The sequence below is a fragment of the Streptomyces sp. NPDC049813 genome (genome assembly GCF_044465085.1).
Lineage (GTDB): Bacteria > Actinomycetota > Actinomycetes > Streptomycetales > Streptomycetaceae > Streptomyces.
The window spans coordinates 56,542-167,888 of the sequence record NZ_JBITLI010000018.1 but is presented as its reverse complement, the minus strand read 5'-3'; the positions used below and the strand labels follow the sequence as shown (position 1 = coordinate 167,888).

Below are 111,347 nucleotides of genomic sequence, written 5' to 3'. Positions count from 1 at the left end.
GGCCTCGTACTGGACGTACTTGGCCTTGCGCCCGGTGCGGCGAGAGTGCGTGCCAGGCGTCGTGGGGCAGACGGGAATTGTCAGACAGGCCCTAGGGGGTCGTCACGATGGGCGGGCGCCCGGGCCGGGTCCGCGCACTCCCCGCGCGCACAGCAGAGCCCCTCCGGCGCTTGAGGAGCGGGGTCCGGGCAGAGCCCTGTGACCTCGACCTCGCGCCCCGGAGGGGCTGACAGGAAGTCGGGCGGGTGCGGAGGCCTTAGAGCGCGACTCCCAGCAGCGCGTCGACGGCCCGGGAGACGACGCCGGGGGCGCCTTCGTCACCGCCGCCGGAGGCGGCCTGCCGCTCGGCCCAGCGGTCGACGGCGGCCAGGGCCGCGGGGGCGTCCAGGTCGTCGGCGAGAGCCGCCCGGACCTCCTCGACCAGCTGCTCGGCCGGGGGGCCGTCGGGCCGCGACACCGCCGCCCGCCACCGGTCGAGACGGGCCACGGCGTCCGCGAGGACCTGGTCCGTCCACTCCCAGTCGGAGCGGTAGTGGTGCGCGAGGAGCGCGAGCCGGATCGCGGCCGGGTCGACACCATCGCGCCGCAGCTGCGAGACGAAGACCAGGTTCCCCTTGGACTTGGACATCTTCTCGCCGTCGAGCCCGACCATGCCGGCGTGCACGTACGCCTTGGCCATCGGGTACTCGCCGGTCAGCGCCTGCGCGTGCGAGGCGCCCATCTCGTGGTGCGGGAAGGCCAGGTCGGACCCGCCGCCCTGGACGTCGAAGCCCATGCCGAGGTGGTCGAGGGCGATGGCGACGCACTCGATGTGCCAGCCGGGGCGCCCCTGGCCGAGCGAGCCGCCGTCCCAGCTGGGCTCGCCGTCGCGCGCGGCCATCCACAGCATCGGGTCGAGCGGGTTCTTCTTGCCCGCGCGGTCCGGGTCGCCGCCGCGCTCGGCGGAGAGCAGCCGCATCGCCTCGGCGTCCAGGTTCGAGACGGACCCGAAGTGCGGGTCGGCCTCGACGGAGAAGTAGATGTCGCCGTCCAGCTCGTAGGCGGCGCCGGTGTCCCGCAGCCGCTCCACGAGCGGCACGATGCCGGGTATGGCCTCGACGGCGCCTATGTAGTGCTGCGGCGGCAGCATCCGCAGGGCGGTCATGTCCTCGCGGAACAGGGCGGTCTCCCGCTCGGCGAGACCGGCCCAGTCGAGGCCGTCGCGCACGGCCCGCTCCAGCAGCGGGTCGTCGACGTCCGTCACGTTCTGGACGTAGTGGACCTGCCGCTTGGTGTCGAGCCACACGCGCTGCACGAGGTCGAACGCGTTGTAGGTCGCCGCGTGACCCATATGGGTCGCGTCGTACGGCGTGATACCGCAGACGTAGATACGGGCGACGGGACCGGGGTCGAGTGTGACGAGCCCATCGGTCGCGGTGTCGTGGATCCGAAGGTCGCGGCCCTTGCCAGGAAGGGCGGGGACCTCAGAAGCGGGCCAGGCATGCATGCCTTGAGCGTAACCGGACGGTGCTTCCGCATACGAACCGGACCGGCTTCCGTGGCCGACGGGGCCCTCTTGCGCGTCCATGCCGCAGCCGCTAGTCGAGGACCGTGGCCCGGATCGCGTCCGAGAGCCCGAAGTGCCGCAGCCCGTGCTGGAGGTAGGCGCGCAGGCCGCACATGAAGTACGTCCAGCCCTGTGTCTGGCCCGCCGCGCGGGCCGCGCCCTCGGTCCCCTCGCCCATGGGCTGTTCGGTGACGGTCAGCCGCGTGGCCCCGTCCGCGTCGGCGAGCTCGATGGTGACCTGCCCGCCGGGCCAGGTCCAGGAGATCAGCCGATCCGTCTCGATCTCGCCGATCTCCACGTCGAAGGTCGCGTCCACGTGGCCGAAGCGCCAGGTCACCGTCGTGCCGGGCGTCATGCCCGCGGAGGCCTCCGCGGTGAAGAAGCTGGACAGGCCGTCGGGCGTCACGATGGTCCGGAACACCTCGGCGACAGGGCGCTCGATCCGGTCCTCCACGATCAACTTGGTCATGGCCCCGAACCTAGCGCGGGCCACTGACATCCGCCCTCGGACGTACAGGAGCACCAGGTCAGATGGGGGGCCACGGAATCGCGGGCCAGTCGCCGCCGGGCTCGCGGTGCCGGCCGGTCTTGAGCAGCTCCGCCACCCGCTCCCGGACGGCCTCCAGCTCCGCCCCGGTGATCAGCTCGCCGAGCCGCAGGGCCAGCGGTTCGCCGGCGCCGAGCCGCTCGCGCAGCCCCTCCAGGGCGCCGGTCGCCTCCTCGGTCAGCGGCTCCCCCGCCCACCCCCACAACAGGGTGCGCAGCTTGTCCTCGACGTGGAAGGTGACGCCGTGGTCGATGCCGTAGAGCCGGTTCCCGGCGTCGACGAGCAGGTGTCCGCCCTTGCGGTCACCGTTGTTGATCACGGCATCGAGCACGGCGAGGCGGCGCAGCCGGGGGTCGTCGGCGTGCACGAGCAGGGCGGTACGGCCCTCCTCGACCTCGGCGAACCCGATGGCCTTCCAGCCCTCGTCCGGCTCCTCGGCGTCGACGAGGGCGAGCAGCCGGTCGGTGCGGGCGGCCTCCGGGGACTGCGCGGACTCGTCGGGCCCCTCGATCCACAGCTGGCACATGCCCTCGCCGTACGGCCCGTCGCGCAGCACGGTCGGCGGCACGAGCCCCCAGCCGAGCGCCTCGGAGACCTCGAAGGCGGCGACCTCGCGCTGGGCGAGCGTGCCGTCGGGGAAGTCCCACAGGGGCCGCTCGCCGCGCACCGGCTTGTAGACGCAGCGCGCCTCGTGGCCCTCGTGCGTGACGGTGCACAGCAGGACGGCGTTCGACGCCTCCCGGATCTGTCCCTGTACGTGCAGTTCGCCCTGGGCGAGCAGGGCGTGGTCCCGGTCACTCACGCGTCGCGCCGGTATCCGTTCTGGCGCGGGCATACGTGTCCCTCCGGGTCGAGCGGAAGACTGCACAGCGGGCACGGCGGGCGCCCCGCGTTCACGACGTCCAGGGCCCGCTTGGCGAAGGCGCGGGCCTGGGCGCCGGTGAGCCGGACCCGGAGCATCGGCGGGCCGTTCTCCTCGTCCTGGAGAAGCCTCTCCTCCGCCTCCGCGAGGTCCTCGTCGGACTCGGCGTCCACCTCGACGAGGGCCTGCGCCTCGACGATCATGCGCTGCTCGTCGCCGTCCCAGGCCAGCGCCATGGTGCCGACGCGGAACTCCTCGTCGACGGGGGCCTCCAGCGGCGCGGTGTCGGAGGTCTCGGCGGGCACCACGGCGGGCACCGGAGCATTGCCCCCGCTGCGCCGCACGACTTCGTCGAGCAGCTCTTCCATCCGCTCGGCGAGCGCGGCCACCTGGGTCTTCTCCAGCGCCACGCTGGTGACCCGGGCTCCTGCCGAGGCCTGCAGGAAGAAGGTGCGGCGCCCGGGGAGCCCGACCGTACCGGCCACGAACCGCTCCGGGGGGTCGTAGAGGAACACCTGACGGGACACGTCCTGTCTCCATGGGATCGGGGGAACGACCGGCCGGATCCGGTCTCGCGAGAGCCGGACCCGGTCGTGCTTACGGGGGCTTCAGCCTACTGCGGCCGACGATCACGGTGCGCCCGCGCCGCCCCCGACGGGTGCGTCAGCCGCTTCGCTCTCCCCGCTCTCCTCGCGCGGCGCCAGCGAGGCGAGGTCACCGGTGTCGCCGAGGCGGACGAGAAACGGGCGCAGCCGGGTGTAACGGATCGCTGTGATGGAACAAGGCTCTACAGAGATGCGCTGAAAGAGGTCCAGATGCAGTCCGAGGGCGTCCGCCACGAGCGACTTGATGATGTCGCCGTGCGAACACATCAGGTAGACGGCGTCCGCGCCGTGCTCGCGCTCCACGCGCGCGTTCCACTCCCGCACCGCTTCGGCGGCCCGGTGCTGCATCTGCCGCATCGACTCCCCGCCGGGGAACGCGGCGGCGGTGGGGTGCTGCTGCACGACCTCCATGAGCGGCTCGCCGGCCAGCTCGGCGAGCTTGCGGCCCGACCAGTCCCCGTAGTCGCACTCGCCGATCCGCTCCTCGGTGCTCACCGGCACGTCGGGGCGGGCGGCGAGGAGCGGGGCGAGCGTCTCGTTGCAGCGCTGGAGCGGGCTGGTGACGATCTGGGCGAGGGGCAGCTCCCGCAGCCGCCCGGGCAGCGCGGCGGCCTGCGCGGCGCCGCGCTCGTCCAGGGCCACGCCGGGGGTCCACCCGGCGAGCAGGCCTTCGGTGTTGGCGGTGGAGCGTCCGTGGCGGACCAGGATCAGCGTGGGCATACGGGCCAGCCTAGGGCCTGGCGCGCGTGCGCCCGCGCCGCCCTCCGGGAAGAATGCGCCGCATGATCGTCGACTGTGCCGTCTACCGGGACGGGCGCCGGACCGAGGGTCCCGCGGACTTCTCCGAGGCTCTCGACGCGGCGCGGTCGGCGGGCGACGCGTTCGTGTGGATCGGCCTGCACGAGGCGACCGAGGACGAGTTCGATCAGGTCACGCAGGAGTTCGGGCTGCATCCGCTGGCCGTGGAGGACGCCTTGAAGGCGCACCAGCGGCCGAAGCTGGAGGTCTACGACGACTCGCTGTTCGTGGTGCTCAAGCCGGTCGTGTACGAGCCGAGAAGCGACCAGGTGTCCACGGGCGAGCTGATGCTGTTCCTGGGCGACTCGTTCGTGGTGACGGTGCGGCACGGCGAGGGCGCGCCCCTGAAGGCCGTACGGCAGCGTCTGGAGGCCGATCCGGGGGTGCTGAAGCAGGGGCCGACGGCGGTCCTGTACTCGGTCGCGGACGCCACGGTGGACCACTACCTGGAGGTCGCGAACGAGTTGCAGACCGACCTGGAGGAGCTGGAGGCGGAGGTCTTCTCGCCCGATCGCGGCGGGTCGCGGGACACCGCGTCGCGGATCTACACCTTCAAGCGGCAGGTCCTGGAGTTCCGGCGCGCCACGCTGCCGCTCGCGCTGCCGCTGGACCGGCTCTCCGGTGTCGGCCCCTGGGGCCTGGCGAAGGTCCCGTTCGTGAACGAGGCCGCGAAGCCGTTCTTCCGTGACGTGAACGACCACCTGACGCGGGTCAACGAGTCCGTCGACAGCCTGGACCGGCTGGTGTCGGACATCCTCTCCGCGCACCTGGCGCAGATGAGCGTGCGGCAGAACGACGACATGCGGAAGATCTCCGCGTGGGCCGCGATGGCGGCGGTGCCCACGATGATCGCCGGCATCTACGGCATGAACTTCGACCACATGCCCGAACTGCACTGGGTGTGGTCCTACCCCGCGGTGATCCTGCTGATGGTCGTCCTGGAGGTGGTCCTGTTCCGGCTGTTCAAGCGGCGCGGCTGGCTGTAGCGCGGATCAGGCGAACTCCGCCGCCGTGGTGGCGGGGCCGCCGAGCGCGTCGCGCCGTCCCGGCATCTCCAGCGACACCATGCGCCGCCAGCCGCCGGCCCGCTCGTACGCGTACAGCGCGTGGATGCCCGCGGCGAGCAGCGCCGACCGGGCCTTCGACCATCCCAGGATGCGGCCCATGTGGGCCATGACGGCGAGGCTGACGTCCCGGTAGACGGCGATCTCCGCGAGCGCGCACTCGCGGAGGACGCGCTGGATGGTGCGCCCGTGGCCCGCGTACGCGAAGCGGAGCAGTTCTTCGTGGCAATAGGCGAGGTGGTTGTCCTCGTCGTGGGAGATCATCTTGACGGCACGGCCGAGGTCGGGGTGGTCGGCGAAGTGCCGGCGCAGCAGCTCCATCTGCTCGGAGGCGCGCTGTTCGGTGACGCGGCTGTGCGCGAGGTAGGTGACGACGTCCCGCACGGTGAGCGGCTCGTCGCGCTGGAGCCGGGCGTGGGCGAGCCCGATGCCGTGCCGTTCGAGGAGCATCGTGTAGTCGGTCTCGGGCGGTACGGGCACCGCCTCCAGGCCGCGCTTCTTCATGAGCGCGTGGAAGATGCGGCCGTGCTTGTCCTCGTCGGCGCCGTGCCGGGCGATCTTCGGCGCGAGGGCGCGCTCGCCCTCGGGGACGAGGGCGGCGATCCGCCCGTTCTCCCAGCCGCCCTGGGCCTCGCCGCTGGCCGCGATGGAGCAGAACAGCCGGAACGAGTCGTCGTCGTCGATGATTTCCTGGAACAGGCTCTTGGCCGACAGCATCTGGGACCTCCATGCCCGCGCGCACCGCACCGGTGTTCCGCAGAAGACGAGTCAAATGCGGTGCGCGGGCCGGGGCAACAGCTGTGCCGGACGACTCGGCCGAACGGAGGAGGGCGGGTGCCGGACGAAGGCGTAACCGCGCGCGCGGTGACGCGTTGTCCCCCGTGACGGCCGTGGCGGGGAAGACCCCCGAGCCCCCACCACGGCCGCAGACCTCTCTCCGGGCCCGCGCCGGGCCCTGACTGGTCCCGCGCGCGCCGACCGCCGTTACGCCAGTCCGGCCCGCTCCAGCGCCTCGGTGCCGGCCCGCAGCGCCGCCACCCGCTCGTCGAGCGTGAACCCGGCGGGATTGATCGTCAGCGTGGTGACCCCGGCGGCGGCGTAGGCCCGCATCCGGTCGGCGATCCGGTCCACGGAGCCGAGCAGCGTCGTGGAGTCGATGAGCTGGTGCGGGACGGCCGCCGCGGCGCCCTCCTTGTCGCCGGCGAGGTATTTCTCCTGGATCTCGGCGGCCTCCTTCTCGTAACCCATGCGCCGCGCGAGCTGGTTGTAGAAGTTCTGCTTGGCGCTGCCCATGCCGCCCACGTACAGGGCGGTGTAGGGGCGGAAGAAGTCCGCGAGGGCCGCCACGTCCTTGTCGGCACCGAGCGCGAGAGGCACCGTCGGGCAGACGTCGAAGCCCTCCATCGTCTTGCCGGCCTTCTCGCGGCCCGCCCGCAGGGGCGCGATCGCGGTCTCCTCCAGGTGCTCGGCTGCCGGGAAGATCAGCAGGGCGCCGTCGGCGATCTCGCCGGTCTGCTCCAGGTTCTTCGGGCCGATCGCGGCGATGTAGAGCGGGATGTGCTCGCGCTGCGGGTGCAGGGTCAGCTTGAGGGGCTTGCCCGGGCCGTCCGGCAGCGGCAGCGTCCAGTGGGCGCCTTCGTAGGAGACCCGCTCGCGGCTCATCGCCTTGCGGACGATGTCGACGTACTCGCGCGTGCGCGCCAGCGGCTTGTCGAACTTCACGCCGTACCAGCCCTCGGAGACCTGCGGTCCGGAGACGCCGAGGCCCAGGCGGAAGCGGCCGCCCGAGAGGGAGTCGAGGGTGGAGGCCGTCATCGCCGTCATCGTGGGCTGGCGGGCCGGGATCTGGAAGATGGCCGAGCCGACGTCGATGCGCTCGGTCTGCGCGGCGACGTACGCGAGGACCGTCGCCGCGTCCGATCCGTAGGCCTCGGCGGCCCAGCAGACCGCGTAGCCGAGCCGGTCGGCCTCCTTCGCGACGGCGAGGTTGTCCGCGTCCATCCCCGCGCCCCAGTACCCGAGATTGATGCCGAGCTTCATTGACCACATCCCCTTAACGCCGTGCGGATCCGCTGGCTTACCCATCGGTAACGTCTCTTGCCGGGCACCCTAGCGCGACGGCCCGGAGCCCGGTTGTCCACAGGGGCCCCCATCGTGACCTTCGGCCAGTAATCTCAGCGCCCATGGAGCAGAGGCATCTCGGCCGCACCGGCCTGCGCGTGTCCCGGATCGGACTCGGCACCCTCACCTGGGGCCGGGACACCGACGAGCACGACGCCGCCGACCTGTTGAAGGCCTTCTGGGAAGCGGGCGGCACGCTCGTCGACACCGCCGACGTGTACGGCGACGGCGAGTCCGAGTACCTGCTCGGCCGGCTCGTCGAGGGGCTCGTGCCCCGCCGGGACCTGGTCATCTCCACGAAGGCGGGCAGCGTGCCCGACCCGGAGCGGCGCTTCGACGGCTCCCGCGGCCATCTGCTCTCCGCGCTGGACGCCTCGCTCGCCCGGCTCGGCACGGACTACGTCGACCTGTGGCAGATCCACGCCTACGACGCCGGGACGCCGCTGGACGAGACGCTCCAGGCCCTCGACATCGCGGTCAGCAGCGGGCGGGCGCGCTATGCGGGCGTCTCGAACTTCTGCGGGTGGCAGCTGGCCAAGGCGGGCACCTGGCAGCTCGCCGCGCCCGGCACGCGCACCCGGCTGGCCAGCACGCAGATGGAGTACTCGCTGCTGCAGCGCGGCGTCGAGCGCGAGGTGCTGCCCGCCGCCCTGGACCTGGGCATCGGGCTGCTGCCGTCCTCGCCGCTGGGCCGGGGCGTGCTGACGGGCAAGTACCGCACGGGCACGCCGACGGACTCGCGGGGCGGCTCCGACCACATGGCGCCGTTCGTCGCGCCCTACCTCGACGAGGCGGCCGGGCACATCGTGGACGCGGTCGCGATAGCCGCCGACGGTCTCGCGGTGACGCCGCTTCAGGTCGCGCTCGCGTGGGTGCGGGACCGGCCCGGGGTGAGCGCGCCGATCGTGGGCGCGCGCACCGCACAGCAGCTCACGGCCGCGTTGTCAGTGGAGGCCCTTAGTCTTCCTGACGAGATCTGCCAGGCGCTCGACGACGTGTCGGCGCCCGTGCACCGCTATCCCGATCAGGACTGGAGCACGTTGTGAGTACGGAGTCCGCTGCCGCGGAGAACGAGTCGGCGGCCCGCCCCGACGCCGGGCCGGACGAACCGACCGCGGGGGGCGCCCGGGGCGCCGGGGGTGCCGAGGACGCCGAGGGGGCGGCTGCGGAGGAGCCCGCGGGCGGCGAAGGGTCCGCGGGCGCCGGGGGCGCCGCGAGCACCGCCGCCGAGGAGGTCGCGGCCACCGGGGCCGCGGCGGAGGGGGACGCTGCGAGCACCGAGCAGTCCGCGGACGCCGGGGATGCTGCGAGCACCGAGCAGTCCGCGGGCGTCGGGGCCCCCGCAAGCACCGGGGATGCCGAGGTCGGTGCCGGGGACGCCGCGAGCGGTGAGGGCGCTGGGGACGCCGTGGAGTCCGGGGACGCCGCGCGTGCTGAGGACGCCGCGAGCGGTGAGGGCACAGGGGGCGCCGTGGAGTCCGGGGACGCCGCGAGCGGTGAAGGCGCTGGGGATGCCGAGGAGTCCGGGGACGCCGCGCGTGCTGAGGACGCCGCGAGCGGTGAGGGCACAGGGGGCGCCGTGGAGTCCGAGGACGCCGCGAGCGGTGAAGGCGCTGGGGATGCCGAGGAGTCCGGGGACGCCGCGCGTGCTGAGGACGCCGCGAGCGGTGAGGGCACAGGGGGCGCCGTGGAGTCCGGGGACGCCGCGAGCGGTGAAGGCGCTGGGGATGCCGAGGAGTCCGGGGACGCCGAGGAGTCCGAGGGCGCCGCGCGTGCCGGGGACGCCGAGGGTTCGGCCCAGTTGTCCGAGGCCGAGGCGGAGATCGCGGCGCAGCGTGCGTTGCAGGAGCGGATCGCGGAGCGCAAGGCCGCCAAGGGCGGTCCGGTCGACGCGGGGGCGAAGCTGAGCGGGACGGCCGCCGACCTGCTGGCCGCGGTCCGTGCCGTGGAGAGCGGGGAGAAGCCCGCCACCGCGGTCTTCGCGGAGCCGGAGCGCACCCGCCGCCGGGTCGTCGTGCCCGAGCCGCAGCGCGGGCCCGCGCCCGTCGCCCCCGCCGTGGACGCGGGGCCCGACGCCGGGACGGTGGAAGCCGTGCGGGCCGTGCTCGCCGAGGGCCGGGCCCCCGAGACGCTCGCCACGGCGGCGGCCAGAACCCTGGGCGAGGGCGCGCAGGACACCCTCCGCGCCGACCCCTGGCAGCTGCTGCGGCTGAGCGGCGTCCGGCCCGAGCAGGCCGACGGGTTCGCGCGGGCGCTGCTCGGCGCGGAGTGCGCCCCGGACGACGAGCGGCGCGGCCGGGCCGTCACGGTCTGGCTGCTCGAACAGGCCGCCGTGGCCGGGCACACCGCCCTCGACCTGCCTGTCCTCGTCGAGGCGCTCGGCAAGCAGGGGGTACCGGACCCGGACGAGGCGGTGCAGGGCGCGGTCGCGGACGGGGACGCGCTGCTCTTCCAGGACGCCCTGGACGAGGCGCCCGGGCCCGCGCCCGCCGAGGACCCGCAGGAGGACGACGCCGAGCGGCCGGTACGGGTGCTGGTCGGCCTGGAGCGGACCGCGCTCGCCGAGGAGAGCCTCGCCGACGCGGTGGCCCGGATCATCAACTCCGGCGCCAAGGAGGACGGCCCCGCCGACGACGCGTGGGAGGCCGCCGCAGGCGCCGCGCGCGGTACGACGGCCGAGCTGGTCCGCGCCGTCGCCGGGCACCGGCTCGTCCTGCACACCGGTGGCGAGGCCGCCCGCGCGGAGCCCGTCGCGGTGGCGGCGGCCGCCGCGGGTCTCGGGCTGCGGGTGTGCGTCGCCGCGCACAGTGCCGACGGGCGGCGGCGGGCCGCACACCTGCTCGGCCCGCAGGCCCCCGAGACCGCCACGGCCACCGTGGCCGGGCTGCTGGCGCAGACCGAGGGCCCGGGGCGGGACGCCGACGGCGCGATCGCCGTCGACCTCCTCGTCGTCCTGGACGCCCCCCAGCTGGACGTGGACGACGCCGCGATGCTCGTGGAGCTGCTCGCCGACGGGACGGGCCTCGTGCTCAGCGGCGACCCGGGCGTCCTGGCGTCGGCGGGCCCGGGCCGGGTCTTCGCCGACCTCGTGGCGGCGGCGGTCTGCCCGCGCGTGGCCTCCCGCACCCCGGACTCTGGGCCCATCGGCGAGCTGGTCTCGGGGATCGGCATCGGTGAGCTGAACCAGGTGGAGGCGCCGGGCAAGGAGGTCGTCATCGTGCCGGTGCGGGACGCGGCCGAGGCGATCCACCGCACCGTGCAGCTCGTCGCCGACTCGGTGCCGCGGGCGATCGGCGTCCCGGCCGAGGAGACCCAGGTGATCACGCCCGGGCACGGCGGGGCGGCCGGGACGCGGGCGCTGAACGCGGCGCTGAAGGAGCGGCTCAACCCCGGCCCGGGTCGGTTCGGCGGCTTCGACCCCGGGGACCGCGTGGTGTACGTGCCGGGGCGGGTCAGGCCCGGCCGGGTGCTGGGCGCCGACGCGCAGGGGCTGCGTCTGGAGTGCGACGGTGAGCCCGTCCTCGTACCGAAGGAGCAGGTGGAGCGGGCCGTGCGGCACGGGTGGGCGGTCACCGGCCACCAGGCCGTGGGGCTGCGCTGGCCGGCGGCCGTGGTGGTGCTGCCCGGGGACGCGACGCAGGCGCTGAGCCGCCCGTGGGTGTACACCGCGTTCGGGCGCGCGGAGCGACACCTGTCGGTCGTGCACGGGGCGGACGCGGCGCTGCCGCGGGCCGTCGCGGAGGGAGCGGCGAAGCCGCGCACCACCCGGTTGCAGCGGCTGGTCCAGGCACAGCTGCCCGGCGTCTGAGGCCGGGCAGCGGGCCGCCCCCGTCCCGGTGCTCCGGGGCGGGGGCGGGGGCGGCCCGCTGTGCGCCGCGGTCAGCGGTCGGCGTCCTCCAGGGCCTCTTCGAGCTCCAGGTCCTCGGGGTCGGCGTCGTCGTCGAGGTCGAGGTCGTCGTCGAAGACGGCGCTGACGTCGAAGCGGCAGACGACCCGCTGCGGATCGGCCTGCTCGAACGGGGCCTCCAGCCACTCCCCGGCCTCCGGGGGCTCGTCCGCCGCCAGCACCCAGAGCGTGGAGTCGCCCTCCTCCAGGCCGAACTCCTTGTGGCGGCTGGCGATCTCGTCGGGCTCGAACTCGCCGAAGAGGACGCCGAGGGCGGCGTGGACGCTGCTGCCCGCTCCGGTCGCGGAGTCGGTGTCGATGTCCGGGTCCCCCTCCAGGTCGGCCACCCGGCCGGCCTGGGCGAGGAGCCGCTGCGGCTCCACCACGGCGTAGTCGCGCCGGATCAGCACGCTCAGCGCGTTCGGCTCCTCGGGCCCGGTGTACGGCGGCAAGGTGTCCTCGCCGCCGGGGATCTCGAAGGGGGTGACCTCGTCGTGGCGGTCGTAGAGGAGCTCGTCGTACTCCTCGGCGGCCGCGGCGAGCTCGTTGAACGCTTCGTAGACGGCCGGGTCGTCCTCCCCCGACCTGCGCTCGACAGCCGCCAGGTGGCGGTCGAGCGCGGCCTTGACCGCCTCGGCGGCGGCGCGTACCTCGGCAGCGGTGGGCTGCGCAGCATCAGACATAGTGCAGACGCTATCCGTACCGGGCCTGTGCCCGCACAATAGATGCGATGCCGGAATACGAATTTGTCGACGTGTACGTACCGCGCGGGGTCTCCCGCAAGGATGCGACGCGTCTGCTGACAGAACACGCCGAGTACGGACACTGGGAGCTGGACCGACTGAGCCTGCGCCGCGACGGCAGTCGCCGCGTACGGCTGCGCCGCCGGATCATCCGCCAGCTCCGGGCCACCTGGTGACCCGGAGCTGACCGCACGGCCGACGGAGAACGGAGCGGGCCCCGCATGTGCGGGGCCCGCTCCGTTCGTCCTGCCCGTGGTCCGCGGGGGCTCAGTCCGTCACACGGAGGCCCTGGCGCGGCGGTAGAGCACCGCGCCCGCGAGCAGCGCGCCCGCGCCGACCGGAACGGCCACGCCGATCGGCAGCGAGCTGCCGGTCATCGCGAGCTGGGACTCGGCCCGGGGCTGCGCGACGCTCTCCGTCTCGGCGAGGGCCTGCGGCCTCGGCTGGTTGGGCTTCTCCGCGGCGACCTGGCCGACCGGGTGTCCGCCGCGGGTCTCGGGGGTGCCCGGCTGGTGCGGCTTCGACGGCGGCTTCTCGGGGCCGCGGGGCGGCGTGGGAGCGTGGCCTGCGGGGTTGGCGCAGTCGTTCCCCGTGGCCGGGTCGAGCAGTCCGATGACGCTGACGGAGTTGCCGCACACGTTGGCGGGGATGTCGATCGGCGCCTGCACGTGGTTGCCGGAGCCGACACCCGGGGAGTTGCTCGTGGAGCCGCCCGCGTGCGCTCCGCCCGAGCCGCCGCCCGACGGCTTGGGCCCGCCGCCCCGGCTGTCGTGGCCGCCGTGGCCGTGGTGTCCGCCGTGGCCGCCGTAGCCGCCGTGGTCGCCGTGGCCGCCCGAGGTGTTGGCGCAGTTGTTGCCCATCGCCGGGTTGAGCAGCCCGATCACGTTGACCGTGTTGCCGCACAGGTTGACCGGCACGTGCACGGGCGCCTGGACCGAGTTGCCGGACGCGACGCCCGGCGAGTTCGCGGCGCCGCCCTGCGCGCCGGAGTCGGCGTGCGCGTAACCGCCGGTGACCGCGAGCACACCGCTCGCCGCCGCCACCGTGATCAGGCCCTTGCGTGTGACCTGTCGCATAGCTTTCCCTGCCTTCTACGTTGCCCGACCACTACCGAAGGCGCGGGGACCGGTGGGGCCGCGCGCCGGATACCGAATCGGCCCCGGAGCGCATGGCACGCACTCCGGGGCCGACGGACTCAGCCCCTCATGGGGCGAGGCTCACCGACGTCAGTCGTTGACGCAGGCGTTGCCGAAGGCGGGGTTCAGCAGCCCGATCACGGAGACCGTGTTGCCGCAGACGTTCACCGGCACGTGGATGGGAACCTGGATGACGTTGCCCGACAGCACACCGGGAGAGTTCACGGCGGCACCCTGGGCACCGGCGTCGGCAGCGGCGATACCCGCGCCCGCGAGCACGAGACCACCCGTGGCAGCCGCAGCAGCGACGACCTTCTTGATCATTGTTCCTCCTTGTTGGCAGTGCAGTCCCAGCCGCGGACTGCACCCCCTGTAACGAGGAGAAAGTGATAGGGCTACGAGCCTATGGTTCCTTTCACTCGTTCCGGTCAACTCCGCACGCGCGCCCGAATGTTGCGATCATCCCCAGGTTGACGCGCGGCCGGTCAGGACGCGTCGATGAACCGGTCGAGCACCCGCACCCCGAACCGGAGTCCGTCGACCGGGACCCGCTCGTCCACGCCGTGGAACATGCCCGCGAAGTCCAGCTCCGGCGGCAGTTGCAGCGGCGCGAAGCCGAAGCCGCGGATGCCGAGGTCGTCGAAGGACTTGGCGTCGGTGCCGCCGGAGAGCATGTACGGGATGGCCTTGCCGATCGGGTCCTCGGCGACGATCGAGGCCTTCATGGCCTCGACGAGCGCGCCGTCGAAGGTGGTCTCGACGGCCTTGTCCGCGTGCACGTCCGTGCGCGTGACGTTGGGGCCGAGCAGCCGGTCGAGGTCGGCGAGGAACTCCTCCTCGTGGCCGGGCAGGAACCGTCCGTCGACGTGCGCGGTGGCCTCACCGGGGATCACGTTGACCTTGTAACCGGCGCCCAGCTGGGTGGGGTTGGCGGTGTTGCTCAGCGTGGCGCCGATGAGCTTGGCGATCCCGCCGAGCCGGGCCAGGGTCGACTCCATGTCCTCGGGGTCGAGTTCGGTGCCGAGCGCGTCGCCGAGCTCGTCGAGGAAGGCGCGGGTGGTCTTGGTGACACGGACCGGGAATTTGTGGCGGCCGAGCCGGGCGACCGCCTCGGACAGCTCGGTGATCGCGTTGTCCCGGTGGATCATGGACCCGTGCCCGGCGGTGCCGGCCACGGAGAGCTTCATCCAGTTCATGCCCTTCTCGGCGGTCTGCACGAGGTAGAGCCGGCGCTGCTCGCTCACCGTGAACGAGAAGCCGCCGACCTCGCTGATCGCCTCGGTGACCCCCTCGAACAGGTCGGGGTGGTGGTCGACCAGGTGGCGTGCCCCGTACGTGCCGCCGGCCTCCTCGTCGGCGAGGAAGGCGAGGACGATGTCGCGCGGCGGCTTGCGGCCGGTGCGCAGCCGGTCGCGGACGACCGCGAGGGTCATCGCGTCCATGTCCTTCATGTCGACCGCGCCGCGGCCCCACACGCACCCGTCGGCGACCTCGCCGGAGAAGGGGTGGTGGGTCCAGTCCGCCGCGTTGGCCGGGACGACGTCGGTGTGCCCGTGGATGAGGAGCGCGGGCCGCGACGGGTCCTCGCCCTCGATGCGGGCGACCGTGGAGGCGCGGCCGGGGTGGGACTCGAAGATCTTCGGTTCGAGGCCGACCTCGGCGAGCTTCTCCGCGACGTACTCGGCGGCCTTGCGCTCGCCCGGACCCGAGTGGTCGCCGTAGTTGCTGGTGTCGATCTGGATCAGTTCACGGCAGAGGTCGACGACCTCGTCCTGTCCGGAGACGGCCCTGCCCGTGCTCGACTCGCTCACGCTTGTTCCTCTCTCCCTGTGGATCCCCCTCATCCTCTCTCCCCCGGCCCCGGTGCCAAAGGCCGGGCCGCCCCCGTCACGTGCCGTTCACAGGCCGCTCGGGCAGGCGGGCGGGGTGATCGGAGCACTCGGATTCTTTGGTAATGTTCTCTGTGTCGCCGCGGGGAACACCCCGCACAGAGCGGCAGACACCTTGTCCGGGTGGCGGAATGGCAGACGCGCTAGCTTGAGGTGCTAGTGCCCTTTATCGGGCGTGGGGGTTCAAGTCCCCCCTCGGACACAGCGAAGGACCCCAGGTCACCCTGGGGTCCTTCTGTATGTCCGGGTCAGTGCGTACGGGACAGTGCGTGCGGGTCAGCCGGTGAAGCCGGCCGTGATCTTCGTGAACTGCCAGGTGTCCTGGTTGATGCCGGAGCAGTTCTCGGCGACGCCGCCGCCCGCGCAGGGCCGGTCGCGGTTGACGGACCAGAAGGCGAGCCGTGCGATGTGCTTGCTGTTGGCCCAGTCCTTGATCTGGGTCCAGATGGCGGGGGTGGTGGTCTCCTGCTGGTCGCTGAGGCCGTTCATCCCGGAGATGCCGAGGTGGGCGTAGGCGGTGGCGTCGTCCCAGCCGAAGACCGACTTGAGCTTGGTCTTCAGGCCTTCGGCGGCGTTCACGGTGTTGCCGTACATGTCGGCGCCGCCGCCGAAGTCGAACGGCATGATCGTGAAGACGTCGACGTTCGCGTTCAGCGCCTTGGCCTGCTCGATGAGGCGGTTGCCGTAGTACGTCGGCCCGGTGGTGGAGGTGCCGAAGGTGAGGATGGTGCGCAGGCCGGGGTTGTTCGCCTTGACGATCTTCAGGGCGTTCAGGATGCGGTCCTGCACGACGGTGTTCTCGAACTCGTCGCTGTTCTCGATGTCGACGTCGATCGCCTTGAGGCCGTAGGCGTCGATGACCTTCTGGTAGGCGCCCGCGAGGGCCTCCGGGGTCGAGCAGTTGGGGCCGAGCTTGTTGCCGCTCCAGCCGCCGATGGACGGGACGATGTCGCCGCCCGCGGACCGTACGGCGTTGATGGCGGTCTGGTCCTGGCCTCCGGTGAGCGGGCGCTGGCCGTCCCAGGCCGGGTTGCAGCCCCCGGAGGAGAGGATGAAGGCCATGGTGAACCACTTGACGCCGGTGGCGTTCATGACGGTGGTCGGGCTCGGCGGGTTGCCCCAGCCGGTGTAGAGGTAGGGCGCGGCCTGCTTGAAGCCGGTGCCGCCGGAGCCCGCGCTGGTGGTCACGGAGACGGCGTTGGAGGCGGCCGAGCTGTTGCCGGCGGCGTCGTGGGCCTTGACCGTGAAGCTGTACGCGGTGGACGGCGCGAGGCCGGAGACGGTGGCCGACGTGCCGGAGACGGTGAGCAGCTTGTTGCTGCCGCCGGAGTAGATGTCGTAGCCGGTGACGCCGGTGTTGTCGCTCGCGGCGCCCCAGGACAGGGAGACGCTGGAGGACGTCTTGCCGGTGGAGGTCAGGCCGGTCGGCGCGGTCGGGGCCTGGGTGTCGGAGCCGCCGCCGCCCGGTCCGTCGAGGCTGAGGTCGTCGGCGTAGTAGGTGCCCTGGCCGTACCAGCCCTGGGTGTAGAGCGTCGCGCTGGTCTGGGCGGCGCCGGTGGTGAACGTGACCGACAGCCGGCTGTACGCGGACGGGGACTGGGTCCAGGTGGAGGCGCCGCCGTCGACGCCGAGGTAGACGTAGTTCCCGCGGACCCAGCCGGAGAGGGTGTACGCGGTGTTCGGCTGGACGGAGACGGTCCGGCTGCACTTGGCGTTGTCGCTCGCGCTCGCCGCGCCCGCGAGGGCCTTGGCGCCGCCGTGGACGGGGGTGGAGACCACGGAGCCGAGGTTGCCGGAGCAGTTCCAGGAGCCGAGCGAGCCGGACTCGAAGCCGGGGTCGGACAGGACGTTGGCGGCCTCGGCCGTGCCGGGCAGGGCGACGGCGCCGCCGAGCGCCAGGGCCCCGGCGCCGATCAGGGCGAGGAGACGGGGGCGCAGGGTGGGGGCGGTGCGTCTGGTGCGGCGTTGCGTTCGGCGTGGGGACACACGAACTCCCTGTGTTCAAAGGGGACTTGGGGACGTGCGCGAGCCATGGCGATACTGGGCCTCATATTTGGTATGGACCAATGCTGTTGTCAAGGTGCCGGGCGCGACTGCCCCGTCCGCCCGGCAACGCCGCAGGCCCGCCGGACCGGGTGGTCCGACGGGCCTGCGGGGTGGAGCGGGTGGCGCGGGTTACTTCTTGGCGGACTCGACCGCGTGGCCGCCGAACTGGTTGCGCAGCGCGGCGATCATCTTCATCTGCGGCGAGTCGTCCTGGCGGGAGGCGAAGCGCGCGAAGAGGGAGGCGGTGATCGCGGGCAGCGGCACCGCGTGGTCGATGGCGGCCTCGACGGTCCAGCGGCCCTCGCCGGAGTCGGCCGCGAAGCCGCGCAGCTTGGCGAGGTGCTCGTCGTCGTCCAGGGCGTTGACCGCGAGGTCGAGCAGCCAGGAGCGGATGACGGTGCCTTCCTGCCAGGAGCGGAAGACCTCGCGCACGTCGGTCACCGAGTCGGCGGCCTCCAGCAGCTCCCAGCCCTCGGCGTAGGCCTGCATCATGGCGTACTCGATGCCGTTGTGGACCATCTTCGAGAAGTGGCCCGCGCCGACCTTGCCCGCGTGCACGGAGCCGAAGTCGCCCTCGGGCTTGAGCGCGTCGAAGACCGGCTGGACCTTGGCGATGTTCTCCTCGGTGCCGCCGTACATCAGCGCGTAGCCGTTCTTCAGGCCCCAGACGCCGCCGGAGACGCCGCAGTCGACGAAGCCGATGCCCTTCACGCCCAGCTCGGCGGCGTGCTTCTCGTCGTCCGTCCAGCGGGAGTTGCCGCCGTCGACGACGACGTCGCCCTCGGAGAGCAGCTCCTTCAGCTCGTCGACGGTGGACTGGGTCGCCGCGCCCGCGGGGACCATCACCCACACCACGCGCGGGCCTTCGAGCTTCTCGACGAGCTCGGCGAGGGAGGCGACGTCGGAGACCTCGGGGTTGCGGTCGTAGCCGATGACGGTGTGGCCGGCGCGGCGGATGCGCTCGCGCATGTTGCCGCCCATCTTGCCCAGACCGATCAGACCAAGCTGCATATCAGTTCACTTACCTTCGGTGGTACGGCCGCGCAGCGCGCGGTAGGTGTCGACGAGGGACTGGGTGGAGACGTCGAGGCCGGGTACGCCGGCCACGCTGCCGCCTTCGGTGAGTGCGGGTTCGACGCGCTTGGCGAGCACCTTGCCGAGCTCGACGCCCCACTGGTCGAAGGAGTCGATGTTCCAGATCGCGCCCTGGACGAAGACCTTCTGCTCGTACAGCGCGATGAGCTGGCCGAGGACCGAGGGGGTCAGCTCGGTGGCGAGGATCGTCGTCGTGGGGTGGTTGCCCTTGAAGGTCTTGTGCGCCACCAGCTCCTCGTCCACGCCCTCGGCGCGCACCTCGTCCGGCGTCTTGCCGAACGCGAGCGCCTGGCCCTGCGCGAACAGGTTGGCCATCAGCAGGTCGTGCTGGTCCGCGAGCGCACCGAGCTCCTGGACCGGGCGGGCGAAGCCGATGAGGTCCGCGGGGATCAGCTTGGTGCCCTGGTGGATGAGCTGGTAGTAGGCGTGCTGGCCGTTGGTGCCGGGGGTGCCCCAGACGACCGGGCCCGTCTGCCACTCGACCGGGCGGCCCTGGCGGTCCACGGACTTGCCGTTGGACTCCATGTCGAGCTGCTGGAGGTACGCGGTGAACTTCGAGAGGTAGTGCGAGTACGGCAGCACCGCGTGCGACTGGGCGCCGTGGAAGTTGCCGTACCAGACGCCGAGCAGGCCGAGCAGGAGCGGCGCGTTGGCCTCGGCGGGAGCCGTGCGGAAGTGCTCGTCGACGAGGTGGAAGCCGTCGAGCAGCTCACGGAAGGCGGCCGGGCCGATGGCGATCATCAGGGAGAGGCCGATGGCCGAGTCGAAGGAGTAGCGGCCACCGACCCAGTCCCAGAACTCGAACATGTTGGCCGTGTCGATGCCGAAGTCGGCGACCTTCTCGGCGTTGGTCGACAGGGCGACGAAGTGCTTGGCGACGGCCGACTCGTCACCGAGCGCCGCGAGCAGCCAGGAGCGGGCCGCCTTGGCGTTGGTGATCGTCTCGATGGTGGTGAACGTCTTCGAGGCGATGACGAAGAGCGTCTCGGCCGGGTCGAGGTCGCGGACGGCCTCGTGCAGGTCGGCGCCGTCCACGTTCGACACGAAGCGGAAGGTCAGCTCCCGCGCGGTGTAGGGGCGCAGCGCCTCGTAGGCCATCGCGGGGCCGAGGTCCGAGCCGCCGATGCCGACGTTGACGATGTTCTTGATGCGCTGGCCGGTGTGGCCGGTCCACTCGCCGGAGCGGACCTTGTCGGCGAAGCCCGCCATCTTGTCGAGCACGGCGTGCACCTGCGGCACGACATTCTCGCCGTCGACCTCGATCACCGCGTCGCGCGGGGCGCGCAGTGCCGTGTGGAGCACGGCGCGGTCCTCGGTCGTGTTGATCTTCTCGCCGCGGAACATGGCGTCCCGCAGCCCGAAGACGTCGGTGGCGGCGGCCAGCTCCTGGAGCAGGGCGAGCGTCTCGTCCGTGACCAGGTGCTTGGAGTAGTCGATGTGCAGGTCGCCGACCTGGACGGTGTACCGCTCGGCGCGGCCCGGGTCGGAGGCGAACAGCTCACGCAGGTGGGTGCCGTTGAACTTCGCGCGGTGGTCCTCCAGGGCGGTCCACTGCGGGCGGCGCGTGAGCAGGGGGGTGGTGTCAGGCATGGTCTACGGACTCCTTGGCGGCCTTCTTGGTGGACGGCGCGGCCTTCGCGGGCGCGGCCGGGGCGCCCTTGCCGTCTCCGTGCAGCGCGACGGCGTACATCTCGTCGGCGTCCAGGCGGCGCAGCTCCTCGGCGATCAGCTCGGCGGTCGAGCGGACCTTGAGGGCGAGGGTGCGCTCGGGCTGGCCCGGCAAGGTGAGCGTGGCGAGGGGGCCTTCGGGGCGGTCGATGCGGATGTCGCCGTCGGCCGTGCCGAGGCGGACCGCGGTGACGACGGGGCCGCCCGTGGTGACCCGCTCGACCGGGACGCCGAGCCGGGTGCCGAGCCAGCGGGCGAGCAGCTCGGCGCTGGGGTTGTCGGCCTCGGACTCGACGGCGGCGGAGACGATGTCGGCGCGGGCCTGGTCGAGCGCGGCGGCCAGCATGGAGCGCCACGGGGTGAGCCGGGTCCAGGCCAGGTCGGTGTCGCCGGGCGCGTAGGACGCGGCGCGCCGGTCGAGGGCGTCCAGCGGGTCCTCGTCGGCGTACAGGTCGGTGATGCGGCGGGCGGCGAGCGCGCCCAGCGGGTCCTTGGCGGGCTCGTCCGGGGCATCGACCGGCCACCACACGACGACCGGGGCGTCGGGCAGCAGCAGCGGCAGGACGACGGAGTCGGCGTGCCGGCCGACCTCGCCGTGCAGGCGCAGGATCACGGTCTCGCCGGTGCCGGCGTCGGAGCCGACGCGAACCTCCGCGTCGAGCCGGTTGCCCTGCCGGTCGCGCGGGGTGCGGGCGGTGCGCTTGATGACGACCAGGGTGCGCGAGGGGTGCTCGCGGGACGCCTCCTCGGCGGCCTTGATCGAGTCGTACGCGTTCTCCTCGTCGGTGACGATCACCATCGTGAGGACCATGCCCACGGCCGGGGTCCCGATGGCGCGACGCCCCTCGACGAGCGCCTTGTTGACCTTGCTTGCCGTGGTGTCGGTCAGGTCGATCTTCATGGCCTGCGCCAGCTCCGTCCGTCTCGTGCGAGCATCTCGTCCGCTTCCTTCGGGCCCCAGCTTCCCGAGGCGTACCGGGCGGGCTTGCCGTGGGTGTCCCAGTGCCCCTCGATGGGGTCGAGGATGCGCCAGGACTCCTCGACCTCCTCCGTGCGCGGGAAGAGGTTGGCGTCGCCCAGCAGGACGTCCAGGATCAGCCTTTCGTACGCTTCCGGGCTGGACTCCGTGAACGACTCGCCGTACGCGAAGTCCATGGACACGTCCCGGATCTCCATCGAGGTACCCGGGACCTTCGATCCGAAGCGTACGGTCATGCCCTCGTCGGGCTGGACGCGGATGACAATGGCGTTCTGGCCGAGCTCCTCCGTGGCGGTGGAGTCGAACGGGGAGTGCGGGGCGCGCTGGAAGACGACCGCGATCTCGGTGACGCGGCGGCCCAGGCGCTTGCCGGTACGCAGGTAGAAGGGGACGCCCGCCCAGCGGCGGTTGTCGACCTCCAGCTTCACGGCGGCGTAGGTGTCGGTCGTGGAGGCGGGGTCGATGCCGTCCTCCTGGAGGTAGCCCTTGACGCGCTCGCCGCCCTGCCAGCCGGCCGCGTACTGGGCGCGCACGGTGGACTCGCCCAGGTCGGCGGGGAGCCGCACGGAGCGCAGGACCTTGAGCTTCTCCGTCACGAGCGACTCGGCGTCGAAGGAGGCGGGCTCCTCCATCGCGGTGAGCGCCATCAACTGGAGCAGGTGGTTCTGGATGACGTCGCGGGCGGCGCCGATGCCGTCGTAGTAGCCGGCCCGGCCGCCGATGCCGATGTCCTCGGCCATGGTGATCTGCACGTGGTCGACGTAGGACCGGTTCCAGACGGGTTCGTACATCTGGTTGGCGAAGCGCAGCGCCAGGATGTTCTGGACCGTCTCCTTGCCGAGGTAGTGGTCGATCCGGAAGACCTGGTCCGGGGCGAACACGTCGTGCACGATCGCGTTCAGGTCCTTGGCCGACTCCGTGTCGTGGCCGAAGGGCTTCTCGATGACGGCGCGCCGCCAGGAGCCCTCGGGGGCGTCGGCGAGGCCGTGCTTCTTGAGCTGCTGGACGACCTTGGGGAAGAACTTCGGCGGCACCGACAGGTAGAAGGCGTAGTTGCCGCTGGTGCCGCGCTTCTCGTCCAGCTCGTCGACGGCGTCGCGCAGCTGCTTGAACGCGGTGTCGTCGTCGAAGTCGCCCGGGATGAAGCGCATGCCCTCGGCGAGCTGGGCCCAGACCTCCTCGCGGAAGGGGGTGCGGGCGTGCTCGCGCACGGAGTCGTGGACGACCTGCGCGAAGTCCTGGTCCTCCCACTCGCGGCGGGCGAACCCGAGGAGCGAGAAGCCGGGCGGGAGCAGGCCGCGGTTGGCCAGGTCGTAGACGGCCGGCATCAGCTTCTTGCGGGACAGGTCGCCCGTGACGCCGAAGATGACGAGCCCGGAGGGGCCCGCGATGCGCGGCAGCCGCCGGTCGCGCGGGTCCCTCAGCGGGTTCTGCCAGGCGGTGACGCTCACTTGCCGGCACCTTCCTTGCCGGCGAGGCGGTCGGCGACCGTGCCGAGCAGGTCGTTCCAGGCGATCTCGAACTTGGCGACGCCCTCGTCCTCCAGCTGCTTCACGACCTCGTCGTAGGAGATGCCGAGCCGCTCGACGGCGGCGAGCTCGGCGCGGGAGGCGTCGTAGGTGGCGGTGACCGCGTCGCCGTGGATGTCGCCGTGGTCGGCGGTGGCGTTCAGGGTGGCCTCCGGCATGGTGTTGACCGTGCCCGGGGCGACCAGCTCGTCGACGTACAGGGTGTCCTTGTAGGCCGGGTCCTTGACGCCGGTGGAGGCCCACAGGGGGCGCTGCTTGTTGGCGCCCGCGGCGGCCAGCTTGGCGGCGCGCTCACCGGCGAAGACCTGCTCGTAGGCCTCGTAGGCGAGGCGGGCGTTGGCGAGGGCGGCCTTGCCCTTGAGCGCCTCGGCCTCCTCGGTGCCGACCTTGCCGAGGCGCTTGTCGATCTCGGCGTCGACGCGCGAGACGAAGAAGGACGCGACGGAGTGGATGCCCGCCAGGTCGATGCCGCGCTCGTGCGCCTTCTCCAGGCCCGCGAGGTAGGCGTCCATGACGGCCTTGTAGCGGTCCAGGGAGAAGATCAGCGTCACGTTGACGGAGATGCCGAGGCCGATGACCTCGGTGATGGCCGGCAGGCCCGCCTCGGTCGCCGGGATCTTGATCATGACGTTCGGCCGCTCGACGAGCCAGGCCAGCTGCTTGGCCTCGGCGACGGTGGCCGCGGTGTCGTGGGCCAGGCGCGGGTCGACCTCGATGGAGACGCGGCCGTCGCGGCCCTGCGTCGCGTCGTACACGGGACGCAGGAGGTCGGCGGCGGCGCGCACGTCGGCCGTGGTCATCATGCGCACGGCCTCCTCGACGGTGACCTTGCGCACGGCGAGGTCGGCGAGCTGCTCCTCGTAGCCCTCGCCGGAGCCGATGGCGGCCTGGAAGATCGAGGGGTTCGTGGTGACGCCCACGACGTGGCTGTACTCGATGAGCTCGGCGAGGTTGCCGGACTCGATGCGCTTGCGCGACAGGTCGTCCAGCCAGATGGAGACGCCTTCGTCGGAGAGGGTCTTCAGCGCGGCAGCGGCGGTGCTCATGTTCTGCTTCATCTTCTTTCGGTACGGCGGTGGTGCGGCAGGGGTGGTCGGGGTTCAGGCGCGGGCGGCGGCGAGCGACTCGCGGGCCTTGGCGGCGACGTTCTCGGCGGTGAAGCCGAACTCGCGGAAGAGGACGTTCGCGTCCGCGGAGGCGCCGAAGTGCTCCAGGGAGACGATGCGGCCGGCGTCGCCGACGTAGCGGTACCAGGTCAGGCCGATGCCGGCCTCGACGGCGACGCGGGCCTTCACGGCGGCGGGCAGGACGCTGTCCTTGTAGGCCTGCTCCTGCTCCTCGAACCACTCGACGGACGGCATCGACACGACGCGGGTCGCGACGCCCTCGGCCTCCAGCGTCTCGCGCGCCTCGACGGCGAGCTGCACCTCGGAACCGGTGGCGATCAGGATCAGGTCGGGGGTCTGCTTCGACGCCTCGACGAGCACGTACCCGCCCTTGGCGGCGTCCTCGTTCGCCTCGTACGTCGGCACGCCCTGGCGGGTCAGCGCGAGGCCGTGCGGGGCGGGCTTGACGGAGCCGCGGCGCAGGATCTCGCGCCAGGCGGTCGCGGTCTCGTTGGCGTCGGCCGGGCGGACCACGTTCAGGCCGGGGATGGCGCGCAGCGACGCGAGGTGCTCGACCGGCTGGTGCGTCGGGCCGTCCTCGCCGAGACCGACGGAGTCGTGGGTCCAGATGTAGGTGACGGGCAGCTGCATGAGGGCCGACATGCGCACGGCGTTGCGCATGTAGTCGGAGAACACGAGGAACGTGCCGCCGTAGACGCGGGTGTTGCCGTGCAGCGCGATGCCGTTCATCTCGGCGGCCATCGAGAACTCGCGGATGCCGAAGTGGACGGTGCGGCCGTAGGGGTCGGCCTCGGGCAGCGGGTTGCCCGCGGGCAGGAAGGACGAGGTCTTGTCGATCGTCGTGTTGTTCGAGCCGGCGAGGTCGGCGGAGCCGCCCCACAGCTCGGGCAGGACCGGGCCGAGCGCCTGGAGGACCTTGCCGGAGGCGGCGCGGGTGGCGACCTTGGTGCCGGTCTCGAAGGTGGGCAGCGCCTGCTGCCAGCCCTCGGGGAGGCGGCCCGCGACGACCCGGTCCAGGAGCTTCGCGCGCTCGGGGTTGCCGGCGCGCCACTCGGCGAGCTGCTTGTCCCAGGCGGCGTGCGCCTCGGCCCCGCGGTCGAGGGCGGCGCGGGTGTGCGCGGCGACCTCGTCCTCGACGACGAACGACTGCTCGGGGTCGAAGCCGAGGGCGCGCTTGGTGGCGGCGATCTCGTCGGCGCCGAGCGCGGAGCCGTGGGAGGCCTCGGTGTTCCGCGCGTTCGGGGCGGGCCAGGCGATGATCGTGCGCATCGCGATGATCGAGGGGCGGGAGGTCTCGGCCTTTGCGGCGGCGAGCGCCTCGTACAGGGCCTCGACGTCGACGTCGCCGTCCTCGCGCGGCGTGATGCGCTGCACGTGCCACCCGTACGCCTCGTAGCGGCCGAGGACGTCCTCGGAGAAGGCGGTCGCGGTGTCGCCCTCGATGGAGATGTGGTTGTCGTCGTAGAGGAAGACGAGGTTGCCGAGCTTCTGGTGCCCGGCGAGGGAGGAGGCCTCGGCGGAGACGCCCTCCTCCAGGTCGCCGTCGGAGACGATCGCCCAGATGGTGTGGTCGAAGGGGCTGGTGCCCTCGGGGGCCTCGGGGTCGAACAGACCGCGCTCGTAGCGGGCGGCCATCGCCATGCCGACCGCGTTGGCGAGGCCCTGGCCGAGGGGGCCCGTGGTGGTCTCGACGCCGGCGGTGTGGCCGTACTCGGGGTGGCCGGGCGTCTTGGAGCCCTGGGTGCGGAACGCCTTCAGGTCGTCGAGCCCCAGCTCGTAGCCGGAGAGGAAGAGCTGGGTGTAGAGGGTGAGGCTGGTGTGGCCGGGCGACAGGACGAAGCGGTCGCGGCCGGTCCACTCCGGGTCGGCCGGGTCGTGCCGCAGGGCCTTCTGGAAGATCGTGTACGCGGCCGGGGCCAGGCTCATCGCCGTGCCGGGGTGGCCGTTGCCGACCTTCTGCACGGCGTCGGCGGCCAGCAGCCGGGCGGTGTCGACGGCACGCTGGTCGAGTTCGGTCCACTCGAAGGGCCGCTCGAAGGGGTCGAGGCCGTTCGGTGTCTGCGTGCTCATCTGTATGACTTCCTTCGCATCCGTGGTGCTCTTGCTGTGCCCTGAGGCGGTCGTCCCGTCGAGCCAAAGGCCCAGGTGGAACCAGGTACGACGGTAAAGGTCATACTTTTGGCTCGGTAGGTGCCCCCGTGCCAGCGTTCGGTGAAAATGGGACACGCAGACCGGTCGAAACCAAGGAACGTGCATGACGGAGCAGGGCACCGCGCAGACGAGCGCACATCTGGGAGCGGCGGAGCACATCCGCACGTATCCGTTCGATCCGAGCGCGAGCGTCTCCGGGGTCGGGATCCAGGTCGGGCCGATGGGCACGGACGGCCCGTGGGCGGGTGGGGTCGGTCTGGCGCGGCGCGTACACCGGATCGACTTCCATGTGCTGCTCTTCTTCCGCGAGGGCCCGGTCCGCCACATGATCGACTTCACCGAGCACGAGGTAGGAGCCGGGGAGATCCTCTGGATCCGGCCGGGCCAGGTGCACGGCTTCTCGGCCGCGGACGCGTACGTCGGCACGGCCCTGACCATGCAACCGGGATTCCTGCCGCGCGCGATCGTCGAGGCCACCGGCATGTACCGCTACGACCGGCCGCCGCTGCTCCGCCCCGACCGGGCCCAACTGGAGGCGATCGAGGCCTCGTTGGCGCAGTTGCAGCGCGAGTACCTGGACACCACGACCCTGCCGCTGAGTCTGCACACCTCGGTCCTGCGCCATACGCTCACCGCCTTCATGCTGCGCGTGGCCCATGTGTCGGCGCAGGCGGCGGCGGACGCGTGCGAGCCGCAGCCGGACACCACGTTCACCCGGTTCCGCACCGCCGTCGAGCAGGGCTTCACGACGAACCACAGCGTCAGCGCGTACGCCGACGAGCTCGGCTACTCGCGCCGCACGCTGGTCCGCGCCGTGCGGGCCGCGACCGGACAGACCCCGAAGGCGTTCATCGACCGGCGGGTGATCCTGGAGGCGAAGCGGCTGCTGGCCCATACGGAGCTGCCCGTGGGGCGGATCGGGGTGGCCGTCGGCTTCGGGGACTCGGCCAATTTCTCCAAGTTCTTCCAGCAGCACACGGGGGTCACGCCTGCGGCGTTCCGGGCCGACCAGGTCTGAGCGCCCGTATGTGCGGCTCCACCCGGCGCCGGTTTCAGCCCACGGGGCTCCGCCCCGGACCCCGCTCCTCAATCGCCGGAGGGGCTTGATGTACCCCCGTTTCACCCTGCGCAACGGGGGGTTGACCGTTTCCCGAGGGGCTCGTACGGTGCTCGCACCCCCGCAGGTATATCGATTAACCAAGCTGGTTGGAGACGTACCGCTGTGCCCTTGACGATGAGTCGGCGCGCTTTCCTGGCCACCACCGCCGCCGCCCTGCCCGCCCTGTCCGGCTGCTCCTCGCTCGCCGCGGCCGACGACGATCCCGACACGCTCGTCGTCCACAGCCAGCTCGGCACCACCGCGCCCGGCTCCCCCACCTACCTGGCGGCCCTGGACCGGTTCCGCAAGGAGAACCCGGGGCTCAAGGTCAGGAACCTCGTCAACGGCGACGACCTCGCGCAGGTCTACGAGACCTCGCGGCTGGCCCGCAAGGAGCCGGACGTCGTCATGGTCAACCTGTACGACAAGACGCTGGCCTGGACCGACGTCGGCGCCACCGTCGACGTCAAGGGCTACCTGGACGACTGGGGGCTGCGCGAGCGGGTGCTGCCCGTCGCGCTCGACGCCTGGACCGACGGCAAGGGCCGCCTGCGGGCCTTCCCCTACTTCGCGACGAACTGGCCGGTCGCCTTCAACCGGGCGCTGCTGGGCCGCGCCGGCGTCGACGAGATCCCCCGCACCGGTGACGAACTGATCGCCGCCGCGGGCAAGTTGCGCCGCAAGCACCTCGCGCCCGTCACCACCGGCGGCAACGACTGGACCGGGCAGAAGCTGCTCGCGCAGATCATCCAGACGTTCCTGACCGAGGACGAGGCCCGGCACGTCTACACGACCGGTGACTTCAGCGGCAGCCGCGGGGCGCGCCGGGGCATCGACTACTTCGTCGAACTGCGGGACGCCGGGGTCTTCGCCGACAAGGCGCAGGGGCTGACGTCGGACACGATGACGACGCAGTTCAACACCCAGGCCGCGGCGGTGCAGTCGGCGATGTCGTCGGCGCTCGCCAAGGTGCCGGAGAACGTGGCGCGCCACACGGACGTGGGCGGCTGGCCGCTGGCGCCGGGCGCCGCGCACGACAAGCCGACGATCCTGCGCACGTACACCCTGATCGGCTTCTGGATCAGCCCGAACGGCACGAAGAAGATCGACGCGGTCGAGAGGTTCCTGAAGTTCTTCTACCGCGCGGACACCGTCGCCCGGTTCATCACGGAGTCCGGCCGCGACATGGCGCTGCGCTCGTCCGCGGTGAGCACGGACTTCCCGCTGGTGGCGGCGGCGCAGCGGCTCGGCTCCGACGTGGGCCAGGTGCTGCTGCCCGACCTGTTCGTGCCGCCGGCCGCGACGCAGCCGCTGATCACCGCCACCAGTACGTCCTTCACGCGCGGCACGAGCGCCGCCCAGGTCCGCAAGGTCCTGGAAGCCGCCTACCGCGGCGTCTGACCGTCCGCCCCATCTCTGCTCGCACGTAAGGGAGTTGCTTCATGACGACGATGACGTCGACAGCGGGCGAGGCAGCGGTCAGCCGCCCCACCCCACCTTCCGCACCGGGTTCCGGCGGCCGGCCGCGGCGCCAGGGCGGCACGGTCCTCGCGCTGCCCGCGCTCGTCTGGTACCTGGTCTTCATGGTCGGCCCGCTGGTCGCCATCTTCGTGGTGGCGGCGCTGCACTGGCCGGGCATGCTCCAGCCGGTGTCGTTCGCCGGCCTCGACAACGCGCGGGTGGTCCTCGACGACCCGGTGTTCTGGGACGCGGTGAGCAACACCGCGATCCAGCTGGTCGTCGCGGTCCCGGTGATGGTGGCGTGCGCGTTCATGCTGGGCTACTACGTGGCGCAGAAGCCGCCGGGGCACCGCGTCGTGCGGTACCTGCTGTTCATCCCCGGGCTGATCTCGACGCCCGCGAAGGCGATGGTCTTCTACGCGGCCCTCTCCCCCGACGGGCTGCTCAACGGCGGTCTGGAGGCGGTCGGCCTCGGCTCGCTCGCCGACGCGTGGCTGGCCTCCCCCTCGACGGCGCTGGCCTGCCTGATCGCGCTCGACATCTGGGCCGGGATCGGTTTCACCGCCGTGCTGTTCGCGGCGCGGCTCGGCAGTGTGCCGGAGGAGCTGGGCGAGGCGGCGCAGCTGGACGGGGCCGGGCACTGGCGGACCATGTGGCGCGTCCACTTCCCGGTGATCAAGGACTACGTGGGCGTCGTGACGATGCTCCAGTTCCTGTGGACGCTGTTCGGCTCGGCGCAGCACGTGCTGCTGCTGACCCAGGGCGGGCCCGGCAGTTCGTCGACGACGCTGTCGTTCCTCGTCTACCAGAAGGCGTTCGTCGCGGCGGACCTCGGCTACAGCCAGACCGTCGGGGTCCTCCTCTTCCTCGCCGGGCTCGTCGGGCTGCTCGCCATCCGGCGGGTCTTCCGCCAGAGCTACTGACCGCCCGCCCCTGATCGGAGTACGCCTTGAAGTCCTCGGCACGTTCCCGCTTCGGCCGGTCCTGGCTGCCCGCGCACATCCTGGTCTGGCTGTACGCGGTGCTCCTGGTCGTCCCGCTGTACTACTTCCTCGCCTCGGCGTTCAAGACGAACGACGGGATCTTCGCGCACCCCTTCGCGCTGCCGTCCTCGTTCGGGTTCGGGAACTTCTCGACCGCCTTCGACAGTGCCGACCTGGGGCTCGCGGTCGTCAACTCGGCGCTGGTGACGGTCTTCTCGCTGGTCCTGACGCTGGCGCTGGCGATCCCCGCGGCGTTCGCGCTGGCCCGCTCCACGGGGCGGCTCGCCTCGGCGGTGGAGAAGGTGTTCTCGCTCGGCTTCCTGATCCCCACGTTCGCCGCGCTCTTCCCGACCTTCCTCCTCGCGGCGGCGACCGGGCTGTTCCACACGCGCACGTTCATGGTGCTGTTCCTGCCCGCGACGGCGATGCCGCTGTCGGTGGTGATCCTGGTGCAGTTCATGCGGACGGTCCCCAAGGAGATGGAGGAGGCGGCCCGGCTCGACGGCGCGTCCACCTTCGCGGTGCTGCGGCACGTCTACACGCCGATGTGCCTGCCCGGCATCGCGACGGTGCTGCTCCTGAACTTCCTGACGTTCTGGAACGAGTACCTGTACTCCCTGGTCATCATCGGGCCCGATCCGGCGCAGCGCACCGTCCAGGTTGCGCTGCCCACCCTGAAGGCGATCACCGGCACGGACTACGGCGTGCTGACCGCGGGCACCGTCCTGACGCTCGTCCCGGTCTGGGTGGTCTATACGGTGCTCCAGAAGCGGATGCAGCAGGCACTGGTCAGTGGGGCGGTGAAGATGTGAGCGGCGGTCCCGGCGGCGGGCGGACCGGGGTCCGGCCCACCATCAAGGCGGTGGCGGCGGCCGCGGGCGTGTCGACGGCCGCGGTGTCGCAGGCCTTCAACGACAAGGGGCGGCTCGCCGAGGCGACCCGGCAGCGGATCCTGGCGGCCGCCCTCGACCTCGGCTGGTCGCCGAGCGCGTCGGCGACGGCGCTGCGCAGCGCGCGGACCCGCACGCTCGCGCTGGTGGTGCGCAGGCCCACCGACGTGCTGGGCGCGGACCCGCACTTCAGCGAGCTGATCACCGGCATCGAGGGCGAGCTGGCGCCGCGCGGCTACGGCCTGCTGCTCCACCTGGTCGCCGACGTCGCGGAGGAGAGCGCCCTGTACGAGCGGCTGGCGGCGGAGAAGCGGGTGGACGGGGCGGTGCTGACGGACGCCCGCGCCGACGATCCGCGTCCGGCGCTGCTGACCCGGCTCGGGCTGCCCGCGGTCCTGCTGGGCGCACCGGACCCGGAGGCGGGTGTGCCGGTGGTCGGGCTCGGCAACCAGGGCGCCGGGGTGCGGGAAGTGGTGGCCCATCTGAGGGAGTTGGGGCACACCCGGATCGCTTACGTGGCCGGTCCCGCGGAGCTCCAGCACACCCGGATGCGCCTCGCCGTCTTCGAGGAGAGTCTCGCCGCGGCCGGGCTCGCGCCCGCCGCCGTGCGCCACACCGACTTCTCGGAGGCCGCGGCCGTCGCCGCGACCCGTGAGCTGCTCGCCACCGCCGGGCGGCCGACCGCCCTCGTCTACGCCAACGACTCGATGGCGGTGTGCGGCATCGGCACCGCCCAGCGGGCCGGTCTGCGCGTGCCCGAGGACGTGTCGGTCGTCGGCTACGACAATCTGCCGCTCGGCCGCTGGCTGCACCCGCGCCTGACCACCGTCGACCAGCAGGTGCAGCGGGTCGGCGCGGCCGCCGCCCGGGCCCTGCTCGCCCGGTGCGGCGAGGAGCTGCCGGCGGTGCGCCTGGACGAGCGGCCCCGCCTCGTCGTCCGCGAGTCGACCGGACCCGCGCCCCGCAACTGAGTCACGACCGCACGCACTTCTGCAACGGAGACCCGTACCACCATGCGACGCCACAGCGCCCACCTCACCCACGACGCCGCCGTCCTGCCCTGGCTCGGCGCCAACTTCTGGTCCCGCACGGGCGGCCCCCTGATGTGGCGCGACTACGACCCGGAGGTGGTGCGCGCGGAGCTGGACGTGCTCCGCGCGCACGGGCTGAACATGACCCGCTCGTTCTTCTACTGGCCGGACTTCCACCCCGAGCCGCACCGGATCGACGAGGAGCTGTGCGAGCGGTTCCGCGACTTCCTGGACGCGCACCGGGAGCGGGGCATGGGGACGGTGCCGACGTTCATCGTGGGGCACATGTCCGGCGAGAACTGGGATCCGGCGTGGCGGGGCGGCCGCGATCTGTACGAGGACGTGTGGATGGTGGGCCGCCAGGCCTGGTTCGCCTCGCAGATGACGCGCCGCTTCAAGGACCATCCGGCGGTCACCGGCTGGCTCATCACCAACGAGATGCCGGGCTACGGCCGGATCTACCAGGTCGATCCGCCCGCCGGCGACGTCGTGACGGCGTGGGCGCAGGCGATGTGCAACGCGGTGCGGGCGGCGGGCGGGACGCAGCCGGTCTCGCTCGGCGACGGCGCCTGGGGCATCGAGGTGACGGGCCGCGACAACGGCTTCTCGCTGCGCGACACCGCCGAGTACGTGGACTTCGTGGGCCCGCACGTCTACCGCTCGGACACGGACAGGGCGCGCCAGCACCACCGTGCCGCGTTCGAGTGCGAGCTGGCCGGGGTGACCGGGCAGCCGGTGGTCCTGGAGGAGTTCGGCCTGTCGACGGACACGGTGTCGGCGGCGAACGCGGGCGTGTACTACCGCCAGACGCTGCACAATTCGCTGCTCGGCGGCGCGACGGGCTGGATGGCCTGGAACAACACGGACTACGACGACCTGTGGGAGCAGTCCCCTTACGACCACCACCCCTTCGAGATGCACTTCGGCATCACCGACGCCGCGGGCGCGCCCAAGGAGCCGCTGCACGAACTCGCCGCCTTCGCGCGAGTGTTGAAGGACGTCGACTTCGCGCGGTGCCGGCGCGCGGACGCGGGCGCCGCGCTGGTCGTGCCCGCGTTCCTGGAGCGCGGCTACCCCTACAGCCGCCCGGCCGACCGCCCGCTGATCTTCACGTCGCTGCACCAGGCGTACGTGGCCGCGCGCACCGCCGATCTGCCGGTGGGCCTGACCCGGGAGGCGGACGGCATCGCCGAGGACGTGGACCTGTACCTGCTGCCCGCGACCCGGCAGCTGACGACGCGGACGCGGCGGGCGCTCCAGCGCCGGGCGGAGGCGGGCGCCACCGTCTACCTGTCGTTCTGCTCGGGCGAGCACCCGGGCACCCGCGGCCCCTGGTTCGACGACCTGGACGGCCTGTTCGGCGTCGAGCAACAGCTGTCGTACGGGGTGGCGGAGCCCATCGAGGACGACGTGCTGGAGATGACGTTCCGGGAGGACTTCGGCGGCATCCAAGCGGGCGAGGTGCTGCGCTTCCCGGTGGCGGGCAACGAGGACAGCCGCGCCTACCTGCCCGTCGTCCCGCGCGACGCCCGGGTCGTGGCGGTGGACGGGCACGGCCGCCCGGCGCTGCTGTGCCGCGAGACCGGCCGCGGGCGCACCGTGCTCGCCACGTATCCGCTGGAGCACATGGCCGCCCGGACGGCCCGGGTCAATCCGGAGCGGACGCACCGGCTGTACGCGGCGCTGGCCGAGGTCGCCGGGGTGGCGCGGCCGGTGACCGTGGACGAGCCGCACGTCGGCGCGGACACGCTGGTGCACGAGGACGGGCGGCGGTTCGTCTGGCTGGTCAGCCAGGCCGACGGCGAGCTGACCGTGCGCCCGGTGGCGGACGGGACGCTGCACGCCCTCGGCACCGGTGAGCCGGTCGCCGCCGTCACCCTGCCCGCGTTCGGGGTCCGCGTCCTGGAGCTGCGGTGAGCGAGCCGCTGTACCGCGACCCGGCCGCGCCCGTCCCGGACCGGGTGGCCGACCTCCTGGGCCGCATGACGCCGGCGGAGAAGGTCGGCCAGGTCAACCAGCGGCTGTACGGCTGGCACGCCTACGAGCGCGGCGCCGACGGCGGGCACCGGCTCACCGACGCCTTCCGCGCGGAGGTCGCGGCGTACGACGGGATGGGCGCCCTGTACGGATTGCAGCGCGCCGACCCCTGGTCGGGCGTGACCTTCGCGGACGGCATCGGGGCGGCGGACGCGGCCCGCGTCGCCGACGCGGTGCAGCGGTACGTGGTGGAGGGCACGCGTCTTGGCATCCCGGTGCTGATGGTCGAGGAGGTGCCGCACGGGCACCAGGCCCTGGACGGCACGGTGCTCCCCGCGAACCTCGCGGCCGGCGCGAGCTGGGACCCGGACCTGTATGAGGCGGCGGCCGCCGCTGCCGCCGCCGAACTGCGGGCGCGCGGCGGCCACCTGGCGCTCGTCTCCGCGCTGGACCTGGTGCGCGATCCGCGCTGGGGCCGGGCCGAGGAGTGCTTCGGGGAGGATCCGTACCTGGCGGCCCGGTTCACCGGGGCGCTGGTGCGCGGGATGCGGTCGCGGGGCGTCGGGGTGGTCCTGAAGCACTTCGCCGGGCAGGGCGCGACGGTCGGCGGGCGCAACAGCGCGGCGACCGAACTCGGCGCCCGCGAGCTGCACGAGGTCCACCTCGAGGCGGCCCGCGCCGGAGTGCGGGCCGGGGCCGCCGGAGTGATGGCGGCGTACAACGAGTTCGACGGGCTGCCGTGCGCCGCGAACCCGTACCTGCTCACCGAGGTCCTGCGCCGCCGCTGGGGGTTCGAGGGGATCGTGATGGCCGACGGGTGCGCGCTGGACCGGCTGGTCCGCCTTGCGGGCGACCCGGTGGCGGCGGGCGCGACGGCGCTCGCGGCGGGCACGGACCTCGGCCTGTGGGACGGCGCCTTCCCGCGGCTCGGCGAGGCCGTCACGCGGGGCCTGGTGGCCGAGGAGACCCTGGACCGGGCGGTCGGGCGGGTCCTCGCGCTGAAGTTCCGGCTCGGACTGTTCGAGGAGCCGTATGCCGGGCAGCGGGAAATGCCGGTCGGGGCGGCGGAGTTGAGCGAGCGCCTGGCGCGCGCGTCCGTCACGCTGGTGGAGCACGACGGGACGACCCTGCCCCTGTCGCCCGCCGTGCGCCGCATCGCCGTGCTCGGCCCGAACGCCGACTCGGTGCCGCAGCAGATCGGCGACTACACGGCGCCCCAGCGGCCCGGCACCGGCGTCACCGTGCTCGACGGCGTCCGGGCCGCGGCCGGTCCCGGCCGCGAGGTGACGTACGCGCGCGGCTGCGAGCTGGTCGGCGACGACCGGTCCGGGCTCGCGGAGGCGGTGGCCCTGGCCGCGCGGGCGCAGGTGGCGGTGGTCGTGCTCGGCGGGTCGAGCGCCCGCGGGGCCGGCACCCGGTTCGCGGCCAACGGCGCGGCGGTCGTCGCGGCCGGCTCGCCGCCCGGCATGACCTGCGGCGAGGGCGTCGACCTGGCCGACCTCGCGCTGCCGCCCGGCCAGCGGGCGCTGCTCGACGCGGTCGCGGCGACCGGGACGCCGGTCGTGACGGTTTTGGTGCAGGGCAGGCCGCACGCGCTGCCGGAGTCGGCCGGGCGGGCAGGAGCGCTGCTGGTGGCGTGGTACCCGGGGCCGTGGGGCGGCCGGGCCGTCGCGGACGTGCTCTTCGGCGCGGCGGGGCCCGCGGGGCGCCTGCCGGTGTCGGTGCCGCGCTCGGCGGCCCAGCTCCCGGTCTTCTACAACGGCAAGGACCACGGCTACCGGGGGTACGTCGACCAGCCGGCGACGGCCCGGTACGCCTTCGGGCACGGGCTCTCCTACGGCAGCGTGCGCTACGGGCGGCCGGCCCTCAGCCGCGCCGCCGTACCCGCCGGTGACCCGCGTCTGACCTGCACGGTCACCGTCGAGAACACCGGCGGGACGGCCGTCAGGGAGACCGTGCAGCTGTATGTGCGGCGGGTCTCGGGCGGTTCGTCGTGGCCGCGGGTGCGGGAGCTGCGCGGCTTCACCGGGGTGGACCTCGCGCCGGGCGAGCAGCGCGCGGTGGACTTCGAGGTGACCGCGCGGACCCTGGCCTCGGTCGGCCGTGACCTCGAACTCGTCGTGGAGGCGGGCGCGTTCGTGGTGGAGACGGGACCGGCGTCCGACCGGACCCAGGGCGCCCCGCTCACCGTCACACCGGGCTGAGCGTGCCGTGGGGGACAATGCCCCCATGGCACGCCCCACCCTCCCCACCTGCCCCTGCGGTCTCCCCGAGCCGTACGAGAACTGCTGCGGCCGCTACCACCGCGGTGCCGCGGCGCCCACGCCCGAGGCGCTCATGCGCTCCCGGTACACGGCGTTCACCCGCAAGGACGCCGGGTACCTGCTGCGGACCTGGCACCCGGACACCCGGCCGCCCGCGGTCGACTTCGACCCGGCCCTCAGCTGGACCGGTCTGGAGATCCTGGGGAGCACCGACGGCTCCGCGTTCCACCAGAGCGGCACCGTCACCTTCCGGGCCCGCTACAAGGACGGCGGCCGCGCGGGCGCGCTGCACGAGCGCAGCCAGTTCCTGCGGGTGGCGGGCGCGTGGGTGTACGTCGACGGGGACTTCATCGAGTGAACTCCCCCGCGCCCGGCGGGGCCGGTCAGGGCGCCAGGATGTCCAGCTCGTGCAGGGCGCCGACCGCGATCTCGCGGGTGAGCGCCTCGGCCCGCCCGGCGTCGCCCTCGCGCACCGCGTCGGCGACCCGCACGTGCAGGGTGACCGCCGCCGGGTCCGGGTCCTCGAACATGACCTGGTGGTGGGTGCGGCCCGCGAGGACCTCCGCGACCAGGTCGCCGAGGTGGGCGAACATCTCGTTGCCCGACGCGTTCAGCACGACCCGGTGGAACTCGACGTCGTGCACGAGGTACGCCTCCAGCTGCTGGCCGCGGGAGGTGGCGACCATGCCGAGCGCGCACTCGGTGAGCGCCGCGCACTGCTCCGCCGACGCGTAGCGGGCGGCGAGTCCCGCGGCGACCGGTTCGACGGCCGAGCGCAGCATGGTGAGCGAGCGCAGCTGGCGCGGCCGGTCGGCCCCGGCGAGGCGCCAGCGGATGACTTGCGGGTCGTAGACGTTCCACTCGTGCGCGGGCCGGACGGTGACGCCGACCCGGCGCCGGGACGCCACCAGGTGCATGGACTCCAGGACCCGCACCGCCTCGCGCATCACCGAGCGCGACACCTCGTAGCGCTGCGCCAGCTCGTCCGTGCGCAACACGCTGCCCGCCGGGTACTCCCCCGCGGTGATCGCAGGACCGAGGCTGTCCAGTACGCGGGCGTGCAGCCCCCGGTCCTTCGTGGTCATGGAGCCAGCGTACGGTTCCGCCAGAGCCAACAAAAAGTCTGACTTATAAATCACAGACTCTTGAATTTGTCAGACCTATTGGGTTTCAGTGACGTGACACAGCGATGTCGATGAAGACAGCGAGGCAGCGATGAGTACCCCCCATGTCGTCGTGGTCATGGGCGTGGCAGGCACCGGCAAGACGACGATCGGTCCCCTGCTCGCCGAACGGCTCGGCGTTCCCTACGCCGAGGGCGACGACTTCCACCCGCCGGCCAACATCGCCAAGATGACGGCCGGCACGCCCCTCACGGACGAGGACCGCTGGCCGTGGCTGGACGCCATCGGCGCGTGGGCCCACGGCCGCGCCGGGCTCGGCGGGGTGGTCAGCAGCTCCGCGCTGAAGCGCAGCTACCGCGACCGGCTCCGGGCCGAGGCGCCCGGTGTCGTCTTCGTCCACCTGACCGGCAGCCGCGCCCTCATCGAGGACCGGATGTCCCACCGGCAGGGCCACTTCATGCCGACCGCGCTCCTCGACTCGCAGTTCGCCACGCTCCAGCCGCTCGCGGCGGACGAGGCGGGCGTCGGCGTCGATGTGTCGGGCACCCCGGACGAGATCGCCGACCGGGCCGTACGGGCCCTGGCCGCGCGCGACTCCGCCTAGCCCGTCCGCCCGTACACCCGGGCACCCCCTCAACCCCCTCCCACGTACGCAAGGGATAGACCGTGACCAGTCTCAGCGTCGAGATGCTGGCAGCGGACGCCGTCGAGCCGATCACCTCCGCGGGCCACGCCCAGCTCGGGATCGCCGTCCTCGCGGGCATCGCCGTCATCGTCCTGCTCATCACGAAGTTCAAGCTCCACGCCTTTCTGGCCCTGACCATCGGCTCGCTCGCGCTCGGCGCGTTCGCCGGGGCGCCGCTGGACAAGGCGATCACCAGCTTCAGCGCGGGCCTCGGCTCGACGGTGGCCGGTGTGGGCGTGCTGATCGCGCTCGGCGCGATCCTCGGCAAGCTGCTCGCCGACTCCGGCGGCGCGGACCAGATCGTCGACACGATCCTCGCCAAGGCGGGGAAGTCCGGCGGGAAGGCGATGCCCTGGGCGATGGTGCTGATCGCCGCCGTGATCGGGCTGCCGCTCTTCTTCGAGGTCGGCATCGTGCTGCTGATCCCGGTCGTCCTGATGGTCGCCAAGCGCGGCAACTACTCGCTGATGCGGATCGGCATCCCCGCCCTCGCGGGCCTGTCGGTCATGCACGGCCTGATCCCGCCGCACCCCGGCCCGCTGGTCGCGATCGACGCGGTCAAGGCCAACCTCGGCATCACGCTGGCCCTCGGCATCGTCGTCGCCATCCCGACGGTGATCATCGCCGGTCCGGTCTTCTCCAAGTACGCCGCCCGCTGGGTGGACGTCCCCGTGCCCGACAAGATGGTCCCCGGGCGGGCCTCGGACGACCTGGAGAAGCGGCCCGGCTTCGCCGCCGCCGTCGTCACCATCCTGCTGCCGGTCGTCATGATGCTGGCCAAGGCGCTCGTCGACATCATCGTGGACGACCCCGAGCACACCGTGCAGCGCACCTTCGACGTCATCGGCAACCCGCTGACCGCGCTCCTCGTGGCCGTGATCGTCGCGATGTTCACGCTCGGCCGCCCGGCCGGTTTCACCAAGGGCAAGCTGCAGGCCACCACCGAGAAGTCGCTCGCCCCGATCGCGGGCGTACTGCTCATCGTCGGCGCGGGCGGCGGCTTCAAGCAGACGCTCATCGACTCCGGCGTCGGCCAGATGGTCCTGGACATCTCCAAGGACTGGAACATCTCCGCGCTGCTGCTCGCCTGGCTGATCGCCGTGGTGATCCGCCTCGCCACCGGTTCGGCGACCGTCGCGACCGTCTCGGCCGCCGGCCTCGTCGCGCCCCTCGCGGCGAACATGTCGGAGACCCACACGGCGCTGCTCGTCCTCGCCATCGGTGCGGGCTCGCTGTTCTTCAGCCATGTCAATGACGCCGGGTTCTGGCTGGTCAAGGAGTACTTCGGGCTCAGCGTCGGGCAGACGATCAAGACCTGGTCGGTCATGGAGACGATCATCTCCGTGGTCGCGGGCGCCCTGGTCCTGCTGCTCTCGCTGATCCTCTAGACGCGCCGGGAGAGGTACGCCGATGAGTCACCCCCTGTTCGACATCAGCGGCCGCACCGCCCTGGTCACCGGGTCCAGCCGCGGGATCGGGTCCGCCCTGGCCCGCGGCCTCCTGGAGGCCGGCTGCACGGTCGTGCTCAACGGCCGCGACCCGAACCGGCTGGCGGAAGCCGCCGCCGCGCTCGGCGGCGACGTCCACACGGCGGCGTTCGACGTCACCGACGGGCCCGCCGTCGCCGCCGGGATCGCCGACGTCGAACAGCGGGTCGGCCCGCTCGACATCCTCGTCAACAACGCGGGCATGCAGCTGCGCGCCCCGCTCCTGGAGTTCGCCGACGCCGACTGGCACCGGATCCTGGACACCAATCTGACGAGCGCGTTCCTGGTGGCGCGGGAAGCGGCGCGCGGCATGGTCGGGCGCGGCCACGGCAAGATCATCAACATCTGTTCGCTGCAGAGCGAGGTGGTCCGGCCGGGCATCGCCCCGTACGCGGCCACGAAGGGCGCACTGAAGATGCTCACCAAGGGCATGTGCGCCGACTGGGGCCCCTCGGGCGTCCAGGTCAACGGGCTCGGCCCCGGGTACATCGAGACCGAGCTGACCGCGCCCCTCGTGCGGGACGAGGAGTTCAGCGCCTGGGTGCGCCGCAGGACCCCGGCCGGGCGCTGGGGCACCACCGAGGACCTCGTGGGCGGTCTGCTCTTCCTCGCCTCGCCCGCGGCGGACTTCGTCGGCGGCCAGATCCTGTACGTCGACGGCGGTATGACCAGCGTTCTCTGATACGGGAGTTGCCATGTTGGGCTGCGTGATCCACGGCGCCGGTGACCTGCGCGTCGACGAACTTCCCGCCCCCGCGCCCGGCCCGGGTCAGGCCCTGGTCGCAGTCGGGTACGGCGGGGTGTGCGGCTCCGATCTGCACTACTGGCGCCATGGCGGCGTCGGCGACTTCCGGCTGACGGAGCCGATGGTGCTCGGGCACGAGGTCGTCGGCACCGTCCTCGGGTACGGGCCGGGCGCCTCGGGCCCGGAGCCCGGGACCCCGGTGGCCGTGCACCCGGCGACGCCGTGCGGGGCCTGCCCCGAGTGCCGGGACGGGCGGCGCCACGTCTGCCGGGACACCCGCTACCTGGGCAGCGCGGCCCGCACCCCGCACGTCCAGGGCGGTTTCGCCGCCGAACTCGCCGTTCCGGCCGGTCAGTTGCGGGCGCTGCCCGAAGGGCTGCCACTGGCGCGGGCCGCTCTCGCGGAACCTCTCTCGGTGGCGCTGCACGCGGTGCGCCGGGCCGGGGACATCGCCGGGCGGCACATCCTGGTGACCGGCGCGGGTCCGATCGGCTGCCTGGTCGTCGCGGCGGCGAAGGCGGCGGGCGCGGCCCGCGTGACGGTGACGGACCTACTGCCGACGGCGCTTGCGTACGCCTCTGTCGCGGGCGCCGACGTCCTCGTCCAGGCCGGTGATCCCGGCGATCCCGGGTGGCCGGACGAGGTCGACGCGGCGGTCGAGGCGTCCGGGGCCGCGGCCGGGCTCGACACCTGCCTGCGCCGGGTGCGGCGGGGCGGCGTGGTGGTCCAGCTGGGGATGCTGCCGCCCGGGCCGAGCCCGTTCGCCGGGAACCTCGTGGTGAGCCGGGAGGTCGAGCTGCGCGGCGCGTTCCGCTTCGACACCGAGTTCGACGACGCGCTCGCCCTGCTGGCGCGGGAGCCCGCGCTCGCCGGGCTGATCAGCGCCGTGGTCCCGGTGGCCGAGGCCGCCAGGGCGTTCCCCCTGGCGGCGGACCGGTCCGCTTCCTGCAAGGTGCTGCTGGACTTCGCGGGCTGACCGGCCCCGGCCCGGGAGCGCTCAGCTCGCCTTCTTCTCCAGCTGGAACGCCTCGTTGCCCAGGCCGATGCGGGCGTGGGCCGCGGGGTTGCGGGAGCGCAGGACCAGGCTGTGGACGACGCCGACGAGCGCGGCCAGAGCGATGACGCCGGGCAGCAGCCAGTTCAGCGCCGAGCCGGGGCCCGAGCCGACCAGCACGTCGAAGTCCTTGACCGTGTAGCCGGCGATCACCAGCAGCGCGAGGCCCGCGATGCCGGAGGCGACGAGCCGCCAGGCCTGCGGGCCCGCCGCGCCGCGCTTGACGAAGAAGACGATGACCGCGAGCGACGCCGTGGCCATCAGCAGGATGACGCCGAGCGCGCCCACGTTCCCGCCCCACGTGAACAGGTGGAGGACCGGGGCCGTCGGGTCACCGGCCGGGCCGTCGTCGGCGACCGCGAAGCAGACGACGACGATCAGCGAGATCACCGACTGCAGGACCGAGCCGGTGCCGGGCGCGCCGCTGCCGCTGTTGGTGCGGCCGAACCGCGCCGGCAGCAGGCCCTCGCGGCCCATCGCGAAGGCGTACCGCGCCACCACGTTGTGGAAGCTGAGCAGCGCCGCGAACATGCCGGTGACGAACAGGACGTGGACGACGTCGGTGAAGGTGCCGCCGAGCCGGCTCTCGGTCAGGCCGAACAGCAGGCCCGCGGACTGCTTCTGGGCCTCGCCGACGATGCTCGCCGGGCCGGTGGCCACGGTCAGCGCCCATGAACTGAGCGCGAAGAAGACGGCGACACCGCCGACGGCCAGGAACATGACGCGGGGCACGAGGATGTGCGGGCGGCTCGTCTCCTCCGCGTACACGGGCGCCTGCTCGAAGCCGGTGAACGCGGCGATGCAGAAGCACAGGGCGGTGCCGAGGCCGACACCGGAGAGCGTGGACGGGTCGAAGGCGTGCAGGGACAGGCCTTCCTTGCCCGGGTCGCCGATCGCGGCGATGTCGAAGACGACCACGACGGCTACTTCGAGCAGGAGCAGGACGCCGAGCACCTTCGCGTTCACGTCGATCTTCAGCAGGGCGAGGACGCCGACGGCGACGACGGCGGCCAGCGCCGGTATCCACCAGGCGAGTTCGGTGTCGAGGTACTGCTGGAAGAGGCCCGCGACCTCGAAGCCGAAGATGCCGAAGATGCCGACCTGGAGCACGCTGTAGGCGACGAGCGCGACCAGCGCGGCGGCGGCGCCGGTGGTCGGGCCGAGGCCGCGGGAGATGTACGCGTAGAAGGCGCCCGCGTTGTGCACGTGCCGGCTCATCTCCGCGTAGCCGACGCTGAAGAGGGTCAGGACGACACCGAGGATGAGGAAGAGCAGCGGCATGCCGACGACACCCATGACGGCGAACGTGGTGGGCATGACGCCGGCCACCACCATCACCGGACCGGTCGCGGCGAGCACGGAGAGCAGCAGCCCGGCCGTGCCGAGGCGGCCGGCGCGCAGCGCGCTCTCCTCGCCCCGATAGGTGCTGATGCCCGGCTCGGCCACCACTGCTCTGTCGCTCGTACTCGAACTGCCCGTCGTCATCGCGGGATCGTCCCTTCCGATGGGTGCTGTCTGGCTGCTGGCTGGATCCGCTACGCCGAACCGAGCGCGGCACTGCGCGCGGCACGGAACGCTTCGTGCGGGTCCCGGTCCGGATAGGACCACGGGACCGGTGTGAGGTGCGGGCCGATGCGGTGGAACAGGACGGCCGCCTCGGCCGGGCGGCCCTCGCAGTACTTGGCGTGGGCCAGGAAGTTGAGGTCGATGCGGCCGCGCGGGTGGGCGAGACCGGCCCGGTCCTGCGGGTCGCCCCACTCCAGCCACCAGTCGAAGGCGGCCTTCATCACCAGGCGGGCCCGCCGGCCGCCCCAGTGCCCGGAGGCCTTCGGGTCGGGGGGCTCGACGCCCGCCCGGGCGAGGACGCGGTAGCGCTCGGCGTGCGCGACGACCGGCAGCACCGCCAGCGGCGAGGCGGGCGGCGCCTGTTCGGCGGCCCAGGCCGCGAAGTCGTAGACCTCGTGCAGCGGGTCCTGGCCCGCGTCGGCGCGCCGCTCGGCGAGCCGGGCCACCATCAGGTGGTGCGCGTGGTGGTGGGCCGGGTGGCGCAGGCGGACCTCGTCGAAGAGGCGCACGACGTCCTCCTCGCGGCCCAACTCGCGCTCCAGGAGCAGCAGTCCGAGCCAGGGGGTCGGGTCCGCGGGCACCAGGGCGGCCGCCTCGGTGCAGGCGGCGCGGGCCTTGTCGGGGCGGGTCCGGCCGGCCACGGCGCGGTGCACGGCGGCGCAGGCGAGCAGGACGGCGGCGTCCGTGGACTCCGGCTCCGCCAGGCGCCAGTCACCGACCCAGGCGGTCGCGGTGGGTTCCTGCGCGAGTCCCATCACGCGGTGGCCCCGGCGGTCCCAGTCCTGCCCGGTCGCGGCGAGCAGGGTCCGGGCCTCGGTCCACCGGCCCTGGGCGAGGGCGGCACGGGCGGCGACGAGCGCGGTGTCGTCGAGAGCGGGGTCGAAGGAGTGCGCGGCCTTCTTGCGGGGGCGCCCGAGCGGAGGCGGGGGTGGGGACACCGCGGCGGTTCCTCTACGACTTTTTTCAGCTACGAAGCGACGAACGTCGGAACCCGGGCGCTGGTGCGCGGCCCGGGCGGATGATCACGCACAGCAAACCGGTACCGGGCCCTCCACGTCAAGGGTGATCGGGTGACGGATTTCACCAACTCGACGCTGTTCATGTCGAGTTCGGCGTTCCGATTCCATGAGCGCGTCCGTGAGCTGGGACGTTGCGCATGTGACACGTGTACGTGGTGGGCCGGGGCCCGCGGGGCGCCGCCGGGCGGCTCGTCGAGCGGCCGGCGCCGGGGAGCGCTATCGTCGGCAGATACCCGCCCCTGCCCGTCCAGCGGCTCTCCGAGGTGCGCAGCGTGTCGGTCCTGGTCCTCGTCCTCTCCGTGAGCGCGGCCTGCTGCCTGGGCATCGGTTTCGTCCTCCAGCAGAACGCGGCCCAGCACGCGCCGCTCGGCGACTTCCTCTCCCCGCGGCTGCTGCTCGACCTGATCCGGGTGCCGCGCTGGCTCGCCGGGATAGGGCTGATGATCTGCGGCATGGGGCTCGGGGCCGTCGCCCTCGGCCGGGGCGAGGTCTCCCTGGTCGAGCCGCTGCTCGCGACGAACCTCCTCTTCGCCCTGCTCCTGTCGCGCCACCAGACCAGGGCGCCGCTGGGCCGGCAGGGCTGGGCCGGGCTGCTGCTCCTCGCGGGCGGGGTGACGGCGTTCATCGTGGCCGGGCAGCCGCGCGGCGGCACCGCGGTCACCGACCCGCTGCGGCACTGGCTGATCATCGGCGTGATGGTCGGCGGCGCGCTGGCGCTCGCGGCCCTCGCCAAGCGGTCCCGGCTGAGCGCGGCGCCCGCGCTGCTCGCGGTGGCGGCGGGAATGCTGTACGGGGTGCAGGACGCGCTGACCCGGGTCAGCGGGCAGCGGTTCGGTGCCGGGGGCTGGTCGGAGCTGCTCACGTCCTGGCAGCCGTACGCCGTGTTCGCTCTCGGGGTGACGGGGCTGGTGCTGGTGCAGAGCGCCTTCGAGACGGCGCCGCTGCGGATGTCGTTGCCGGCGCTCACCGCTGCGCAGCCCTTGGCGGGGATCGTGTGCGGGGTGGGGTTTCTCGGGGACCGGCTGCGGACGGACGCGGGGGCGCTGGCCTGGCAGGCGGTGGGGTTGGCCGGGGTCGTGGTGGGGGTGGTGCTGCTCGGGCTGCATCCGGCCATGCCCGGGGCCGCGGAGCGGGAGCGGGGTGAGATGCGGAGCGTCACGTAGGCCTTGCCTGCCGGCGGTGCGTGGTCGGGCGCGGGTCCGTCGTGGCTGGTCGCGCAGTTCCCCGCGCCCCTGAGCGGCGTCCACGCACGCCCCGTCAGGGGCGCGGGGAACTGCGCGCGCAACCACGACGCACGTGCACGTCACCGCGGAACTAGCCTGGCCGGATGAACCCCGCTGAGGAGATCCTGGACATCGTCGACGATCAGGACCGGGTCGTCGGGCAGGCCCCGCGCGGCGAGGTGTACGCCAACCACTGGCGCCACCGTGCCGTGTTCGTGCTGGCCAGAGACCCGGCCGGCCGGATCTTCGTACACCGGCGGACCACCACCAAGCTCGTCTTCCCGGGCAGGTACGACATGTTCGTCGGCGGAGTCGTCGGCACCGGCGAGAGCTACGACGCGGCCGCGCTGCGGGAGGCCGAGGAGGAGCTGGGCGTGAGCGGCCTGCCGGCCCCGGCACCGCTGTTCAAGTTCCTGTACGAGGGCGAGGACGCGGAGGCGCACGGCGGGGGCGGCTCCTGGTGGTCGTACGTCTACGAGGTGACCTGTGACCTGCCCGTGCGCCCGCAGGCCGAGGAGATCGACTGGCACGCCTTCCTGCCTCCGGAGGAACTGGAGCGGCGGCTCGGCGAGTGGCCCTGGACCCCGGACGGCCTCGCGGCGTACGAGCGGCTGAAGGCGCACCGATGACGCACCGGTAAGGTCCCTCCAGTGATCGAATTCGTGCGTAACGTCCGTCTCTGGTTCGCGCCGGAACGGGTCAGGGACGAGGGCGACACGCCCGACTACCGGTTCTCGCTGGCCAACGAGCGCACCTTCCTGGCCTGGGTGCGCACCGCCCTGGCGCTCATCGGCGGCGGGTTCGCCGTGGACCAGTTCCTGCCGGACCTGCGCTGGGCCTGGCGGGTCGGCCTCGCGCTGGCCCTGCTCGCGGCGGGCGTGCTCTGCTCGCTGCGGGCGGTGAGCCACTGGGTGCGCTGCGAGCGGGCGATGCGGCGCGGCGAGGACCTGCCGGTGTCGCGGTTCCCGGCGCTGCTGAGCCTGGTGGTCGCGCTGGTCGCCGTGGCGATGGTCGTCGTGGTGATCGTGGGCTGGGAAGGGTGAGCGGGGCCGCCGGGGCGGACGGGCCCGTGCGCGATCCCGGTCTCCAGCCGGCCAGGACCCGGCTCGCGTGGCGGCGTACGACGCTGTCCTGCACCGTCGCCGCGGTGCTCGCCGTGAAGACCGTGCTGCACGGCGGCACCGATCCGCTCGGCATCGTGGCCGCGGCGCTGTGCCTCGCGGTGTGGCTCGGCTTCCTCGGGGTCGCGCACCGCCGCATCACCGGCCTGGCCCGCGACGAGGCGGCGCCCGCGCGGCTGTCCCGGCGGGCCGCGACGACGGCGGCGCTGTGCACCGTGGCGCTTGCGGTGTCCGCGGCGGCCCTCGTGGTGTGACGGCGGCGGCACGCAGGGCCACGTTCCCGTACGCCACTGGACGACATACCGACTGGTCGGCATGATGTGGGCATCGCTCGTACCGCTCGTACCACCCGGACTCCGGAGGACCTCGATGAGTCACCCCCCAGGCCTCGACCTCGACCAGCTGCGCGCCTACCTCGACCGTGAGCGGCCCGGCCTGGTCGGGGGCCCGCTGTCCGGGCGGCTCATCGAGGGCGGCCGGTCCAACCTGACGTACGAGGTCGGCGACGGGCACGCGACGTGGGTGGTCCGGCGGCCCCCGCTGGGCCACGTGCTGGCCACCGCGCACGACATGAAGCGCGAGTACCGGGTGATCGCCGGGCTGCACCCCACGGCCGTGCCGGTCCCCGAGCCGCTGCTGCTCTGCGAGGACGAGGAGGTGCTCGGGGCGCCGTTCTACGTCATGGAGTTCGTGACGGGGACGCCGTACCGGACCGCGGAGGAGCTCGCCCCGCTCGGCCCCGAGCGGACCCGGGCGGTCGTGCTCGGGCTCGTGGACACCCTCGTCGACCTGCACGCGGTGGACCCCGCGGCGGTGGGCCTCGCCGACTTCGGGCGGCCGGAGGGCTTCCTCGACCGGCAGCTGCGCCGCTGGGGCAAGCAGCTGGACGCGTCCCGCAACCGGGAGCTGGCCGGCATCGACGAGCTGCACGCCGCGCTCGGCCGCGCGCTGCCCGTCTCGCCCGCGCCCACCATCGTGCACGGCGACTACCGGCTGGACAACGTCCTGATCCGCCGGGACGAAGAAGACGCAGGCGCCGGCACCGACCGCATCACGGCGGTCCTCGACTGGGAGATGTCCACGCTGGGCGATCCGCTCACCGACCTCGGCCTGCTCGTGATGTACAGCGCCCCGCTGGAGCTGCCCGGCTCCCCCATCTCCACGACCGCCACGGCCGCCGGGCACCCCGCCCCGGCCGAGCTGGTCGAGCGGTACGCCGCGCGCTCCGGGCGCGACGTGTCCGCCGTCTCCTGGTACACGGCGTTCGCCTGGTTCAAGCTCGCCGTGATCCTGGAGGGCATCCACTACCGCTACACGCTCGGCCAGACCGTCGGCGCCGGCTTCGACCGGATCGGCGACCTGGTCCCGGTCTTCATCGAGCACGGCCGCTCCACCCTCCAGGACCTTCAGGAAGGCTGATCCCACCCATGGACTTCGCATTCGACGCACGCACCCAGGAGCTGCGGGAGCGGCTGCTCGCCTTCATGGACACGCACGTGCACCCGGCCGAGGCGGTCGCCGCCGAGCAGCGGGCCGCGCTCGACTCGCCGTGGCGGACGCCGGCCGTGGTCGAGGAGCTGAAGGCCGAGGCCCGCAAGCAGGGCCTGTGGAACTTGTTCCTGCCCGACGCCGAGCACGGCGCCGGCCTGACCAACCTCCAGTACGCGCCGCTGGCCGAGATCACCGGCCGCAGCCCGCAGCTGGCGCCCACCGCGCTGAACTGCGCCGCGCCCGACACCGGGAACATGGAGGTGCTCGCCCAGTTCGGCAGCGAGGCGCAGCGCGAACGGTGGCTGGAGCCGCTGCTCGCCGGGGAGATCCGCTCGGCGTTCGCGATGACGGAGCCGGAGGTCGCCTCCTCGGACGCCACGAACATCACGACGCACATCGAGCGCGACGGCGACGAGTACGTCATCACGGGCCGCAAGTTCTACATCTCGGGTGCCATGAACCCGGACTGCGAGATCTTCATCGTGATGGGCAAGACGGACCCGGACGGCGCCGACATCCGCCGCCAGCAGTCGATGGTCCTCGTACCGCGCTCCACCCCGGGCGTCGAGGTGCGCCGGGCCATGACGGTGTACGGCTTCGAGGACCACTGGCACGGCGGCCACGCCGAGGTCGTCTTCGACCACGCGCGCGTGCCCGTCAGCAACCTGATCGGTGAGGAGGGCGGCGGTTTCGGCATCGCGCAGGCGCGGCTGGGCCCCGGCCGCATCCACCACTGCATGCGGCTGATCGGCATGGCGGAGCGGGCCATCGAGCTGATGTGCCGCCGGGCCGTCTCCCGTACCGCCTTCGGCAAGCCGCTCGCCCAGCAGGGCGTGGTGCAGGAGTGGATCGCGGACGCGCGGGTGGCGGTGGAGCAGCTGCGCCTGCTGGTGCTCAAGACGGCGTGGCTGATGGACACGGTCGGCAACCGCGGGGCGCACACCGAGATCCAGGCCATCAAGATCGCCACACCGCGGACGGTCGTCGACATCATCGACAAGGCGGTCCAGCTGCACGGCGCGGGCGGCGTCTCCCAGGACTACCCGCTGGCGGAGCTGTGGGCGGGTGCCCGGACGCTGCGCCTGGCGGACGGCCCGGACGAGGTGCACCAGCGTTCGCTGGCGCGGCGGGAGCTGAAGCAGTACCTGTGAGTCCGGGCCCGGGCGGTGGTGTCCTGCCGGGCACCACCGCCCGGGCTTACGGCCGCAGCGCCCGCAGCAGCAGGTCCGCCAGCTGGTCGGCGAGCTGCTGCGGGGTGAGGGGGCCGTCGGGGCGGTACCAGGTGGAGAGATGGTGGATCGAGCCGAAGTGGTAGTCGACCACCAGGTCGGCCGAGGTGCCGGCGGCGAAGACGCCGGTCTTCTGGCCCTCCTCGATCAGCGCCCGGAACCGCTCGTGGTAGCGCCGCCGCTCGGCCCGTACCTGCTTGTTCTTCTCGGGGCTGAGGTGGTGCATGGAGCGGAAGAAGATCGACGCGTCGTCCAGATTGTCGATCGTCGTGACGACGACGTCGGCAGCCGCCGCGCGCAGCCGCTGCTCGACGGGGTCGTCGCCGTCGGCGAACGCGTCGAGCCGCTCCTGCTGGAGGCGGAGCACGCGCGCGTACACCTCGTGCAGCAGGTCGTCCTTGGAGCCGAAGTAGTGGTAGAGGGCGCCCTTGGTGACGCCCGCCGCCTCCACGATCTCCTGCACCGAGGTGCGGTCGTAGCCGCGCTCGGCGAACAGCCGGGTGGCGGCCGCGAGGAGCCGTTGCGGAACGGGCGTGCCGTCGCCGTCCGTCGTCCTGGGCACTGCCGCCACCTGCCTTTCCGGTACTTCGCCTGTCATGCCGTGGGGGAACGCAGTTCCCGCCGGAGGATCTTCCCACTTGCCGTCTTCGGCAGCTCGCGCAGGACCTCGACCTCCCGCGGGTACTTGTACGCCGCGAGCCGCTCCTTGCAGTAGCCGGAGAGCTCCTCGGACGTGGCGTCCGTGCCCGGGCGCAGGCTGACGTAGGCCTTGACGCTCTCGCCGCGGTAGGCGTCGGGGATGCCGACGACGGCCGCCTCGCGCACGGCGGGGTGCGTGTAGAGGACGTCCTCGACCTCGCGGGGCCAGACCTTGAAGCCGGACGCGTTGATCATGTCCTTCTTGCGGTCGACGACGTAGAGCCAGCCGCGCTCGTCCATGAAGCCGATGTCGCCGGTGCGCAGTTCGCCGTCGGGGAAGGCCTCGGCGGTGGCGTCGGGGCGGCGCCAGTAGCCGGGCACGACCTGGGGGCCGCGGACGGCGATCTCGCCCGGTTCGCCGAAGGGCACCTCGTGGCCGAGGTCGTCGAGGATGCGCACGACCGAGTCCGGGCCGGGGACGCCGACGGCGAGGGTGCCGGAGACCGGGTCGACGGGGGCCTCGACGCCCGGGGGCACGGAGGCGCAGGGCGCGGTGCACTCGGTGAGGCCGTAGCCGTTGTGGATGTAGGGGCCGAAGGCGGCGCGGAACTTCTCCACCAGCGCGGGGGGCACCGGCGCGCCGCCCGAGGAGATCGAGACGAAGGAGGCGAAGTGCGCGCGGGTCGCCTGCGGCTGGGCGCCGAGCGCCATGAACGCGGTGGACGGGCCGACCGTGTAGGCGGGCGCGTGCTCGGCGAACGCGTCGAGGACGACACCGGGTTCGAAGCGGTAGGCGAGCGCGAGGGTGCCGGTGTTGACGACGCTCGCGACGAGTTCGCAGACCATGCCGGTGATGTGGAACAGCGGCGCGAGGGCGAAGTAGGTGGCGCCTTCCGGCAGCCCGAGGCCGGTGCGCTGGCGCTCGGCGTTGTACATGATGTTGCGGTGCAGGTTCGTGGCGCCCTTGGGGGTGCCGCTGGTGCCGGACGTGTAGCTGATCAGCGCGGTGTCGCCGGGGGCGAGTGCGCGGTCGGCGGGCGCCGGGTGACCGGCCCGGGCCACGGCCACCAGGTCGTCGGCGTCGCCGGCCGCGGGGGTGACCCGCTCGAAGGTCAGGACCCGCTTGTCGTCGCGGGCCTGGAAGTCGAGTTCGCAGGCGGTCAGCGCGATGCGCACGGGCGAGCCCGCGGCGGTCTCGCGCAGGTAGGCGTCCCAGGCGCGGTCGGTGCAGACCAGCGCGGTCACCTCAGCGTCGTGCAGGACGTGGCCGACCTCGCCCGACTTGTACATGGGGTTGACGGGGACCACGACCGCGCCGGCCTTGAACGCGCCGAGCAGCGCGAGGACGAAGTGCGGGGTGTTCTGCAGCATGATCGCGACGCGGTCGCCGCGCTCCAGGCCCCGGGCGGCGAGGTGGCCGGCCACCGAGTCGGAGAGGGCGTCGACCTCGGCGTAGGTCAGGCGGCCGTCGAAGTAGGCGAGGGCGGTGCGGTCGGGGGCGCGGCGCACGGCGGCGGCGAAGGCGTGGGCCACGGTGGCGGCGGGGGTGACGGGGGCCTTCTGGGCCTCGCTGAGGACGCCGAGCCAGGGGCGGGCCGCGTAGATCGAGTCCGTCACTTGGCGGCCTCCCACTTCTGCTGGATGTGGTTCATGCCGGTCAGCCACCGCTCGGGGACGGCGGCACGGGCCGCGTAGTACTCGGCGACCTCCGGGTGCGGCAGGATCAGGAAGCGGTCCTCCTCGATGCCCGCGAAGAGGGCGTCGGCGACGTCCTGCGGCTCGATGGCGGTCGGGGCGAGGACCAGCTCGCCGGCCGATCCGGCGGCGGTGAGCATGTCGGTACGCACGCCCTGCGGACAGATCGCGTGGACCTTGATCCCGCGGTGGCGGTAGGTGAGGGAGAGCCACTCGGCGAAGGCGTACGCGCCGTGCTTGGTCACGCTGTAGGGCGCCGCGCCCACCATGGTGAGCAGTCCGGCCGCCGAGACGGTGGAGACGAACCGGCCGCTGCCGCGCTCCAGCCAGCCGGGGAGCAGGGCGTGGGCGGCGCGGACGTGCGCCATGACGTTCACGTCCCAGGCCGCGGCCCAGATCTCCTCGGCTGCGGCCTCGGTGCCGCCGGAGGCGAGTCCCGCGTTGGCGCAGTAGACGTCGACGGTGCCGCCGAGGGCGGCGCGGGCGTCGTCGACGATCGCGGAGGCGTCGCCGGGGACGGCCGTCGCGCCGATCTCGTCGGCGACCGCCGCGGCCCTGGCCGCGTCCAGGTCGTTGACGACGACGCGGGCCCCGGCGGCCGCGAACCGGCGGGCGAGGGCGGCGCCGATGCCGCCGCCCGCGCCGGTGACGACGACTCCCTGCCCTTGCAGACTCTCCACCATCGGTCTCCTTCGACACGACTTCGGCACGACCTCGGCACGGCGCGGACCGCGCCTCGCGACGTGGCTCCCGGCTCCGTTTCCACAGCAGACTAACCAGTCGGTATGTCGGCGCGGAAGGGGTTTCCCGTGGTGATCGCGTGCGGTGCGTTCCCCGCCGCCGGTCCGGGCGCTAGCGTGCATGGCCATGCCAGTTCCGCTGTACACGGAGGTTTTTGCATGAACGTGTCGAGACGGGTCCTGCTCGCCGCGAGCGCGGGGGCGGTGGGCGCCGCCGGCGGTCCACTGGCCGCCGCCGGGGTCGCGAGCGCCGCTCCCGCGGGCGGCGGGCACCGCCTGCGGACCGGTTTCGAGCGGCTCCGGGCGGACGGCTACCGGCTGCTCGACGGGGACAAGGTCGGCATCGTCACCAACCCGACCGGCGTCACCCGCGACGTCCGGCACATCGTCGACGTGATGCACCCGGACGAGCGGGTGGACCTGGTCGCGGTCTTCGGTCCCGAGCACGGCTTCCGCGGCACCGCGCAGGCGGGCGGCTCGGAAGGCCGCTACGACGACCCGGCGACCGGGCTGCCCGTCTACGACACCTACCTGAAGAGCGGGCAGGCGCTCGCCGACGTCTTCACGGCGTCCGGTGTCGACACGGTCGTCTTCGACATCCAGGACGTGGGCGCCCGCTTCTACACGTACATCTGGACGCTCTACGACTGCATGGAGGCGGCGCAGCTCGCGGGCAAGCGGTTCGTCGTCCTGGACCGCCCGAACCCGGTGACCGGCCGCGGCGCGTACGGGCCGGTCCTGCACAAGGAGTTCGCCACGTTCGTCGGCCGCCGGGAGATCTCCCAGGCGCACGGGATGACGGTCACGGAGCTGGCCCGTCTCTTCAACGCCGAGTACCTGACGCGCCCGGTCGAGCTGGCCACGGTCGCGATGACGGGCTGGAAGCGGAGCGACTTCTACGACGCCTCGGGGCTGCCGTGGGTGCCGCCGAGCCCGAACATGCCGACGGCCGACACCGCGCTGGTCTACTCGGGCACGTGTCTGTTCGAAGGCACCAACCTCTCCGAGGGGCGCGGCACCACCCGCCCCTTCGAGCTGCTCGGGGCGGACGGCATCGACGGGGGCTGGGCCGCGAAGGCCGGTGAACTCGGCCTGCCCGGCGTGCACTTCCGGGAGGCGTACTTCGCGCCGACCTTCTCCAAGTTCCAGGGCAAGACCATCGGCGGCGTGCAGATCCACGTCGACGACCGGCAGGCGTTCGACCCGGTCCGCACCGGCATCGCGCTGCTCGTCACCGCGAAGCAGGCCTGGAGCGGATTCGCCTGGCGGCCGGACAACTGGATCGACAAGCTGACCGGTTCGACCCAGGTGCGCACGATGATCGACGCCGGGGCGACGACGGACGAGGTGGTGGGGGCGTGGCAGGAGGAGCTGCGGGCGTTCCGCCGGGTCCGCGCCCGCTACCTCACCTACAAGTGAGCGTGTCGGTCTCAGTGACCGAGACAGCGCGTCCCAAGCATTGACTGCTATATGCAGCTACCGCGACAGTGCAGGACGTGCTCAACTCCGACCCCACCAGGGAAGACACCGCTCCCGCCCCCGCCGCGTCGCGGTGGCGAGTTTCATCGGGACGGCCATCGAGTTCTACGACTTCTACGTCTACGGAACGGCCGCCGCGCTCGTCCTGAACGACGCGTTCTTCCCGAACCTCTCTTCCCTCAACGCCACGCTCGCCTCCTTCTCTACGTACGCCGTCGCGTTCGCCGCACGCCCGATCGGCTCGCTGGTCTTCGGTCACTTCGGCGACCGGATCGGCCGCAAGTCGGTCCTGGTGGCGTCGCTGCTCCTGATGGGCCTGTCGACGGCCTGCGTCGGGCTGCTGCCCGGGTACGGCACGTGGGGCGTGTGGGCGCCGGTCCTCCTCGTCCTCCTCCGCTTCCTCCAGGGCGTCGGCCTCGGCGGCGAGTGGGGCGGGGCGGCGCTGCTCGCCGTGGAGCACGCGCCGCGCGGCAGGCGCGGCCTGTTCGCGGCCTTCCCGCAACTCGGCCCGTCCGTCGGGTTCTTCGCGGCGACCGGCATCTTCTGGCTGCTCTCCGAGACGCTCTCGGACGCCGCGTTCCGCTCGTGGGGCTAGCGCGTGCCGTTCCTGCTCTCCTTCGTGCTGGTCGCGGTCGGCCTGTTCGTCCGGCTCAAGATCAGCGAGACCCCGGTCTTCGCGAAGGTCATGCGGGACCAGGAGGCCAGCAAGGCCCCGGCCCTCGACGTGTTCAGGCGCCACCCCAAGGAGATCCTGCTCGGCGCGGGCGGCATGGTCGTCGCGTACGGCCTCTTCTACACGGCCACCACCTACTGCCTCGCCTACGGCACCACCACGCTCGGCGTGCCGCGCGGCACCATGCTCGCGGTGTCGCTCGTGGCCTGCCTGTTCCTGGCCGCGGGCACCTGGCTCGCGGCGACCCGCTCCGACGCGCGCGGGCGGCGCAGGACGGTGCTCGCGGGCTCCTGCCTCGCGGCCGTCTGGGGCCTGGTCCTGTTCCCGCTGCTGGACACCGAGCAGCCCGCGCTGATCGCGCTCGCGCTCGGCGGCGCGCTGTTCTGCATGGGCGTGGTGTACGGCCCGATGGGCGCCTACCTGCCCGAGCTGTTCGGGGTCCGGGTGCGCTACTCGGGCGCCTCCTTCGCCTACAACCTCGGCGGGGTGCTCGGCGGCGCGGTGGCGCCGCTGGTGGCGACGCGGTTGCAGAGCGCGTTCGGCTCCTCGTCGGTCGGCTGGTACGTGAGCGCGATGGCGGTCGTCTCCCTGCTGTGCGTCCTCGCGCTGCCGGAGACCCGTGAACGCGAACTCGCCTGAGGGACACGGTTCCTGACGTCACGTCTGGCCAACCCCCGGCTCCGGCAGGACGATGCGGCACACCGCACGGACGACTGCCACGGGGGTGGCCATGGCCGCACCGGAAGTACACGTACGTCCCTACTGGGAACTGACCTTCGACGCGGACGGGGACCCGGACCCGGGCCGGCGCGACCTGCTGCTGCGCGGGGTGCGCGAGCGGGGCGTGCGGGACCTCGTCGTCCTCACCCACGGCTGGAACAACGACCGCGCCCTCGCGACCCGCCTCTACGACGCCTTTTTCGCGCCGTTCCCCGCACTCGCGCCCGGGGCCGGGCTCGGCTACGCGGGGGTGCTGTGGCCCTCGATGCGCTTCACCGACGAGGAGATCCCCGACTTTGACCCCGGGCTCGTGGGCGGGGGCGCGCAGGCGATGCCCGGCGCGCTCGGCGCGGGGACCCGGCAGGCGCTCGGCACGGTCTTCCCGGGCGGCGAGGCGGTCGTCGGCCGGCTGGCCCGGCTCCTGGACGAACAGCCGTCCGGGGCGGACGCGTTCGACCAGTTCGGCGGCCTGGTGCGGCAGCTTGCCGGTGTCCACCCCGCCGAAGCCGGGGCGGACACCGAGGAGGACTCGCCGCACACCGCTCCCGCGATGCTCCAGGAGCATCCGCACGCCGTCTGCCTGCGGTTCGCGGCCGCCCTGGAGGAGACGGGCGGCGCGGGGCTGCGGCTGCCCGGCGGCCTCGGGCGGGCCTGGCGGGGAGCGCACGAACTGCTGCGCCAGGCCACGTACTACGCCATGAAGCGGCGGGCCGGGAAGGTCGGCAGGGACGGGCTCGGCCCCTTCCTCGGCCGGCTCGCGCACGACGCCCCGCAGGTGCGGGTCCATCTGGTGGGGCACAGCTTCGGGGCGCGGCTGGTCTCGTTCGCGCTGGCCGGACTGCCGGCCGGGGCCGCCAACGTGGCGTCGGTGACGCTGCTCCAGGGCGCCTTCTCGCACTACGCGTTCGCTGACCGCGGCGTGTTGAAGGGGCGGCAGGAGCGCATCGCGGGCCCGCTGGTGTCGTGCCATTCGCACTTCGACTCCGCGCTCGGCACGCTGTATCCGCTGGCGTCCCGGCTCGCCGGGGACGACCGGGGCGCCCTTGAAGCCGGGGCCCTCGGGGCCCGCTGGGGCGCGATGGGGTTCGACGGCGTCCAGGACGTGCCCGGCGCGGTCCGCCTCACGCTCGCGGACGCGCTGCGGTCGGGGCTGCCGGACCGGGGCTGCGTGAGCGTCGACGCGGCGCGGGTCGTGCGCCGCGGGGCGCCGCCCGCGGGCGCCCACAGCGACATCCTCCACGAGGAGCTGGCGCGGGTGGTGCTGGCGGCGGGGCGGGTGGGCGGCTGAGCGCACGGACGCGGCCGCCCGGACCGGGCGGCCGCGTCCTCGGGTCACCGTGCGGTGGCCCGTGCCCCTACCGGTGGGCCGGGAACTCCACGACCTGCTGGTACGTGGGACGGTTCTGCCACTGGATGCCGCGGTGGGTGATCCCGCCCAGCGCCCGGTGGATGATGCTGTCGGCGCACCACTGGTCACCGGCCTTGCAGGCGTCGTCGCCGGGGTAGACCGTGGTGGCCGGGGTGGCCGCCGCCGTCGCCAGGGTCGTCAGGAGCGCGTCCCGGCAGGCGGAGAGGGACCCGCCGCCGCAGTACGTGGCCCCGAGCGGGCCCTTCACCGGCTGCCCGAGCACCGACCGCAGATCCTTGTCGACATAGCCCCACCAGCCGTACTGGAAGGCCGATCCGGCGTGCGCACCGGTCGGGCCGTGGCCGGCCGAGGGGGCCTCGTCGACGCTGAGCTGGCCGGTCAGCGCCTGGTAGAGGTCGCCGCCGAGCCCCGGTTCGAACTCGGCCCGCACCAGCAGCGGCCACCACGCGTCCATGATCCGCACGGCGTCGGGGTGGGCGTAGGTCTTGGAGCCCGCGGCCGTCTGGTTGCGCTGCGCTCCCGCGGTGCGCCAGGCCTCCAGCTGCTGGACCGCCGTGGACAGCTTCGGGTCGTCGACCGGTTTGCTGCGGATCACCTTGAGGAGCTCCGGCAGCACCTGTTCGCCGCGCAGGTCGGTCACGGCGGCCTGCGCCATGGCCTGGGTGAGCGAGGCCCGCGTGACGCCGCCCTCGGCGGTCAGCTTCTTCACCCGGTCGTCGAGCAGGTTCGCCCGCTGCACTGCGCCGAGGCTGAAGTTGGCGGCGGTGAAGTCCTTGGCCTGTTTGTTGTTCCAGGAGATGTAGTAGTCCTGGTTGACGGACTGGGGGTGCTCGGCCGGCGGTGTCTGGGCCGAGGTGTTGTCCTTCGGGTCGAAGTCCTTCCACTCGTAGGCCTGTTCGCCCTTGACCGGCAGCGACATGTCGACGTCCTTCGCCCGCACGGGGTTGGCGCCGCTGTTGTAGTACGCGATGTCGCGCGAGTCGGCGTAGAACCAGTTGAAGGCGTAGCTGATGTGCTGGGCCGCCTTGGCGAAGGTCGCGGCGTCGGTGACGTACGACGGGTCGTTCAGCATCTGGAAGCCGATGATCGAGTCGGCCTCGTGGCGGTACGTCGAGCGCAGCGAGGTGTAGGCGACGGGTTTGCCGTCGACGGTCGCGCGGTGGGTGACGATGCCGTACTGGGTGCGGTAGACCTGCATCCGGTAGGAGCCCGCGGCCGTCGAGTCGGCGACCGTCGGCTTCCAGGAGTTCTTCTTCTCCAGCTTCTCCATCGGGGTGCAGGTGCCCCGGTAGACGTAGGAGGTGGAGTCCTTGGTCGGGGTGCCGCCGCCCGGTTCGCACAGCGGTACCGCGTAGGTGTCGGTGATGTCCTGCCCGGCGGAGGTCGCCGACCAGGAGTAGTCCTGGCCGCGGCCGAGCTGGATGTACATGCCGACGCCGGCGAAGGAGACGCCGCGCGCGCTGATCCCGGGCCCTTGCAGCTCCTGCATCATCAGCAGCTGTGGCGCGAAGTAGCCGGTCTGCGGGCCGAACACGGCGACCGGGTGGCCGGAGGCGGTGTGCTTGCCGGAGACGACGAGGGCGTTGGACATGCCCTTCTTGGTGGCCGCGCCGGAGAACATGTCGGCGGGCAGCACGCCGTCGTCGTACATGCCCTGGAGCGGCTTGAGCCTGGCCGGGGCCTTGACCGGGGCCTTCGCCACGGAGCCGGACTTCGCGGCGCTCGCCGCCGAACCGGTGCGGTCGTAGACGAGCGGTTCCCTGGCGACGGACCCCTTGTCCGGGAGGGCCTGGCCGCGCGCGTTCGCCGGTTTCTGGCCGTAGGGGAAGCTCGTGCCGTCGTGGATGGTGGTGACGGCCTCGGGGTCGTTGCGGCCGCGGAAGGACTCCCAGACCTGGGTGCCCTTCTCGACGCCGTACTTCTCCTGCGACTTCAGCAGCGAGAGGGCCGCGTCGACCTCTCCCCCGCCGCCGTTGCCGAAGAGCCCGCCGACCACGGAGGCCAGCGCGATCATGTCGGTGACCTTGAACGGCTGTATCTCGCCGATGTTGGTGATCGCGTCGATCTTGCCGGTGAGGACGTACTCGCCCGGGAAGTAGCGGCCGTTCTTGGACTTGGTGCGGTAGGCGTTCAGGCCGTCGATGTAGGCCTGCGCGTCGTCCATGGCCTGTTTGCCGCGCTCGCCGCCGGAGCTCTTGATGTAGTCGATCTGCTGTTGCAGATCGTCCTCGGTGTACGGGGCCTGCGGCCAGAACTCCTGTTCAAGTCCCTGGTTGGCGAGGGCGCCACCGGCGAACGAGGTCAGTTCGCCGCGTCCGATGTGCCGGAACAGGTCGATCAGCCAGAGCCGGTCCTGACCTGCGGCGTAGCCGGCCCCGAACTCGGTTCCGTACCGCGTGGAACCTTTGATGTGGGGTACGCCGTTCTTCTTGTCACGGGTGATGGTCACGTCCTCGCGGGGACGTGTGACGGAGCCCACCTGATCGGCCGCGACACCGAAGGAGGAGTCGTTGAAGAAGTTGGTGAGCGTGTCATCCGTGAGTGAGGGGTAGCCGGAGGACAGGGCGTCGTAAGGGCCGAGTTGATCGTCGGCGTGAGCGGGCTGGGTACCGAACAGCTTGTTGCCGAGGATCTCGGCCAGCGTGGCGCTGCCGTTCGCCCCGGGCGGCAGGATGTCCGCGCACTGCCCTTTGCAGTAGTCGCTGACGGGTGCGGGTTCGTCGGCGGCCGTGGCCGTCGAGAGAGGGGAGAGCAGTCCCGCGGTGAGCACGAGCGCCGCGGCGGCCGTAAGTCTCCGCAAAGGGCTGCTGCCCTTTCTGTGCAGGGTGGTTCGTGGGATGCGTCGTCGCATGCCTGGTCCTCCCGACGATGGTGTGCCGGAGGTTACCGGCGGTTAGCCCACGACAGAAGATGAACATGCGTCACGTTTTCGGAATCACCACAGGGATCACTCGTCGACTCCTCAGCCTCGGAAGGTGCCGGTGATGGCCTCCATCGGAGATCGAAGGAGACCGACCGCCCGGAAGAGGGATCCGAATCGCGTGTCGATACGTCTACTCGGCGACGTCGCTCCATGGCCGCGGCGACGCCGACGTACGTGTGACGGAGGTGCAGGGCGATGGCTGGATTCCGGAGTCTGGCAAGACAGGTACGCGATCCACTGAGCGACCTGGCACTGCGGCGGTACTCACTGCGCAAGTGCCTGGAGAGATTCGCTCCCTACGGCCACCGGGCCACCTGGGACCATCTGTGCTCCCGGGCCGGGTTCGGCCCCGAGGACCGCTCCCCCGACCCGGCGCGCCTGGTGGCGGCCCTGGAGGAGCTGGAGGAGGCGCGGGCCGTCTGGCTCGCGTACGAGGTCGCCTTCGCGCAGCGTCGGCGCAAGGAGAAGCACGACGGGCTGCGCCGCCCGGGCAGTGTCGACGACTGGCACCGCCTGACCTGGGGCGGCTTCGGTGTCGCCTGGTGCGACGACCCGTCCGTGCACCCCACCGAGTCGCTGGCCGATGTGCTGCGCCGGCTGATAGCGGCGCTGGAGCGCGAACCGGGCCGCAGCTGCCCCGTCTGCACCGGCACTGCGCTCGTCTGGAAGCACGACCTGGCGCACGAACCCTCGTCCGGGCCCGTCTGCGCGCACTGCGGCATCGTGGTGCCGCGCCCCGTGCTCACCGCCGGGGCCGTGCGGGAGGCCCGGCGGGCGCGGATGCTGGTGTCGGCGTAGGGCGGCGCAGAGCGCGACGGGGGTGCGGGCCGGGGTCGGCGCGCCCCCGGATTCACCCCTGGCCGGACGGTTCTTCCAGGTGCGCGCGGCGGAGCAGGGCCGCCGGCAGGTACGGAGCGTCGGCGTCCACCGGGAACCGCATGTCGTGGGCGAGGCAGGCCAGGGCGAGCGGGCCGAGGGCGACCCGGGCGCGGGGCGCCGCCGTGTCGCCCCAGTACCGTCCGTGCTGCGCGAGAGCTTCGGTGAGCGCGGCGGCGAAGGCGTCCTCGTCCTCGGTGAGCAACCGGTGGAAGAGCGCGACGGGCGGGTAGTCGACGCCGTTCAGGAACGGCTTGGGCGCGAGCGTCGCCGCTTCGGGGTGCACGCTCTCCAGCGTGGTGACCAACTTCTCCACGACGTCGGCGACGGGGCGGCCCAGCCAGTGGCTCTGGAGGACGTCGATCCAGTGCAGGACGTAGTCGTCGACCGGGTCCGTGCCGCGCAGGTCGTCGAGCGGCACCTCGCACAGTCGCGTCGTGCGGTCCCGGTCGCGGGTCACCAGCGTGAGGTAGAAGACGTCCAGCCAGGCGCGGGCGTCCCCGCACACCTGCGGACCGGTGGCCGGAACGGTCACCTCGCGCCCGCCGAGCGGGCGCCGGACCGCCTCGGTCGCCGTGAACAGGGCGGCGCCGAGCCGCTGAGCGGCGACCCAGGCCTGCCAGCTCTCCGTGCGGGCGGCGCGCGGGTCGGCCGCCGCGTGCGCGTGGGCGAGGGCGAGCGCGTGCCGGAAGGCGTCGGCGAGACCGGCCTGGTCGGCCGCGAGTCCGTCGACGCGGTCGGCGGTCAGGGCGGTGAGTTCCTCGATGCCGGGTGCGGCGCCGGCGTCCGAGGCGAGGCGTCCGGCCCGGTCGAGCCCGTGCAGCGCCCGCAGGACGTCGGCGAGTGCGGCGGGCGGCCGCGGCGGGCGGGGGCGGCCGCCCTGGTCGACCTCGGTGAGCGAGGTCAGCCGCCCGTCGTGCCACCAGTAGACGCGCGGCGAGAGGGGCGCGGGCCCTTCCTCGTACGCCCTGCGGGCGTACGTGGCGAGATCGTCGAGGGCCCCGGCGGCGCTGCCGTCGACGACCGGGTGGAAGGCGAGGAGGTGCCGGGTGGGGACGGCGACGAGCGCGCCCGCGTCGGGCAGGCGCCGCCCGGTGACCTCGGCGGCCAGCTCCGGCAGGACGAGCGCCTTGGAGGAGACGAACGGGGAGTCGCCGTACACGGAGTACAGCACGGCGTGCCCGTCGAGCCGTACCTCTTCGTGCCGCAGCGGCTGGCGCACCAGGCCGCGGGCGCCCGCCGCCCACAGCGCGTCGGCGCCGGCCCGGGCCACCTCCTCGTCCGTGAGCAGGCGCCCGGAGTCCGGTCCGTCGAGGGCGAGCGCCAGGTCCAGGCCCCCGGCCACCCGGCGGGGGTGGGCGAGCCCGGCGGCCGCTTCGGAACCCGGCGCGATCAGGCGCAGGCAGGCCCCGGCGAGCAGTCGCCCGGCGCTCTCACCGCCGGCGGGCGCGGCGGCCCGGCCCGCGAAGAACTCCTCGACCAGGTCCGGCCAGGTGTCCTCGGGGGCGGTGTGGCAGCGCTGCGCGAGGGCCGCCAGGGGGTGGCGGTCGCCGGCTTCCGCCGGGTCACCGGCCGCCGTGTCTTCGGCCGCCGCGTCCTCGGCCGCCGTGTCTTCGGCCGCCGTGTGACCGGCCGCCGTGGGCCGCGCCCCCGTGCCGTCGGCCGACCGGTCGGCGACCAGGCCGCGCAGGCGGTCGGCCCGGGCGACGGTGAGCAGGGGCAGCTGGGGGTCAGGCGCGTCGTGTGGTGTCACGGTCCGACTCTACGAGGCGGGCCTCCAGCGCGGCGGCGTCGCGCAAGAACCACAGCTGCCGGCCGCGGTTGCTCTCGCGGACGAAGTCGGCCAGGGCCGTGCCCGAGGCGGTCCACGCCTCGATTGTCGCCGAGGATCGCGAGCCCCATACGGTAGTTGACGAACTTCTGTACGACCTCTCCCGCGACGCGCGTCCGCAGCCGGAAGAAGTCCGCGCCGCACCGCTGCGCGGGGACGGCGACCCAGGCCGCGCCCCGGTATCCGGCCTCGCCGATCAGGTCGACCGCCGCACGTTCACTGGCCAGGGGCGGCCCGTCCGGGGAGCAGACGTACACCTGCACCCCTGCCAACTCCCTTATTACATCGGTTGGTTCGGTGCTCACGCGTCCTCCACCAGGGTGTCGACGATCCTCAGCAGCTCGGCGGCCTCGGCGAGGGGGCCCAGCACGACGACCTTGAGCACGGCGCGCTCCTCGTCGTAGACGCTCTCCACCCGCAGCCGGCCGGAGCCGCGGTCGCCGCCGCTGCCGCTGTGGGCCACCGCGACGACCGTGTTGCCCAGCCGCATCGCCGCCTCCGGAGTGACGCCGTCGACCTGGACGATGACGGAGGCCTCCGCGTGCGGCCCGGTGGGCGGGCGAGGCGCGGCCGGGGCGCCGGTGAAGGCGTCCAGGTCGGCGGGGGTGACGCGGTACCGGCGGCCGACCTGGGCGGCCTTCAGCCGGCCGTCGCGCACATAGCCGCGGACGGTGCGGACGTGGAGGCCGAGCAGATCGGCGACCTCGTCGAGGGAGTAGTACTGTCGCTGCACTCCCTCAACGTACCTCAACATGCCCCGATGCACCTCAGTGCATCACATGAGGGAGTGATAGGTAAGAATGCGTCTACTGGGATCATCGGGTGCATGGTCCTTGTACAGGCATGCCTGAACGGTGCGCGTGGCGCCGCTGACGGCGCGGTGGTCCCGCTGTCGCCCGGCGCGCTGGCGGAGGCCGCCGCGGAGGCGGTCGCGGCCGGCGCGGCGGAGGTGCACGTGCACCCCAAGACCCCGTGCGGGCAGGACACGTTGTCGCCCCGTGCGGTCGCGGCGACGCTCGACGCCGTCCGGGCCCGGGCCGCCGTGCCGGTCGGGGTGACGACCGGCGCGTGGGCCGAGCCGGACCCCGCCGCGCGGGTGGCGCGGATCGAGGCGTGGACGGTCCTGCCGGACCACGCCTCGGTGAACTGGCACGAACCCGGCGCGGAGGAGGTGGCCGCGGCGCTGCTCGCGCGGGGTGTGGGGGTGGAGGCGGGCCTCTGGTCGGGCACGGACGGGGCCGAGCGGTTCGCGGCGTCGCCGCTCGCGCCGCGGGTGCTGCGGGTGCTCGCGGAGGTCACCGACCCCGGGCCCGCGTCGGCCGAGGGGACGGCCCGCGCCCTGCTCGCCGCCATCGGCTCCGCACACGGGAGGCCGGTGCTGCTGCACGGGGAGGAGGCGGGCGCCTGGCCGGTGCTGCGCCTCGCCGTCCGGCTCGGCCTCGCCACCCGCATCGGCCTGGAGGACACGCTGGTCCTGCCGGACGGGGAACGGGCGCGGAGCAACGCGGAGTTGGTCGCGGCGGCGGTCGCACTGTAGCGGACGCCGCACCGGCCCGCCCCTGACCTCCGGCGTCGCCACCCCAGTCCCGGGCCTCCGGCGTCGCCACCCCCGTCCCGGGCCTACCGCGTCGCCGCCCCGGCCCCCGGCCTACGGCGCAGCGACCCCGACCAGCAGGACCCGGGTCCCCGGTTCCAACGGGCGCCATCGGTGGGGCAGTTGCGCCGCGCAGTACAGGGTGTCGCCGCGTTCCAGGACGTAGCGCGCGCCGTCCGCCTCCACCTCGGCCGAGCCGTCGGCGACGTAGAGGATCTCGTCGCCCGCGTGCCGGTACTCCCGGCCCCAGTCGTGCTCGCCGGTGAACTCCAGGGCGTGCAAATGCTGTTGGCCGCGGACGAGGGGGCGGGCGCCGCCTTCCGTCGCGGGCCGGTCCGCGCTGCGGACCACGTCGACCGGGCGGGGCGCCTCGGCCGCGGCGAGCAGTTCGACGGCCGTGGTGTCGAGCGCGTCCGCGATGCGCTGCAACGAGTTCATGCTGGGCCGCGAGCGGCCGTTCTCGACCTGGCTGAGGAACGGGACGGAGACCCCGGCCCGCCGCGCCACGTCGGCGAGCGTCAGCTCCAGGGCGCGCCGCCTGCGCCGGATGCCCGGTCCCACGTTCATGAACCTGTAACGCCCTTTCGCTGTGTTCCCCGTTCCCGGACAGCCTAGCCCCGTGCTTAACTCGTTCACCGTCACTTAAAAAAGTTAACCACAGGGAGGGGAGCCCCATGGCTCGCGTGGACCAGAACCAGCGGCGCCGCCGCGGCACCGGCCTGATCGCGCTCGACGAGGACGCCGCGTACCCGGGCTACACGCTGTTCGCGCCGCTGACCGGCAGCGGCAAGGTGTACCTGATCGACCTGCGCGGCGAGGTCGTCCACCGGTGGGACCTGCCGCACCGGCCGGGCCGGCACGCCCGCATCCTCGCGGGCGGGAACCTCGCCTACAACGGCGTCCTGCCCGGCGAGCCCGCCCTCTTCCCGATGTGGCACAAGTACCGGGGCGGCCTCATGCAGGAGATCACCCCGGACGGCACGGTCGTGCGCGAGCACCGCGACCCGCTCCAGCACCACGACGCGCACCACTACGGCGACGGCCGCGTCCTGTACACGGCCCTCGAACCGCTCACCGGCGCGGCGGCCGCGGCCGTGCGCGGCGGGGTCCCCGGCTCGGAGGCGGGCGGCTCGACGGTGTGGGCCGACACGATCGTCGAGGTGGACGCGGCGGGGAACCGCACCTGGGAGTGGAAGGTCGCCGAGCGGCTCGACCGCGACGCGTTCCCGCTCCACCCGGACTACGCCCGCGAGCACTACCCGCTGGTCAACAGCGTGCTGCCGCTGGCCGACGGCAACATCCTCGCGAGCTTCCGCTCGGTGTCCGCGGTGGTCGTCATCGAGCGCGCCACCGGGGACGTCGTCTGGCGCTCGGAGCCGGGCGTCGTCTCCCAGCAGCACTGCCCGACCGAGCTGGACAACGGCAACTTCCTCGTCTTCGACAACGGCGTCTTCCGGCCGCGCTGGGACGTGCCGTTCAGCCGCGTCATCGAGATCGAACGCGCGAGCGGCAAGGTGGTGTGGGAGTACCACGACCCGGCCCGCGAGTCGTTCTTCGCGCCGTTCATGGGCAGCGCCCAGCGCCTGCCGAACGGGAACACGCTCGTCACCGACTCCCCCGCGGGCCGCCTCTTCGAGGTGACCGCGGACGGCTATCTGTGCTGGGAGTACGTGATCCCGTACTTCGGCGGCTACCAGGAGGAGGACGTGCGGGGGCTGTTCCCGTCCGAGCCCAACGCCGCCTTCCGCTCCTACCGCTACGCCGCCGCCGAGCTGCCCTGGCTCGGCCGGTGACCGCCACCGCGGCGCACTCCACGGCGGGCACGGCACCGGTCGACGAGCGACTGCCGCTGCGGCGGCTCCTCCCCCTCGCCTGCCAGCACCTGCTGGCGGGCGTGGCCGCGCCCGTCTCGTCCGTCATCCTCATCGCGACGGCGCTGCGGCTGCCGGCCGGGCGCACCGCGTCGCTGCTCAGCGCCACGCTGGTGCTGTGCGGGATCGGCGCGCTGCTCCAGTCCCTCGGCGTGCGCGTGCTGCGGGTCGGCGCGCGGCTGCCGTTCCTGATGCTGCCGGGCGGCGCCGCGGTGGCGATCTTCCTCCAGATCGCGCGGGAGTACGGTCCGGCGACGGCGTCGGGCTCGGTGCTGGTCTCCGCCGCGTTCCTGCTCTGCGTGCTGCCGTTCTACGGGCGGCTCGTCCGGCTCTTCCCGCCGCTGGTGATGGGCGTGACGGTCGTCCTGATCGGCATCAACATGATCAAGGTGACCGCCCCCATGGTCGCCTCGGGACCGGCGCTCGGCTTCGCCACGCTCGGCGTCATCGCCGCCCTCCTCCTCGTGCTGCGCGGCGTGTGGCGGCAGATGGCGGTGCTGCTCGGCCTGGTCTGCGGCACGCTGATCGCCGTCCTGACCGGCACCGACCTGGAGGTCGCGCACGGCGCCACGTTCACGCTGCCGGACCTCTTCCCGTACGGGACCCCGCACATCGACCTGCTCGCGGCGATCCCGCTGCTGGTCTTCGCGCTCGCCTCCCTCGCCGAGGCCACCGGGCAGACGGTCCTCAACAGCGAGGCCGTCGGCCGCGTCCCCGACCCGGGCCGCGACGTGCCGCGCATCGCCCGCGCCGACGCGCTGGTCTCGCTCGGCTCCGGCGTCCTCGGTACGTCGCTGATGGTGACCAGCGCCGAGAACATCGGCATCGTCCAGCTCACCGGCGTCCGCAGCCGGTTCGTGACGGCGACGGCCGGGGTGCTGCTCGTCCTGTGCGGCCTCCTGACCCCGCTGACCCGGCTGCTCGCGGCGATCCCGGAGCCGGTGGTGGGCGCGGCGGGCCTGGTCATCTACGCGGTGATCGCGGTCCTCGGCTTCGGCATGCTCTCCCGCACCGACCTGCGGCACGGCGGCGACAGCGTCGTCGTCGCGCTCGCCCTGGTCGCCGGCCTGCTCCCGGTCGTGGCGCCGGAGATGTACGCGGGCCTGCCCTCCTGGGCCCGCACGCTGTTCGGCAGCGGGGTGGCGGCGGGGGCGCTCGCGGCGGTGGTGCTCGGCGCGGCGTTCCGGGCGCTCGGGCCGGGCCCGGCCCCCGCGGCGGCCGCCGAGGTCAGCGCGCCGGCCGCTCCCGGCGCTCCGCCAGCAGACGCGAGCCGGTGAGGCGCTCGCCGAAGACGTCGTCGGGGTTGGAGAGCACACAGGTCTCCAGGGAGAGGCAGCCGCAGCCGATGCAGTCGGTGAGGTGGTCGCGCAGCCGGCTCAGCTGCCGGATGCGCTCGTCCAGCTCCGCCCGCCAGGTCTGCGAGAGGTGGGCCCAGTCCTCGCGGTTCGGGGTGCGCTCCTCGGGGAGTTCGGCGAGGGCGTCGCGGATCGTCGCCAGCGGGATCCCGACGCGCTGCGCGGCCCGTACGAAGGCGACCCGGCGCAGGGTGTCGCGGGTGTAGCGGCGCTGGTTGCCCGGGGTGCGGCGGCTGGTGATCAGGCCCTTGGACTCGTAGAAGTGCAGCGCCGAGACGGCGGCGCCGCTGCGCGCCGCGACCTGGCCGACGGTCAGCTCGTGGATCTTCTCCGGGATCTGTGGCACCCGGCCGAGCCTAGTACCCGGGCGGCCCGGTTGTTAGCATGCAAGGAGGTCTGAGCAAGCGCTTAGACATCAACCTGGGAGGTCACTGGAGATGGCGGAGCCGCGGGTTTTCGAGGACGCCGACGCACTGAAGGCCGCTGTCGGCGAACAGCTGGGCCACACGGACTGGGTCGGCGTCGACCAGGAGCGGATCGACCGGTTCGCCGAGGCCACGGGTGACCACCAGTGGATCCACGTCGACCCGGAGCGCGCCAAGGCCGGTCCGTTCGGCACGACCATCGCGCACGGGTACCTGACGCTGTCGCTGCTGCCGCTGTTCGGCCCGCAGCTGATCGCGGTCGAGGGCGTGAAGATGGGCGTCAACTACGGGACGAACAAGGTGCGTTTCCCCGCCCCGGTGCCGGTCGGCTCGCGGCTGCGGGCGACGGCGACGATCACGTCCGTGGAGGACGTGCCGGGCGGGGTGCAGGTGGCCGTGGCGTTCACCGTGGAGCGCGAGGGCGGCGAGAAGCCGGTCTGCGTCGCCGAGTCGGTCTCGCGGTACTACTTCTAGCCGCACCGCGCCTACCGGGGGGCGGCGGCCCCCACCATGCGCAGCACGAGGTCGGCGTAGAGCGCGCCGACCTCGTCGGGTGTCCGGCGGCCCTCCGTGTTGAACCAGCGGGCCACGTCGATGCAGAGCGAGAGCACGGCGAGGGTGGTGCCGGGCACGTCCGGGACGTCGAACTCGCCGGCCCGCACGCCGTCGGTGATGATCTCGCGCACGGCGGCGTCGCTGCGGCGGCGCAGCTCCACGACGGCGGGGCGGTGCTCCTCGCCGAGCGAGTCCAGTTCGTACTGGACGACGCGGGCGGTGGTGTGGTGCCCCGCGTGCCAGCGCACGAAGGAGCGGACCGCCTCGGTGAGCCGTTCGGCGGCGCTGCCCCCGCCGTCGGCCGCGCGGCGCAGGATGAGCAGCGCCTTCTCGTGGCCGATGCGGCTGATCCGCAGGAGGAGCTCCTCCTTGGTCTTGTAGTGGATGTAGAGCGCGGCGGGGCTCATGCCCGCGCGGCCCGCGATGTCGCGGGTCGTGGTGGCGTGGTAGCCCCGCTCGGCGAACGCCTCGACCGCCGCGACGAGCAGCCGCCGCGCGGCGTCGGGGGTGACCTCGGCCCACGGCACCTCGTCGGCCTGGTCGGGTCGGTCAGATCGGTCGACGGGGTGGTCGCCGGGCCGGTCGACGGCCTGCTCGTGCTGCGTCATCGGTCCGCTCACATCCTCCCTGGTACGTGCGCCCACACCATACCCTCCAAGGTGAGCGGGCGCTTAGGTCGGATGATTGCCGCGGTCGGACGAGCGCCGGGCTCAGGCCACGGGCCTGAACGGGTCGTGCTCCGCGAGGATCTTCTCCAGCCGGGCCTGGTCCACGCGGCTCACGATCTGGCCCGCCTCCTGACGGTCCCGGACCACCTTGGCGAGGGTGAAGGCCGACGTCGTGAGGTAGAGGACGGAGACGGCGAGGAACGCGCGGATCCAGCCGCTCGCGTCCAGCCGGTAGATCCCGACGCAGACGGCGGTGAGCGCGAGCCCGAAGGAGGCGACGGCCTGTCCGTAGAAGGCCGCGGTGTTCTGCTGCTTGACCGGTGTGTCACTCATGGCCTCAGCATGGCCCGGCGGTGACGGCGGTCACCTCCGCTCAGCTACTCAGGTAGGTACTCAGACCCGCACCCGGGGGGGCTCACCGCCCGGGTGCGGGTCGCGCGGGCGGCGCCGCCTAGAAGGCCGAGACCCCGGTCAGGGCGCGGCCGATGATCAGCTTCTGGATCTGGCTCGTGCCCTCGTACAGGGTCATGACGCGGGCGTCGCGGAGCAGCTTGCCGACCGGGTACTCGTCGATGTAGCCGTAGCCGCCGAAGACCTGGAGGGCGTTGTTGGCGGCGCGGACCGCGGCCTCGGAGGCGAAGAGCTTCGCCTGCGAGGCGGCCGTGGCGAAGTCCGCGCCGCGGTCGATGAGATCGGCGACGCGCCAGGTGAGCAGCCGGGCCGCGTCCACGTCGACCGCGATGTCGCTGATCAGCTCCTGCACCAGCTGGTACGAGGCGATCGGCTTGCCGAACTGCTCGCGCTCCCCCGCGTACCCGACCGCGGCGTCCAGGGCGGCCTGGGCGATGCCGACGCAGCCGGCCGCGACGGACATCCGGCCCTTGGCGAGGGCTGACATCGCGATCGAGAACCCCTTGCCCTCGGGTCCGAGCAGCGCGGTGGCGGGGATCCGGACGTCCTCCAGGACCAGCTCGGCCGTGGCCTGGCCGCGCAGGCCGAGCTTGCCGTGGATGGTGCGGCGGGTCAGGCCGGGGGTGTCGGTGGGGACCAGGAAGGCGGAGACGCCCCTGTGGCCGGGGGCGTCGGTGGAGCGGGCGAAGAGCAGGACGACGTCGGCCCAGGTGCCGTTGGTGATGAACATCTTCGAGCCGTTGAGGACGTACGTGTCGCCGTCGCGCACGGCCCGCGTCGTCAGGTTGCCCGCGTCGGAGCCGGTGCCGGGCTCGGTGAGGCCGAAGCAGCCGAGGGCCTCGCCCGCGGTGAGCCGGGGCAGCCACGCGCGCTTCTGCTCCTCGGTGCCGTAGGACTGGATCGTCTTGGTCACCAGGCCGAGGGAGACCGAGACGATGCCGCGCACGGAGGAGTCGCCGCGGCCCAGCTCCTCGGTGACCAGGCAGTACGCGAGATGGTCGCCGCCCGAGCCGCCGTACTCCTCGTCGATGGTCAGGCCGAGGAAGCCGACCTCGCCGAGCTTCTTGACGATGCCCCGGTCGACCTCCTCCGCGCGGTCCCACGCCACCACGTGCGGGGCGATCTCGCGGTCCACGAAGTCCTTGGCCAGCCGGCGGACGGCCGTCTGCTCCTCGCTCAGCTCCAGATTCACGGACGACTCCCAGGCACGTGCGGCAGATGCTGGTCAAAGCCGGGCTTTAATTAGCACTGCTAGTTTTCAGTGGACAGCCCTACTATGTGCCGCATGGCCCGACCGCGCAAGCCCCTGCTGAGCACCGACCGCATCGTCGACGCGGCCCGCGCCCTCGTCGACAGCGAGGGGCTCGCGGCCGTCTCCACGCGGCGGCTCGCGGCCGAACTCGGCGTCAGCGGGCCCTCGCTCTACAACCACTTCCGCACCAAGGACCAGATCCTGGAGGCGGTCGCCGACTCGGTCAGCGCGCAGGTCGATCTGTCGATGTTCGACGCGGGCGACCCGCGGGGCTGGCGGACCGCGCTGCACGACTGGGCCGTCTCCTACCGTGCCGCCCTGCGCGCGCATCCCAACATCGTGCCCGTGCTCGCCCAGGGGCCGGGGCGGCGCCCGGCCGGGCTGCGGCTCGCCGACGCGGTGTACGGGGCCATGACCGATGCGGGGTGGCCGCCGGCCCAGGCCACGTCCATCGGGGCGCTCATGCGGTACTTCGTGCTCGGGTCGGCGCTCGGCTCCTTCGCCGGGGGATTCGTCGACGACGAGGCGGCGTACGATCCTGCCGATTACCCGCACCTCGGGCAGGCGCATCTTCTCGCGGAGAAGCAGGACGTGGTGGATGAGCGGGCCTTTGAGACGGGGCTCGCCGCGTTGCTCGACGGGCTCGGGGTGCAGTACGACCAGGTCGTGGCCGCGCCGCACCACTAGCTTCTCGGGGCTGTAGGTCGTCCGCGGGCCCGGTGGGGGCTGGTCGCGCAGTTCCCCGCGCCCCTGAGATGCGCACTGCGTGCGCCATCTCAGCGGCCGCTGGGGCTGCGGCGAAGCCGCATGCTCCAGGGGCGCGGGGAACTGCGCGAGAAGCCCCACCGGGCCCGCGGACGAGGTCTTTTGGGGGCGCGGGGAACTGCGCGACCAGCCCCCACCGGCCCGCGGACGAAGTTTTCCAGGGGCGGGGTCAGAAGATGACCAGGGCTCGGCCTCCCTGGCCCGCCAGCATCGCGTCGAACGCCCCAGGGATCCCGTCGAGCGAGATGCGCTCGGTCACCAGCGCCCCCAGATCCATCCGCCCCGCCCGCACATGCTCCGCGAGGACCGGCAGATCGGTGGCCGGATCACAGTTGCCGTAGACACACCCGGCCAGGGTCCGGCCCCAGTGAAAGAGCTCCAGCGCGTTGAAGGTGACCTGCTGGTCCTTGCCGCCGATGCCGACGACCGTGGTGCGACCACCCCGCCGGGTGGACTCCCAGGCCGTACGGATGGTCACCGCGCGGCCCACACACTCGACGGCCACGTCCACCCCCTGCTTGCCGGTGAGAGAGCGGATCTCACGCGCGGTGGTCTCGGAGGCGAGCACGTAGTCGGTCGCGCCCGCCTTGCGGGCCAGGGCCTCCTTCTCCGCGGAGACGTCGACCGCGATGATCTTCGACGCGCCCGCGATCCGCGCGGCCTGGAGCGTGGCGAGCCCGACCCCGCCGACCCCGAACACCGCGACGGTCTCCCCCGCACGCACCCGCGCCGAGTGGTGGATCGCGCCGTAGCCGGTGAGGACGGCGCAGCCGAGGAGCGCCGCGTCGGTGAGCGGGACCCCGGCGGGCGCGGGCAGGACGCAGTTCGCGGCGACGACGGTCTCCTCGGCGAACGCCGCGACGTTCAGACCGGGGTGCAGGTCGGAGCCGTCGTCCGAGCGGTGCGCGTAGACGTCGGCGGCACCGGCCAGCGCGTCGGCGCAGAGCCAGACCTCGCCGAGCGAGCAGGCGTGGCACCGGCCGCACGACGGGGCCCAGTTGAGGACCACGTCGTCACCGGCGGCGACGTGGGTGACGCCCTCACCGACGCAGACGACGGTGCCGGCGCCCTCATGACCGAGGACGGCCGGGACCGGCACCCGCATGGTCCCGTTGGTCAGGGACAGGTCGGAGTGGCAGACCCCGGCGGCGGCGAGCTTGATGCGGACCTGTCCCGGCCCCGGGTCGGGCAGGTCGATGCCGGCGATCTCCAGCGGGGAGCCGACGGCGGGCAGTACTGCGGCGCGGACCATGGGCAACTCGACTTCCTCAGAACTGGAGGGACTTGGTCTGGAGGTACTCGGACAGGCCGTGCGCACCCAGCTCGCGGCCGACGCCCGACTGTTTGTAGCCGCCGAAGGGCGCGAGCGGGTTGAAGCGGCCGCCGTTGATGTCGACCTGGCCGGTGTCCATCCGGCGCGCGAAGGCGACGGCCTCCGCCTCGTCGCCGGCCCAGACCGCGCCCGCGAGCCCGTACACGGTGCCGTTGGCGATGCGGACGGCGTCGTCCTCGTCCTCGTAGCGGATGAGGGAGACGACCGGGCCGAAGATCTCCTCCTGGGCGACGGCCATGTCGGGGGTGACGTCGGCGAAGACGGTGGGCTGGACGAAGTAGCCCTGCGGGCGCGGGGCTTCGGGGCCGCCCGCCACGATGCGGGCGCCCTGCTCGACGCCCTTCTCGATGTAACCGCGCACGCGCGCCTGCTGCTTGGCGTTGACCAGCGGGCCGATGCGGTCGCCGTACTTGGCGGCGGCCGCCGCGGCGAGCTCGACGGCCTCGTCGTACTGCGAGGTGTGCACGAGCATCCGGGTCCAGGCGCTGCACGTCTGGCCGGAGTTGCCCATGACGTTGGCGACGCCGACGTTGACCGCCTTGGCGAGGTCGGCGGAGGGCAGGATGACGTTGGCCGACTTGCCGCCGAGTTCGAGGGCGACGCGCTTGACGGCGGCGCCCGCCGTCGCGCCGATCTGCCGGCCGACCGCGGTGGAGCCGGTGAAGGAGACCAGGTCGACGCCCGCGTGCTCGGCGAGGGCCTGCCCCGCGACCGGGCCGAGGCCGGTGACCAGGTTGAAGACGCCCGCGGGCAGCCCCGCCTCGTGGATCGCCTCGGCGAACAGCTGGGCGGTCAGCGGGGTGTCCTCGGCGGGCTTGAGGACGACGGTGCAGCCCGCGGCGAGCGCCGGGGCGACCTTGGCGACGATCTGGTGGAGCGGGTAGTTCCAGGGCGTGATGGCACCGACGACGCCGACCGGCTCGGCGTAGACCGTGGAGTTGCCGACCTTCTCCTCGAAGGGGTGGCTCGCGGCCAGTTCGGCGTAGGAGCCCGCCACCAGGACCGGTACGGCGGCGTGCACGGCCTGCGAGAACGGCAGCGGGGCGCCCAGCTCCGCGGTGACCGTCTCCGCGATCTCGTCCTTGCGGGCCACCAGGACGTCCCGGAGCGCGGCGATCCGCGCGGCGCGCTCGGTGGGCGGGGTCGCGGCCCAGCCGGGGAAGGCGGTGCGGGCGGCGCGTACGGCGGCATCGATGTCCTCGGCGGTGCCCGCGGGGACGTGGCCGATCACCTTCTCGTCGGCCGGGTCGACGACGGCGATGGTGTCGCTGCCGGCGGCGGGCCGCCATTCGCCGCCGATGTACATGCCGTCGTGGGGCCGCATGGCACTCCCTCTCTCGCCGCTCGTCTGTCCGCGTCCTAAACTAGCGGCGATAGTTTTGTGGCGCCAGAGACATGGGTCACGTGCTCCACGGGGCTGTAGTGGAATCGGCGGGGTGAGCGAGCGCCTAGGGCGTGTTTTGAAAGTCCCGTCGTCCGCCCGAAGGGCGGGCCCCGCGGCGTCCGGTGCGTGCGATCGCAAGGCGCCGGAGCGTCCTCATAGCGGAGCTATTCGGGCGCTTCGGCAACGCCGCGAGCGTGCGTGCCGGGCGTCGCGGGGCAGGCGGGACTTTCAAAACACGCCCTAGGCGCCGTTGTCGGCCGTGGATTCGTCGGCGGGTGCCGGGTTCGTTGTGGTTGCTCGCGCCGTTCCCCGCGCCCCTTCGGGGCGCTCCTTGGTGCTCCGGAAGCCGAACGTTGCCGCCATCAGCAGCAATCCGCCCAGCATCACGAACGGGGCCGCCGGGCCCGCCACTCCCGCGATCAGGCCCGCCGACGCGGGCGCCGCCACCTGGCCGAGGCGGTTGCCTGTGAGGCGCAGGGCCAGGGCGGTGGAGCGCGCGTCCGGCGGGGCCGCCTGGACGACCGTGGTCATCGACAGGGGCTGGCCCACGCCCAGGCAGAAGCCGAGCAGCACCAGCATCACGCCGAGGGCCCGGACCGGGACGGGAAGCGCGATGCCCGCGCACAGCAGGGCGGCCAGCAGGCAGGTCGTGGCGATCAGGACGGAGCGGCCGAGCCAGTCGATGAGCGGCGTCATCACCAGTCGGCAGGCGATCGTGGCGCCCGCGCGCAGGCTCAGCAGGACGCCGATGACGGACGGGGCGATGCCCCGGTCTTCGCCGACCACCGGGAGGTAGGCGGTGAGGATGTCGGTCGCGGAGAGCACGGCGAGGCTGATGAAGATGCCGCCGGGAACGCCCCGGGTGCGCAGGATGCGGTGCACGGGGACACGGCCCGCGGCCCTCTTGGGCGGCGCCCCCGTCCCCGTACGACGGAACTCGATGCGCCACAGCGATGTCAACGCCACCGCGCAGCCGCCCGCCGCGACCAGCAGGGCGAGGGCGCTGGTGCCCGCCATGTCCGGGCCGCCGATCAGGGCGCCCGCGGCGACCGGCCCGACCAGCTGGCCGAGGGAGGCGCCGATGGTGAAATGGCCGAAGTTGCGGTCCTGTTCGTCGGGCGGGGACTGGCGCGCCACGATCGACTGGGCACCGATGACGAAGCAGAGGTGGCCGAGGCCCATCACGCCGCTCCAGGCGGCCATCGCCGCGAGGGAGCCCGCGAGGCCGCTGAGCGCGCAGCCGCCGGAGATGAGCACGACCCCGGCCGGCAGCAGCGGGGCGCACCGGCCGTGGTCGGTGCGCCGGCCCAGCGGGACCGCGGCGAACAGCGGCAGGAGTGCGTAGACGCCGGCGATCACACCGACGGCCCGCTCGTCGGCGCCGAGCGCGAGGGCCCGGTAGGAGACGGCGGGCCGGGCCATCGACACCGCCGACTGCGCGCAGCTGAAGGCGAGGACGAGGCGGAGCAGCCAGCCCCGCCGCGCGCCGGACTCGTACGTCACGGCACCATCCTCAGACGATCCCGAACAGCAGGCCCGCGCCGAGGACCACCAGGGCGGTCAGCGCGGCCCACTTGACGGTAAACCGGGTGTGGTCGCCGAACTCGACCTTGGCCATGCCCACGAGCACGTACACGGCCGGGACCAGCGGGCTGGACATGTGCAGCGGCTGGCCGACGAGGGAGGCGCGGGCAATCTCCAGGGTGGAGACGCCGTGCGCGTTCCCGGCCTCGGCGAGGACCGGCACGATGCCGAAGTAGAAGCCGTCGTTGGACATGAAGTAGGTGAAGGGGATCGACAGGACGCCGGTGACCAGGGCCATGTGGGGGCCCATCCAGTCGGGGATGCCGCCGACGACCCACTCGGCCATGTGGTCGACCATGCCGGTGCCCTGGAGGACGCCGGTGAAGACGGCGGCGGCGAAGACCATGCCGGAGACGTTGAGGACGTTCTCGGCGTGGGCGCCGATCCGTGCCTTCTGCTCCTGCATGTGCGGGAAGTTGACGGAGAGGGCGAGGGCGGCGCCGAGCATGAAGAGGACCGGGATCGGCAGCAGCTCCATGATCATCGCGGTGAGCAGGGCGACGGTGAGGAGCGCGTTGAACCAGTAGAGCCGGGGCCGCAGGGTCGCGCGCCGCGGGTCGAGCCCGGCGAACGTCTCGCCGTCCTCGTTCTCGTACGCGGCCGCGGCGTGGTCACCGCCGCTGGTGGCGGTGCCCGTGCCCGTGCCGCCGCCGCCCGCGCCGGCCAGGACCTTCGCGTCGGCGGTCTCGCTCACGCCCTCCTCGACCACGGAGTCCAGGGACAGGTAGCCGATCCGCTTGCGCTCGCGGCGCCCGAGGACGTAGGCGAGGAGGAGGACGCAGACGAGTCCGGCGGCGAGCGCGGGGATCATCGGGACGAAGATGTCGCTCGCGTCGACCTTCAGGGCCGTGGCGGCGCGGGCGGTGGGGCCGCCCCAGGGCAGGGTGTTCATCACGCCGTTGGCGGTCGCGGCGACACCGGTCATCACGACGAGGCTCATCTCGAGGCGCTTGTACAGCGGGTACATCGCCGAGACGGTGATCATGAAGGTGGTGGAGCCGTCGCCGTCCAGGGAGACGATCGCGGCGAGCACGGCGGTGCCGACGACGATGCGGACGGGGTCGGCCTTGGCGAAGCGCAGGATGGCCCGGACGACCGGGTCGAAGAGGCCGACGTCGATCATCACGCCGAAGTAGACGATGGCGAACATCAGCATCGCCGCGGTGGGCGCCAGGTCGCCGATGCCCGCGATGACGTAGTCGCCGAGGTGCGCCCCCTTGCCGACCAGGACGCAGAAGAGCGCCGGGATCAGCACGAGCGCCGCGATCGGCGACACCTTCTTCATCATGATCAGCACCAGGAAGGTGGCGATCATGACGAATCCGAGGATGGTCAGCATGGAGTGGGTCCCTACGTTCGCCGTTGAACTGCCGCCCGGGGGTGGCGGTCAGCGCGACGTTAGGGGCGCGGCGCGGGCGTTAACAAGGTGTTGACGCGCGAGCAATAAGCGCAAAACTCCAGGTCACGACGGTACGGGCAGGATCGCTCGGACGTCGACGGGGAGCGCGTTGAGCACGGCGGTGCCGGAGAGCGGGTCGAGCAGGCTGCCGTCGAGCAGCTGGTTCACGTTGACCCCCGGGTCCTTCGCGGCCACGCCGAGCCGGGTCCCGGGACGGTCGTGGCCCCAGCCGTGCGGGAGGCTGACGACGCCGGGGCGCACGGCGTCCGTCACCTCCACCGGGGCCACGACCTCGCCGCCCGCCGCCCGCACCCGGGCGGGCTCCCCGTCGGTCAGGCCGATCCGGGCCGCGTCGCCGGGGTGGACCTGGAGGGTGCAGCGGTTGGAACCGCCGGTCAGGGCGGGGATGTTGTGCATCCAGCTGTTGTTGGAGCGCAGGTGGCGCCGGCCGACGAGGACGAGGCCGGTGCCCGCGCGGCCCAGTTCCGCGCGCAGGCGCGGCAGGTCGGCGGCGATCGGCTCCGGCAGCAGGTCGATCCGGCCGCCGCGGGTCTTCAGGACCGCGGGGAGCCGTGGCTGCAGCGGGCCCAGGTCGATGCCGTGCGGGTGGGCGAGCAGGTCGTCGAGGGTGAGGTCGTAGGGGCCGAGGCGCAGCATCATGTCGAGGCGGCGCTCGGGTCCGGTGCGGCCGGTCAGCTCGCGGGCGAGCCGCTCGGGGTCGGCGCCGAAGACGGGCGAGTGCGCGGTGGCGACGGCCTTGGCGAGGGTGGCCGCGATGACCGTCTCGTCCACGGCGCCGGCCGGTGCGCCGTGCTGTCCGCCCACCGCGAGGACGAGGCGGGCGAGCAGGGCGCACTCGTCGGGCTGCCCGTCCGCGAGGGGGACGGGGGCCGGGGTGTAGCGGGCCTGGTTGCGCACGGCGAAGGCGTTGAACGCGAAGTCGAAGTGGGCGCTGCGGGACGGCGGGGGCGGCGGCAGCACGACGTGGGCGTGGCGGGACGTCTCGTTCAGGTACGGGTCGACGCTGACCATGAAGTCGAGCGAGTCCAGCGCCCGGTCGAGGCGGTCGCCGTCGGGGGCGGACAGGACCGGGTTGGCGGCGATGGCGATGACGGCCCGGACCGCGCCGTCGCCGGGGGTGTCGATCTCCTCGGCGAGCGCGGCGAGCGGCAGTTCGCCCTTGGCCTCGGGGTGGCCGGAGACACGGCTGCGCCAGCGGCCGAGGGCGAAGCCCTTGCCGGGGCCCGCGGGGCGGGGCGCGGGGGCGGTGGCGGAGAGCGGGAAGAGGGCGCCGCCGGGCCGGTCGAGGTTGCCGGTGAGGATGTTCAAGACGTCGACGAGCCAGCTGGCCTCGGTGCCGAAGGCGACGGTGGTGCTGCCGACGCGCCCGTAGACGGCGGCGGTGGGCGCGGCGGCGAGCTCCCGGGCGAGGAGGCGCACGGTGGCGGCCGGGACGTCGCAGCGGCCGGCGACGGCCTCGGGGGTGAAGTCCGCGAGCGCGTCGGCGAGTTCGCCGAGTCCTTGTACGTGGTCGGCGAGGTGCGGCCCGACGTCGACGAGCTTCTCCTCGAAGAGGACGTGGGCGAGGGCGGCGAGCAGCAGTGCGTCGGTGCCGGGCCGGATCGCGAGGTGCCGGTCGGCCAGGGCGGCGGTGCGGGTGCGCCGTGGGTCGACGACGGTCAGGGTGCCGCCGCGGGCGCGCAGGGCCTTGAGCCGGCCGGGGAAGTCCGGGGCGGTGCACAGGCTCCCGTTGGACTCCAGGGGGTTGGCGCCGAGGATCAGCAGGTGGTCGGTGCGGTCGAGGTCGGGGACCGGGATGGCGTTCGCGTCGCCGAAGAGCAGGCCGCTGGAGACGTGCTTGGGCATCTGGTCGACGGTGGAGGCGGTGAAGAGGTTACGGGTGCGCAGGGCGCCGAGCAGGACGGGCGGGTAGAGGGCGCCTGCCATGGTGTGCACGTTCGGGTTGCCGAGGACGACGCCGACGGCGTGCGGCCCGTGGGCCTCGACGAGGGGCCGCACGCCGGCGGCCACGGCGTCGAACGCCTCGTCCCAGCCCACCTCCTGGAGCCGCCCGTCCTTGCGGACGAGGGGCCGGGTGAGCCGGTCGGGGTCGGCGTCGAGGGCGCCGAAGGAGGCCCCCTTGGGGCAGATGAAGCCGCGGCTGAAGACGTCGTCGCGGTCGCCGCGGGCGCCGGTGACGCGCGTTCCCTCCAGGGTGAGGCTCAGCCCGCAGGTCGCTTCGCAGAGCGGGCAGATACGCAGGGCGGTGCGGGGCATGTCGTCTCCCGGAGCGTGGGCTGGGGCGCAGGCGGGTGGCCGGACGGACGCCGAGCATACCGAGCGGTATGGCGCTGGGGGAGGCCGTCAGTCGAACAGGATCGGTCCGTTGCGGGTTCCGACCACGATCTCGCCGGCCGGACCGACGGTCAGCGCGGTGCAGCGGGCGGGGAGCCGGACGTAGCGCTGCGACGCGCCGCCGCGGACCGCCGCCACGGCCAGGTGGACGCCGCCCGCGGTGACGTAGGCCTCGCCGCCGGGCAGCAGTGCGGCGAACCGGGCCCGGCGGACGTCCATCACGTGGACGTCGGAGGCGACGGGGCCCGGTGGCCGGCGCAGCAGGCGGCGCAGCAGCACGGTGTGGCGCGGTGGTCGGTCGCCGGGGGCCCGGGCGTGGGAGAGGAGTTCCTCCAGCGGGTAGATCCAGGCGAAGTAGTCGTCCAGCACCAGGAGTTCACCGGCGTCGCGCCCGGGCAGCGCGAACACGTCGACCACGGTGGACGACGCCAGCGTCGTCCAGCGTCCGGTCGCGACGTCGAGCAGCCGGGCGGGCTCGCCGCGGACCGTCATGACGACGAGCAGCCGGCCCGCGCAGCGCACCGCGAACAACTCGTCGAACGGCTCGACCCTGCCCCGCGGCGGGGCGCACCACTGGTCGGGCAGCGGGCCGTGGGCCACGTCGTGGACGGCGAGGCGCAGGTCGTACACGTCGTCCCAGCGGCGCTTCGCGTAGTTCCACAGCCGCTTGATCTGGGCGGCGTTCCAGATGTCGAGCAGGAGCAGCGACTGCGCGCCGTCCGTCGCGTCGGCCGCGTCCACGGTCCGGACCCGCCCGGTGTCGGCGTGCGGCACGGGGCTGGTCAGCGGGGACCCCAGGACGCCGGGCGGCTCCCCCGCCCCGAAGTCCCAGTACTCCAGCTGGCCGCGCCGGCTCCGGGTGAACAGCAGCGGGCGCGGGGCGCGGCCCGGTGAGCGCCACGCGACGGTGTGCAGGTCCTCCACGCCGCTGTCGCACAGGGGGCGCAGGTCCCGGGCCAGTTCGCCGTGGTCGGCGTCGCGCACCTGGACCGAGCCCGCCATGCTGCCCGTCACCACGCGGGTACGGCCGTGCGCGGTCAGGGTGGTCAGCGCCGAGACCGGGCGCACGGCGTCGAGCGCCTCCGTCACGCGCCACCCGCCGCCGGAGTCCGTCAGCCGCCAGACCCGGCCGGTGCCGTCCCCGCACAGCACGCCGGTCCCGGTCACGTGGAAGGAGCGGACCGGCGCGGGCCGGTGGCTGCGCCAGCCGTCCGGGCCGCTGCTCAGGACGTGCTCCGCGCCCGCGCTGAGCAGCCGCGTCCCGGCGGGCCCGGGGACCAGGGCGAGCGCCTGCACCGGCCCCTGGTGCACGGCGCGCACCGGCCCCGTCCTGCGGCAGCCCGGCAGCGACCACTCCCGCAGGGTGCCGTCGCGCGCGCCGCACACCAGCCGCCCGGAGCCGTCTGGATCGAGAGCGAGCGCCGTCGTCCAGGCGGGGCTGCCGGGGGCGGGGGCGTTGGGTGCGGGCGCGTTGGGTACGGGCCCGCCAGGTACGGCCCCGTTAGGTGCAGGCCCGCCAGGTACGGGCCCGCCAGGTACGGGCCCGCCGTCCGCCAACCCTCCGGGTACGGGCCCGCCAAGTCCGGGCCCACCCTGCGCGCGCCCGCCACCCGCGGGCCCCCCGAATACGGGGTCGCCAGGCGTCGGCCCCAGTGCGTACATCCGGTCGGCGTCCACGTCCCAGCAGGCGACGCGGCCCGTCGCGGTGGCGGCGACGACGACCGACCGGCCGCGCACCCGGCCGGTGGTGACGGCGGTGACGGGCTCGGGCAGCGTGAACTCCTGGGCCGCGGCCGGGAGTCCGTGCCGCAGGACCAGGACGCGGACGCGCCCGCCGTACTCCCCGGTGACGACGAGGTCCCGGTCCCCGCCCGCCGGGGCGACCGTGGCGCAGCCGAGGAGTTCGACCGTCCACACGCCGGGGTCGAGGACCGTGCGGCGCCACAGCTCGTGGCAGCGCACCGGGTCCCAGCAGCGGATCTCGTAGTCGCGGCCGACGGAGACGAGCGCGGAGCGGCCGCCCGGGCCGCGGATCGTGCCGAGGGCGAGGACCGGCCCGTCGTGCGCGTGGAGCTGGACGGAGTCGGCGGCCTGCGCGGTGGGCCACAGCCGGATCACGCCGTCGGTGCCGCCCACGCACACGGTGGCGCCGACGGTGCACACGGCGGCGGCCTCGTGGGACTGGACCTGTCCGCCGACGCGGTCGCCGGTGACGAGGTCGTACAGCTGGAGGCCGCGCGCGTCGCCCTGCACCGACACGCAGGCGACGGCGCCGAGGTCGAAGACCGCGATCCTGACGTCCTTGCTCCGCTCGATGCGGGTGGGCAGCCCGACCGGGCGCCCGCTGTCGAGGTCGACGCGGTGCAGGTGTCCGGTGGTGGTGGCGACGGCGACGATCCACTGCCGGCCGGCGCGGCGCACGGCGAGCGCGGCGATCGGCCCGTCCCCGGACAGCAGGGTGCGCACCGGTTCCCCGGCGGCCGGCGAGGAGACCCGGACGGTGGCGTCCTCGCCCGCCGTGACCAGGAGACGGCCCTGCGGATGTCCGGTGACCAGGTCGACGAGGGTCACGGCGCCCTCGTGCCCGGTGGTGGTGCGGGTCTCGGGGGCCGGCGCCCCGCCGAAGGACAGCACGCGCACCGAACCGTCCCCGTGCCCGGCCAGGGCGTGGCCGACGGGCAGTCCCTGCGGCGCGGCGCACGCCGTGACGTCCCGGTCCCGCCGGGACAGATACGCCGCGTACCGGTCCTTCAGGCCCTGCCACTGCTCGATGGAGTCCTGCCCCATCGGGCGGCGCTGCTGCCGGGTCAGCGGCTGGTACACGCGGGCGGTTCCCAGCTGGTAGGCGAGCAGGTCGCCGCCGGCGAAGCGGAGCAGGGCGGTCGCCGGGCGGCCGGCGTCGTCCGCGAGGACCACCACCTGCTCCGCGGCCCGCAGCGGCCGGCGCTCGGGTTCGACGTCGAGGCCCTCGGCGGGTGGCAGCATCCACACGGCGGGGTCGCCGCCGCCCTGGGTCCACAGGTGGAGCAGCCGCACGTGGTGCCGCCAGTGGAGCTGCCAGGTCCCCTGGGGCCGCATCAGCAGCCCGTGCGAGAGGACGGCCGCGCGCGAGGGCAGCTGCGGCGGGGCCGTCCAGGTCTCGCCGTGCGGTTCGTCCGGGTAGCCGCCGGCCGCTTCCCACTCGCCGGTCTCCAGGTCCCACCAGGCCCGGTCGCCGCGCCAGGGGGTCATCTCCAGGTAGCCGGCGCCCTGGCCCGGCGCGCCGGGCACCACCACGCCCCAGCCGGTGCGGCAGTTGAGGCCGGTGTAGCGGCGCGCCCCTTCGTGCGGGTTCCAGGCCGCCCACCGGGCCCGCCAGGGCAGTTCGCCCGCACCCGTGTCGCAGGAGTCGGCCAGCGCCCGGGCCCGGCGGCAGACCGCGGCGAGCCGCAGCGCGGCCCGCGCCTCGGGGTCGGGACCGCGGCCCGCGTGGTCCCGCAGCAGCTCCTCGCTGTCGCGCAGCGCGTGTCCGGCCCGCCGCCCCTCGGCGGTGGTCAGGCGGGGCAGGGCGGCGAAGAGCTGGCCCGGGTCGGCGGCCAGTACGAACGCGGCGTCCTGCACCAGCGGGTCGAGCACCCCGCCCTCGCCCGCGTGCAGCGCCAGGTACCGGCGTACGTAGGGGTGGTCGAGCCCGCGCAGGGTCCGCGTCACCGCGCGCTGGACCTGGGCGGGGTCCCGGCCCTCCCGCAGGTACTCGATGAGGGCCCGGTGGTAGACGCGGTAGACCGAGCCGTCCGACTCGACGCTCTCCACGACGTAGGACCCGGCGGCCTGGCGCAGCCAGACGATGTGTTCGTCGCCGTAGTCGCGGCCGCTGAGCGCGGTGGCGAGGCGTGGCCAGATCCCGGCCCAGGGCAGGCCGCCGCCCTGGGCGTGGGCGAGCGGCAGGAGGAGGTCGCGGGCCTGCCCGGCGAGCGGGCCGAGCCGCTGGTCGAGGTCGCGCTCCATGGCCTCGCCCGGCAGCCGGGGCAGCTCGTCGCGCCAGCGCTGGTCGGCCGGGTCGGGCACCTGCGGTTCGCGGGCGAGGGTGCGGGCGGTGATCCGGGCGACGAGGAAGGAGCGGCCCGCCGCCTCGGCGACGGCGTCGGCGATGGCGTCGACCCGGCGGGGCTCGGCGCGGACGAGGGCGGAGCCGGGGGTGGTGAGCAGCGCGCGGGTGTAGGCGCGGACAGCGGCGGGGTCGGCGTACCGCTCGTCGTCGAGGTCGACGCGGTGTGCGGAGGCGGGCAGACGGCGGGCGATGTGCGGGCGGGCACCGACCAACAGGCGAAGCGGCAGACGGCGTTCGGGGTCGGTGAGGGGGGCGATGAGTTCCTGGACGACCTCTTGTGGGGCGAGCGCCTCGTCCAGTGAGTCGATCAGCACGACCAGCGGCCCGGTCCGCGTCTGGAGTTGCGCGGCGAGCGCGCCGAGCGATCCGGCGGCGCCGCCCGCGGCCGCGGACAGGGCGTCGAGGAGCTGCCGGGTCGACTTGTGGCTCGCGTTGACGGCGACGCCGATCGCGCCGGGTTCGGGCAGGGTGGGCGGCAGGCCGGCGCGGGGCACGGCGGCGCCGCGTTCGGGGTCGCACAGGACGGCGACCATGCCGAGCAGCGAGGACTTGCCGGAGCCCGGGTCCCCGGTGACGACGCAGAGGCGTTCGGCGGCGCGGTGCGGGGCGAGCCAGGCGGTCAGCTCGGTGAGGGCGGCGTGCCGTCCGGTGAAGTCCCAGACCTCCTCGGTGGGTACGTCGGTGCCGCGCGCCCGGGGCAGGAAGAAGCCGAGCAACTCCTGTTCGCGGGCGAGGCGTTCACGGCTGCCGAGGGCGACGATGCGGTCGATCTCGTCGAGTTTGAGCCCGGCCGCGTCGGGGACGTGGCGGGGGTTGGGCAGGAACGCGGGGATGCCGGCGGTGGCGTGGGTGAGCGACCAGACGGGGCGCTGCGCCGGGGGGACCTCGGGGTCGGCGCCGATGGCGGCCATGACGTGCTCGATGCTGATGTGCGCCGGGGTGTGGCCGGCGGTGGCCTCGCGGCGCACGGCCCGGTCGAAGGCGGCGGATAGCGCGCCGGCGTAGCTCTCCTCCTTGCGCCGCGACGAGGCGACGAGGACGAGGCCGGTGCTGCCGTGCTCGGTGACGGGGTCGCGGAAGCGGCGCGCCTCCAGGGCGCCGCGCAGCGCCTTGTCGGTGCCTTCCTCGGCGTAGCAGGCGTCGACGAGGACGAGGAGCCGCTCGATCGCGGTGTCCTCCCACACCTCGGCGACGAGCGCGTCGGTGGGCAGCGCGGTGTCGCGGGGTCGGCGGGCGTCGCTGTCCGTGAGCAGCAGGTGGTGGCGGTGGTCGTAGTCGGCGGTGATGCCGTGCGCGGCGATGTAGAGGACCACGTAGTCGTCGGGGGCGCGGTCGGGTGCGGTGGCGAACGCGCGCAGGGCCTTGGTGAGTTGTTCGCGGGTGGGGTTCAGGCCGAGGTCGGCGCCTTTGCGGTAGCCGAGTTCGCCGAGGAAGAGCGCGTCGATGCGGCGCAGGTCGTCGGCGAGTTCGGAGCGCTGGGCCTCGGGGTGGGCGGCGACGTCGGGCACGGCGGTGGACAGCAGGTAGCGGCGGGCCGGCGGCGGGTGCGCCGCGGGGGTTTCGGCCGGGGCTCTGTGCATCGAGTGTCCGCTCAGCCGGGGCTCTGGGCGTCGGCGAGCGCCTGTCCGGCCTCCCGCGTGTTCAGGTAGCGGGTCACGTCGTGGGCCGTGGCCCCGTTGTGCACGAGGTGCCCCGTCACCCGCTCCCCGAACAGCGGGCGGAGGTCCTTGACGAGGGCCACGACGTCGCCCCGGTCGGCGATGTTGGTCCAGGTGCGGACCGGTCCCGGCCAGGCGCCGGGCCCGCCGTCCGGTCCGGTCCGCAGCCGGTCGAAGACGAGGTTGCGGATGCCGAGCGGCGAGCCGAGGGTGAGCAGCGAGCGGACCGGCCACTCGGGGTGCGCGCACAGCGCCTCGTAGGCGACGACGCTGCCCAGCGAGTGGCCGACGACGATGCGGGTGTCGGCGGTCACGGCCGCCGACACCCGTGCCTGTACGGCGTGGTGGACGTCCGGGTCGCAGAGGTAGGCCCGCACCTGCTTGAGGTCGAGGACCAGCGCCCGCAGCGCGAGGCGGGCGAAGAACCGGGAGCGGCTGAGCGCGTCGAGGGCGCGCTGCACGGCGCGCGGGGTCCGGGCGAGGGTGCGGGCGTCCGGCGCGACGACGGCGGCGTCGGTGCGGGCCGCCTCCGCCCACAGGGCGAGCAGCAGTTCGGTCTCGTATCCCTCGGCGACGTCCGAAGCGTCCAGGGGCGGGGCGAGGACGGAGAGGGTGCGCCCGGCGGGGCGGAACAGGTCGCCGTAGAAGACGCAGTCGAGGTCTCCGGGGGCGGGCGGGGCGGCGCCCGCGCGGGCCAGCCCGTCGCACGCGGCCGGATACCAGGAGGCGTGCAACTCCCTCTCACCCGCGTACTGCTGGCCGATCCCGTGCAAGCAGAGCACCCTCGCCATGACGTCCCCCTACGGTCACTCAGGGTGCCGACACCATAGCAACGGGCAGGGTACGGCGCGCTGTTCAGTCCAGGACACGTGCCAGATAGCCGCGCAGCAGCTGCCGGGTCTCCTCGATGATGCGCTCGTCGCCCGCCGGGTCGAGCCGGAAGGCGAGGCGGACCAGGGCGTCGGCGGCCTCGACGGCGACGAGGAAGGCGCGGCGCAGGGCGTCGTCGGGGGTGCGGCCCAGGTGCGGGGCGAGGAGGCCGGTGAGGGTGTCGGCGACGCGGTGGTTGGGGTCGGCGCCGGGGTCGCCGACGGGGATCTGGGTGCCGAAGTCGACGAGGGCGAAGCCGGGGGCCGTGCGCTTCATGGCGAGGTACTCGTCGAGGACGGTGTCCATGGCGCCGCGCCAGTCGTCCGCGGCGATGGCGGTGAGCCGCTCGGCGACGCGCTCGGCGTACCGCTCCAGATTGCGCTGGGCCAGGGCGTCGACCATGGCCCGCTTGTTGCCGAAGAAGCGGTACACCGAGCCGATGGGCACGTCGGCCCGGGTCGCGACGGTCCTGGTGCTCAGCTCGTCGTACCCCGCTTCGTCGAGCAGCCGGGCACAGGCGTCGAGAATCCGGCCGAGCCGCTCGGCACTGCGCTGCTGAACGGGCGTGCGACGCAGAGGCATGGGCTGGGACATGCGGGTCACCCTACGGGGGCGGGGTCCGTGGCCTCGGCGCCGGACGTGCCGGGGGCGCCTACGGGTGCCGCCTTGGTACCGGACGCGTCCGGGTCACCCGCGGGGGCCGTCTCGGTACCGGACGCGTCCGGGGCGCCCGCGGGGGCCGTCTCGGTACCGGACGCATCCGCGTCGCCCCCGGTGGTCCTCCCCGTGCCGGACGCGTCCGCGTCGCCCCCGGTGGCCGTCCCCGTGCCGGACGCGTCCGGGTCGCCCGCGGTGGCCGTCCCCGTGCCGGACGCGTCCGCGTCGCCCCCGGTGGTCCTCCCCGTGCCGGACGCATCCGCGTCGCCCCCGGTGGTCCTCCCCGTGCCGGACGCGTCCGGGTCGCCCGCGGGGGCCGTCTCCGTGCCGGACGACGTCAGGTCGGCCGTGGCCTCGACCGGGGTGCCCTCGACCGACCAGACCGTGGCGTCGTCGGCGTGCAGACGGGCGGTGACGTGATGCGTGCCGCGGCCGACGCGGGCGGCGGGCAGCCGGTAGGCGGTGCCGTGGAGCCGGGCGAGGCGGCGGCCGTCCAGGGAGAGCTGCACGTAGCCGCGGCCCCGCACCGCCGCCGCGGGGGTGCCCGGAGGGCTGAGGCGGAAGTGGCGCACCCGGATCCGCACGTCCCAGCCCCGGGCGGGGTCGGGGTCCGGCTGGACGACGACGCCGACCTCGGGGGCGCCCTCGGCGCGGACCTGCCGGTAACGGTGGCCCGCGTCGTCGGTGCGGTCGAGGAGCGTGCCGACCCGGCGCGGCTCGCCGCCGTCGCCCCCGCACCCGGCGAGCCCCGTCAGCACGGCGCACGCCAGGAGGACGGCGGCGGTGCGGACGCGCGGTGTCCTGGACATGAGCGGGACAGTAGAGCAACGCTCACGTTCACGGATCCCTCTCGGGGAGGAGGCCGCACCGAGGGCACCGTCCGGCGGGCCGCCTCTTGCGCGGCACCGTACCGAATCCTACGGTTGCGCATAGGAATCAGGGACGAGGGAGCGAAGATGAGCGGCGACGTCCGCAAGCTGGCCGAGGGTCTGGCCTATCTGTCCGGTTTCGGGAACGAGCACGGGTCGGAAGCCGTGCCGGGCGCCCTGCCCCTGGGGCGCAACTCGCCGCAGCGCGCCCCGCTCGGCCTCTACGCGGAGCAGCTCAGCGGCACGGCCTTCACCGAACCCCGCGCGCACAACCGCCGTTCGTGGCTGTACCGGATCCGTCCGTCGGCAGCGCACCCCGAGTTCACCCGCGTGGACAACGGCGCGCTGCGTACCGCGCCCTTCACCGAGTCCGTCCCCGACCCCAACCGGCGCCGCTGGGACCCGCTGCCCGCGCCCGCGCCCGGCACGGACTGGCTGGCCGGCCTGTGGACGCTGGGCGGCAACGGTGACGTGACGCAGCGCACCGGCATGGCCGTGCACCTGTACCACGCCGACTCCCCCATGACGGACCGGGTGTTCAGCGACTCCGACGGCGAGCTGCTCATCGTGCCGGAGCACGGCGGGCTGCTGCTGCGCACCGAGTTCGGCCTGCTCGCGGCGCGGCCGGGCGAGGTCGCGCTCATCCCGCGCGGGGTGCGCTTCCGCGTCGAGCTCCTCGACGGGACGGCCCGGGGGTACGTCTGCGAGAACTACGGCGCGCCCTTCCGCCTTCCCGACCTCGGCCCGATCGGCGCCAACGGCCTGGCGAACGCCCGGGACTTCCGGGCCCCCGTCGCCGCGTACGAGGACGACGGGGACGCGCCGCGCCCGGTGGAGGTCGTCAACAAGTTCTGCGGCAACCTCTGGACGGCGACCTACGACCACTCCCCGCTCGACGTCGTCGCCTGGCACGGCAACCACGTCCCGTACGTGTACGACCTGCGCCGCTTCAACGTCCTCGGCACGATCTCCTACGACCACCCGGACCCGTCGATCTTCACGGTGCTGACGTCGCCCTCGGACACGCCGGGCCTCGCCGGTGTGGACTTCGTGGTCTTCGCGCCGCGCTGGCTGGTCGGCGAGGACACGTTCCGGCCGCCGTACTTCCACCGGAACGTGATGAGCGAGTACATGGGGCTCATCGACGGCGCGTACGACGCGAAGGCCGCGGGGTTCGTGCCGGGCGGGGGGTCGCTGCACAACATGATGTCGGCGCACGGGCCCGACCGGGAGACGTTCGACCGGGCGAGCGCGGCGGAGCTCGTCCCTCGCCGGGTGGATGACGGGCTGGCGTTCATGTTCGAGACGCGGTGGCCGATCACGGTGGCGCGGCAGGCACGCGAGGCGGGGCACTTGCAGTGCGGCTATGACGGGGTCTGGGCGGGGCTGGAGCGGCATTTCTCCGGGTAGGACTCGCGCGGTCGGCCGCCTGCCGGGGTGCGGTTCGCGGGGCGCCCGACCGTCCGTCGTGGCTGGTCGCGCGGGTCGCGATGCGGCTGCCCGGCCGGTGGGGCTTCTCGCGCAGTTCCCCGCGCCCCCGAGATGCGCACTTCGTGCGCCATCTCATCGCGCCCCTGGAGGCAGCGGCGAAGCCGCAAGCCTCCAGGGGCGCGGGGAACGGCGCGAGAAGCCCCACCGAACCCGCGGCCGAAAACAGGGGCGCACGGAGTGCGCCTTTCAGGGGCGCGGGGAACTGCGCGACCAGCCCCCACCGGCCCGGTGCCGCGATCCGGACGGGTCGGCCCGGGACCGGGGAAGCTGCGGCGAAGCCGCATGCTTCGGGGGCGCGGGGAACTGCGCGAGAAGCCCCACCGGCCGGGCAGCCGCCCGCGATTCAGTGACCCGGCACACGAAGACGCAGCCCCCACCCCCGCATTGCACAGAACGCCCCCGCCAGATACGGATAACCCCGTGACGTCATTCGCCCCGGACTCGATCGTCCTGAACCGCAAACTGCCACTCTGGTACCAGGTGTCGCAGTCCCTGCGCGCCTCCATACTCGGCCGCTCCCCGCAGGACCCCCTGCGCCTGCCCACCGAGGAGCAGCTCGCCGGGCACTACGGGGTCTCCGTCCTGACCATGCGCCAGGCGCTGAAGGAGCTGGAGGACGAGGGGCTCATCTCCCGGCACCGGCGCCGCGGCACGTTCATCGAGCCGACGGCCCGCCAGGGCGCCCCGGTGCGCCTGCTGGGCTCGGTCGACGCGATCGTGGCGCAGCAGTCCGGAATGGCGACCGAACTGCTCGAACACGGCCCGGCGCCGGTCCCGGTGGCGTACGCCGACCTGTTCCCGGGGCACGGGACCGTCGCCACGTACCACCGGCTGCGCAGCGATGAGAAGACGGGCGAGCCGACGAACCACGCCCGCAACTACCTCCGCCCCGACCTGGGCGCCCGGCTCGACGTGGCGGACCTGGCGCGCTGGCCGATGACGAAGGTGCTGCGGGACGTGGTCGGCGTACGGATCAGCCGGATCACGGACTCGGTGGCGGCCCGCCTCGCCGACCCGGAGACGGCCCGGCTGCTCCAGGTCCCGCTGCTCAGCCCGATCCTGCACTACACGGGCATCACGTACGACGAGGAGGGGCAGGTACTGGACGTCGCGGTCATCCACTACCGCGGGGACCGCTTCTCGTTCACGGTGACGCTGGACGCCGACTGACCCGCCCTGGAGGCGACGTAGCATGCCGGGCGTGACGAACGACGGGCCGCTCACCGACACCGTGCCGCTCGCGGACCTCATGCCGTGGTCCGTGGCGCCGCTGCGCCTGGGCCGGGGCTGGCCCCTCGCCCCGGACCCGGCGTCGCTGAAGGCCCGCTGGCAGGCGTTCCTCACCGCTCCCGCGGACCGGCGCGGGGAACTGCTCGAACCGTCCCGCGCCCGGACCCTGCACACGGCCGCCGCCCAACTGCCCGGACAGCGCGCGGGGACGGAGCCGCTGGCGCGGGCCGCGGGGCCGTGCCCGGAGCCGGTGCGGGTGCTGCACGGGCCCTTCGACGAGCAGTGGCTCATCCCCGACCAGCGGCTGATCGACGCGGCCCGGCCCGAGCTGTGGCGGGTCGCGGACGACCACCAGCTCTTCCTCGTCGAGCAGGGGTACGTCCCCGACGCGGGCGGCCCCGCCGTGCTGGCCAGCGCGATCCTGCCGGAGGGCCGCTCCCCCGCGGGCCGGCCGGGCCGGATCCGCCCGCTCTACCGGCGCCCCGGCAGCGCCGAACCGAACGTCACACCGGGCCTGCTCGCACACCTCGCGGGCGGCTACGGCCGGCCGGTGGACGCCGAGGAGCTGGCGGCCTGGGTGCTGGCGGCGGGCGGCAGGGACGCCAAGGAGTGCCGGGTGCCGCTGCCCGCGGACCCGGAGGTCTGGGCGCGCGGCGTCGAACTCGGCCGCCGTGCCATGTGGTTGCACCGCCGCGGCACCGGCACCGAGCGGCCGCGGCTGCCCGGCGGCCGCCGTCCCTACGTCCGCGCGCCGCTGCCGCCCCGCCCCACCGAGCTGCTCTACGACCGCGCGGAGGAGGCCCTGCTGATCGGCGACGGTCGCATCGCGCCGGTCCCGGCGGCGGCCTGGGACTTCCACGTCAGCGGGGTCCGGGTCCTGGAGCAGTGGTTCGCGCGCCGCACCGCGCCGGGCGCACCGGGCACGCTGGCGGCCGTGCGCCCGGCGACCTGGCCCCAGCCGTGGACGTCCGAGCTGCTCGAACTCATCACGGTGCTGACTCTTCTGGCCGAACTAGAGCCGCTGCAAAGGGAGTTGCGGAGCGAGCCGGGCGAACTCATCGGCCCCTTCGAGCTGCGGCGGGCCGGCGTCCTTCCCGTACCACCTGCCGCCGGCCGCCCGGCGACCGTCCTGAACCAGCCCGAGGAAGGCCCGGGCGGCCAGTTCGCGTTCCTGTGACACCGCGGGCGAGCGGGGGCGGGTCGCGCGGTTCCCCGCGCCCCCGAAAGGCGCACTCCGCGCGGCCACGCACGCCGGAGAACGCGAGAGCCCGCACCCGGGCTCCTGGCCGGGGCGCCCGCCGCATGCCGTGGGGATGACGGTCGTGAAGATGCGCGGCGGTGCGCCGGTCGGCGCGGAGTCCGGGTGCGGGCTTGTGTCCCGCTGGACGGGCGGCCTGTCAGCGGCCGCCGAACAACGTGCGGCGCAGGCGCCGCAGTGGTGCGAAGAGCGAGACCCGCCGCACCCGCGCGGCACTCCCGCCACGCTCGTGCGCGGTGTCACGTGCGGTGAGCTCACGCATCAGCGTCGTCGCCTCGGCCACCTCGCGCTGCGGGACGGCAGGGCCGCCGAGCACCGAGAGATGGCGGTCGAGACGCGAACTGGTCGCGCTGCTCCCACACGTGATCGCAGGCACACGAGGCCTGCTGCGCACTGTTATCTGTTCCATGTCACTCCCCACCCGTACGAGGGCACCCGGCCCGGGCAGGTTAACCCTATCGCCCCATCGGGACACTCGTGTATCCCGGTCGCACGATTCACCTCCCTCGACGGGTGGTTGACGCCCCTTTGCCGATTACTCTCCGAATACGACTGATTCCAGGGCGAGTTGGACAACCGGGGCATCTGGCGGCCCTCTGGCGGCTCCGTCCGACGCCGCCGTCACAGCGAGTGAAGGAGCGGTCGCCGTCAAGCCGGAGGCCCGTGACGGCGTGTCGGGACCCGATCCGGCCGCGGTGACGTCCAACTATGTGGCGTACTGGATCACTTGTGAGGCGGTGACCCCGACGAGCGGGGCCACCACTGGTTCACCCACGTACCAGGTGGCGCTCGGGTCGGTCAGGCGGCGGAGGTGAACACGGGCAGGTAGCCGCCCGACTGGCCGGCCGCGGTGGGGTGGTAGGACTCGCCGATGTTGGTCCAGTTCACGCTGTGCAGCCAGGGGCTGCCGGAGCAGATCTCGTGGCCGGTGAAGGTGGTGGTCACGTCGCCGAAGGTGAAGCCGTGGTCGGCGGCGCGCTTGGCGGTGGTGGCGTTGATCAGGTCGGCGGCCGAGTTGATCGCCGTCCGCTCGTTCTCGGACAGGCCCGCGAGGCAGGAGCCGCCGATCTTGTAGAAGCGGGGGTAGCCGACGACCACCACATGGGCGGCCGGGGCCTTGGTGCTGATCGCGGTGTACACCTTGTCGAGGCTGGCGGGCAGGGTCGAGGTGACGTACGAGCGGGCCTGGTTGACCCGGTTGATGCAGGTGGACTCGGACTGCAGGACGCAGGTCGTCATGACGTCGGCGAAGCCGGCGTCGTTGCCCCCGATGCTGATGGAGACCAGGCCGGTCCCCGCGCCGAGCGGGCCGAGCTGGCCGGAGAGGACATCGCCGGTCCTGGCACCCGAACACGCGGTGAAGCTGAAGCTGGAGGGTGAGTGGGCCGCGGCCCACAGGGCCGGGTACGCCTTGGTGGAGCGCTTGCAGTTGCCGCTGGCGCTGTCGTAGCTGCCGGACCCGACCCCGGAGGAGTACGAGTCACCGAGGGCCACATAGCCGGTGGGGGCGGCGTTCTCGGCCGCCTGCGCCACGCTCGCCCCGGTGAGGGCGGCCGTGGCGGCGAAGAGGAACGAGGTCACGTATGCCGCAAGTCGGAAACGTCTCATGGAACCTCCCTTAGCAGGATCTCTGCCACATCTGTGGTAGCACGCCACAGAGTTACCGGGAAGTACTCCAGACGAGGATTCGTCCGCCGTTCAATTGCAGGTACATGTCACGGATATGACATACCCTCAACTTGCGGACGCTACGCCCGTAGAAGCGACGCCCGCCGGAGGCCTCCAGGCCCAACGGAGCGGGAGCAGCGCGGCGCCGGAGGACGACTCGCGGCGCCGACACGGGAGTTCGGGCCGCCCCGCTCCGGGTGGACGCACTCGGGAAATCTCGGTGCGGGCCGCACGATTGTGCCGGATCATGGCGGCATGGCCGCCAACCCCTTCGACGCACTGCCCGTCCGGCTGGGCGTCGACGACAGCGACTCCCCCTCCGACGTCGTCGACGCGCTCTTCCTGGGCCGCTTCGCCACGGGCGAGCAGCCGCACTCGCGCGCGAAGAACATCGACCGGGTCCGCTCGGGCGCCACGCTGCTGCCGCCGGACGCCCGCGTGCTGCGCTCGGCGCGCGACGACGACCGCAGCGCGACGCTCGCCGACGGCGACGGCTGGACCGTCCTGGTCTCGCGGTGGAACCGCGGCGCGGACGTCACGGTGACGGCGACCACGGCCGAACTGGCGGAGCGGGTGCTCGGACAGGCGACCGACGGCGCGGCCGACGAGCCGGAGCCGCAGCCGGAGAACGTGACGATGGGGTTCTGGTACGTGTCGCCGCGGCGCGGCCCGCACCGCACGACCCGGCAGATCTCCGCGGGCACCTGGGAAGAGGTCCGGGCCAACTACACGGAGCCGGTGGCCGAGGCCCTGGACGAGCTGATGAAGACCCGGCCCGAGGACATCGCCGGGCGGCTGCTGCTCCTGCACGGGCCGCCGGGGACCGGCAAGACGTCGGCGCTGCGCACGCTGGCCCGCTCCTGGCGGGACTGGTGCCAGGTCGACTGCGTGCTCGACCCGGAGCGGCTCTTCTCCGACGTCGGCTACCTGATGGACATCGCGATCGGCGAGGACGACGGCACGGCGAAGGGCCGCTGGCGGCTGCTGCTCCTGGAGGACTGCGACGAGCTGATCCGCGGCGAGGCCAAGCACACGGCGGGGCAGGCCCTCTCCCGGCTGCTGAACCTGACGGACGGCCTGCTCGGCCAGGGGCGCAACGTCCTGGTGGGGGTCACCACGAACGAGGACCTGGAGCGGCTGCACCCCGCGGTGGTCCGCCCCGGCCGCTGCCTGGCCCGGATCGAGGTGGGCCCGCTGACCCGCCGCGAGGCGACCGACTGGCTCGGCACGGAGGAGGGCCTGGGCCGGGACGGCGCGACGCTGGCCGAGCTGTACGCGCTGCGCCGCGGCATCTCGCCGACCTCGGTCCCGGACCAGCGGGGCGGGCCGGAGGCAGGGCTGTACTTGTAGCGGCCGCTCCACGACAAGCGCGCCACCTCACGACAAGCGCGCCGCCTCACGACAAGCGCGCCACCTCACGACAAGCGCGCCGCCTCACGACAAGCGCGCCACCCCACGACAAGCGCGCCACCCCACGACAAGCGCGCCACCCCACGACAAGCGCGCCACCCCACGACAAGCGCGCCACCCTAGGAGAAGCGCGGCGCTCCACGAGGCGCGTCTCGCCCGGCCGTCAGGCGTACGCCGCGCGCAGGGCGTCCCGCGCCGCCGCGAGCGCCGCGTCCTCGGACAGGCCGAGCCGCCGGACGCGGTCGGCGAAGGCCTGCGCCGCGAGCGCCGCTTCCCGGGCGGCCGCGTCCCCGGCGGCGGCGACGAACGTGCCGTTGCGCCCGCGCGTCTCGATCACCCCGTCCGCCTCCAGTGCCCGGTACGCCTTGGCCACGGTGTTCGCGGCGAGGCCCAGCTCCTCGGCGAGGCCGCGCACGGTGGGCAGTTTGTGGCCCACGGGCAGCGTCCCGGCCCTGGCCTGCTCGGAGATCTGGGCCCGCACCTGCTCGTAGGGGGCGGCACTGTCGTCCATACGGATCTTCAAGGTCACGTGCCCGATTCTCCCGCAGCGCCGCACGCCGCGCAGCATCCGGCCCCGGGGGCACGGTCCGCGCGGAAATTCGGAGGCCCCCGGGCGCGGGGGAACGTAGCGTGCGGCGCAGACCCGTGACCGTCCGCGCCCGGGCGGTCCGGCGACGAGTGCGACGCGACGGAGGTGCACCATGCCCACCCCTGGGGCCCCGGCCGGCATCCAGGTCACGCTGGTCAAGGCGGGCCGTACGAAGATCAGTTACCCGGCGCTGCTGCTGTCCGACGACGGCACGCACATCGCCGTGCGCGCCGGCTGGGCGGGCGCGGGCGTGCGCGACTTCGGCTTCGTGCGCTTCGAGCCGGGCGACGTGTTCACCGAGCACTACTGGCGCGACCGCTGGTACGCCGTCAAGGAGGTACGGGCGGGCGACGGGCGGCTGAAGGGCTGGTACTGCGACATCGCCCGGCCCGCCCGGCGCGCCGACGACGGCTCGGTCGTCTGCGAGGACCTCGATCTCGACCTGTGGGTCCGTGCCGACGGCGGCCAGGTGCTGCGCCTGGACGAGGACGAGTTCGCCGACAGCGGCCTCGCCGCCCGCGACCCGGCGGCAGCCGCCGCGGCGCTCCGGGCCCTCGACGACCTGGACCGGTGCGCCCGCGCCGGCGGCCTCCCGGCCCTGCTGGAGTGACGGGCCGCCGCGGGTCAGCGCCCCGTCGCGACCACCGCGTACCGCTCGTCCCGCACCGGGCGGCCCCACAGGCGCGCGTCCGGCGACAGCTCCTCGTGCGTCACGTCGGTGAACAGCTCCCGCGCCAGGGCGACCAGCCGCCGCGCGGGGATCCCGGCGGGGCTCACCTCTCCCCACACCCCCTCGACCAGCACCAGGCGTCCTCCGGGCCGCAGCAGCTCCGCCCAGGTGCGCAGGGCCGCCGCGGGATCGGGCAGCGCCCACAGCACGTGCCGGACGAGCACCACGTCGTACGCGGCGGGCGGCACCGGGGGCGCCGCCGCGTCCCCGGCCAGGAACGTGGCGTCGTACGCGGCGAGTTTCTCGCGGGCGCGCTCCAGCATGCCCGGCGCGAAGTCGACCCCGGTGACGCGGTGGCCCCGCTCGGCCGCGAGCAGGGACAGGGAGCCGGTCCCGCAGCCGAGGTCCACGAGGTCGCCGGGGCGCGCGGGCAGCCAGGCCCCGAGCCGCTGTGCCCAGGCGGCCCGCACCGCGGGATCCCGCAGGCCGTGGTCGGGTTCCTCGTCGAACGCGGCCGCCGCCGCGTCCCATTGCTCGCTCCGCGCACTCGGGTTCATCGGCACATCATGACAACCGCCACTGACAATTGCGCTTCGATGGCTATGCGGGCGGGAACAGGTCTACAACGGCAGCGGGTCGGAACCCGTGAAGGTACAGGAGGCACCATGCGCCGAGTGACCATGCACAAGCCCACCGGAGCGAGTTCCATCACGCGCCGGCTGCGGGACGAGGCGGCCGAGCCGGCCCGCGAGCGCGCCGAGGTGCGCAAGGACGTGCGCAAGACGTGGTGGCCGGACGAGTAGGCGGGCCGGTCAGACGGCGCTGAGACGCTTGCGGTAGTGGATGCGGTCGTAGGGCCCGTCGACGCGGCGCTCCACGATCTCGTAGCCGTACCGCGGATAGATCCGCTGGTTCTCCACCATCGACACATGGGTGTAGAGCCGCACTTCGGGAAGGCCGAGTCCGCGCGCGTGCTCGTCGACGAAGCCGAGCAGGCCGCGGCCCACCCCCTGCCCGTGGGCGGCGGGGTGGACCGCGATGCTGTCGAGGAAGAGGTGGCCGGGGCGGGCCTCGACGACGACCAGGCCGATCACGTCCGGCTCCCCGGTGACGTACACCCGGCCCGCCGCCACGTCCGCCGCGTGGTCGGCCTCCATGGGCTGCGGGACGAGCCCGATACGGGCGATGTAAGGGCGGTACGCCGCGTCGGTGACGGCGGCGATCGCGGGGACGTCGGCGGCGGTGGCGCGCCGGACCGTGCAGGGTGCGTTGCTCATGCCGCCCTGTCTACGCCACTCCCCCTCGCGCACACCACCACCCTCCTGCGCCCCCCTGAGGCGCCCTTCCTGAGCCCAGTCTGAGCCCACCCTTAAGCGCGCCATAAAGATCGACTCAGACCCGCCGGAAGGCCGGAAACAAGCAGCTCCCCGGGCTAACTTCGCTGCCACGACCCCCCGTTCACGAACGCCCAGGAGCTCCCGTGCCCGTCTACCGAAAGATCGCCGCGCTCACCGCGACCGGCATCGCCCCCCTGGCCCTGACCCTCCTGTCGACCACCCCCGCGGCAGCGCACGGCACGCTCGGCGACCCGGTCAGCCGGGTGGCCGCCTGTTACGCCGAGGGCGCCGAGAGCCCCACCTCGGCGGCGTGCAAGGCGGCGGTGGCCGCGGGCGGCGCGCAGGCCCTGTACGACTGGAACGGCATCCGGGACGGCGCGGCGGGCGGCAAGTCCCGGGAGCGCATCCCCGACGGCAAGCTCTGCTCGGCGAACTCCGAGGAGTTCACGGGCATGGACCTGGCCCGGGCCGACTGGCCCGCGACGCGGGTCGAGGCGGGCTCGTACACCTTCAAGTACAAGGTGACCGCCCAGCACAAGGGCACCTTCAACCTCTACCTGACGAAGCAGGGCTACGACGCGTCGAAGCCGCTGGCCTGGTCCGACCTGGACCTGGCGCACCCGGTCGCGACGAAGACGGACCCGACGGCCGCGGGCGGCTACTACACCTTCTCCGGCACGCTGCCCGAGCGCACGGGCCGCCAGCTGATCTACGGCGTCTGGCAGCGTTCGGACAGCCCGGAGGCGTTCTACTCCTGCTCGGACGTGACGTACGGCGGGGGCTCCGCCGCCTCGGACCCGGCCCCGGCGGCGGCCCCGTCCGCGCCGACGGACGAGCAGATCGCGCAGGACGCCGACAAGTCGACGATCGACCACGGCGGCATGGACATGAGCGGCGACGCCCCCGCGACGCACGGGACGCACGGGTCGGCCTCCCCGTCGACCGGCGCCGCCGCGGCCGGCACCGGCACGAGCGCGGGCACCGGCCCGGCCGCGGACACAGGTGCGGACGAGCAGCTGACCGCCCAGGGCGGCAAGGAGAACCTGGCGGAGACCGGCGGCGACTCCACCACCCCCTACATCGCGGTGGGCGGCGCGGCCGCCCTGGCCATCGGCGCGGCGGGGCTGTTCGCCTCGGTGCGCCGCCGCGCGGTGACGGCCGGCCGGCACAGCCGCTGACCCCGCTCCCCCGTGCGGGGGCCCGCCGGCCGGCAACTGCGGCCGGCGGGCCCCCGCACGTCAGTTGAAGCAGTCGGTCGCCGTGGCGTGCGCGGGATCCAGGGCGTTGGCGACCTCGTGGTAGGCGACGAGGTCGACGGTGCCGATGGTCACGTGCTCGGAGAGGTCGGCGGGGCACAGGTCCTGCACGACGACGTTGCGCACGTCGGGCCCGGCGAGGAACTGGGTCCGGTACGGGGTGACGACCTCGTCGTACTTGGTCGCGATGACGGTGTAACGGACGCCCGGCACGGTGTCGCCGCCCGCGTTGAGCTTGGTGACGAAGTCGGAGCCGGCGATCTGGTCGGCGAGGCCCGGGGTCGCGAGCGTCAACAGGGGTTCGATGCCGGGGAAGTAGGGCAGCAGCCGGGTCAGGCCGCTGAGGGTGGTGCCGTGGTTGTCGGGGGCGATGCCGATGAGGGCGTTGACCTCGGCGGCGCCGCCGAGGAACTTCAGGTAGTAGCGCGGCATCATGCCGCCCTGGGAGTGCCCGACGAGGTCCACCTTGGTGACGCCGGTGGCTCCGCGGACCTTGTCGACGAAGGCGTCCAGTTGTCCGGCCGACTTCGCGATCGGCCCCAGGCCGTTGAAGAGCGGCACCCCGGGCAGTTGCCCGTAGTCCAGCGAGAAGACGCAGTAGCCGCGCTTGACCAAGTAGGGCGCGAGGACCAGCCAGTTGTCGACGGAGTTGCCGAACGTGCCGTGCACCAGGACGACCGGGCGCGGGTGGGCCGCCGACGGCTTGCAGGAGTAGTCGTTCCAGCCGCTGTGCGTGGCGGCGGGCGCCGCGTGGGCGACCGCGGCGGGGGTCATGGTGGCGGTGAGGAGAGCGGCGACGACGGTGAGGGCGCGCACGGCCCGCCGCCATCTCTTCCGGGGGAGCGTGGATCCGGGCAGCATCATGAAGCTCCTCGCGGCTCGGGAGAGGTGCAGGAGTTTGCTGTGCTCACGTCAAGTTACGCGTGAGTAGGTGAGGCGTGAAGTTACGCGTCGGTAAAAAATTCCCGACCGAGTTGCGCCCACTGCCCCTGACAAGGTGTCACCGACCCGGCGGACAGGGTCAGTCACCCGTCCGTCAGGCCGCCAGTGACGCCGGCACGAGCGCCCCCGGACCGAACCGCGCCCGGGCCCGGTCGGCCACCGCCTCCAGGACCCGGGCCCGCTCGTCCACCGGGTCGAAGGTCAGCTGCCGGGACGCCGCCCCGGCGGGCCCGAGCCCCTCCGCGCGCAGCGACACCCCGCGCACCCGGGCCCGTTGCAGGCCGAGCGCCTCGTACATCCGGTACGCGGCCCCGGCGAGGGCGACGGAGTGGGCGGTCGGCTCGGGCAGCGCCCGGCTGCGTACGGTCGAGGACCGGTCGGCGTAGCGCACCGTCAGGGTGAGCGAGCGGCACACCTGGCCCGCGTCCCGCATCCGGGCGCCCGCCTCGTCGGCCGCGGCCAGCAGCGCGCGCCGGTGCCGGTACGGGTCCAACTCGTCGCGGACGAAGGCGCGTTCGGCGGCGAGTGAGCGGGTGGCGGCGTTTGCGGTGACCCGGGTGCGGTCGATGCCGCGCGCCTTCTCGTGCAGCTCGCGTCCGGTGCGCGCCGTGGTGAGCCGCTGCAGCGTGGACAGCGGCGCGGCGGCGACGCCGCCGACCGTGTCGAGCCCGTACTCGCGCAGCGTCCGCGCGGTGGCGGCGCCGACCCCGGGAAGCGCGTCGACGGGCTGCCCGTCGAGGAACTCCCGTACGTCGCCGACCACCCGGGTCGTCCCGGGCGCGGCCTCGCGCGCGGCCATCCGCGCGGTCATCGGCCCGGGTCCGGCGCCGATCAGGCACTCTACGCCGTACAGCGCGACGGCGCGCACCCGGATGACGGAGGCGAGCTGCCGTGCGTCGCGCCCGAAGTACCGGAGGGCGCCGCGCAGATCGACCAGCGCGGTGTCGGGCGGCAGCGCCTCGACGGCCGGGCTGAACCCGGCGAGCAGGGAGAGCAGCCGGGGCAGCGCCGCCTCGCGCCCGGGCGGCAGCAGGAACCGTACGCAGAGCACGCCGGCCGGCTCGCCCCGGCCGCGTCCTGCCGCGCTCACCCGGCACTCCCCTGGCTCCGGTGCCACAGCGTCCGCCGGGGGCCCATCACACCGTCCCCTGCCGGTTTGAGGTCGGCCCACGGGTACATCTCGTACCCGTTGGAGAGGCGGATCCGGCGGTCGGTGCCGGCCGGGCCCCGGCCGTCGGCCGCGCCGTCGGCGCCGGACGCCGGGGCGGCCATGCGCCGGGCCACCTCGTCGAGCCCCTGCTCGCGGTAGACCTCCGTCAGCTCGGCCAGGTTCCAGGCCGCCGCGCCGACCACGCTCAGGCTGCGCGGCCCGCGCCGCTGGACGGTGCCGCGGACGAGCAGCAGCCAGGAGTGGAAGACGGTGTGCGCGCACGCGGCGTGCGCGTCGTCGAAGAAAGCGAGGTCGACCAGGCCCGTGCCGTCGTCGAGGGTGCTGAAGACGACCCGTTTCCCGGACCGGATCGGCGGGGTCTGGGTGGCCGCCTTGGCCCCGGCCACCAGCACGGTGGCGCCGTGCTCGGCCTCGCGCAGCCGCCGCGCCGACACCACCCCCAGCTCGGCCAGGAACTGCTCGTAGTCGCCCATGAGGTGTCGCGACGCGTCCATGCCGAGCACGCCCAGCTCAGCGCTCATCCGCTCCGCGTCGCCGAGGTCGGGCAGCCCGGCCGGCGCGGTGCGCCGCCCACCGGTCAGCGGCAGCTGCTCGCCGCGCGCCCCCCGGCCCGAGCGCTGCAGCTCCGTCAGGTGCAGTTGCAGGTCACGACGGTTGGCGCCGAACGCGTCGAGCGCGCCGACCTGGGCGAGCCGAGTGGCGAGCGGCCGGCTGGGCCGGGCCCGCTCCCAGAAGTCGAGCAGCGAGGCGTAGGGCTGTCCGGCCGCGATCCGTTCGGCCTCGCCCGCGCTGATGCCGTAGACGTCGGAGAGCGCGAGCCGCACCCCCCACGTGCCTTCGGACCCGCCGGTATCGGACACCAGTTCGATCCGGTGGGCGACCGCGGACCGGTTCACGTCCAGCGGCAGCACCGGCACCCCCCGCCGCCGCGCGTCGGCGAGCAGCAACCGCTTCGGGTACATCCCGGGGTCGTGCGTGAGCAGCCCCGCGTAGAAGGCCGCCGGATGGTGCGCCTTCAGCCACGCCGACTGGTAGGTGGGGACGGCGAAGGCCACGGCGTGCGCCTTGCAGAAGCCGTACGAACCGAACGCCTCCACGATCTCCCAGGTCCGCGCGACCGTGTCGGCGTCGTACCCGCGGGCCGCCGCGTGCTGGGCGAACCAGAACCGGATGCGGGCCTGCGACTCGGCGTCGGACAGGCCGCGCCGCACCCGGTCGGCCTCGTCGCGGCCGCACCCCGTCATGATGTCGACGATCTTGATGATCTGCTCGTGGAAGACGACGACGCCGTACGTCTCCCGCAACGCGTCCGCCAGGTCGGGGTGCGGGTAGCGGGCCGGGGCCCGGCCGTGCCGCGCCTCGATGAAGGGCCGCACCATGTCGGCGGAGACGGGCCCGGGGCGGAACAGCGAGATGTCCACCACCAGGTCGTCGAAGGTGGCGGGCTGGAGCCGCCCCACGAGGTCCCGCTGGCCGGGCGATTCGATCTGGAAGCAGCCGAGCGTCTCGGTGGACCGGATGAGCCGGTACGTCGCCGGGTCCCCCTGCGGTATCGCGTCCAGGTCGACGGCCGCGCCGGTCGCCCGCTCCACCTCGCCCACGGCGTGCGCCATCGCCGACTGCATCCGCACCCCGAGCACGTCCAGTTTGAGCAGCCCGAGCTCCTCCACGTCCTCCTTGTCGAACTGGGACATGGGAAAGCCCTCGCCGCTGGTCGGCACGGTCGGCGTGCGGGCGTGCAGGGAGGCGTCGGAGAGCAGCACCCCGCACGGGTGCATGGCGACCCCGCGGGGCAGCGCGTCCAGCGCCTCGACCAGCTCCCACAGCCGGGTGTCCGCACCGAACTCACCGGCGATCTCCCGCAGTTCGGGAAGTTCGGCCATGGCCGTGCGGGCGTCGCGGGCCCGCACGTGCGGGAACGCCTTGGCGATGCGGTCGATGTCCGCCGGGTCCATGGACAGGGCCGCGCCGACGTCGCGGATCGCGTGCCGCACCCGGTACGTCTCCGGCATCGCGACGGTGGTGACGCGCTCGGCGCCGAACCGGTCGAGGATCGCGCGGTAGACGTCGAGCCGGCGCGCGGACTCCACGTCGATGTCGATGTCGGGCAGGACGGCCCGCCGCTTGGACAGGAAGCGCTCCATCAGCAGGCCGTGCTCGACCGGGTCGGCGTTGGCGATACCGAGCAGGTAGTTGACGAGCGACCCGGCCCCCGAGCCGCGCGCCGCGACCCGGATCCCCATCGACCGTACGTCGTCCACGACCTGAGCGACCGTCAGGAAGTAGGTGGCGAAGTCGTGGTGGGCGATGATGTCCAGCTCCCGCCGGAGCCGCTCGCCGTACGCCCGGTCGCCCGCGTGGCCGAGGCGGACCAGGCCGGCCGTCGCGCGCGAGGCGAGGACCCGCTGCGCGGTGCGCCGGCCCGCGCCCACCAGGTGCGGTTCGGGGAAGCGGACGGAGCCGATGCCGAGGTCGTCCTCGGGGTCGACGCGGCAGGCCTCGGCCGTGTCCCGGGTGAGGTCGAGGAGCCGGTGGGCGGCTCCCCGGTGGAAACCGGCCGCCTCCACGATCCGCTCGGCCTCGCGCAGCATGGCGTCGGGTCCCTTCAGCCACCGTTCGCCGCTGTCCAGCTCCTTGGTGGGGTCGACGGGGACCAGGAGGCGCGCGGCGTCCAGGACGTCGGCGACGGGGCCCGCGCCGGGGTCGGCGTAGCGGACGTCGTTGCTGAGGACGGGGCGGATCCCCTGCTCGGCGGCGAAGCCGACGGTGCGGGCGGCCAGGCGCAGCGAGCCGGGCCCGGTCCCCGTCCTGCCGTGGTGGACGGCTTCGAGGCGCAGGGCGTCGCCGTGGACCTCGCGCCAGGGGGCGAGCAGCGCCGCGGCCCGGTCGGGGCGGCCCGCGGCGAGCGCGCGGCCGACGTCCGAGTCCGGGCCGAGCAGCACGGTGAGGCCCTCGCCGTGGGCCTCCTCCCACGGCACCCGGACGTCCTTGGCCGCGCCCCCCGCGGCCCCGGCGTGCGCGGCGGTGATCAGGCGGCAGAGCGCGGCCCAGCCGCGGGCCCCGTCCCGGGCGAGGAAGGTGGCCCGAGGTGTCGATTCGTCGACGAAGGCGCCGCCGCGCACCGGGGTCCTGCGGCGGGCGCCGGGCTCGGGGGTGCCCACGGCCAGCTCGGCACCGAACAGCGGGCGCACCCCGTGCCGCGCGCACGCCTTGGCGAACCGGACCGCTCCGGCGACGGTGGAGCGGTCGGTGAGGGCGAGGGCGGTCATGCCCCGCTCGGCGGCGCGCTCGGCGAGCCGCTCCGGGTGGGAGGCGCCGTAGCGCACCGAGAACCCGGACACGGTGTGCAGATGCGTGAAGTCCACCACGCGCACCTCCCGCACCTCGAGCCGACCGGATCTCACCTCCCCCACCTCCACCATAGACCAACTTTCGAACGCATGTACGACGACGGGCGGGGCACTCGTTCGGCTCACCCCGCCTGCACGAAGGGGAGCCCCGCCGGAGCGTGGGGGCATGAGGTTCGCCGACGAGTTCAGATCCGCCGTCACTCCCCGGGCCGCCCTGCTCGTCATCGGCGTGCTCGCGCTCCAGCTGCTGTTCATCGCCTCCTACGTGGGGGCCCTGCACGATCCGAAGCCGAAGGACGTGCCGTTCGGCGTGGTCGCCCCGGCGCCCGCGGCCGCCCAGCAGGTCGAACAGCGCCTCGCGCGGCTGCCCGGCTCGCCGCTGGACCCGCGGGTGGTCGCCGACGAGCCGACGGCGCGCCGGCAGATCATGGACCGGAAGATCGACGGCGCCCTGGTCGTCGACCCGCGGGGCAGCAAGGACACCCTGCTCGTCGCCTCCGGCGGCGGCACCGTCCTGGCCAGTGCGCTGGAGACGCTCGCCACCAAGGCCGACGGCGCCGAGCGGCGGACGGTGCGGGTGGTCGACGTGGCCCCCGCATCGGCGCACGACTTCGACGGGCTCTCCGCCTTCTACCTCGTGGTCGGCTGGTGCGTCGGCGGCTATCTGTGTGCCTCGATCATGTCGATCAGCGCCGGTTCACGGCCCACCAGCCCGCAGCGCGCGGCGATCCGGCTCGGCGCGATGGTGCTCGTCTCGGTCGTCGGCGGCATCGGCGGCTCACTCATCATCGGGGAGACGATCCTCGGCGCGCTGCCCGGCTCCTTCTGGGGCCTGGCCGGGCTCGGCGCCCTCGTCACCTTCGCGGTCGGCGCGATCACGCTCGCCCTGGAGGAGCTGACCGGCATCGTCGGCATCGGCCTCGCCGTGCTGCTGATCGTCGTGGCGGGCAACCCGAGCGCGGGCGGCGCCTTCCCGCTGCCCATGCTGCCGCCGTTCTGGCAGGCGATCGGGCCCTGGCTGCCGCCCGGCGCGGGCACCTGGGCGGCGCGCTCCCTCGCCTACTTCCAGGGCCACGACATCACGCGCTCCCTACTGGTCCTGTCGGCCTGGGCGGTGGTGGGCGTCGTGCTGACGCTGCTGGTGCCGGCCGTGCGCGAGCGCCGGCGGAGCGGCCCGCGGCGCGGCGGCGGGAGCACCGAGGACGGCGCGACGCACGTCGGCGTCGCCTCCTGAGCCTCCCTGCCCGTTCCCGACCGCCCCCGCCCGTTCCTGACCGTTCTCGCCCTTTCCCGCCCGTTCCCGCCCGTTCCCGACCGGCAGGACAGGAGACGCCGTGCTGACGACCCTCGCCGTCGAGAACTACCGCTCCCTGCGCCATCTGGTCGTCCCGCTGGGCCGGCTGAACGTGATCACCGGCGCGAACGGCACCGGCAAGTCCAGCCTGTACCGGTCGCTGCGGCTGCTCGCCGACACGGCCCGGGGCGGCGCCGTCGCCGCGCTCGCCCGCGAGGGCGGGCTCACCTCCGTGCTGTGGGCCGGGCCCGAGCGGATCAGCCGGGCGATGCGCGAGGGAGTCCACCCCGTCCAGGGCACGGTCCGCTCGGCGCCGGTCGGACTGCAACTCGGCTTCGCCGGGGACGATTTCGGCTACGCGGTGGACTTCGGGCACCCCCCGCCCTCGTACGCGGACTCGCTCTTCGGCCTGGACCCCGAGATCAAGCGCGAGTCGACCTGGGCCGGCCCCGTGCTCCGCCCGGCGGCGCTCCTCTCGGACCGGGCGGGCCCCGCGGTCCGTACCCGCACGGCGGACGGCGGCTGGCACCGCTCCCAGGACCTGCGCCCCTACGACAGCATGCTCAGCGAACTGGCCGACCCCCAGCTCGCCCCCGATCTGCTGCGACTGCGCGAGCTGATCCGGTCCTGGCGGTTCTACGACCACGTACGCACCGACGCGCACGCGCCGGCCCGCACCGCGCGGATCGGCACCCGCACCCCGGTGCTCGGTCCAGACGGCTCGGATCTGCCCGCGGCGCTCCAGACCATCCGCGAGACCGGCGACGACGAGGCGCTCGACGCGGCCGTGGACGCCGCGTTCCCGGGCAGCCGGATCGACGTGGTCAGCCACGGCGGCCGCTTCGAACTCGCCCTGCGCCAGCACGGTCTGCTGCGGCCGCTGGGCGCCGCCGAACTCTCCGACGGCACCCTGCGCTATCTCCTGTGGACCGCCGCACTGCTCACCCCGCGCCCGCCGTCCCTGATGGTGCTCAACGAGCCGGAGACCAGCCTCCACCCCGATCTGCTGTCGCCGCTGGCCGAGCTGATCCTCACGGCGACCCGGCAGACCCAGATCGTCGTGGTCACCCACGCCCGGCCGCTCGCGGACGCCCTGGAGCGCGACGCGCCCCGCCACCGTGTCGACCTCAACTCCGTCGAACTGGTCAAGGAGTTCGGGAGCACGGCCGTGGCGGGGCGGGAGGGCCCGCTGGACGAACCGCAGTGGTACTGGCCGAAGCGGTGACCCGCGCAAGGGCCCGCCCCCGCCGGAGCGGGGGCGGGCCGGGTCGCTGCGGATGATCAGCCGATCCCGGCACCGAAGGTGGCGAGCGCTTCCGGTACCGGCTGGAAGAACGTCTCACCGCCGGACGTGCAGTCGCCGCTGCCGCCCGAGGTGAGGCCGAGCGCCGTGTCGCCCGCGAAGAGCGAGCCGCCGCTGTCACCGGGCTCGGCACAGACGTCGGTCTGGATGAGTCCGTTGACGATGTCGCCGTTGCCGTAGTTCACGGTGGCGTCCAGGCCGGTCACCGTGCCGTCGTGGACCTGGGTGGTCGAGCCGGAGCGGGTCACCTTCTGGCCGACGGTCGCGTCACCGGCCTTGGTGATCTGCTGCGCGGAACCGTTGTAGAGGTTCACCTCGCTGGGGTGCGGCACGTCGGCGGTGTACTTCACGAGCCCGAAGTCGTTGTCGGGGAAGCTGGACTGCTCGTTGGTGCCGATCTGCTGTCCGCTGGAGTCCGACCAGTCGGAGATCGACTCGGTGCAGTGGCCCGCCGTGATGAAGTACGGCTGGCCGTCCTTGACCACGTTGAAGCCGAGGGAGCAGCGGCCGCCGCCCCCGCTGATGGCGTCGCCACCGGCGACGAAGGGCTTGAACTCCCCCTTGGTGCGCTGGAGTTCGGCCTTGGCGCCGAGCCCGTCGACGACCTTGCTCAGCTTGTCCCAGGCGGCGCCGGTGACCGTGCGGTCGGCGGTGACGACGACCTTGTTGGTGGCGGGGTCGGTGGCCCAGGAGGTGCCCGGGATCGTGGCGTCGGCCTTCAGGGTGGTGCGGGCGCTCTTGAGGGCCGCGAGGGAGTTCTGTACGACTCTGGCCCGCGCGCCGGCCGCCTCGACGGCCTGCGCGGCGTCCCGGTCGAGCACGTTGACGACGAGGTGTTTGGCGGTGGCGTCGTAATAGCTGCCCGCCGTGTCCGCGCCGAGGTCCTTCGCCAGGGCGGAGGCGAGGTTTCCGGCCTTCGCGACGGAGAGTGTCCGGGGCGCCGGATCGGGCGCCTCGGTGCTGGCGTTCGCAGTCTGGAAGGTGATGCCCGCGGCGGCCAGGGCGGCGATGCCCGCTCCGGCCACGGCGACACGCCGCTTGGGTATGCGTCGGTGCTTCAACTCACGTCCTCCTGTGGGGGGTCGGGAACCTGCCCGGATGTGGGGGGTGGGCCGGTCCCGTGAGGCTGACGCGCCCACTATCCCGAGCGGCGCACGGGGCACACAAGGTCGACTTCAGGACGCGCGTACGGTCCGGCCGGTGCGCCCCGCACCCCGCTCGCAACCCTGCCCCGCGCACGTCGGTCCCCTTTGCAAACACCCTGTGCACGGGCCGCGCGGCGGAGGGTAAGGCCTAGTCCTGTCCTGAAATCGACGGTGCGGCGCGAACGTTACGGTGCGCTCTCCCCCGCGTCGGGAGGGCCGGGTGCGGACCGGAGACAGCAAGGAGCCCCCGCCCGGTGCGACCGGGCGGGGGCTCCTCCTTGACTGCGGTTCAGGAACGTACGTGCGGCCGCACGGCCGCCGGGGTCAGAAGACGTGCACCCCGTACGCGCTGAGCGCCTCGGTGACCGGCTGGAAGAACGTGGTGCCGCCGGAGGAGCAGTTGCCGCTGCCGCCGGAGGTCAGGCCGTAGGCGGTGGTGCCGCCGTAGAGCGGGCCGCCGGAGTCGCCGGGCTCGGCGCAGACCGTGGTCTGGATGAGGCCGGAGACGATGTCACCGCCGCCGTAGTTCACGGTGGCGTTCAGGGCGGTGACCCGGCCGCTGTGGATGCCGGTGGTGGAGCCGCGCCGGGTGACCGTGGTGCCCACGGACGGCGTGGCGGCACGCGTGATGTCCTGGCTGCCGACGGTGCCGGACTTGGTCACCGAGCCGGTGATCCGGATGAGGCCGTAGTCGTTGCCGGGGAAGCTGGAGCCGGCGGTGGAGCCCAGGACCGTGGTGTGCCCCGAGTTGGTCCACCAGGTGCCCGCGCCGTCGGTGCAGTGACCGGCCGTCAGCGCGTAGTACGCGCCGCTGCTGTCCTGCACGTTGAAGCCGAGGGAGCAGCGCCAGCTGCTCGCGTAGATGGCGTCGCCGCCCGAGATCAGCTTGCGGAAGGTGCCGGCCGTACGCTCGATCTTGAGCGCTCCCGCGGTGGCCCCTGCCTCCTCCTTGATCTGGGCGATCTCGGCCTTCGAGACCGTGGAGTCCACGGTCACGACGACCTGCTTGGTCTTGGCGTCGACGGCCCACGCCGTACCGGCGATGTCGGCGCCGCGCACCGCGTCACTGGTCTGCGCGAGCGCGGCGGCACTGAAGGTCTGGGGAGCGTCGGCGGCCTGGGCCGAGGGTGCGGCGAAGGCGGCCGCGGCGAGGAAGCCGGTGCCCGCGGCGATCAGCCGGGTCCGTCTTGCCGTGCCACTGCGAGGGGTGGTGCGCTTGATCCTCACTGCTCGTTCCTCCCGAGGGGAAGTCGGGGGCCCGCGTGGGGTCGGGGCCCGTGAGGCGCAGCCAGGGAGGCGAGTGCCCGGATTCCGAACACGTCGTGGCCCTGACAAGCGCTGTTCGGGAGTATTCGGGGAGTCGACTGATCGACACAAGGGCGCCTTTCAGACTTCACCCTCCGCTCCGCTTCTCCGCGGGCGCACCCCGGCGGCTCCGCCCGTACCGTCCGTACGCCGCCGGGTCCCCGCTCATCCGTCGGCCGGACCTGGCGGTTGTCAGGTTCCGTTCAGGTTCCGGTCGGCACCCCCCGTCCGTGCGCCACGCTTTCGCCGGGATGGCCGGAAGTCGGCGCTCCGGAACTGCACGGCGCGGTGGACGGGCTTGCGCGCACGGCGGGGTGCCCTCATGACGACTCCCCCGCGAGGGCCGCGAACCGGCTGACGGACCGGTCGAGGCCGAGGTGTTCCCTGAGCGTGCTGCCCGGATAGAAGGTGCGGAACAGGGCGCGGTGCTGGAGCAGCGGCACGGTGCCGTTGACCAGGCGTTCCAGGTCTCGGCGCGGATCGAGGGGCGTGAGGTGGAAGCCGTCGGCGGCGCCCGCGCGGTGCCAGTCGGCGATGAGGTCGGCGAGGTCGACGGGCCCGCCGCGGTAGAGCGGGCCGTCCTCGGTGGGCAGCGGGCCGCCGCCGTGGCCGGGCTGCGCGGCGCACTCGCCGCCGCTCAGGTCGATCCGCAGCGCGGCGAGCACCCGCAGGGTCTCGGGGTCGCGCCCGAGTTCGGCGGCACGGCGGCGCAACCCGTCGCGCACGTCGCCCAGTCGGGCGGGTCCTGAGGCGGCGACGAGCGCGACGTCGGCGTGCCGGGCGGCGACGTCGCAGGCCTGCGGCCGGGTGGCGTCGATGACGACGACGGGGTGGCCCTGCGGCGGGCGCGGCGCGATGGCGGGGCCGCACCCGAAGAGTTGGGCCTCGTCGTCGCAGGCCGGGACGGCGGGGCGCCAGCCGGCCCGGCCGCGGCTCACCCGGTCGAGGGTGGCGACGGCGGCCCGCACGTGGCAGGGCCCGGCGTGGGTGGTGGTGACGGTCGGCACCAGGCCGACGCGGGAGGTGTGCGGCGCGAGCCGGGAGAGCACGGCGAGACTCTCCGGGCCCGGGACGGCGAAGGTGTCGTGGAGCGTGACGAAGTCGAGGACGCCGTGCTCGGCGAGCCGGGCGAGCGGGAGGTAGGGCGCGGCGTCATGGGTGCCGGGCAGGTCGACGGCCGCGACTTCGTGGGTGCCGGGCAGGTCGACGGCCGCGGCGAGGTGCAGCAGACCCCGGCCCGGATGGCTGGTCATGGCTGGTGGACCTTTCGGGAGCGTAAGAGGAGGCGGGGGCTCACGGCTTGGGCAGGCCCTTCGGGTTGATCTCGGACTTCGGGACGGCCTCGCTCGACAGGCCCCAGCGCTTCAGGACGCGCCCGTAGGAGCCGTCCGCGATCACGTGGTCCAGGGCGGCCGCGTAGGCGTCGACGAGTCCGCTGCCCTTCTTCGTCGTCGCCGCGATCTTGCCCTGCACGAGGTCGCCGCCGCCCGAGATGGAGCCGATGATCTGCGACTGCCCTGCGGAGGCCACGTGGTAGGCGGCGGACGGGTTCGGGCCGAGATAGGCGTCGATGCGCCCGGACTGGAGCGCCAGGTAGTAGTCGGTGTCCTTCTGGAAGTACTTGATGGTGACGGGCTTCAACCCGGCCCTCTCGTCCTGCTTGCTCCAGTCGACGAGGATCTTCTCCTGGTTGGTGCCGGAGGAGACGGCGATGGTCCTGCCGGCCACGTCCTTCGGCCCCTTGACCCGCCAGTCCGTGCCCTTCTTCGCCTCGAAGGCGATGTTGTCGAGCCGGTACGTCGCGAAGTCGTACTTCTCCTTGCGCTCCTCGGTGACGGTCACGTTGGAGAACACGGCGTCGAACTTGCCGCTGTCGAGCCCGACGAAGAGGTTCTCCCAGCTCACCTGCTGCGACTGGAGCCTGAGGCCGAGCGTGTCGGCGACGAGGGTGGCGATGTCGAGTTCGGAGCCGATCCGGGTCTTGTCGTCGGTGGCGAAGAAGCCGAGCGGTGGCGAGGCGTCGGCGCTGCCGCCGAGCCGCAGCGTGCCGCGCCGGCGGACCGCCTCGGGCACCAGGGCGGCGATCTTCTCGTCCTTCTTGCCACGGATGCGGTGCTGGTCGGGCCCGATGTTGATGCTGCCGACCTTTTTGGTGCCGGCGTCGCCCGTGGTCGTGGCGGCGTCGCTGTCACCCCCGCAGGCGGCGAGCAGCGGGGAGAGGGCGAGCGCGGCGACGGAGGCGGCGAGAGCGCGGCGGGACAGCATGGTCGTACTCCTGAGTGGTCTGGTGCGAGTGGGGGACGAGCGGGGTTCAGAGGACCTTCGACAGGAACGCCCTGGTGCGTTCCTCGCGCGGCGCGTCCAGTACGTCGCCGGGGGTGCCCCGCTCGACGATGCGGCCCTCGTCCATGAAGACGACGGTGTCGGCGACCTCGCGCGCGAAGCCGATCTCGTGCGTGACGACGATCATCGTGGTGCCCTGGTCGGCCAGGTCCTTGATGACGTCGAGGACCTCGCCGACCAGTTCCGGGTCGAGCGCGGACGTCGGCTCGTCGAACAGGAGCAGCTTCGGCTCCAGGGCGAGGGCGCGGGCGATGGCGACGCGCTGCTGCTGGCCGCCGGAGAGCCGGCGGGGGTAGGCGTCGGCCTTGTCGGCGAGCCCGACCCGCTCCAGGAGCCGGCGGGCGGACTCGGCGGCCTCGGCGCGGGGCCGCTTGAGCGCGGCGACGGGTGCCTCGACGACGTTCTCCAGGACGGTCAGGTGCGGGAAGAGGTTGAAGTTCTGGAAGACGAAGCCGATATGGGTGCGCTGTTTGAGGACCTCTCGCTCGCGCAGCTCGTACAGCTTGTCGCCGGAGCGGCGGTAGCCGACGAGGGAGCCGTCGACGCTGATCCAGCCGCTGTCGACCTTCTCCAGGTGGTTGATGGTGCGCAGCAGCGTCGACTTGCCGGAGCCGGAGGGGCCGAGGACGACGGTGACCTCGCCGGCCCGCACCTCCAGGTCGATGCCGCGCAGCACCTCCAGCGCTCCGAAGCTCTTGTGGACGGCCTTGATGTCGACCATGGCGGGGGCGGCGGCGGGGGCGCTCATCGGGTGGTGCCTTTCGCGAAGTGGCGCTCCACGTAGTGCTGGAGTACGGAGAGCGCGCTGGTCAGCAGGACATACCAGGCGGTGGCGACCATGAGGAGCGGCACCACGCGGCCGTTGCGGCCGTAGATGACCTGCACCTGGTAGAAGAGCTCGCCGATCGCCATCACGGAGACGATCGAGGTGCCTTTGAAGAGGGAGATGACCTCGTTGGCGGCGTTCGGCAGGATCGAGCGCATCGCCTGCGGCAGCACGATCCGGCGGATCTGCCGCAGCCGGGGGATGCCGAGCGCCGCGGCGGCCTCCAACTGGCCGCTCTCGACGGCGAGTACGCCGCCGCGCACGATCTCCGCCGCGTACGCGGCCTGGTGCAGGGCGAGCCCGAGGACGGCGGCGCTCATCGCGCCGACCAGACCCATCGTGTCGAAGGAGAAGAAGCCGGGCCCGAAGGGGATGCCGAACTGCAACTCCTTGTAGAGGTAGGCCAGGTTGAACCAGAAGAGGAGCTGCACGATGAGCGGGATCGAGCGGAACGCCCAGATGTAGCCGAACGCCACCG

The 111,347-nt window shown here is 73.4% G+C and carries 95 protein-coding genes, 1 tRNA gene and 2 pseudogenes (1 of these 98 running past the window's edge); 41 read left to right on the top strand and 57 right to left on the bottom strand.

Annotated features, from left to right (window positions below):
- Window positions 1-256 precede the first annotated feature (256 nt).
- The 5 genes from mshC to ACIBW6_RS30285 form a co-directional block, all read right to left on the bottom strand.
- Window positions 257-1,486, bottom strand: coding sequence for a cysteine--1-D-myo-inosityl 2-amino-2-deoxy-alpha-D-glucopyranoside ligase (gene mshC / locus ACIBW6_RS30305; RefSeq protein ID WP_399065170.1), 1,230 nt, complete (start codon window positions 1,484-1,486; stop codon window positions 257-259).
- 91 nt (window positions 1,487-1,577) lie between these two features.
- Window positions 1,578-2,015, bottom strand: a complete 438-nt coding sequence (locus ACIBW6_RS30300; protein WP_399065168.1) for an SRPBCC domain-containing protein — start codon at window positions 2,013-2,015, stop codon at window positions 1,578-1,580.
- A 58-nt stretch (window positions 2,016-2,073) separates the two neighbouring features.
- Window positions 2,074-2,928, bottom strand: coding sequence for an SCO1664 family protein (locus ACIBW6_RS30295; RefSeq protein ID WP_399065166.1), 855 nt, complete (start codon window positions 2,926-2,928; stop codon window positions 2,074-2,076).
- The gene (locus tag ACIBW6_RS30290; RefSeq protein ID WP_356491817.1) at window positions 2,892-3,482 is read right to left on the bottom strand and encodes a DUF3090 domain-containing protein; all 591 of its coding nucleotides are present in this window, start codon (window positions 3,480-3,482) and stop codon (window positions 2,892-2,894) included. Before ACIBW6_RS30290 ends, ACIBW6_RS30295 begins: the two co-directional genes overlap by 37 nt.
- 102 nt (window positions 3,483-3,584) lie before the next feature.
- Window positions 3,585-4,280 (bottom strand): histidine phosphatase family protein, encoded by a 696-nt coding sequence (locus ACIBW6_RS30285; protein ID WP_399065164.1) that lies wholly within the window; start codon window positions 4,278-4,280, stop codon window positions 3,585-3,587.
- Between the two features lie 62 nt (window positions 4,281-4,342).
- Between ACIBW6_RS30285 and corA the strand changes: the two genes are divergently transcribed.
- Entirely contained in the window at window positions 4,343-5,344 is a 1,002-nt protein-coding gene (gene corA / locus ACIBW6_RS30280; protein ID WP_399065162.1) for a magnesium/cobalt transporter CorA, read from the top strand.
- A gap of 6 nt (window positions 5,345-5,350) precedes the next feature.
- Here the strand turns inward: corA and ACIBW6_RS30275 are convergent, their stop codons facing one another.
- The gene (locus ACIBW6_RS30275) at window positions 5,351-6,139 is read right to left on the bottom strand and encodes a ferritin-like domain-containing protein (RefSeq protein WP_399065159.1); all 789 of its coding nucleotides are present in this window, start codon (window positions 6,137-6,139) and stop codon (window positions 5,351-5,353) included.
- A 267-nt stretch (window positions 6,140-6,406) separates the two neighbouring features.
- Window positions 6,407-7,462, bottom strand: a complete 1,056-nt coding sequence (locus ACIBW6_RS30270) for an LLM class F420-dependent oxidoreductase (RefSeq protein WP_399065157.1) — start codon at window positions 7,460-7,462, stop codon at window positions 6,407-6,409.
- A 143-nt stretch (window positions 7,463-7,605) separates the two neighbouring features.
- Between ACIBW6_RS30270 and ACIBW6_RS30265 the strand changes: the two genes are divergently transcribed.
- Both ACIBW6_RS30265 and ACIBW6_RS30260 read left to right on the top strand, forming a co-directional pair.
- A complete protein-coding gene (locus ACIBW6_RS30265; protein ID WP_399065155.1) occupies window positions 7,606-8,589 on the top strand; it encodes an aldo/keto reductase in 984 nt (327 codons plus the stop codon).
- Window positions 8,590-9,122: 533 nt separating this feature from the next.
- Window positions 9,123-11,351 carry a helix-hairpin-helix domain-containing protein gene (locus ACIBW6_RS30260; protein WP_399065189.1) on the top strand — a complete coding sequence of 743 codons (2,229 nt, stop codon included), beginning with the start codon at window positions 9,123-9,125 and terminating at the stop codon, window positions 11,349-11,351.
- Window positions 11,352-11,422: 71 nt separating this feature from the next.
- On the opposite strand, the gene ACIBW6_RS30255 is transcribed toward ACIBW6_RS30260, so the two are convergent.
- Window positions 11,423-12,112, bottom strand: a complete 690-nt coding sequence (locus ACIBW6_RS30255) for a hypothetical protein (protein ID WP_399065153.1) — start codon at window positions 12,110-12,112, stop codon at window positions 11,423-11,425.
- Window positions 12,113-12,159: 47 nt separating this feature from the next.
- Here ACIBW6_RS30255 and ACIBW6_RS30250 point away from each other — a divergent pair, with 47 nt between their 5' ends.
- Complete coding sequence (locus ACIBW6_RS30250; RefSeq protein ID WP_356491824.1) at window positions 12,160-12,348, top strand: DUF5703 family protein; 189 nt, start codon at window positions 12,160-12,162, stop codon at window positions 12,346-12,348.
- A 99-nt stretch (window positions 12,349-12,447) separates the two neighbouring features.
- Here the strand turns inward: ACIBW6_RS30250 and ACIBW6_RS30245 are convergent, their stop codons facing one another.
- From ACIBW6_RS30245 to ACIBW6_RS30235, 3 genes are all read right to left on the bottom strand, one after another.
- On the bottom strand, window positions 12,448-13,248 hold the full coding sequence (locus ACIBW6_RS30245; protein ID WP_399065150.1) for a chaplin family protein: 801 nt from the start codon (window positions 13,246-13,248) through the stop codon (window positions 12,448-12,450).
- Window positions 13,249-13,398: 150 nt separating this feature from the next.
- Complete coding sequence (chpH, locus tag ACIBW6_RS30240) at window positions 13,399-13,632, bottom strand: chaplin ChpH (RefSeq protein WP_399065148.1); 234 nt, start codon at window positions 13,630-13,632, stop codon at window positions 13,399-13,401.
- Window positions 13,633-13,793: 161 nt separating this feature from the next.
- Complete coding sequence (locus ACIBW6_RS30235; RefSeq protein ID WP_399065146.1) at window positions 13,794-15,119, bottom strand: M20/M25/M40 family metallo-hydrolase; 1,326 nt, start codon at window positions 15,117-15,119, stop codon at window positions 13,794-13,796.
- A gap of 195 nt (window positions 15,120-15,314) precedes the next feature.
- Between ACIBW6_RS30235 and ACIBW6_RS30230 the strand changes: the two genes are divergently transcribed.
- A tRNA-Leu gene (locus ACIBW6_RS30230) sits at window positions 15,315-15,399 on the top strand.
- A gap of 74 nt (window positions 15,400-15,473) precedes the next feature.
- Here ACIBW6_RS30230 and ACIBW6_RS30225 read toward each other — a convergent pair.
- From ACIBW6_RS30225 to tkt, 7 genes are all read right to left on the bottom strand, one after another.
- Window positions 15,474-17,183 carry a fibronectin type III domain-containing protein gene (locus tag ACIBW6_RS30225; RefSeq protein WP_399065144.1) on the bottom strand — a complete coding sequence of 570 codons (1,710 nt, stop codon included), beginning with the start codon at window positions 17,181-17,183 and terminating at the stop codon, window positions 15,474-15,476.
- Between the two features lie 189 nt (window positions 17,184-17,372).
- Window positions 17,373-18,254, bottom strand: coding sequence for a phosphogluconate dehydrogenase (NAD(+)-dependent, decarboxylating) (gene gnd / locus ACIBW6_RS30220; protein ID WP_399065142.1), 882 nt, complete (start codon window positions 18,252-18,254; stop codon window positions 17,373-17,375).
- A gap of 6 nt (window positions 18,255-18,260) precedes the next feature.
- Window positions 18,261-19,928 carry a glucose-6-phosphate isomerase gene (pgi, locus tag ACIBW6_RS30215; RefSeq protein WP_399065140.1) on the bottom strand — a complete coding sequence of 556 codons (1,668 nt, stop codon included), beginning with the start codon at window positions 19,926-19,928 and terminating at the stop codon, window positions 18,261-18,263.
- The gene (gene opcA, locus ACIBW6_RS30210; protein WP_399065138.1) at window positions 19,921-20,907 is read right to left on the bottom strand and encodes a glucose-6-phosphate dehydrogenase assembly protein OpcA; all 987 of its coding nucleotides are present in this window, start codon (window positions 20,905-20,907) and stop codon (window positions 19,921-19,923) included. Before opcA ends, pgi begins: the two co-directional genes overlap by 8 nt.
- Window positions 20,904-22,436, bottom strand: coding sequence for a glucose-6-phosphate dehydrogenase (zwf, locus tag ACIBW6_RS30205; RefSeq protein ID WP_399065136.1), 1,533 nt, complete (start codon window positions 22,434-22,436; stop codon window positions 20,904-20,906). Before zwf ends, opcA begins: the two co-directional genes overlap by 4 nt.
- Window positions 22,433-23,572 (bottom strand): transaldolase, encoded by a 1,140-nt coding sequence (tal, locus tag ACIBW6_RS30200; RefSeq protein WP_399065134.1) that lies wholly within the window; start codon window positions 23,570-23,572, stop codon window positions 22,433-22,435. The genes zwf and tal overlap by 4 nt, the downstream gene beginning before the upstream one ends.
- 42 nt (window positions 23,573-23,614) lie before the next feature.
- Complete coding sequence (gene tkt / locus ACIBW6_RS30195; RefSeq protein WP_399065132.1) at window positions 23,615-25,711, bottom strand: transketolase; 2,097 nt, start codon at window positions 25,709-25,711, stop codon at window positions 23,615-23,617.
- Between the two features lie 184 nt (window positions 25,712-25,895).
- Here tkt and ACIBW6_RS30190 point away from each other — a divergent pair, with 184 nt between their 5' ends.
- The 8 genes from ACIBW6_RS30190 (at window position 25,896) to ACIBW6_RS30155 (ending at window position 35,855) form a co-directional block, all read left to right on the top strand.
- Window positions 25,896-26,810 carry an AraC family transcriptional regulator gene (locus ACIBW6_RS30190; protein ID WP_399065130.1) on the top strand — a complete coding sequence of 305 codons (915 nt, stop codon included), beginning with the start codon at window positions 25,896-25,898 and terminating at the stop codon, window positions 26,808-26,810.
- 216 nt (window positions 26,811-27,026) lie between these two features.
- Window positions 27,027-28,292 (top strand): ABC transporter substrate-binding protein, encoded by a 1,266-nt coding sequence (locus tag ACIBW6_RS30185; protein WP_399065128.1) that lies wholly within the window; start codon window positions 27,027-27,029, stop codon window positions 28,290-28,292.
- Window positions 28,293-28,333: 41 nt separating this feature from the next.
- A complete protein-coding gene (locus ACIBW6_RS30180) occupies window positions 28,334-29,275 on the top strand; it encodes a carbohydrate ABC transporter permease (RefSeq protein WP_399065126.1) in 942 nt (313 codons plus the stop codon).
- A gap of 26 nt (window positions 29,276-29,301) precedes the next feature.
- Window positions 29,302-30,147: a carbohydrate ABC transporter permease gene (locus tag ACIBW6_RS30175; protein WP_399065124.1), complete on the top strand. Its 846-nt coding sequence runs from the start codon at window positions 29,302-29,304 to the stop codon at window positions 30,145-30,147.
- Complete coding sequence (locus ACIBW6_RS30170; RefSeq protein WP_399065122.1) at window positions 30,144-31,196, top strand: LacI family DNA-binding transcriptional regulator; 1,053 nt, start codon at window positions 30,144-30,146, stop codon at window positions 31,194-31,196. The genes ACIBW6_RS30175 and ACIBW6_RS30170 overlap by 4 nt, the downstream gene beginning before the upstream one ends.
- Before the next feature lie 42 nt (window positions 31,197-31,238).
- The gene (locus ACIBW6_RS30165) at window positions 31,239-33,173 is read left to right on the top strand and encodes a cellulase family glycosylhydrolase (RefSeq protein ID WP_399065120.1); all 1,935 of its coding nucleotides are present in this window, start codon (window positions 31,239-31,241) and stop codon (window positions 33,171-33,173) included.
- On the top strand, window positions 33,170-35,437 hold the full coding sequence (locus ACIBW6_RS30160; RefSeq protein WP_399065119.1) for a glycoside hydrolase family 3 N-terminal domain-containing protein: 2,268 nt from the start codon (window positions 33,170-33,172) through the stop codon (window positions 35,435-35,437). The genes ACIBW6_RS30165 and ACIBW6_RS30160 overlap by 4 nt, the downstream gene beginning before the upstream one ends.
- Before the next feature lie 25 nt (window positions 35,438-35,462).
- Window positions 35,463-35,855: a YchJ family protein gene (locus ACIBW6_RS30155; RefSeq protein ID WP_399065118.1), complete on the top strand. Its 393-nt coding sequence runs from the start codon at window positions 35,463-35,465 to the stop codon at window positions 35,853-35,855.
- Between the two features lie 25 nt (window positions 35,856-35,880).
- On the opposite strand, the gene ACIBW6_RS30150 is transcribed toward ACIBW6_RS30155, so the two are convergent.
- Window positions 35,881-36,582 (bottom strand): FadR/GntR family transcriptional regulator, encoded by a 702-nt coding sequence (locus tag ACIBW6_RS30150; RefSeq protein WP_399065117.1) that lies wholly within the window; start codon window positions 36,580-36,582, stop codon window positions 35,881-35,883.
- A 130-nt stretch (window positions 36,583-36,712) separates the two neighbouring features.
- Here ACIBW6_RS30150 and ACIBW6_RS30145 point away from each other — a divergent pair, with 130 nt between their 5' ends.
- From ACIBW6_RS30145 to ACIBW6_RS30130, 4 genes are all read left to right on the top strand, one after another.
- Window positions 36,713-37,225 carry a gluconokinase gene (locus ACIBW6_RS30145; protein WP_399065115.1) on the top strand — a complete coding sequence of 171 codons (513 nt, stop codon included), beginning with the start codon at window positions 36,713-36,715 and terminating at the stop codon, window positions 37,223-37,225.
- A 62-nt stretch (window positions 37,226-37,287) separates the two neighbouring features.
- A complete protein-coding gene (locus tag ACIBW6_RS30140; protein WP_399065112.1) occupies window positions 37,288-38,694 on the top strand; it encodes a gluconate:H+ symporter in 1,407 nt (468 codons plus the stop codon).
- 22 nt (window positions 38,695-38,716) lie between these two features.
- The gene (locus ACIBW6_RS30135) at window positions 38,717-39,475 is read left to right on the top strand and encodes an SDR family oxidoreductase (protein ID WP_399065110.1); all 759 of its coding nucleotides are present in this window, start codon (window positions 38,717-38,719) and stop codon (window positions 39,473-39,475) included.
- A 13-nt stretch (window positions 39,476-39,488) separates the two neighbouring features.
- Complete coding sequence (locus ACIBW6_RS30130) at window positions 39,489-40,514, top strand: L-idonate 5-dehydrogenase (protein WP_399065108.1); 1,026 nt, start codon at window positions 39,489-39,491, stop codon at window positions 40,512-40,514.
- Between the two features lie 21 nt (window positions 40,515-40,535).
- Here ACIBW6_RS30130 and ACIBW6_RS30125 read toward each other — a convergent pair whose 3' ends face one another.
- Both ACIBW6_RS30125 and ACIBW6_RS30120 read right to left on the bottom strand, forming a co-directional pair.
- Window positions 40,536-42,077, bottom strand: coding sequence for an APC family permease (locus ACIBW6_RS30125; protein WP_399065106.1), 1,542 nt, complete (start codon window positions 42,075-42,077; stop codon window positions 40,536-40,538).
- A 50-nt stretch (window positions 42,078-42,127) separates the two neighbouring features.
- Entirely contained in the window at window positions 42,128-43,096 is a 969-nt protein-coding gene (locus tag ACIBW6_RS30120; protein ID WP_399065104.1) for a hypothetical protein, read from the bottom strand.
- Window positions 43,097-43,449: 353 nt separating this feature from the next.
- On the opposite strand from ACIBW6_RS30120, the gene ACIBW6_RS30115 reads away from it, so the two are divergent.
- From ACIBW6_RS30115 to ACIBW6_RS30090, 6 genes are all read left to right on the top strand, one after another.
- On the top strand, window positions 43,450-44,340 hold the full coding sequence (locus tag ACIBW6_RS30115) for a DMT family transporter (protein WP_399065102.1): 891 nt from the start codon (window positions 43,450-43,452) through the stop codon (window positions 44,338-44,340).
- Between the two features lie 164 nt (window positions 44,341-44,504).
- Window positions 44,505-45,029: an NUDIX hydrolase gene (locus ACIBW6_RS30110; RefSeq protein ID WP_399065100.1), complete on the top strand. Its 525-nt coding sequence runs from the start codon at window positions 44,505-44,507 to the stop codon at window positions 45,027-45,029.
- 21 nt (window positions 45,030-45,050) lie between these two features.
- Complete coding sequence (locus ACIBW6_RS30105) at window positions 45,051-45,443, top strand: YidH family protein (RefSeq protein WP_399065098.1); 393 nt, start codon at window positions 45,051-45,053, stop codon at window positions 45,441-45,443.
- 26 nt (window positions 45,444-45,469) lie between these two features.
- The gene (locus tag ACIBW6_RS30100) at window positions 45,470-45,775 is read left to right on the top strand and encodes a DUF202 domain-containing protein (RefSeq protein ID WP_399065096.1); all 306 of its coding nucleotides are present in this window, start codon (window positions 45,470-45,472) and stop codon (window positions 45,773-45,775) included.
- Between the two features lie 115 nt (window positions 45,776-45,890).
- Window positions 45,891-46,940 (top strand): phosphotransferase family protein, encoded by a 1,050-nt coding sequence (locus ACIBW6_RS30095; RefSeq protein ID WP_399065093.1) that lies wholly within the window; start codon window positions 45,891-45,893, stop codon window positions 46,938-46,940.
- 8 nt (window positions 46,941-46,948) lie between these two features.
- Complete coding sequence (locus ACIBW6_RS30090) at window positions 46,949-48,163, top strand: acyl-CoA dehydrogenase family protein (RefSeq protein ID WP_399065091.1); 1,215 nt, start codon at window positions 46,949-46,951, stop codon at window positions 48,161-48,163.
- A gap of 46 nt (window positions 48,164-48,209) precedes the next feature.
- Here ACIBW6_RS30090 and ACIBW6_RS30085 read toward each other — a convergent pair whose 3' ends face one another.
- Genes ACIBW6_RS30085 through ACIBW6_RS30075 form a run of 3 tightly spaced genes read right to left on the bottom strand, consistent with a single transcriptional unit; the run spans window position 48,210 to window position 51,258 of the window.
- Window positions 48,210-48,803 (bottom strand): TetR/AcrR family transcriptional regulator, encoded by a 594-nt coding sequence (locus ACIBW6_RS30085; protein ID WP_399065089.1) that lies wholly within the window; start codon window positions 48,801-48,803, stop codon window positions 48,210-48,212.
- A 32-nt stretch (window positions 48,804-48,835) separates the two neighbouring features.
- Window positions 48,836-50,497 carry a class I adenylate-forming enzyme family protein gene (locus ACIBW6_RS30080; RefSeq protein WP_399065087.1) on the bottom strand — a complete coding sequence of 554 codons (1,662 nt, stop codon included), beginning with the start codon at window positions 50,495-50,497 and terminating at the stop codon, window positions 48,836-48,838.
- Entirely contained in the window at window positions 50,494-51,258 is a 765-nt protein-coding gene (locus ACIBW6_RS30075; RefSeq protein ID WP_399065085.1) for an SDR family oxidoreductase, read from the bottom strand. The genes ACIBW6_RS30080 and ACIBW6_RS30075 overlap by 4 nt, the downstream gene beginning before the upstream one ends.
- A gap of 216 nt (window positions 51,259-51,474) precedes the next feature.
- On the opposite strand from ACIBW6_RS30075, the gene ACIBW6_RS30070 reads away from it, so the two are divergent.
- From ACIBW6_RS30070 to ACIBW6_RS30060, 3 genes and pseudogenes are all read left to right on the top strand, one after another.
- Entirely contained in the window at window positions 51,475-52,734 is a 1,260-nt protein-coding gene (locus tag ACIBW6_RS30070) for an exo-beta-N-acetylmuramidase NamZ domain-containing protein (RefSeq protein WP_399065083.1), read from the top strand.
- Window positions 52,735-52,867: 133 nt separating this feature from the next.
- Window positions 52,868-54,106 (top strand): annotated as a pseudogene (locus ACIBW6_RS30065) (MFS transporter).
- A gap of 91 nt (window positions 54,107-54,197) precedes the next feature.
- On the top strand, window positions 54,198-55,475 hold the full coding sequence (locus ACIBW6_RS30060) for a serine-threonine protein kinase (RefSeq protein WP_399065081.1): 1,278 nt from the start codon (window positions 54,198-54,200) through the stop codon (window positions 55,473-55,475).
- Window positions 55,476-55,542: 67 nt separating this feature from the next.
- Here ACIBW6_RS30060 and ACIBW6_RS30055 read toward each other — a convergent pair whose 3' ends face one another.
- A complete protein-coding gene (locus ACIBW6_RS30055) occupies window positions 55,543-58,407 on the bottom strand; it encodes a penicillin acylase family protein (protein ID WP_399065079.1) in 2,865 nt (954 codons plus the stop codon).
- Between the two features lie 267 nt (window positions 58,408-58,674).
- On the opposite strand from ACIBW6_RS30055, the gene ACIBW6_RS30050 reads away from it, so the two are divergent.
- On the top strand, window positions 58,675-59,277 hold the full coding sequence (locus ACIBW6_RS30050; RefSeq protein WP_399065076.1) for a hypothetical protein: 603 nt from the start codon (window positions 58,675-58,677) through the stop codon (window positions 59,275-59,277).
- 52 nt (window positions 59,278-59,329) lie between these two features.
- On the opposite strand, the gene ACIBW6_RS30045 is transcribed toward ACIBW6_RS30050, so the two are convergent.
- From ACIBW6_RS30045 to ACIBW6_RS30030, 4 genes and pseudogenes are all read right to left on the bottom strand, one after another.
- Window positions 59,330-61,108, bottom strand: coding sequence for an immunity 49 family protein (locus ACIBW6_RS30045; protein WP_399065074.1), 1,779 nt, complete (start codon window positions 61,106-61,108; stop codon window positions 59,330-59,332).
- Entirely contained in the window at window positions 61,086-61,202 is a 117-nt protein-coding gene (locus tag ACIBW6_RS30040) for a DUF4180 domain-containing protein (RefSeq protein WP_399065187.1), read from the bottom strand. Before ACIBW6_RS30040 ends, ACIBW6_RS30045 begins: the two co-directional genes overlap by 23 nt.
- Before the next feature lie 91 nt (window positions 61,203-61,293).
- Window positions 61,294-61,443, bottom strand: a pseudogene (locus ACIBW6_RS30035) (DUF4180 domain-containing protein); the annotation flags it as partial.
- Between the two features lie 44 nt (window positions 61,444-61,487).
- Window positions 61,488-61,919, bottom strand: coding sequence for a helix-turn-helix domain-containing protein (locus ACIBW6_RS30030; protein WP_399065072.1), 432 nt, complete (start codon window positions 61,917-61,919; stop codon window positions 61,488-61,490).
- 93 nt (window positions 61,920-62,012) lie between these two features.
- Here ACIBW6_RS30030 and ACIBW6_RS30025 point away from each other — a divergent pair, with 93 nt between their 5' ends.
- Window positions 62,013-62,723, top strand: a complete 711-nt coding sequence (locus ACIBW6_RS30025; protein WP_399065071.1) for a 3-keto-5-aminohexanoate cleavage protein — start codon at window positions 62,013-62,015, stop codon at window positions 62,721-62,723.
- Between the two features lie 111 nt (window positions 62,724-62,834).
- On the opposite strand, the gene ACIBW6_RS30020 is transcribed toward ACIBW6_RS30025, so the two are convergent.
- Window positions 62,835-63,347: a helix-turn-helix domain-containing protein gene (locus tag ACIBW6_RS30020; RefSeq protein WP_399065069.1), complete on the bottom strand. Its 513-nt coding sequence runs from the start codon at window positions 63,345-63,347 to the stop codon at window positions 62,835-62,837.
- A gap of 107 nt (window positions 63,348-63,454) precedes the next feature.
- Between ACIBW6_RS30020 and ACIBW6_RS30015 the strand changes: the two genes are divergently transcribed.
- On the top strand, window positions 63,455-64,573 hold the full coding sequence (locus ACIBW6_RS30015; RefSeq protein ID WP_399065066.1) for an aryl-sulfate sulfotransferase: 1,119 nt from the start codon (window positions 63,455-63,457) through the stop codon (window positions 64,571-64,573).
- Window positions 64,570-65,928, top strand: a complete 1,359-nt coding sequence (locus tag ACIBW6_RS30010) for a uracil-xanthine permease family protein (RefSeq protein WP_399065064.1) — start codon at window positions 64,570-64,572, stop codon at window positions 65,926-65,928. Before ACIBW6_RS30015 ends, ACIBW6_RS30010 begins: the two co-directional genes overlap by 4 nt.
- Here ACIBW6_RS30010 and soxR read toward each other — a convergent pair.
- Window positions 65,879-66,352 (bottom strand): redox-sensitive transcriptional activator SoxR, encoded by a 474-nt coding sequence (soxR, locus tag ACIBW6_RS30005; protein ID WP_399065062.1) that lies wholly within the window; start codon window positions 66,350-66,352, stop codon window positions 65,879-65,881. The two genes, ACIBW6_RS30010 and soxR, sit on opposite strands and share 50 nt — an antisense overlap.
- Before the next feature lie 91 nt (window positions 66,353-66,443).
- Here soxR and ACIBW6_RS30000 point away from each other — a divergent pair, with 91 nt between their 5' ends.
- Window positions 66,444-66,905, top strand: coding sequence for a MaoC family dehydratase (locus tag ACIBW6_RS30000; RefSeq protein WP_399065060.1), 462 nt, complete (start codon window positions 66,444-66,446; stop codon window positions 66,903-66,905).
- Window positions 66,906-66,916: 11 nt separating this feature from the next.
- On the opposite strand, the gene ACIBW6_RS29995 is transcribed toward ACIBW6_RS30000, so the two are convergent.
- From ACIBW6_RS29995 to ACIBW6_RS29985, 3 genes are all read right to left on the bottom strand, one after another.
- Window positions 66,917-67,594 carry a TetR/AcrR family transcriptional regulator gene (locus ACIBW6_RS29995; RefSeq protein ID WP_399065057.1) on the bottom strand — a complete coding sequence of 226 codons (678 nt, stop codon included), beginning with the start codon at window positions 67,592-67,594 and terminating at the stop codon, window positions 66,917-66,919.
- 102 nt (window positions 67,595-67,696) lie between these two features.
- Window positions 67,697-67,987, bottom strand: a complete 291-nt coding sequence (locus ACIBW6_RS29990; protein ID WP_399065055.1) for a YiaA/YiaB family inner membrane protein — start codon at window positions 67,985-67,987, stop codon at window positions 67,697-67,699.
- A 118-nt stretch (window positions 67,988-68,105) separates the two neighbouring features.
- Window positions 68,106-69,257, bottom strand: coding sequence for an acyl-CoA dehydrogenase family protein (locus ACIBW6_RS29985; RefSeq protein ID WP_399065053.1), 1,152 nt, complete (start codon window positions 69,255-69,257; stop codon window positions 68,106-68,108).
- A gap of 93 nt (window positions 69,258-69,350) precedes the next feature.
- Between ACIBW6_RS29985 and ACIBW6_RS29980 the strand changes: the two genes are divergently transcribed.
- Window positions 69,351-70,004 (top strand): TetR/AcrR family transcriptional regulator, encoded by a 654-nt coding sequence (locus ACIBW6_RS29980; RefSeq protein ID WP_399065051.1) that lies wholly within the window; start codon window positions 69,351-69,353, stop codon window positions 70,002-70,004.
- A gap of 247 nt (window positions 70,005-70,251) precedes the next feature.
- On the opposite strand, the gene ACIBW6_RS29975 is transcribed toward ACIBW6_RS29980, so the two are convergent.
- The 9 genes from ACIBW6_RS29975 to ACIBW6_RS29935 all read right to left on the bottom strand — a co-directional run bounded on the left by ACIBW6_RS29975 (window position 70,252) and on the right by ACIBW6_RS29935 (window position 86,221).
- Window positions 70,252-71,334 carry a Zn-dependent alcohol dehydrogenase gene (locus tag ACIBW6_RS29975; protein ID WP_399065050.1) on the bottom strand — a complete coding sequence of 361 codons (1,083 nt, stop codon included), beginning with the start codon at window positions 71,332-71,334 and terminating at the stop codon, window positions 70,252-70,254.
- Between the two features lie 16 nt (window positions 71,335-71,350).
- On the bottom strand, window positions 71,351-72,739 hold the full coding sequence (locus ACIBW6_RS29970) for an aldehyde dehydrogenase family protein (RefSeq protein ID WP_399065048.1): 1,389 nt from the start codon (window positions 72,737-72,739) through the stop codon (window positions 71,351-71,353).
- 300 nt (window positions 72,740-73,039) lie between these two features.
- Window positions 73,040-74,302: an MFS transporter gene (locus ACIBW6_RS29965; protein WP_399065047.1), complete on the bottom strand. Its 1,263-nt coding sequence runs from the start codon at window positions 74,300-74,302 to the stop codon at window positions 73,040-73,042.
- Window positions 74,303-74,312: 10 nt separating this feature from the next.
- A complete protein-coding gene (locus ACIBW6_RS29960; protein WP_399065045.1) occupies window positions 74,313-75,722 on the bottom strand; it encodes a CitMHS family transporter in 1,410 nt (469 codons plus the stop codon).
- 123 nt (window positions 75,723-75,845) lie between these two features.
- A complete protein-coding gene (locus ACIBW6_RS29955) occupies window positions 75,846-78,059 on the bottom strand; it encodes a molybdopterin oxidoreductase family protein (protein WP_399065042.1) in 2,214 nt (737 codons plus the stop codon).
- 87 nt (window positions 78,060-78,146) lie between these two features.
- Window positions 78,147-83,807 carry a caspase family protein gene (locus ACIBW6_RS29950; protein ID WP_399065040.1) on the bottom strand — a complete coding sequence of 1,887 codons (5,661 nt, stop codon included), beginning with the start codon at window positions 83,805-83,807 and terminating at the stop codon, window positions 78,147-78,149.
- An 11-nt stretch (window positions 83,808-83,818) separates the two neighbouring features.
- Window positions 83,819-84,676, bottom strand: a complete 858-nt coding sequence (locus ACIBW6_RS29945; protein ID WP_399065038.1) for a hypothetical protein — start codon at window positions 84,674-84,676, stop codon at window positions 83,819-83,821.
- Between the two features lie 64 nt (window positions 84,677-84,740).
- Complete coding sequence (locus ACIBW6_RS29940) at window positions 84,741-85,349, bottom strand: TetR family transcriptional regulator (RefSeq protein ID WP_399065037.1); 609 nt, start codon at window positions 85,347-85,349, stop codon at window positions 84,741-84,743.
- Between the two features lie 5 nt (window positions 85,350-85,354).
- Window positions 85,355-86,221, bottom strand: coding sequence for a hypothetical protein (locus ACIBW6_RS29935; protein ID WP_399065035.1), 867 nt, complete (start codon window positions 86,219-86,221; stop codon window positions 85,355-85,357).
- Between the two features lie 147 nt (window positions 86,222-86,368).
- Between ACIBW6_RS29935 and hmgA the strand changes: the two genes are divergently transcribed.
- From hmgA to ACIBW6_RS29920, 3 genes are all read left to right on the top strand, one after another.
- Complete coding sequence (gene hmgA, locus ACIBW6_RS29930) at window positions 86,369-87,691, top strand: homogentisate 1,2-dioxygenase (protein ID WP_399065033.1); 1,323 nt, start codon at window positions 86,369-86,371, stop codon at window positions 87,689-87,691.
- Between the two features lie 501 nt (window positions 87,692-88,192).
- Window positions 88,193-88,942 (top strand): GntR family transcriptional regulator, encoded by a 750-nt coding sequence (locus ACIBW6_RS29925; protein ID WP_399065031.1) that lies wholly within the window; start codon window positions 88,193-88,195, stop codon window positions 88,940-88,942.
- Window positions 88,943-88,964: 22 nt separating this feature from the next.
- Window positions 88,965-90,179 carry a type ISP restriction/modification enzyme gene (locus ACIBW6_RS29920; RefSeq protein WP_399065028.1) on the top strand — a complete coding sequence of 405 codons (1,215 nt, stop codon included), beginning with the start codon at window positions 88,965-88,967 and terminating at the stop codon, window positions 90,177-90,179.
- Between the two features lie 220 nt (window positions 90,180-90,399).
- Here ACIBW6_RS29920 and ACIBW6_RS29915 read toward each other — a convergent pair whose 3' ends face one another.
- On the bottom strand, window positions 90,400-90,669 hold the full coding sequence (locus ACIBW6_RS29915; protein WP_324769275.1) for a hypothetical protein: 270 nt from the start codon (window positions 90,667-90,669) through the stop codon (window positions 90,400-90,402).
- Between the two features lie 389 nt (window positions 90,670-91,058).
- A complete protein-coding gene (locus ACIBW6_RS29910; RefSeq protein WP_399065026.1) occupies window positions 91,059-91,868 on the bottom strand; it encodes an SGNH/GDSL hydrolase family protein in 810 nt (269 codons plus the stop codon).
- 315 nt (window positions 91,869-92,183) lie between these two features.
- Between ACIBW6_RS29910 and ACIBW6_RS29905 the strand changes: the two genes are divergently transcribed.
- A complete protein-coding gene (locus tag ACIBW6_RS29905; RefSeq protein ID WP_399065024.1) occupies window positions 92,184-93,278 on the top strand; it encodes a DUF5925 domain-containing protein in 1,095 nt (364 codons plus the stop codon).
- A 223-nt stretch (window positions 93,279-93,501) separates the two neighbouring features.
- Here ACIBW6_RS29905 and ACIBW6_RS29900 read toward each other — a convergent pair whose 3' ends face one another.
- A complete protein-coding gene (locus ACIBW6_RS29900; protein ID WP_399065022.1) occupies window positions 93,502-93,867 on the bottom strand; it encodes a GntR family transcriptional regulator in 366 nt (121 codons plus the stop codon).
- A 172-nt stretch (window positions 93,868-94,039) separates the two neighbouring features.
- Here ACIBW6_RS29900 and ACIBW6_RS29895 point away from each other — a divergent pair, with 172 nt between their 5' ends.
- Entirely contained in the window at window positions 94,040-94,537 is a 498-nt protein-coding gene (locus ACIBW6_RS29895; RefSeq protein WP_399065020.1) for a DUF402 domain-containing protein, read from the top strand.
- A 14-nt stretch (window positions 94,538-94,551) separates the two neighbouring features.
- Here ACIBW6_RS29895 and ACIBW6_RS29890 read toward each other — a convergent pair whose 3' ends face one another.
- Window positions 94,552-95,154 carry a class I SAM-dependent methyltransferase gene (locus tag ACIBW6_RS29890; RefSeq protein ID WP_399065018.1) on the bottom strand — a complete coding sequence of 201 codons (603 nt, stop codon included), beginning with the start codon at window positions 95,152-95,154 and terminating at the stop codon, window positions 94,552-94,554.
- A 108-nt stretch (window positions 95,155-95,262) separates the two neighbouring features.
- Between ACIBW6_RS29890 and ACIBW6_RS29885 the strand changes: the two genes are divergently transcribed.
- Window positions 95,263-95,400, top strand: a complete 138-nt coding sequence (locus tag ACIBW6_RS29885; RefSeq protein ID WP_399065017.1) for a hypothetical protein — start codon at window positions 95,263-95,265, stop codon at window positions 95,398-95,400.
- Between the two features lie 9 nt (window positions 95,401-95,409).
- Here ACIBW6_RS29885 and ACIBW6_RS29880 read toward each other — a convergent pair whose 3' ends face one another.
- Window positions 95,410-95,874, bottom strand: a complete 465-nt coding sequence (locus tag ACIBW6_RS29880) for a GNAT family N-acetyltransferase (RefSeq protein WP_399065015.1) — start codon at window positions 95,872-95,874, stop codon at window positions 95,410-95,412.
- 203 nt (window positions 95,875-96,077) lie between these two features.
- Between ACIBW6_RS29880 and ACIBW6_RS29875 the strand changes: the two genes are divergently transcribed.
- Window positions 96,078-97,112 (top strand): lytic polysaccharide monooxygenase, encoded by a 1,035-nt coding sequence (locus ACIBW6_RS29875; RefSeq protein WP_399065012.1) that lies wholly within the window; start codon window positions 96,078-96,080, stop codon window positions 97,110-97,112.
- A gap of 60 nt (window positions 97,113-97,172) precedes the next feature.
- On the opposite strand, the gene ACIBW6_RS29870 is transcribed toward ACIBW6_RS29875, so the two are convergent.
- The 3 genes from ACIBW6_RS29870 to ACIBW6_RS29860 all read right to left on the bottom strand — a co-directional run bounded on the left by ACIBW6_RS29870 (window position 97,173) and on the right by ACIBW6_RS29860 (window position 102,686).
- Window positions 97,173-98,051 (bottom strand): esterase/lipase family protein, encoded by an 879-nt coding sequence (locus ACIBW6_RS29870; RefSeq protein WP_399065185.1) that lies wholly within the window; start codon window positions 98,049-98,051, stop codon window positions 97,173-97,175.
- A gap of 175 nt (window positions 98,052-98,226) precedes the next feature.
- Complete coding sequence (locus tag ACIBW6_RS29865) at window positions 98,227-99,222, bottom strand: DNA polymerase thumb domain-containing protein (protein ID WP_399065010.1); 996 nt, start codon at window positions 99,220-99,222, stop codon at window positions 98,227-98,229.
- Entirely contained in the window at window positions 99,219-102,686 is a 3,468-nt protein-coding gene (locus ACIBW6_RS29860; RefSeq protein WP_399065182.1) for a DNA polymerase III subunit alpha, read from the bottom strand. Before ACIBW6_RS29860 ends, ACIBW6_RS29865 begins: the two co-directional genes overlap by 4 nt.
- 133 nt (window positions 102,687-102,819) lie before the next feature.
- Between ACIBW6_RS29860 and ACIBW6_RS29855 the strand changes: the two genes are divergently transcribed.
- Window positions 102,820-103,887 (top strand): DUF3533 domain-containing protein, encoded by a 1,068-nt coding sequence (locus ACIBW6_RS29855; RefSeq protein WP_399065008.1) that lies wholly within the window; start codon window positions 102,820-102,822, stop codon window positions 103,885-103,887.
- A gap of 100 nt (window positions 103,888-103,987) precedes the next feature.
- The gene (locus ACIBW6_RS29850; RefSeq protein WP_399065006.1) at window positions 103,988-105,172 is read left to right on the top strand and encodes an AAA family ATPase; all 1,185 of its coding nucleotides are present in this window, start codon (window positions 103,988-103,990) and stop codon (window positions 105,170-105,172) included.
- Between the two features lie 56 nt (window positions 105,173-105,228).
- On the opposite strand, the gene ACIBW6_RS29845 is transcribed toward ACIBW6_RS29850, so the two are convergent.
- The 6 genes from ACIBW6_RS29845 to ACIBW6_RS29820 form a co-directional block, all read right to left on the bottom strand.
- Window positions 105,229-106,311: a S1 family peptidase gene (locus ACIBW6_RS29845; protein WP_399065003.1), complete on the bottom strand. Its 1,083-nt coding sequence runs from the start codon at window positions 106,309-106,311 to the stop codon at window positions 105,229-105,231.
- A 408-nt stretch (window positions 106,312-106,719) separates the two neighbouring features.
- Window positions 106,720-107,622: a S1 family peptidase gene (locus ACIBW6_RS29840; protein WP_399065000.1), complete on the bottom strand. Its 903-nt coding sequence runs from the start codon at window positions 107,620-107,622 to the stop codon at window positions 106,720-106,722.
- A 398-nt stretch (window positions 107,623-108,020) separates the two neighbouring features.
- Window positions 108,021-108,953 (bottom strand): LLM class flavin-dependent oxidoreductase, encoded by a 933-nt coding sequence (locus tag ACIBW6_RS29835; protein ID WP_399064999.1) that lies wholly within the window; start codon window positions 108,951-108,953, stop codon window positions 108,021-108,023.
- A 40-nt stretch (window positions 108,954-108,993) separates the two neighbouring features.
- The gene (locus tag ACIBW6_RS29830) at window positions 108,994-109,965 is read right to left on the bottom strand and encodes an ABC transporter substrate-binding protein (protein ID WP_399064996.1); all 972 of its coding nucleotides are present in this window, start codon (window positions 109,963-109,965) and stop codon (window positions 108,994-108,996) included.
- A gap of 46 nt (window positions 109,966-110,011) precedes the next feature.
- Entirely contained in the window at window positions 110,012-110,791 is a 780-nt protein-coding gene (locus ACIBW6_RS29825; RefSeq protein WP_399064994.1) for an amino acid ABC transporter ATP-binding protein, read from the bottom strand.
- Window positions 110,788-111,347, bottom strand: the 3' portion of a protein-coding gene (locus ACIBW6_RS29820) for an amino acid ABC transporter permease (protein WP_399064992.1). It continues 337 nt past the right edge of the window; the window shows 560 of its 897 coding nt (coding positions 338-897); its start codon lies off the right edge, out of view — the gene reads right to left on this strand; it ends in the stop codon at window positions 110,788-110,790. The genes ACIBW6_RS29825 and ACIBW6_RS29820 overlap by 4 nt, the downstream gene beginning before the upstream one ends.

Bases quoted from the DNA above. Each gene is read 5' to 3' on its own strand.
- mshC (WP_399065170.1), bottom strand. From the start codon at position 1,486: ATGCATGCCTGGCCCGCTTCTGAGGTCCCCGCCCTTCCTGGCAAGGGC.
- ACIBW6_RS30300 (WP_399065168.1), bottom strand. From the start codon at position 2,015: ATGACCAAGTTGATCGTGGAGGACCGGATCGAGCGCCCTGTCGCCGAG.
- ACIBW6_RS30295 (WP_399065166.1), bottom strand. From the start codon at position 2,928: ATGCCCGCGCCAGAACGGATACCGGCGCGACGCGTGAGTGACCGGGAC.
- ACIBW6_RS30285 (WP_399065164.1), bottom strand. From the start codon at position 4,280: ATGCCCACGCTGATCCTGGTCCGCCACGGACGCTCCACCGCCAACACC.
- corA (WP_399065162.1), top strand. From the start codon at position 4,343: ATGATCGTCGACTGTGCCGTCTACCGGGACGGGCGCCGGACCGAGGGT.
- ACIBW6_RS30275 (WP_399065159.1), bottom strand. From the start codon at position 6,139: ATGCTGTCGGCCAAGAGCCTGTTCCAGGAAATCATCGACGACGACGAC.
- ACIBW6_RS30270 (WP_399065157.1), bottom strand. From the start codon at position 7,462: ATGAAGCTCGGCATCAATCTCGGGTACTGGGGCGCGGGGATGGACGCG.
- ACIBW6_RS30265 (WP_399065155.1), top strand. From the start codon at position 7,606: ATGGAGCAGAGGCATCTCGGCCGCACCGGCCTGCGCGTGTCCCGGATC.
- ACIBW6_RS30255 (WP_399065153.1), bottom strand. From the start codon at position 12,112: ATGTCTGATGCTGCGCAGCCCACCGCTGCCGAGGTACGCGCCGCCGCC.
- ACIBW6_RS30250 (WP_356491824.1), top strand. From the start codon at position 12,160: ATGCCGGAATACGAATTTGTCGACGTGTACGTACCGCGCGGGGTCTCC.
- ACIBW6_RS30245 (WP_399065150.1), bottom strand. From the start codon at position 13,248: ATGCGACAGGTCACACGCAAGGGCCTGATCACGGTGGCGGCGGCGAGC.
- chpH (WP_399065148.1), bottom strand. From the start codon at position 13,632: ATGATCAAGAAGGTCGTCGCTGCTGCGGCTGCCACGGGTGGTCTCGTG.
- gnd (WP_399065142.1), bottom strand. From the start codon at position 18,254: ATGCAGCTTGGTCTGATCGGTCTGGGCAAGATGGGCGGCAACATGCGC.
- pgi (WP_399065140.1), bottom strand. From the start codon at position 19,928: ATGCCTGACACCACCCCCCTGCTCACGCGCCGCCCGCAGTGGACCGCC.
- opcA (WP_399065138.1), bottom strand. From the start codon at position 20,907: ATGAAGATCGACCTGACCGACACCACGGCAAGCAAGGTCAACAAGGCG.
- tal (WP_399065134.1), bottom strand. From the start codon at position 23,572: ATGAAGCAGAACATGAGCACCGCCGCTGCCGCGCTGAAGACCCTCTCC.
- tkt (WP_399065132.1), bottom strand. From the start codon at position 25,711: ATGAGCACGCAGACACCGAACGGCCTCGACCCCTTCGAGCGGCCCTTC.
- ACIBW6_RS30190 (WP_399065130.1), top strand. From the start codon at position 25,896: ATGACGGAGCAGGGCACCGCGCAGACGAGCGCACATCTGGGAGCGGCG.
- ACIBW6_RS30185 (WP_399065128.1), top strand. From the start codon at position 27,027: ATGAGTCGGCGCGCTTTCCTGGCCACCACCGCCGCCGCCCTGCCCGCC.
- ACIBW6_RS30180 (WP_399065126.1), top strand. From the start codon at position 28,334: ATGACGACGATGACGTCGACAGCGGGCGAGGCAGCGGTCAGCCGCCCC.
- ACIBW6_RS30165 (WP_399065120.1), top strand. From the start codon at position 31,239: ATGCGACGCCACAGCGCCCACCTCACCCACGACGCCGCCGTCCTGCCC.
- ACIBW6_RS30155 (WP_399065118.1), top strand. From the start codon at position 35,463: ATGGCACGCCCCACCCTCCCCACCTGCCCCTGCGGTCTCCCCGAGCCG.
- ACIBW6_RS30150 (WP_399065117.1), bottom strand. From the start codon at position 36,582: ATGACCACGAAGGACCGGGGGCTGCACGCCCGCGTACTGGACAGCCTC.
- ACIBW6_RS30145 (WP_399065115.1), top strand. From the start codon at position 36,713: ATGAGTACCCCCCATGTCGTCGTGGTCATGGGCGTGGCAGGCACCGGC.
- ACIBW6_RS30135 (WP_399065110.1), top strand. From the start codon at position 38,717: ATGAGTCACCCCCTGTTCGACATCAGCGGCCGCACCGCCCTGGTCACC.
- ACIBW6_RS30130 (WP_399065108.1), top strand. From the start codon at position 39,489: ATGTTGGGCTGCGTGATCCACGGCGCCGGTGACCTGCGCGTCGACGAA.
- ACIBW6_RS30125 (WP_399065106.1), bottom strand. From the start codon at position 42,077: ATGACGACGGGCAGTTCGAGTACGAGCGACAGAGCAGTGGTGGCCGAG.
- ACIBW6_RS30110 (WP_399065100.1), top strand. From the start codon at position 44,505: ATGAACCCCGCTGAGGAGATCCTGGACATCGTCGACGATCAGGACCGG.
- ACIBW6_RS30095 (WP_399065093.1), top strand. From the start codon at position 45,891: ATGAGTCACCCCCCAGGCCTCGACCTCGACCAGCTGCGCGCCTACCTC.
- ACIBW6_RS30090 (WP_399065091.1), top strand. From the start codon at position 46,949: ATGGACTTCGCATTCGACGCACGCACCCAGGAGCTGCGGGAGCGGCTG.
- ACIBW6_RS30075 (WP_399065085.1), bottom strand. From the start codon at position 51,258: ATGGTGGAGAGTCTGCAAGGGCAGGGAGTCGTCGTCACCGGCGCGGGC.
- ACIBW6_RS30070 (WP_399065083.1), top strand. From the start codon at position 51,475: ATGAACGTGTCGAGACGGGTCCTGCTCGCCGCGAGCGCGGGGGCGGTG.
- ACIBW6_RS30060 (WP_399065081.1), top strand. From the start codon at position 54,198: ATGGCCGCACCGGAAGTACACGTACGTCCCTACTGGGAACTGACCTTC.
- ACIBW6_RS30055 (WP_399065079.1), bottom strand. From the start codon at position 58,407: ATGCGACGACGCATCCCACGAACCACCCTGCACAGAAAGGGCAGCAGC.
- ACIBW6_RS30050 (WP_399065076.1), top strand. From the start codon at position 58,675: ATGGCTGGATTCCGGAGTCTGGCAAGACAGGTACGCGATCCACTGAGC.
- ACIBW6_RS30025 (WP_399065071.1), top strand. From the start codon at position 62,013: ATGGTCCTTGTACAGGCATGCCTGAACGGTGCGCGTGGCGCCGCTGAC.
- ACIBW6_RS30020 (WP_399065069.1), bottom strand. From the start codon at position 63,347: ATGAACGTGGGACCGGGCATCCGGCGCAGGCGGCGCGCCCTGGAGCTG.
- ACIBW6_RS30015 (WP_399065066.1), top strand. From the start codon at position 63,455: ATGGCTCGCGTGGACCAGAACCAGCGGCGCCGCCGCGGCACCGGCCTG.
- ACIBW6_RS30000 (WP_399065060.1), top strand. From the start codon at position 66,444: ATGGCGGAGCCGCGGGTTTTCGAGGACGCCGACGCACTGAAGGCCGCT.
- ACIBW6_RS29995 (WP_399065057.1), bottom strand. From the start codon at position 67,594: ATGACGCAGCACGAGCAGGCCGTCGACCGGCCCGGCGACCACCCCGTC.
- ACIBW6_RS29990 (WP_399065055.1), bottom strand. From the start codon at position 67,987: ATGAGTGACACACCGGTCAAGCAGCAGAACACCGCGGCCTTCTACGGA.
- ACIBW6_RS29980 (WP_399065051.1), top strand. From the start codon at position 69,351: ATGGCCCGACCGCGCAAGCCCCTGCTGAGCACCGACCGCATCGTCGAC.
- ACIBW6_RS29975 (WP_399065050.1), bottom strand. From the start codon at position 71,334: ATGGTCCGCGCCGCAGTACTGCCCGCCGTCGGCTCCCCGCTGGAGATC.
- ACIBW6_RS29970 (WP_399065048.1), bottom strand. From the start codon at position 72,739: ATGCGGCCCCACGACGGCATGTACATCGGCGGCGAATGGCGGCCCGCC.
- ACIBW6_RS29960 (WP_399065045.1), bottom strand. From the start codon at position 75,722: ATGCTGACCATCCTCGGATTCGTCATGATCGCCACCTTCCTGGTGCTG.
- ACIBW6_RS29955 (WP_399065042.1), bottom strand. From the start codon at position 78,059: ATGCCCCGCACCGCCCTGCGTATCTGCCCGCTCTGCGAAGCGACCTGC.
- ACIBW6_RS29950 (WP_399065040.1), bottom strand. From the start codon at position 83,807: ATGCACAGAGCCCCGGCCGAAACCCCCGCGGCGCACCCGCCGCCGGCC.
- ACIBW6_RS29945 (WP_399065038.1), bottom strand. From the start codon at position 84,676: ATGGCGAGGGTGCTCTGCTTGCACGGGATCGGCCAGCAGTACGCGGGT.
- ACIBW6_RS29940 (WP_399065037.1), bottom strand. From the start codon at position 85,349: ATGTCCCAGCCCATGCCTCTGCGTCGCACGCCCGTTCAGCAGCGCAGT.
- ACIBW6_RS29935 (WP_399065035.1), bottom strand. From the start codon at position 86,221: ATGTCCAGGACACCGCGCGTCCGCACCGCCGCCGTCCTCCTGGCGTGC.
- hmgA (WP_399065033.1), top strand. From the start codon at position 86,369: ATGAGCGGCGACGTCCGCAAGCTGGCCGAGGGTCTGGCCTATCTGTCC.
- ACIBW6_RS29920 (WP_399065028.1), top strand. From the start codon at position 88,965: ATGCCGGGCGTGACGAACGACGGGCCGCTCACCGACACCGTGCCGCTC.
- ACIBW6_RS29915 (WP_324769275.1), bottom strand. From the start codon at position 90,669: ATGGAACAGATAACAGTGCGCAGCAGGCCTCGTGTGCCTGCGATCACG.
- ACIBW6_RS29910 (WP_399065026.1), bottom strand. From the start codon at position 91,868: ATGAGACGTTTCCGACTTGCGGCATACGTGACCTCGTTCCTCTTCGCC.
- ACIBW6_RS29905 (WP_399065024.1), top strand. From the start codon at position 92,184: ATGGCCGCCAACCCCTTCGACGCACTGCCCGTCCGGCTGGGCGTCGAC.
- ACIBW6_RS29895 (WP_399065020.1), top strand. From the start codon at position 94,040: ATGCCCACCCCTGGGGCCCCGGCCGGCATCCAGGTCACGCTGGTCAAG.
- ACIBW6_RS29890 (WP_399065018.1), bottom strand. From the start codon at position 95,154: ATGAACCCGAGTGCGCGGAGCGAGCAATGGGACGCGGCGGCGGCCGCG.
- ACIBW6_RS29885 (WP_399065017.1), top strand. From the start codon at position 95,263: ATGCGCCGAGTGACCATGCACAAGCCCACCGGAGCGAGTTCCATCACG.
- ACIBW6_RS29880 (WP_399065015.1), bottom strand. From the start codon at position 95,874: ATGAGCAACGCACCCTGCACGGTCCGGCGCGCCACCGCCGCCGACGTC.
- ACIBW6_RS29870 (WP_399065185.1), bottom strand. From the start codon at position 98,051: ATGCTGCCCGGATCCACGCTCCCCCGGAAGAGATGGCGGCGGGCCGTG.
- ACIBW6_RS29855 (WP_399065008.1), top strand. From the start codon at position 102,820: ATGAGGTTCGCCGACGAGTTCAGATCCGCCGTCACTCCCCGGGCCGCC.
- ACIBW6_RS29835 (WP_399064999.1), bottom strand. From the start codon at position 108,953: ATGACCAGCCATCCGGGCCGGGGTCTGCTGCACCTCGCCGCGGCCGTC.
- ACIBW6_RS29830 (WP_399064996.1), bottom strand. From the start codon at position 109,965: ATGCTGTCCCGCCGCGCTCTCGCCGCCTCCGTCGCCGCGCTCGCCCTC.
- ACIBW6_RS29825 (WP_399064994.1), bottom strand. From the start codon at position 110,791: ATGAGCGCCCCCGCCGCCGCCCCCGCCATGGTCGACATCAAGGCCGTC.